Annotated in this window: 109 protein-coding genes (2 of these 109 running past the window's edge); 67 read left to right on the forward strand and 42 right to left on the reverse strand. The window is 67.8% G+C overall.

The genetic code is table 11. From position 1 onward, the window contains the following. The 3 genes in view from AC0IYU_RS13650 to AC0IYU_RS13660 are tightly spaced (at most 40 nt apart) and all read right to left on the reverse strand, a layout consistent with a single transcriptional unit that may run on beyond the window. Positions 1–571: the 5' portion of a PDR/VanB family oxidoreductase gene (locus AC0IYU_RS13650; RefSeq protein ID WP_435435564.1), read on the reverse strand. It extends 416 nt beyond the left edge of the window; only the first 571 of its 987 coding nucleotides appear in the window; it begins with the start codon at positions 569–571; the stop codon falls past the left edge of the window. A gap of 40 nt (positions 572–611) precedes the next feature. Continuing rightward, the gene (locus tag AC0IYU_RS13655) at positions 612–1,388 is read right to left on the reverse strand and encodes a GntR family transcriptional regulator (RefSeq protein ID WP_472117582.1); all 777 of its coding nucleotides are present in this window, start codon (positions 1,386–1,388) and stop codon (positions 612–614) included. Beyond that, complete coding sequence (locus tag AC0IYU_RS13660) at positions 1,385–2,491, reverse strand: aromatic ring-hydroxylating dioxygenase subunit alpha (protein ID WP_472117585.1); 1,107 nt, start codon at positions 2,489–2,491, stop codon at positions 1,385–1,387. The genes AC0IYU_RS13655 and AC0IYU_RS13660 overlap by 4 nt, the downstream gene beginning before the upstream one ends. A 146-nt stretch (positions 2,492–2,637) precedes the next feature. Here AC0IYU_RS13660 and AC0IYU_RS13665 point away from each other — a divergent pair, with 146 nt between their 5' ends. The 4 genes from AC0IYU_RS13665 (at position 2,638) to AC0IYU_RS13680 (ending at position 7,736) form a co-directional block, all read left to right on the forward strand. Then, positions 2,638–3,759 carry a 5-methyltetrahydropteroyltriglutamate--homocysteine S-methyltransferase gene (locus AC0IYU_RS13665; RefSeq protein ID WP_435435561.1) on the forward strand — a complete coding sequence of 374 codons (1,122 nt, stop codon included), beginning with the start codon at positions 2,638–2,640 and terminating at the stop codon, positions 3,757–3,759. A gap of 36 nt (positions 3,760–3,795) precedes the next feature. Continuing rightward, positions 3,796–4,479, forward strand: coding sequence for a glutathione S-transferase family protein (locus AC0IYU_RS13670; protein WP_472117588.1), 684 nt, complete (start codon positions 3,796–3,798; stop codon positions 4,477–4,479). A gap of 46 nt (positions 4,480–4,525) precedes the next feature. Beyond that, entirely contained in the window at positions 4,526–5,914 is a 1,389-nt protein-coding gene (locus tag AC0IYU_RS13675) for a phospholipase D-like domain-containing protein (protein ID WP_472117591.1), read from the forward strand. A gap of 199 nt (positions 5,915–6,113) precedes the next feature. Next, positions 6,114–7,736: an Ig-like domain-containing protein gene (locus tag AC0IYU_RS13680; protein ID WP_472117594.1), complete on the forward strand. Its 1,623-nt coding sequence runs from the start codon at positions 6,114–6,116 to the stop codon at positions 7,734–7,736. A gap of 4 nt (positions 7,737–7,740) precedes the next feature. On the opposite strand, the gene AC0IYU_RS13685 is transcribed toward AC0IYU_RS13680, so the two are convergent. After that, positions 7,741–8,901, reverse strand: a complete 1,161-nt coding sequence (locus tag AC0IYU_RS13685) for an ROK family protein (RefSeq protein WP_472117598.1) — start codon at positions 8,899–8,901, stop codon at positions 7,741–7,743. 111 nt (positions 8,902–9,012) lie between these two features. Between AC0IYU_RS13685 and AC0IYU_RS13690 the strand changes: the two genes are divergently transcribed. Beyond that, on the forward strand, positions 9,013–10,560 hold the full coding sequence (locus tag AC0IYU_RS13690) for an ABC transporter permease/substrate-binding protein (protein WP_472117600.1): 1,548 nt from the start codon (positions 9,013–9,015) through the stop codon (positions 10,558–10,560). Positions 10,561–10,632: 72 nt separating this feature from the next. On the opposite strand, the gene AC0IYU_RS13695 is transcribed toward AC0IYU_RS13690, so the two are convergent. The 6 genes from AC0IYU_RS13695 to AC0IYU_RS13720 all read right to left on the reverse strand — a co-directional run bounded on the left by AC0IYU_RS13695 (position 10,633) and on the right by AC0IYU_RS13720 (position 16,870). After that, positions 10,633–12,069 carry an aldehyde dehydrogenase family protein gene (locus AC0IYU_RS13695; protein WP_472117602.1) on the reverse strand — a complete coding sequence of 479 codons (1,437 nt, stop codon included), beginning with the start codon at positions 12,067–12,069 and terminating at the stop codon, positions 10,633–10,635. Between the two features lie 10 nt (positions 12,070–12,079). Next, the gene (gene gudD / locus AC0IYU_RS13700) at positions 12,080–13,414 is read right to left on the reverse strand and encodes a glucarate dehydratase (RefSeq protein WP_472117605.1); all 1,335 of its coding nucleotides are present in this window, start codon (positions 13,412–13,414) and stop codon (positions 12,080–12,082) included. A gap of 4 nt (positions 13,415–13,418) precedes the next feature. Next, positions 13,419–13,868, reverse strand: coding sequence for a nuclear transport factor 2 family protein (locus AC0IYU_RS13705; protein ID WP_472117607.1), 450 nt, complete (start codon positions 13,866–13,868; stop codon positions 13,419–13,421). A 40-nt stretch (positions 13,869–13,908) separates the two neighbouring features. Next, on the reverse strand, positions 13,909–14,820 hold the full coding sequence (kdgD, locus tag AC0IYU_RS13710) for a 5-dehydro-4-deoxyglucarate dehydratase (protein WP_472117609.1): 912 nt from the start codon (positions 14,818–14,820) through the stop codon (positions 13,909–13,911). A gap of 56 nt (positions 14,821–14,876) precedes the next feature. Next, positions 14,877–15,884 carry a Bug family tripartite tricarboxylate transporter substrate binding protein gene (locus AC0IYU_RS13715; protein WP_472117612.1) on the reverse strand — a complete coding sequence of 336 codons (1,008 nt, stop codon included), beginning with the start codon at positions 15,882–15,884 and terminating at the stop codon, positions 14,877–14,879. Between the two features lie 110 nt (positions 15,885–15,994). Next, on the reverse strand, positions 15,995–16,870 hold the full coding sequence (locus tag AC0IYU_RS13720) for a FadR/GntR family transcriptional regulator (RefSeq protein ID WP_472117988.1): 876 nt from the start codon (positions 16,868–16,870) through the stop codon (positions 15,995–15,997). A gap of 154 nt (positions 16,871–17,024) precedes the next feature. On the opposite strand from AC0IYU_RS13720, the gene AC0IYU_RS13725 reads away from it, so the two are divergent. From AC0IYU_RS13725 to AC0IYU_RS13815, 19 genes are all read left to right on the forward strand, one after another. Then, entirely contained in the window at positions 17,025–17,846 is an 822-nt protein-coding gene (locus AC0IYU_RS13725) for an NAD-dependent epimerase/dehydratase family protein (RefSeq protein WP_472117615.1), read from the forward strand. After that, the gene (locus AC0IYU_RS13730) at positions 17,836–18,726 is read left to right on the forward strand and encodes an SMP-30/gluconolactonase/LRE family protein (protein WP_472117618.1); all 891 of its coding nucleotides are present in this window, start codon (positions 17,836–17,838) and stop codon (positions 18,724–18,726) included. The genes AC0IYU_RS13725 and AC0IYU_RS13730 overlap by 11 nt, the downstream gene beginning before the upstream one ends. Positions 18,727–18,777: 51 nt before the next feature. Further along, complete coding sequence (locus AC0IYU_RS13735; RefSeq protein ID WP_435483325.1) at positions 18,778–19,755, forward strand: TRAP transporter substrate-binding protein; 978 nt, start codon at positions 18,778–18,780, stop codon at positions 19,753–19,755. A gap of 160 nt (positions 19,756–19,915) precedes the next feature. After that, positions 19,916–20,404, forward strand: a complete 489-nt coding sequence (locus tag AC0IYU_RS13740; RefSeq protein ID WP_435435546.1) for a TRAP transporter small permease — start codon at positions 19,916–19,918, stop codon at positions 20,402–20,404. Between the two features lie 145 nt (positions 20,405–20,549). Then, entirely contained in the window at positions 20,550–21,845 is a 1,296-nt protein-coding gene (locus tag AC0IYU_RS13745; protein ID WP_435483324.1) for a TRAP transporter large permease, read from the forward strand. A 33-nt stretch (positions 21,846–21,878) separates the two neighbouring features. Then, positions 21,879–23,453, forward strand: coding sequence for a galactarate dehydratase (gene garD, locus AC0IYU_RS13750; protein ID WP_472117621.1), 1,575 nt, complete (start codon positions 21,879–21,881; stop codon positions 23,451–23,453). Positions 23,454–23,481: 28 nt separating this feature from the next. Next, positions 23,482–24,243, forward strand: coding sequence for an SDR family NAD(P)-dependent oxidoreductase (locus tag AC0IYU_RS13755; protein ID WP_472117624.1), 762 nt, complete (start codon positions 23,482–23,484; stop codon positions 24,241–24,243). Between the two features lie 79 nt (positions 24,244–24,322). Continuing rightward, complete coding sequence (locus tag AC0IYU_RS13760) at positions 24,323–25,300, forward strand: tripartite tricarboxylate transporter substrate binding protein (RefSeq protein ID WP_472117627.1); 978 nt, start codon at positions 24,323–24,325, stop codon at positions 25,298–25,300. Continuing rightward, positions 25,297–26,376, forward strand: a complete 1,080-nt coding sequence (locus AC0IYU_RS13765) for a lactonase family protein (RefSeq protein WP_472117630.1) — start codon at positions 25,297–25,299, stop codon at positions 26,374–26,376. The genes AC0IYU_RS13760 and AC0IYU_RS13765 overlap by 4 nt, the downstream gene beginning before the upstream one ends. Positions 26,377–26,429: 53 nt before the next feature. Further along, the gene (locus AC0IYU_RS13770; RefSeq protein ID WP_472117633.1) at positions 26,430–27,425 is read left to right on the forward strand and encodes a Bug family tripartite tricarboxylate transporter substrate binding protein; all 996 of its coding nucleotides are present in this window, start codon (positions 26,430–26,432) and stop codon (positions 27,423–27,425) included. Between the two features lie 127 nt (positions 27,426–27,552). Then, on the forward strand, positions 27,553–28,404 hold the full coding sequence (asd, locus tag AC0IYU_RS13775) for an archaetidylserine decarboxylase (RefSeq protein ID WP_472117636.1): 852 nt from the start codon (positions 27,553–27,555) through the stop codon (positions 28,402–28,404). A gap of 189 nt (positions 28,405–28,593) precedes the next feature. After that, positions 28,594–29,046 carry a winged helix-turn-helix transcriptional regulator gene (locus tag AC0IYU_RS13780; protein ID WP_472117639.1) on the forward strand — a complete coding sequence of 151 codons (453 nt, stop codon included), beginning with the start codon at positions 28,594–28,596 and terminating at the stop codon, positions 29,044–29,046. Between the two features lie 85 nt (positions 29,047–29,131). Beyond that, entirely contained in the window at positions 29,132–29,482 is a 351-nt protein-coding gene (locus tag AC0IYU_RS13785; protein WP_472117642.1) for an FKBP-type peptidyl-prolyl cis-trans isomerase, read from the forward strand. Between the two features lie 162 nt (positions 29,483–29,644). After that, positions 29,645–30,217 (forward strand): nucleotide exchange factor GrpE, encoded by a 573-nt coding sequence (grpE, locus tag AC0IYU_RS13790; protein ID WP_472117644.1) that lies wholly within the window; start codon positions 29,645–29,647, stop codon positions 30,215–30,217. A gap of 119 nt (positions 30,218–30,336) precedes the next feature. Further along, positions 30,337–32,277, forward strand: coding sequence for a molecular chaperone DnaK (gene dnaK, locus AC0IYU_RS13795; RefSeq protein WP_472117646.1), 1,941 nt, complete (start codon positions 30,337–30,339; stop codon positions 32,275–32,277). A 108-nt stretch (positions 32,278–32,385) separates the two neighbouring features. Then, a complete protein-coding gene (dnaJ, locus tag AC0IYU_RS13800; protein WP_435435534.1) occupies positions 32,386–33,525 on the forward strand; it encodes a molecular chaperone DnaJ in 1,140 nt (379 codons plus the stop codon). A 788-nt stretch (positions 33,526–34,313) separates the two neighbouring features. Continuing rightward, on the forward strand, positions 34,314–36,236 hold the full coding sequence (locus AC0IYU_RS13805) for a PrkA family serine protein kinase (protein WP_472117648.1): 1,923 nt from the start codon (positions 34,314–34,316) through the stop codon (positions 36,234–36,236). A 68-nt stretch (positions 36,237–36,304) separates the two neighbouring features. Continuing rightward, on the forward strand, positions 36,305–37,597 hold the full coding sequence (locus AC0IYU_RS13810) for a YeaH/YhbH family protein (RefSeq protein ID WP_435483316.1): 1,293 nt from the start codon (positions 36,305–36,307) through the stop codon (positions 37,595–37,597). Then, positions 37,594–39,153: a SpoVR family protein gene (locus AC0IYU_RS13815; RefSeq protein ID WP_472117651.1), complete on the forward strand. Its 1,560-nt coding sequence runs from the start codon at positions 37,594–37,596 to the stop codon at positions 39,151–39,153. Before AC0IYU_RS13810 ends, AC0IYU_RS13815 begins: the two co-directional genes overlap by 4 nt. 7 nt (positions 39,154–39,160) lie before the next feature. Here AC0IYU_RS13815 and aroQ read toward each other — a convergent pair whose 3' ends face one another. Both aroQ and AC0IYU_RS13825 read right to left on the reverse strand, forming a co-directional pair. Next, complete coding sequence (gene aroQ, locus AC0IYU_RS13820; protein WP_472117653.1) at positions 39,161–39,601, reverse strand: type II 3-dehydroquinate dehydratase; 441 nt, start codon at positions 39,599–39,601, stop codon at positions 39,161–39,163. 40 nt (positions 39,602–39,641) lie between these two features. Further along, a complete protein-coding gene (locus AC0IYU_RS13825; protein WP_472117655.1) occupies positions 39,642–40,613 on the reverse strand; it encodes a LysR family transcriptional regulator in 972 nt (323 codons plus the stop codon). 109 nt (positions 40,614–40,722) lie between these two features. Between AC0IYU_RS13825 and AC0IYU_RS13830 the strand changes: the two genes are divergently transcribed. The 10 genes from AC0IYU_RS13830 to AC0IYU_RS13875 are packed head-to-tail and all read left to right on the forward strand — an operon-like array spanning position 40,723 to position 47,907. Then, entirely contained in the window at positions 40,723–41,394 is a 672-nt protein-coding gene (locus AC0IYU_RS13830) for a Rieske 2Fe-2S domain-containing protein (RefSeq protein WP_472117658.1), read from the forward strand. A gap of 8 nt (positions 41,395–41,402) precedes the next feature. Further along, positions 41,403–42,257 carry an aromatic ring-hydroxylating dioxygenase subunit alpha gene (locus AC0IYU_RS13835; RefSeq protein WP_472117661.1) on the forward strand — a complete coding sequence of 285 codons (855 nt, stop codon included), beginning with the start codon at positions 41,403–41,405 and terminating at the stop codon, positions 42,255–42,257. Then, the gene (locus tag AC0IYU_RS13840) at positions 42,254–42,895 is read left to right on the forward strand and encodes a glutathione S-transferase family protein (RefSeq protein ID WP_472117665.1); all 642 of its coding nucleotides are present in this window, start codon (positions 42,254–42,256) and stop codon (positions 42,893–42,895) included. Before AC0IYU_RS13835 ends, AC0IYU_RS13840 begins: the two co-directional genes overlap by 4 nt. A 40-nt stretch (positions 42,896–42,935) precedes the next feature. After that, positions 42,936–44,042 (forward strand): S-(hydroxymethyl)glutathione dehydrogenase/class III alcohol dehydrogenase, encoded by a 1,107-nt coding sequence (locus tag AC0IYU_RS13845; RefSeq protein WP_472117668.1) that lies wholly within the window; start codon positions 42,936–42,938, stop codon positions 44,040–44,042. A 40-nt stretch (positions 44,043–44,082) separates the two neighbouring features. Continuing rightward, the gene (locus tag AC0IYU_RS13850; RefSeq protein ID WP_472117990.1) at positions 44,083–45,003 is read left to right on the forward strand and encodes an alpha/beta fold hydrolase; all 921 of its coding nucleotides are present in this window, start codon (positions 44,083–44,085) and stop codon (positions 45,001–45,003) included. Between the two features lie 7 nt (positions 45,004–45,010). Next, positions 45,011–45,889, forward strand: coding sequence for an S-formylglutathione hydrolase (gene fghA / locus AC0IYU_RS13855; protein WP_472117672.1), 879 nt, complete (start codon positions 45,011–45,013; stop codon positions 45,887–45,889). A 38-nt stretch (positions 45,890–45,927) separates the two neighbouring features. Next, positions 45,928–46,422: a GNAT family N-acetyltransferase gene (locus AC0IYU_RS13860; RefSeq protein WP_435483309.1), complete on the forward strand. Its 495-nt coding sequence runs from the start codon at positions 45,928–45,930 to the stop codon at positions 46,420–46,422. Positions 46,423–46,446: 24 nt separating this feature from the next. After that, positions 46,447–46,842: a VOC family protein gene (locus AC0IYU_RS13865; protein WP_472117675.1), complete on the forward strand. Its 396-nt coding sequence runs from the start codon at positions 46,447–46,449 to the stop codon at positions 46,840–46,842. 31 nt (positions 46,843–46,873) lie between these two features. Continuing rightward, complete coding sequence (locus AC0IYU_RS13870) at positions 46,874–47,302, forward strand: TfoX/Sxy family protein (RefSeq protein ID WP_472117677.1); 429 nt, start codon at positions 46,874–46,876, stop codon at positions 47,300–47,302. After that, complete coding sequence (locus AC0IYU_RS13875; protein ID WP_472117680.1) at positions 47,299–47,907, forward strand: 3'-5' exonuclease; 609 nt, start codon at positions 47,299–47,301, stop codon at positions 47,905–47,907. Before AC0IYU_RS13870 ends, AC0IYU_RS13875 begins: the two co-directional genes overlap by 4 nt. A 13-nt stretch (positions 47,908–47,920) precedes the next feature. Here AC0IYU_RS13875 and AC0IYU_RS13880 read toward each other — a convergent pair whose 3' ends face one another. Further along, positions 47,921–48,649, reverse strand: coding sequence for an alpha/beta fold hydrolase (locus AC0IYU_RS13880; RefSeq protein WP_472117683.1), 729 nt, complete (start codon positions 48,647–48,649; stop codon positions 47,921–47,923). A gap of 134 nt (positions 48,650–48,783) precedes the next feature. Here AC0IYU_RS13880 and AC0IYU_RS13885 point away from each other — a divergent pair, with 134 nt between their 5' ends. Genes AC0IYU_RS13885 through arsH form a run of 4 tightly spaced genes read left to right on the forward strand, consistent with a single transcriptional unit; the run spans position 48,784 to position 51,518 of the window. Further along, complete coding sequence (locus tag AC0IYU_RS13885) at positions 48,784–49,101, forward strand: ArsR/SmtB family transcription factor (RefSeq protein WP_472117686.1); 318 nt, start codon at positions 48,784–48,786, stop codon at positions 49,099–49,101. Beyond that, positions 49,095–50,387, forward strand: coding sequence for an arsenic transporter (locus AC0IYU_RS13890; protein ID WP_472117689.1), 1,293 nt, complete (start codon positions 49,095–49,097; stop codon positions 50,385–50,387). The genes AC0IYU_RS13885 and AC0IYU_RS13890 overlap by 7 nt, the downstream gene beginning before the upstream one ends. Further along, entirely contained in the window at positions 50,384–50,815 is a 432-nt protein-coding gene (gene arsC / locus AC0IYU_RS13895; RefSeq protein ID WP_435483303.1) for an arsenate reductase (glutaredoxin), read from the forward strand. The genes AC0IYU_RS13890 and arsC overlap by 4 nt, the downstream gene beginning before the upstream one ends. Further along, positions 50,799–51,518, forward strand: coding sequence for an arsenical resistance protein ArsH (gene arsH / locus AC0IYU_RS13900; protein WP_472117691.1), 720 nt, complete (start codon positions 50,799–50,801; stop codon positions 51,516–51,518). The genes arsC and arsH overlap by 17 nt, the downstream gene beginning before the upstream one ends. An 8-nt stretch (positions 51,519–51,526) precedes the next feature. Here arsH and AC0IYU_RS13905 read toward each other — a convergent pair whose 3' ends face one another. Further along, entirely contained in the window at positions 51,527–52,495 is a 969-nt protein-coding gene (locus tag AC0IYU_RS13905) for a helix-turn-helix domain-containing protein (RefSeq protein ID WP_472117693.1), read from the reverse strand. Positions 52,496–52,649: 154 nt separating this feature from the next. On the opposite strand from AC0IYU_RS13905, the gene gnd reads away from it, so the two are divergent. Then, positions 52,650–54,071 carry a decarboxylating NADP(+)-dependent phosphogluconate dehydrogenase gene (gnd, locus tag AC0IYU_RS13910; RefSeq protein WP_472117695.1) on the forward strand — a complete coding sequence of 474 codons (1,422 nt, stop codon included), beginning with the start codon at positions 52,650–52,652 and terminating at the stop codon, positions 54,069–54,071. Positions 54,072–54,075: 4 nt separating this feature from the next. Continuing rightward, positions 54,076–54,630, forward strand: coding sequence for a GNAT family N-acetyltransferase (locus tag AC0IYU_RS13915; RefSeq protein ID WP_472117698.1), 555 nt, complete (start codon positions 54,076–54,078; stop codon positions 54,628–54,630). 39 nt (positions 54,631–54,669) lie between these two features. Here AC0IYU_RS13915 and AC0IYU_RS13920 read toward each other — a convergent pair whose 3' ends face one another. After that, complete coding sequence (locus tag AC0IYU_RS13920) at positions 54,670–55,176, reverse strand: gluconokinase (protein ID WP_472117701.1); 507 nt, start codon at positions 55,174–55,176, stop codon at positions 54,670–54,672. Between the two features lie 108 nt (positions 55,177–55,284). Here AC0IYU_RS13920 and AC0IYU_RS13925 point away from each other — a divergent pair, with 108 nt between their 5' ends. Genes AC0IYU_RS13925 through AC0IYU_RS13935 form a run of 3 tightly spaced genes read left to right on the forward strand, consistent with a single transcriptional unit; the run spans position 55,285 to position 61,275 of the window. Then, positions 55,285–58,506, forward strand: a complete 3,222-nt coding sequence (locus AC0IYU_RS13925; protein WP_472117703.1) for an efflux RND transporter permease subunit — start codon at positions 55,285–55,287, stop codon at positions 58,504–58,506. A gap of 4 nt (positions 58,507–58,510) precedes the next feature. Further along, a complete protein-coding gene (locus AC0IYU_RS13930) occupies positions 58,511–59,767 on the forward strand; it encodes an efflux RND transporter periplasmic adaptor subunit (protein WP_435483296.1) in 1,257 nt (418 codons plus the stop codon). Beyond that, positions 59,764–61,275: an efflux transporter outer membrane subunit gene (locus AC0IYU_RS13935; RefSeq protein WP_472117705.1), complete on the forward strand. Its 1,512-nt coding sequence runs from the start codon at positions 59,764–59,766 to the stop codon at positions 61,273–61,275. Before AC0IYU_RS13930 ends, AC0IYU_RS13935 begins: the two co-directional genes overlap by 4 nt. On the opposite strand, the gene AC0IYU_RS13940 is transcribed toward AC0IYU_RS13935, so the two are convergent. After that, on the reverse strand, positions 61,226–62,320 hold the full coding sequence (locus tag AC0IYU_RS13940) for a PA0069 family radical SAM protein (RefSeq protein WP_435483295.1): 1,095 nt from the start codon (positions 62,318–62,320) through the stop codon (positions 61,226–61,228). The genes AC0IYU_RS13935 and AC0IYU_RS13940 overlap by 50 nt on opposite strands. A gap of 121 nt (positions 62,321–62,441) precedes the next feature. Between AC0IYU_RS13940 and AC0IYU_RS13945 the strand changes: the two genes are divergently transcribed. The 6 genes from AC0IYU_RS13945 to AC0IYU_RS13970 are packed head-to-tail and all read left to right on the forward strand — an operon-like array spanning position 62,442 to position 66,588. After that, positions 62,442–63,044, forward strand: a complete 603-nt coding sequence (locus tag AC0IYU_RS13945) for a GbsR/MarR family transcriptional regulator (protein ID WP_435483294.1) — start codon at positions 62,442–62,444, stop codon at positions 63,042–63,044. A 58-nt stretch (positions 63,045–63,102) separates the two neighbouring features. Next, a complete protein-coding gene (locus tag AC0IYU_RS13950) occupies positions 63,103–63,525 on the forward strand; it encodes a thiol-disulfide oxidoreductase DCC family protein (protein ID WP_435483293.1) in 423 nt (140 codons plus the stop codon). Positions 63,526–63,557: 32 nt separating this feature from the next. After that, entirely contained in the window at positions 63,558–64,520 is a 963-nt protein-coding gene (locus AC0IYU_RS13955; protein WP_435483292.1) for an SAM-dependent methyltransferase, read from the forward strand. A 37-nt stretch (positions 64,521–64,557) separates the two neighbouring features. Continuing rightward, positions 64,558–65,610 (forward strand): SRPBCC family protein, encoded by a 1,053-nt coding sequence (locus tag AC0IYU_RS13960; RefSeq protein WP_472117708.1) that lies wholly within the window; start codon positions 64,558–64,560, stop codon positions 65,608–65,610. Next, complete coding sequence (locus AC0IYU_RS13965) at positions 65,610–66,233, forward strand: DUF4166 domain-containing protein (RefSeq protein ID WP_472117711.1); 624 nt, start codon at positions 65,610–65,612, stop codon at positions 66,231–66,233. Before AC0IYU_RS13960 ends, AC0IYU_RS13965 begins: the two co-directional genes overlap by 1 nt. 7 nt (positions 66,234–66,240) lie before the next feature. Next, positions 66,241–66,588: a DOPA 4,5-dioxygenase family protein gene (locus AC0IYU_RS13970; RefSeq protein WP_435483289.1), complete on the forward strand. Its 348-nt coding sequence runs from the start codon at positions 66,241–66,243 to the stop codon at positions 66,586–66,588. Here the strand turns inward: AC0IYU_RS13970 and AC0IYU_RS13975 are convergent. Further along, positions 66,585–67,241, reverse strand: coding sequence for a glutathione S-transferase family protein (locus AC0IYU_RS13975; RefSeq protein WP_472117714.1), 657 nt, complete (start codon positions 67,239–67,241; stop codon positions 66,585–66,587). The genes AC0IYU_RS13970 and AC0IYU_RS13975 overlap by 4 nt on opposite strands. A gap of 81 nt (positions 67,242–67,322) precedes the next feature. Here AC0IYU_RS13975 and AC0IYU_RS13980 point away from each other — a divergent pair, with 81 nt between their 5' ends. From AC0IYU_RS13980 to AC0IYU_RS13990, 3 genes are all read left to right on the forward strand, one after another. Then, the gene (locus AC0IYU_RS13980) at positions 67,323–68,543 is read left to right on the forward strand and encodes a polyhydroxyalkanoate depolymerase (protein WP_472117717.1); all 1,221 of its coding nucleotides are present in this window, start codon (positions 67,323–67,325) and stop codon (positions 68,541–68,543) included. Positions 68,544–68,906: 363 nt separating this feature from the next. Beyond that, the gene (locus AC0IYU_RS13985; RefSeq protein WP_472117719.1) at positions 68,907–69,788 is read left to right on the forward strand and encodes a universal stress protein; all 882 of its coding nucleotides are present in this window, start codon (positions 68,907–68,909) and stop codon (positions 69,786–69,788) included. Between the two features lie 8 nt (positions 69,789–69,796). Beyond that, a complete protein-coding gene (locus AC0IYU_RS13990) occupies positions 69,797–70,438 on the forward strand; it encodes an N-acetyltransferase (protein ID WP_472117722.1) in 642 nt (213 codons plus the stop codon). A gap of 4 nt (positions 70,439–70,442) precedes the next feature. Here AC0IYU_RS13990 and AC0IYU_RS13995 read toward each other — a convergent pair whose 3' ends face one another. Beyond that, the gene (locus AC0IYU_RS13995; RefSeq protein ID WP_472117725.1) at positions 70,443–71,408 is read right to left on the reverse strand and encodes a LysR family transcriptional regulator; all 966 of its coding nucleotides are present in this window, start codon (positions 71,406–71,408) and stop codon (positions 70,443–70,445) included. Positions 71,409–71,503: 95 nt separating this feature from the next. Between AC0IYU_RS13995 and AC0IYU_RS14000 the strand changes: the two genes are divergently transcribed. The 3 genes from AC0IYU_RS14000 to AC0IYU_RS14010 are packed head-to-tail and all read left to right on the forward strand — an operon-like array spanning position 71,504 to position 74,684. Continuing rightward, positions 71,504–72,604 (forward strand): adenosine deaminase family protein, encoded by a 1,101-nt coding sequence (locus AC0IYU_RS14000; protein WP_435483283.1) that lies wholly within the window; start codon positions 71,504–71,506, stop codon positions 72,602–72,604. A gap of 8 nt (positions 72,605–72,612) precedes the next feature. Continuing rightward, positions 72,613–73,599: a Bug family tripartite tricarboxylate transporter substrate binding protein gene (locus tag AC0IYU_RS14005; protein ID WP_472117728.1), complete on the forward strand. Its 987-nt coding sequence runs from the start codon at positions 72,613–72,615 to the stop codon at positions 73,597–73,599. Then, on the forward strand, positions 73,596–74,684 hold the full coding sequence (locus tag AC0IYU_RS14010; protein WP_472117731.1) for a nucleoside hydrolase: 1,089 nt from the start codon (positions 73,596–73,598) through the stop codon (positions 74,682–74,684). The genes AC0IYU_RS14005 and AC0IYU_RS14010 overlap by 4 nt, the downstream gene beginning before the upstream one ends. 33 nt (positions 74,685–74,717) lie before the next feature. On the opposite strand, the gene AC0IYU_RS14015 is transcribed toward AC0IYU_RS14010, so the two are convergent. Beyond that, positions 74,718–75,173 carry a CBS domain-containing protein gene (locus AC0IYU_RS14015; RefSeq protein WP_435435493.1) on the reverse strand — a complete coding sequence of 152 codons (456 nt, stop codon included), beginning with the start codon at positions 75,171–75,173 and terminating at the stop codon, positions 74,718–74,720. A gap of 175 nt (positions 75,174–75,348) precedes the next feature. Between AC0IYU_RS14015 and AC0IYU_RS14020 the strand changes: the two genes are divergently transcribed. Together AC0IYU_RS14020 and AC0IYU_RS14025 are read left to right on the forward strand one after the other, a co-directional pair. Further along, positions 75,349–76,659 (forward strand): O-acetylhomoserine aminocarboxypropyltransferase, encoded by a 1,311-nt coding sequence (locus AC0IYU_RS14020; RefSeq protein WP_435435492.1) that lies wholly within the window; start codon positions 75,349–75,351, stop codon positions 76,657–76,659. A gap of 1 nt (position 76,660) precedes the next feature. Further along, on the forward strand, positions 76,661–77,467 hold the full coding sequence (locus AC0IYU_RS14025; RefSeq protein ID WP_472117734.1) for an alpha/beta fold hydrolase: 807 nt from the start codon (positions 76,661–76,663) through the stop codon (positions 77,465–77,467). Between the two features lie 4 nt (positions 77,468–77,471). On the opposite strand, the gene AC0IYU_RS14030 is transcribed toward AC0IYU_RS14025, so the two are convergent. The 3 genes from AC0IYU_RS14030 to AC0IYU_RS14040 form a co-directional block, all read right to left on the reverse strand. Beyond that, positions 77,472–78,491: a Bug family tripartite tricarboxylate transporter substrate binding protein gene (locus AC0IYU_RS14030; RefSeq protein WP_472117737.1), complete on the reverse strand. Its 1,020-nt coding sequence runs from the start codon at positions 78,489–78,491 to the stop codon at positions 77,472–77,474. Positions 78,492–78,614: 123 nt separating this feature from the next. Continuing rightward, positions 78,615–79,604 carry a Bug family tripartite tricarboxylate transporter substrate binding protein gene (locus AC0IYU_RS14035; RefSeq protein ID WP_472117740.1) on the reverse strand — a complete coding sequence of 330 codons (990 nt, stop codon included), beginning with the start codon at positions 79,602–79,604 and terminating at the stop codon, positions 78,615–78,617. A gap of 18 nt (positions 79,605–79,622) precedes the next feature. Beyond that, the gene (locus AC0IYU_RS14040; protein WP_472117742.1) at positions 79,623–81,056 is read right to left on the reverse strand and encodes a M20 family metallopeptidase; all 1,434 of its coding nucleotides are present in this window, start codon (positions 81,054–81,056) and stop codon (positions 79,623–79,625) included. A 126-nt stretch (positions 81,057–81,182) separates the two neighbouring features. Between AC0IYU_RS14040 and AC0IYU_RS14045 the strand changes: the two genes are divergently transcribed. Further along, positions 81,183–82,121, forward strand: a complete 939-nt coding sequence (locus AC0IYU_RS14045) for a LysR family transcriptional regulator (RefSeq protein WP_472117745.1) — start codon at positions 81,183–81,185, stop codon at positions 82,119–82,121. Between the two features lie 18 nt (positions 82,122–82,139). Here the strand turns inward: AC0IYU_RS14045 and AC0IYU_RS14050 are convergent, their stop codons facing one another. Both AC0IYU_RS14050 and AC0IYU_RS14055 read right to left on the reverse strand, forming a co-directional pair. After that, positions 82,140–82,802: an NAD-dependent epimerase/dehydratase family protein gene (locus tag AC0IYU_RS14050; RefSeq protein ID WP_472117748.1), complete on the reverse strand. Its 663-nt coding sequence runs from the start codon at positions 82,800–82,802 to the stop codon at positions 82,140–82,142. Positions 82,803–82,835: 33 nt separating this feature from the next. After that, a complete protein-coding gene (locus AC0IYU_RS14055; RefSeq protein ID WP_472117751.1) occupies positions 82,836–83,246 on the reverse strand; it encodes a thioredoxin family protein in 411 nt (136 codons plus the stop codon). Between the two features lie 113 nt (positions 83,247–83,359). Between AC0IYU_RS14055 and AC0IYU_RS14060 the strand changes: the two genes are divergently transcribed. Further along, entirely contained in the window at positions 83,360–83,698 is a 339-nt protein-coding gene (locus tag AC0IYU_RS14060; protein ID WP_435435484.1) for an Mpo1-like protein, read from the forward strand. Between the two features lie 6 nt (positions 83,699–83,704). Here the strand turns inward: AC0IYU_RS14060 and AC0IYU_RS14065 are convergent, their stop codons facing one another. Beyond that, positions 83,705–84,916, reverse strand: a complete 1,212-nt coding sequence (locus tag AC0IYU_RS14065; RefSeq protein ID WP_435483272.1) for a YihY family inner membrane protein — start codon at positions 84,914–84,916, stop codon at positions 83,705–83,707. 66 nt (positions 84,917–84,982) lie between these two features. On the opposite strand from AC0IYU_RS14065, the gene AC0IYU_RS14070 reads away from it, so the two are divergent. Continuing rightward, entirely contained in the window at positions 84,983–85,399 is a 417-nt protein-coding gene (locus tag AC0IYU_RS14070) for a DUF2069 domain-containing protein (RefSeq protein ID WP_435435482.1), read from the forward strand. Beyond that, a complete protein-coding gene (locus tag AC0IYU_RS14075; protein ID WP_472117754.1) occupies positions 85,396–86,820 on the forward strand; it encodes an FAD-binding oxidoreductase in 1,425 nt (474 codons plus the stop codon). The genes AC0IYU_RS14070 and AC0IYU_RS14075 overlap by 4 nt, the downstream gene beginning before the upstream one ends. Positions 86,821–86,960: 140 nt before the next feature. Here AC0IYU_RS14075 and AC0IYU_RS14080 read toward each other — a convergent pair whose 3' ends face one another. Genes AC0IYU_RS14080 through nthA form a run of 3 tightly spaced genes read right to left on the reverse strand, consistent with a single transcriptional unit; the run spans position 86,961 to position 88,617 of the window. Beyond that, positions 86,961–87,329 carry a nitrile hydratase accessory protein gene (locus AC0IYU_RS14080; RefSeq protein WP_472117757.1) on the reverse strand — a complete coding sequence of 123 codons (369 nt, stop codon included), beginning with the start codon at positions 87,327–87,329 and terminating at the stop codon, positions 86,961–86,963. Further along, the gene (nthB, locus tag AC0IYU_RS14085; RefSeq protein WP_472117760.1) at positions 87,326–87,991 is read right to left on the reverse strand and encodes a nitrile hydratase subunit beta; all 666 of its coding nucleotides are present in this window, start codon (positions 87,989–87,991) and stop codon (positions 87,326–87,328) included. The genes AC0IYU_RS14080 and nthB overlap by 4 nt, the downstream gene beginning before the upstream one ends. After that, positions 87,988–88,617: a nitrile hydratase subunit alpha gene (gene nthA, locus AC0IYU_RS14090; RefSeq protein WP_435483267.1), complete on the reverse strand. Its 630-nt coding sequence runs from the start codon at positions 88,615–88,617 to the stop codon at positions 87,988–87,990. The genes nthB and nthA overlap by 4 nt, the downstream gene beginning before the upstream one ends. Positions 88,618–88,653: 36 nt before the next feature. Between nthA and AC0IYU_RS14095 the strand changes: the two genes are divergently transcribed. From AC0IYU_RS14095 to AC0IYU_RS14110, 4 genes are all read left to right on the forward strand, one after another. After that, on the forward strand, positions 88,654–89,493 hold the full coding sequence (locus AC0IYU_RS14095) for a thymidylate synthase (RefSeq protein WP_472117763.1): 840 nt from the start codon (positions 88,654–88,656) through the stop codon (positions 89,491–89,493). A gap of 13 nt (positions 89,494–89,506) precedes the next feature. After that, positions 89,507–90,028, forward strand: a complete 522-nt coding sequence (locus AC0IYU_RS14100) for a dihydrofolate reductase (RefSeq protein ID WP_472117767.1) — start codon at positions 89,507–89,509, stop codon at positions 90,026–90,028. After that, entirely contained in the window at positions 90,025–91,170 is a 1,146-nt protein-coding gene (locus AC0IYU_RS14105) for a phosphatidate phosphatase App1 family protein (protein WP_472117770.1), read from the forward strand. Before AC0IYU_RS14100 ends, AC0IYU_RS14105 begins: the two co-directional genes overlap by 4 nt. Before the next feature lie 104 nt (positions 91,171–91,274). Then, complete coding sequence (locus AC0IYU_RS14110) at positions 91,275–91,514, forward strand: hypothetical protein (protein WP_472117773.1); 240 nt, start codon at positions 91,275–91,277, stop codon at positions 91,512–91,514. A 150-nt stretch (positions 91,515–91,664) separates the two neighbouring features. On the opposite strand, the gene AC0IYU_RS14115 is transcribed toward AC0IYU_RS14110, so the two are convergent. Then, on the reverse strand, positions 91,665–94,844 hold the full coding sequence (locus tag AC0IYU_RS14115) for an EAL domain-containing protein (protein ID WP_472117775.1): 3,180 nt from the start codon (positions 94,842–94,844) through the stop codon (positions 91,665–91,667). Positions 94,845–95,111: 267 nt separating this feature from the next. Here AC0IYU_RS14115 and xth point away from each other — a divergent pair, with 267 nt between their 5' ends. Both xth and AC0IYU_RS14125 read left to right on the forward strand, forming a co-directional pair. Then, the gene (gene xth, locus AC0IYU_RS14120) at positions 95,112–95,897 is read left to right on the forward strand and encodes an exodeoxyribonuclease III (protein ID WP_472117778.1); all 786 of its coding nucleotides are present in this window, start codon (positions 95,112–95,114) and stop codon (positions 95,895–95,897) included. A gap of 4 nt (positions 95,898–95,901) precedes the next feature. Then, positions 95,902–96,432: a hypothetical protein gene (locus tag AC0IYU_RS14125; protein ID WP_435483261.1), complete on the forward strand. Its 531-nt coding sequence runs from the start codon at positions 95,902–95,904 to the stop codon at positions 96,430–96,432. A gap of 22 nt (positions 96,433–96,454) precedes the next feature. Here the strand turns inward: AC0IYU_RS14125 and ntrC are convergent, their stop codons facing one another. The 13 genes from ntrC to AC0IYU_RS14190 all read right to left on the reverse strand — a co-directional run. Then, positions 96,455–97,990 carry a nitrogen regulation protein NR(I) gene (ntrC, locus tag AC0IYU_RS14130; RefSeq protein WP_472117781.1) on the reverse strand — a complete coding sequence of 512 codons (1,536 nt, stop codon included), beginning with the start codon at positions 97,988–97,990 and terminating at the stop codon, positions 96,455–96,457. A 26-nt stretch (positions 97,991–98,016) separates the two neighbouring features. Further along, entirely contained in the window at positions 98,017–99,096 is a 1,080-nt protein-coding gene (glnL, locus tag AC0IYU_RS14135; protein WP_435435468.1) for a nitrogen regulation protein NR(II), read from the reverse strand. 1 nt (position 99,097) lies between these two features. Next, positions 99,098–99,604, reverse strand: a complete 507-nt coding sequence (locus tag AC0IYU_RS14140; RefSeq protein WP_435483259.1) for a hypothetical protein — start codon at positions 99,602–99,604, stop codon at positions 99,098–99,100. A gap of 159 nt (positions 99,605–99,763) precedes the next feature. After that, entirely contained in the window at positions 99,764–101,179 is a 1,416-nt protein-coding gene (gene glnA / locus AC0IYU_RS14145) for a type I glutamate--ammonia ligase (RefSeq protein ID WP_093434476.1), read from the reverse strand. A gap of 146 nt (positions 101,180–101,325) precedes the next feature. Then, positions 101,326–102,126 (reverse strand): competence/damage-inducible protein A, encoded by an 801-nt coding sequence (locus AC0IYU_RS14150; protein ID WP_472117783.1) that lies wholly within the window; start codon positions 102,124–102,126, stop codon positions 101,326–101,328. Next, positions 102,123–103,019, reverse strand: a complete 897-nt coding sequence (locus tag AC0IYU_RS14155; RefSeq protein ID WP_472117786.1) for an EI24 domain-containing protein — start codon at positions 103,017–103,019, stop codon at positions 102,123–102,125. The genes AC0IYU_RS14150 and AC0IYU_RS14155 overlap by 4 nt, the downstream gene beginning before the upstream one ends. 50 nt (positions 103,020–103,069) lie before the next feature. After that, a complete protein-coding gene (locus AC0IYU_RS14160) occupies positions 103,070–104,044 on the reverse strand; it encodes a sterol desaturase family protein (protein WP_472117789.1) in 975 nt (324 codons plus the stop codon). A gap of 10 nt (positions 104,045–104,054) precedes the next feature. Beyond that, positions 104,055–104,867 (reverse strand): polysaccharide deacetylase family protein, encoded by an 813-nt coding sequence (locus AC0IYU_RS14165; protein WP_472117791.1) that lies wholly within the window; start codon positions 104,865–104,867, stop codon positions 104,055–104,057. After that, positions 104,851–105,858 (reverse strand): YncE family protein, encoded by a 1,008-nt coding sequence (locus AC0IYU_RS14170; RefSeq protein ID WP_472117795.1) that lies wholly within the window; start codon positions 105,856–105,858, stop codon positions 104,851–104,853. Before AC0IYU_RS14170 ends, AC0IYU_RS14165 begins: the two co-directional genes overlap by 17 nt. A gap of 81 nt (positions 105,859–105,939) precedes the next feature. Next, positions 105,940–106,689 carry a pseudouridine synthase gene (locus tag AC0IYU_RS14175; protein WP_472117798.1) on the reverse strand — a complete coding sequence of 250 codons (750 nt, stop codon included), beginning with the start codon at positions 106,687–106,689 and terminating at the stop codon, positions 105,940–105,942. A gap of 61 nt (positions 106,690–106,750) precedes the next feature. Next, a complete protein-coding gene (gene ggt / locus AC0IYU_RS14180; RefSeq protein WP_472117801.1) occupies positions 106,751–108,487 on the reverse strand; it encodes a gamma-glutamyltransferase in 1,737 nt (578 codons plus the stop codon). Positions 108,488–108,524: 37 nt separating this feature from the next. Then, positions 108,525–110,120, reverse strand: coding sequence for a methyltransferase regulatory domain-containing protein (locus AC0IYU_RS14185; RefSeq protein WP_472117804.1), 1,596 nt, complete (start codon positions 110,118–110,120; stop codon positions 108,525–108,527). Positions 110,121–110,331: 211 nt separating this feature from the next. After that, positions 110,332–110,365: the final stretch of a hypothetical protein gene (locus AC0IYU_RS14190; protein ID WP_472117807.1), read on the reverse strand. It continues 227 nt past the right edge of the window; only the last 34 of its 261 coding nucleotides appear in the window; its start codon lies off the right edge, out of view — the gene reads right to left on this strand; it ends in the stop codon at positions 110,332–110,334.

The following is a 110,365-nucleotide window of genomic DNA, read 5'->3' on the forward strand; positions in this document are numbered from 1 at the left end:
CGGGCGGCAGCGCGGCAATGGCGGCCGCGAAATCGATGGGGGCCGAGCCTTCGTGGGCCGACACGCCCTCGCCCAGCGCATCCTGCAGGTGCGAGAGGTAGCCGAACTCGCCGGCGTGGCGCGCGCCGTAGAGCATCTTCACCGGCACGCCGCTGCGCTTTGCATGGGCACCGAGGCGCTGCGCCATCAGCACCAGCGGCGTGATGCCGATGCCGCCCGCCACCAGCAGGTAGCCGGGCGCGGACAGGTCGAGCGCGAAGTGGTTCTGCGGCGCGCTCACCTGCAGGCGGTCGCCCACCGACAGTTGCCACATGGCGAGCGAGCCGCCGCGGCCGTCGTCGAGCCGCTTCACGGCAATGCGCCAGCACTGGCCGTCACCCTCGCCGACCAGCGAATACGAACGGGTCTGCACCTTGCCCTGCGCCGTCATCACCTGCACCTGCAGGTGGGCGCCGGGTTCATAGGTGGCGGCAAAGCCGCCGTCGGGGCGCAGTTCGAACTCGCGCACGGTGGGCGTGACGTCGCGCAGCGCCACGACCTGCGCCTGCATCCATTGAAGATCGCTTTTCATCGGGGGAACACCAAAGGCAAAGAGGGAAAAGGACGGCCGCTCAGCCGCGGCGGCGAATCAGCTGCACGCCCGGCAAGGGGCGTTGCTCGGCGCTCGGTGTGCCGTGCAGCGCCTCGCGCAGGTTGCGCCGCGCGATGCGGCTGTGCTCGCGCATCAGCGACTCGGCGCGCGAGCCTTCGCCGGACTCGATGGCGTCGAGCACCTGCAGGTGCTGGTCTTGCGCAATGACGAGCATGTCGCGCGCGGAGGGCGAATTGGCCTGCACGATGACGAAGCCCGAGGGAGAGGCGAACGGCAGGTTGACCACGCGCTCCAGTTGCTGCGCGATGACGGGGCTGCCCGCCATTTCGCACAGCAGCGCATGGAAGCGCTCGTTGTGCGTCACGTAGCGCGAGAAGGCCGCGTCGTCGAGCGCGGGCTCGCGCAGCAGTTCGTCGATGCGCTGCAGGCAGGCGCGCGCCTCGCGCAGCACCACGGGCGCGGCGCCGCGCTCGGCCGCGAGCCGTGCGACCAGGCCTTCGAGCGTGCCGCGCAGCTCGATGGCGTCGGCCACGTCGCGCTCGGAGAAGGTGCGCACCGCATAGCCGCCGTTCGGCAGGGCTTCCAGCAGGCCTTCCTGCTCGAGCCGCATCAGCGCCGTGCGCACCGGTGTGCGCGACACGCCCAGCTGTTCGGAGATGGCCACCTCGGCAATGCGCGCACCGCCCGGCAGCTCGCCCGCCAGGATCATCTCGCGCAGCCGCAGCTGCGCCTTCACGCCTTGCGAACTGCCGCTGTCGCCAGGCTCGGCGGCGCTGGATACTGCCGCGACTTTCATGCGGCCTGCTTCTCGGCGGGGCGAATGGGAATCGCGGCGCGCGCGGGCTTTTCCTTCTCGACCATGCGGTCGATCAGCCGGCGCGCCCACATCGAACCGGCGTCGATGTTGAGGTTGTAGAAGGTGTGGTCGGGGTGGTCGTCCATGGCCTTCTGCTGGGCCTCGAGCACCAGCTCGTCCTCGCGGAAGATGCCCGCCACGCCCTCGCGCAGCTCGTGCGTGAGGCGCTGCTCGCCGATGCAGTAGTTGCGCGAGAAGGCCCAGAAGTACAGGCAGGTCTTGTCGGTCTCGGGCGTGATGGTGTTGAGCACGTAGCCGTTGACGCCCTTGCTGCGGTCGCCAGCGTCGCCGTTCTTCGGCACGGCGCCGCTGCCCGCCTCGGCCACGCCGACGTCGATGTTCACCGTGCACGGGCCTTCGAAACGGATGATCTGCCAGCGGTCGACCTTGCCCGTGTAGCCGCGCGCATGGCGGATCTGGCCGCCCCAGAACGGCGGCGGGTCGATGTTTTCCATCCAGCGCGTGACGGTCGCCGAGCGGTCGCCGTGCGTGGCCACGAACGGCGCCTCGGCGACCTCGCGGTTGCCGATGGAGGAGCCGTGCACGAAGGTCTCGTGCGTCAGGTCCATGAGGTTGTCGACGACCAGGCGGTAGTCGCAGTTGACGCGGATCATCTTGCCGTCGCCGGCCCAGGCCGGGTCGTCGTTCCAGTGCATGTCGGGAATGAGCGCCGGGTCGGCCTTGGCCGGATCGCCGGGCCAGATCCACACGAAGCGGTGCTTCTCCACCGCCGGAAAGCTGCGCACGCAGGCCGAGGGGTTGAGCGTTTCCTGGCTCGGCATGTGGGTGCAGCGGCCCTGGCTGTTGTAGACCAGGCCGTGGTAGCCGCACACCAGCTCGTCGCCTTCGAGGCGGCCCAGCGACAGGGGCATGAGCCGGTGCCAGCAGGCGTCTTCCAGCACGGCCACCTGGCCGTCGGTGCGGCGGAACAGCACCACTTTCTGGTTGCAGATGGTGCGCGGCAGCAGCGCGTGACGCACTTCGACGTCGTAGGCGGCGGCATACCAGGCGTTCAGTGGAAAGGCAGTCGTGGGCGTTCTCATGAATACTAAATGTATACAGAAACTGCCGAACTTCCAGCGAAATGTGGCGTTTTCAGGGTAAACACCGAGATAGCTGTATACAGTCACCGGCATCTTGAAGGCGCTACGATGCCCTTCGTTTCCCCCCAATCAAGACGGAGTCATCCATGTCACAGCACGTCGCATTGCCCGCCCGCTACGACCACGTGGGCAGTTTCCTGCGCCCCAAATTCCTGCTCGAAGCGCGCGAGCAAAAGGCCAAGGGCGAGATCACGCCCGAGCAGCTTCGCCTGGTCGAAGACAAGGCCATCACCGAGATCGTCAAGTTCCAGGAAGACATCGGCCTGAAGAGCATCACCGACGGCGAGTTCCGCCGCACGTACTTCCACATCGACTTTCTCGACCAGCTCGGCGGCGTGAAGACCGACATTCCGGTCACCATCCGCAAGCCCGACGGCACCGAGGAACTGGCCCCGCCCGCGATGCGCGTGATCGACAAGGTGCGCCACATCAAGGACATCCAGCTGGCCGACTTCCAGTACCTGAAGAGCCAGGTCGCCGCAGGCAACACGCCCAAGGTGACCATTCCCTCGCCGACCATGCTGCACTTCCGAGGCGGGCGCGCCGGCATCAGCAAGGACGCCTACCCCGAGCTCGACCCGGCCTTCTACGACGACGTGGCCAAGGCCTATGGCGACGAGCTGCGCTCGCTGGCCGCGGCCGGCTGCAACTACGTGCAGATGGACGACACCAACCTGGCCTACCTGTGCGACGAGCACATGCGCGAGGCGGCCCGCAAGCGCGGCGACGACCCGAACGAGCTGCCGCACCGCTACGCCGCCTTCATCAACAAGGTCGTGGCGCAGAAGCCGCCCGGCATGCTGCTGGCCATGCACCTGTGCCGCGGCAACTTCAAGAGCACGCACGCCGCGGCCGGCAACTACGAGCCGGTGGCCGAGGCGCTCCTGAAGGAAATGGACCTGGACGCCTACTTCATGGAGTACGACGACGCCCGCTCCGGCGACTTCAAGCCGCTGCGCTTCCTGCCCAAGGGCAAGACCGTGGTGCTGGGCCTGGTCACCACCAAGTTCGGCGAGATGGAAGACAAGGACGAACTCAAGCGCCGCATCGACGACGCCGCCAAGTACGCCTCGCTCGACCAGCTGGCGCTGTCGCCGCAATGCGGCTTCTCCAGCACGGTGCACGGCAACAACATCGCCGTGGAAGCGCAGCGCGCCAAGCTGCGCCTGGTGGTCGAGACGGCGCAGGACGTCTGGGGCTCGACCTGATGCGTTGAGGGCCGGTTTCTGGTGAAGTCGCAGCCCATGACGACAACCCTCTACTCCGGTCCCCTCAGCATGTTCGGCGCCAAGGTCGAGATCGCGGCACGCGAAAAAGGCGTGCCCTTCGATCTCGTCATGGTGCCCTTCACCACCGACGACGCCTACGAGCCCAAGCACCCCGAGGTGGTGCGGGTCAACCCGGTCAAGCAGCAGGTGCCCGTGTGGGTCGACACCGTCGACGGCGGGGTGTCGCTGTTCGACTCGACGCAGATCTTCGAGTACCTCGAAGACCGCTACCCCGGCCCCGCGCACCTCGCGCTGTGGCCCGAGGGCATTGCCGAGCGGGCCCGCGCGCGGCAGCTGGAGCAGAAGTCCGACGAGGTGTTCTTCCCGAACGTCATCAGGCTCTTCGGCCTGCAGCACGACATGAAGAGCACCGCAGCCGTGGCGGCCTGCGCCGGCTGCGCGCGCTTCTACGAAGAGATGGAAGGCCTGCTCGCCGAACGCGAGTACCTGGCCGGCCCCTACTCCTTCGCCGACATCGCCTTCTACATGGCGTACGTGTTCGCCGACCGCAAGGGCGCCGGCATGACCGAGGCCACCCCGCGCCTGCTGGCCTGGCGCACGCGCGTGGGCGAGCGGCCCGCGGTGCGCGCGGTGGTCGACCCGATGATGGCGTTCCTGGCCTCGCACGGGCGTGGCGTGCCGGCCTTCCTGCGGCGGTGAAGGGGTTCGGCCGGGCCGCGGCGCCACGCTGAGGCATCATCGACCCATGCCCATTGCAAGCGCCTCGAGGTTCGACTGGCTGCCCTCGCCCTCGCAGCATTTCCTCGTCGTCACTTTTGCGCTGCTCGTCTACGTGCTGACCACGCGCGCACGCCGCGAACAGCGCGCCCCCACCACGGCCATTGCCTGGGTCATGGGGCTGGTGCTGATGCCGTACTTCATCCTGCCGATGTACCTGCTGTTCGGCCAGCGCAAGCTGCGCCCTGCCGGCTCGCCCCGCCCGCCGCGCTCGGTGCCGCCGGGCCACTGGGCCGCCGACCTGATCGAGAGCTTCGGCCTCGCGCCGCCGGGGCGCTGCGCCGTTCGCATGCATGCCGACGGCGAGGCCGCGCGCGCGGCGCTGTGGCAGGTGATCGACGGCGCGCGCGAGCGCATCGACGTGTGCACCTTCATCATCGGCAACGACGCGCTCGGCCACGCGGTGATCGACCGGCTGACCCAGCGCGCGCGCGAAGGCCTCAAGGTGCGCGTGCTGCTCGACGGCTTCGGCGCACTCTCGCTGCCGCGCCATCACTTCGACCGGCTGCGCGCGGCGGGCGGCGAGGTGGCGGTGTTCCGCCCCTTCTTCAGCCTGCGCCGCATCGGCCCGCGCAACCTGCGCAACCACCGCAAGTTCACCATTGCCGACGACGGCTGGCTCTGGTCGGGCGGGCGCAACCTGGCCGGCGAGTACTTCACGGGCAACGAGAAGCACCCGCAGGCCTGGCTCGACCTGTCGTTCGACCTGCGCGGCAGCGTGGCCGCCGCGGCGGCGCGCCAGTTCGACCACGACTGGGCCTCGGTGCGCAGCCGCAAGGCCCGCGCCATCACCTGCGACGACGTGCCCGAAGGCCCCGGCACGGCCATGGCGCAGTTCCTGCCGAGCGGCCCCGACCAGACCGAGGACACGGCGCACGCATTGCTGATCGACGCGTGCTTTCGCGCCGAGCACCGCATCCTTGCGATCACGCCCTACTTCGTGCCCGGCGACGGCCTGCGCGACGCGCTGCGGCTGGCCGCGCGGCGCGGCGTGCAGGTGACCATCGCGATGCCGGCGGTGTCGAACCACCGCCTGGCCGACTTCGTGCGCGCACGCGCCATGCGCGACCTGGCGCGCGCCGGCGTGAGCTTTCGCATGCTGCCCTTCATGGCGCACGCCAAGGCGGTGGTGGTCGACGATGAACTCGCGATGTGCGGCTCCATCAACCTCGACCTGCGCAGCCTGCTGCTGAACCACGAAGCGGCGGTGGTGTTCTACGGCGCCGAACAGATCGAATGGCTGGCCGAGTGGATGGAAACCACCGCCTCCGCCGGCGAGCCTTACCGCGCACGGCGCCCTGGGCTGATGCGCGACCTGGCCGAAGGCCTGCTGCTCACGGTGGCTTTCCAGCTGTAATGTGAGTGCACAAATGCAACGTTTGTGCAACAAACAGCACACTTTCACTAAAATTCCCACCGGTTCCGGTAGTTGACCCCGGCCCCGGGGTTGACCGATGCGAGTGCTTTTCTCGCTGCGTGCACTGGCAAGCGTGGCGCTTCCAGTGCTGTTCGCACTGTGTGGAATAACGGCCGCTTTCACGCCCGCGCATGCCGCCATGGACGACATCGGCCGCGCGGCGCCCAGCATCCACCGCCTGAAACTCATCGTCGACCCCGAGCTTGCCGCCGACATCGGCCCGGCCGAAGCCGGCCGCCGGCTGGCGCAGTACGTGGCCGACGTCAACACGGTGTTCACCCGCGAAACCGTGCGCAGCTTCGTCTTCGACCCCACCGCCGACCTCCAGCTCGTGCCGCCCGCCACCGCCCCGCAGTGCGCCTACAACGGCCTGGTCAACGGCGAAGTGGTGGTGTGCATCAGCAAGTCCACCCGCGGCTACAGCCACGGCGGGCTGTCCACCAGCTGGACCTTTCCGCAGAAGGGCGTGGCCTGGAACCTGAACTGGGTCGCCATCCATGACCCGCTGCGCCTGTCGCGCGCGCCCAGCGCGGGGGTGCCCGAATCCACCGAGAAGGACTACCTCGGCCGCCAGCTCAAGACCCTGCTGCACGAGCTGGAGCATGTGTTCGGCGCGGGCGCGGGCGAGTACTACAACGGCATCGCCGTGACCGACACCACCGGCGTGGCACCCGTCGTCGACCTGGCCCTGGCGAACGACAGCGACCGCTACTGGTGGACGCGCCAGCATTGGCGCCTCGACCCGTTGCTGGGCACCGTGTTCGAGGAGCGCCGCGACCCGGCGGCCAACCGCATCGCGACGCTGGACATGATCCGCTTCACGCCCGGCACCAAGGCCAACATCGACACCGACTGGACCGACTGGCCCAAGCTCGGCAGCTCGAAGTTCATGGCCGGCACCACCGCCACCCAGGTGCGCGTGACCGACCGCGACACCGGCGCCGCGCTGCCGGGCGCGCAGGTCTCGGTGTGGCGCAACCCGGGTGCGGGCAAGCCGCTGGTGATGCTGGTGACCGGCGTGGCCGACGCGTCGGGGCGCTTCGTGTTCGACTGGGACTGCGGCTTCAGCTGCTTCGCGGTGGGCAAGTCGACGCTGCTGGTGAAGGCGCATGCGCAAAGCCGCGCGCCGGGCGCGAGCTGGTTCACCATCTTCGATGCGTTCGAGCAGAAGGCTGTGCAAGGCCAGCCGATGTTCACCATCGACCTGGCGCTGGGCGGCATCGACGTGACGCCGCCGACCGTGTCGCTGGCCGCGCCGTCCACCGCCACGGTGGGCCAGCCCACCGTGATTGCGCCTGCGGTGGTGGACAACGTGGGCGTGTGGGGCGTCAAGGTGCTGGGCCGGGACAGCATTCCGATCTGCACCTTCACCGCCCCGCCCTACACCTGCAGCTGGACGCCGACGAGCGCGGGCGTGCAGACGATCCGGGTCATCGGCGTGGACGCGGCGGGCAACACGGCGGTGGCGTCGGCCAGCGTCATCGTGAACCCGCCCGGCCTTTCCGCCCCGCCGGCGGTGGCGATGACCGCACCGTCCAACGCCGCGGCGCGCGCGCCCGCGCAGCTCGCGGCCAATGCCTCGGCGAACGTGGCGGAACTGAGCTTCATCGTCGACGGAAAGACCGTGTGCAGCCTGCAGGCCGCGCCCTTCGCCTGCCGCTGGACACCATCGGCCGCGGGCTACGCGAACATCGAGGCGCGCGCCGTCGATGCGGCGGGCAACGTCGCCAGCGTGTCCGCGCTGACGCGCGTGAACCCGTAGCGCCTCAGCGCTGCATTTCCTTCTTTTCCTTCTTCGGTTTCTTCGCCTTCGCTTTCGCCTTCTCTTCCTCGGGCATCGGCACGTTCGTGAAGCTCACATTGCCCAGCCCGGTGCCGATGGTCAGCACGCCCCAGCGCTTCACGTCGCGCATGAAAGGCAGCTCGCTCAGGCCTTGCACCACGGCGTCGTTGTGCATGAGCACCAGCATCGGGTCGGCACCCAGCGTCAGCATGCGGCGCCACACGGCCGTCGGCAGGTGGAAGGCGTGGCTCTCCCAGTCGCCCGGCAGGTTCTGCGCACCGCGTGCGATGGAGCCATCGGGGCGAATGAGCCCCGGGCAGCCGATGCCGATGAAGGGCGCGAGCCGGATCTTCTTGCGCTCGCTGTAGCGCACCATGTCCATCAGCAGGTCGGCGATGTGCTCGACCATGAGGCTGCGGTTGGGCCCCTCGTCGGCGTGGCGCCACTTCACGCGCCGCACCACCTCCGCACGCGAGAAGTCCGGCGCCTTGCGGTAGCGCGTCTTCACGACCCCGCAGCGCACGTTGGTGCCGCCGATGTCGACCGCCAGGATGGCGTCGTACTTGCGCAGCAGGGCCGGCGGCGTCAGGTGCGCCCAGCCGATCAGGCCGCCGTCGTCCACGTTGTGCGAGAGCCGGCCCAGCTGCACGTGAAGGCCCAGTTCTTCCAGGATGGCGCCGGTCTGCAGCACCGCGCGCTCGCCCACGTCGCTCTCCGGGAAGCCGCCGCCGATGACGATGCGCTCGACCTTGTTCCATGAAGGCTGGCGCAGGAAGCGCTGGATCACAGAGGCGAGCTCCTCGGTGAACTCCTCGATCACGCCGTGCATCACGTCGGCGGCTTCGGAGCTTTTCTTCGCAGCCAGCACGCGGTCGAGCTGCTTCTTGCTCAGGTCGCGCGAATGCATGTCGCCCCAGGGGTCGGTGCCGCTCTTGCGCCTGCGCTTGCGCCAGCGCTCGAGCAGTTCCCTGAAGGCAGTCTGGCTGGCCTGGTCGCCGACGAAGCCGTCCTTGTCGCGCAGCTGCAGGCTGTACCCCTCGACATGGACGCCGGGGAGTTCGCGCAGGCCGTGCACGTCGGCGGCGGGCAAGGGATCGGGGCGCGCTTGCGCAACGGCTTCGGGCTTTGCGGGTGTGGACTTCATGAAACGGAATGATGCGCGCCCCACGCGTTCGGGCGCATCGGTTGCGCGCACGACGGCGTGTAGGAGATTGGCGGGTACGCCGAACGGGGTGTTGTCTATAAACTGCCCGCGATGCACCTGCTCCGCCGCCCCTGGCAACTCGTACTGCTGCTGTCGCTCGCGCTGTGCGGCATGGCCCTTGTCGCGCAGGCTGCGCACGCGGCAAACGACACGCTGCGCGTGGGCTCCAAGCGCTTCACCGAGTCGTACATCCTGGCCGAGCTGCTCGCGCAGACGGCCGCGCCGCACACGGCGTCGCCGCCCGTCGTGCGGCAAGGGCTGGGCAACACCGCCATCGTGTACGAGGCGCTGCGCTCGGGCGCCATCGACCTCTATGCCGAGTACACCGGCACCATCGCGCAGGAAATCCTCAAGGGCCAGCCCGCCGAGACGCGCGAGGCCATGAACGCCCGTTTGGCGCCGCTGGGCCTGGGCGTGGCCATTCCGCTGGGCTTCAACGACGGGTATGCGCTTGCCGTGCGCGCCGCCGATGCCGACAAGCTGGGCCTGCGCACACTGAGCGACCTGGCGAAGCACCCCGAGCTCAAGCTCGGCCTGTCGAACGAATTCATCGGCCGCGCCGACGGCTGGAAGGGCCTGGCCGAGCGCTACGGCTTCACGCAGGTGCCCAGCGGCCTCGACCATGGCCTGGCCTACGACGCGGTGGCGGCCAGGCAGATCGACGTGATCGACATCTACACCACCGACGCGAAGATCGACCACCTCGGCCTGCGTGTGCTGGAAGACGACAGGAAGTACTTTCCGCGCTATGACGCCGTGGTGCTCTACAAGCTGGACCTGCCCACGCGCCTGCCGCAGGCCTGGGCGGCATTGAAGACGCTCGAAGGCAAGGTCGACGAGCACGCGATGATCGCGATGAATGCACGCGCGGAGCTGCAGAGCGTGCCCTTCGATGCGATTGCACGCGACTTCCTGGCGAGCACCGGCAAGGACGCGAAGGCCCAGCCGCAGGAGGCGCGTCGCGGCTTCATGGCCAAGCTGTTCGGACCCGACCTGTGGAAGCTCGCGCGCCAGCACCTGCTGCTGGTCGCGCTGTCGGTCGGCATCGCGATATTGATCGGCGTGCCCATCGCGATCCTGGTGTTCCCGCACGTGCGGGTGCGCGCCGTGGTTCTGGGCCTGGCGAGCCTGATGCAGACCGTGCCGTCGCTGGCGCTGCTGGCGGTGCTGATCTCGATGCTCGGCGCCATCGGCGCCCTGCCCGCGTTGATTGCGCTCACGCTGTATTCGCTGTTGCCGATCATGCGCAACACGGTCACCGGCCTGGCCGAAGTGCCCAACGGGCTGCGTCTGGCCGGCACCGCGCTGGGCATGACGCCGCCGCAGAGCCTTCAGCTGGTGTTGCTGCCGCTCGCGCTGCCCACGCTGCTGGCGGGCGTGCGAACGGCCACCGCCATCGCCATCGGCACCGCGACCATCGCGGCCTTCATCGGCGCGGGTGGCTTCGGCGAACGCATCGTGACGGGACTGGCATTGAACGACCGCGAACTGCTGATGGCGGGCGCGCTGCCCGCTGCGGCGCTGGCGCTGCTCAGCGAAGGGCTCTTCGAGCTGATCGAGTTCCTGATGCGGCGCAGTCGCAGGGCCCCGGCGGCCTAGGCCTTCGCTGAGGCGCGCGAACGCAAAAAAGCCCCCGGGCGGGGGCTTGCGAAACCTGGCGGCTCGACGAGATCAGGCCAGCGTATAGGCCGTCTTCACCGTCGTGAAGAACTCCTGCGCGTACTTGCCCTGCTCGCGCGGGCCGTAGCTCGACCCCTTGCGGCCGCCGAACGGCACGTGGTAGTCCACACCCGCGGTCGGCAGGTTGACCATCACCATGCCGGCCTGGCTGTGGCGCTTGAAGTGGGTGGCGTACTTCAGCGAGGTGGTGGCAATGCCGGCCGACAGGCCGAACTCGGTGTCGTTGGCCGTGGCCAGCGCCTCTTCGTAGTTCTTCACGCGGATCACGCTCGCCACCGGGCCGAAGATCTCTTCCTTGTTAATGCGCATCGCGGCGGCCGATTCGCTGAACAGCGCGGGCGACATGTAGTAGCCGTCGGTCTCCAGCTTCAGCAGTTCGCCGCCGGCCGCCAGCGTGGCGCCTTCGCCCTTGCCGATGGCGATGTATTCCATGTCCTGGTCGAGCTGCGACTTCGACGAGACGGGCCCCACGTCGGTGCCCTGCGCGAGCGCGTCGCCCACCTTGATCTTGGCCATGCGTTCCTTCATCGCCGCGATGAACTTCGGGTAGATGCCCTCGGTCACGATGAGGCGGCTCGACGCGGTGCAGCGCTGGCCGGTCGAGTAGAACGCGCTCTGCACGCTGAGCTCCACGGCCTGCGCAAGGTCGGCGTCGTCCAGGATCACCTGCGGGTTCTTGCCGCCCATTTCGAGCTGCACCTTCTTGTGATGGGTGACGCACTGGATCGCGATGTTGCGTCCCACGCCCACCGACCCGGTGAAGCTGATCGCATGGATGCCCGGGTGCTTGACCAGCGCCTCGCCGATCACGCTGCCGCGGCCCATCACCAGGTTGAACACGCCGGCCGGAATGCCCGAGCGGCTGATGATTTCACTCAGCGCCCAGGCGCTGCCCGGCACGAGGTCGGCGGGCTTCAACACCACGCAGTTGCCGAAGGCCAGCGCGGGCGCGATCTTCCAGGCCGGAATGGCGATGGGAAAGTTCCAAGGCGTGATGAGGCCCACCACGCCGACCGGCTCGCGCGTGATTTCCACGCCGATGTTCGGGCGCACCGACGGCAGCACTTCGCCCGACAAGCGCAGGCACTCACCCGCGAAGAACTTGAAGATCTGGCCCGCGCGCGCGGCCTCGCCCATGCCTTCGGCCTTGGTCTTGCCTTCTTCGCGCGCCAGCAGCGTGCCCAGTTCTTCCTTGCGCGCAAGGATCTCGGTGCCGATCTTGTCGAGCGCGTCGGAGCGCGCCTGGATGCTGCCCGTGGCCCAGGCCGGGAATGCGGCGGTGGCGGCTGCCACGGCGGCGTCTACATGCGCCGCGTCGCCCTGGGTGTACTGGCCCAGCACATCGGACAGGTTGCTCGGATTGAGGTTGGGGCTGTAGCTTGCGCCAGCACGCCATTCGCCAGCGATCAGGTTGTCGAAGTTCTGCATGAGGGTTCCTTCAGCGCACCAGGCACGGGCGCTTGTTGTCGAATGTCCAGTTGGGAATCAGATATTGCATGGCTTGCGCATCGTTGCGCGCGCCCAGGCCGTGCTTCAGGTAGAGCTGGTGCGCCTTCTCGACCTCGGCCATGTCGAGCTCCACGCCCAGACCGCCGCGCGTGGGCACCTTCACGACGCCGCCCTCGATCTGCAGCGGCGCCTTCGTCAGGCGCTGGCCGTCCTGCCAGATCCAGTGCGTGTCGATGGCCGTCACCTTGCCCGGTGCCGCGGCCGCCACGTGCGTGAACATCGCGAGCGACACGTCGAAATGGTTGTTGGAATGCGAGCCCCAGGTCAGGCCCCAGGCCTGGCACAGTTGCGCCACGCGCACCGAGCCCTGCAGGGTCCAGAAGTGCGGGTCGGCCAGCGGAATGTCGACCGACTGCAGCGACAGGCTGTGCACCATCTCGCGCCAGTCGGTGGCCACCATGTTGGTGGCGGTCGGCAGGCCCGTGGCGCGGCGGAACTCGGCCATCACCTCGCGGCCCGAGAACACGCCCTCGGCGCCGCACGGATCTTCGGCATAGGCCATCACGCCGTGCAGGTCGCGGCACAGGCGAATGGCGTCCTGCAGCAGCCAGCCGCCGTTCGGGTCGAGCGTGACGCGCGCCTGCGGAAAGCGTTCGTGCAGCGCGCGGATGGCGTCGACCTCTTCCTCGCCGCGCAGCACGCCGCCCTTGAGCTTGAAGTCGGTGAAGCCGTAGCGCGCATGCGTGGCCTCGGCCAGGCGCACGATGGCCTCGGGCGTCATGGCCTCTTCGTGGCGCAGGCGGAACCAGTCGTCGTCTGCACCGGGGTCGCTCTCGTACGGCAGGTCGGTCTTCCGGCGGTCGCCCACGTAGAACAGGTAGCCCAGCATCTGCACCGCGTCGCGCTGCTGGCCTTCGCCGAGCAGCGCGGCCACGGGCACTTCGAGGAACTGGCCCAGCAGGTCGAGCAGCGCGGCTTCCACTGCGGTGACCGCATGGATGGTCACGCGCAGGTCGAAGGTCTGCTGGCCGCGCCCGCCGCTGTCGCGGTTGGCGAACTCGCGCCGCATGCTGTTGAGCACGGCGTTGTGGTCGCCGATGGGCTGGCCGACGACGAGGCTGCGCGCGTCTTCCAGCGTCTGGCGGATCTTCTCGCCGCCGGGCACTTCGCCCACACCGGTGCGCCCGGCGCTGTCGGTCAGGATCAGCAGGTTGCGCGTGAAGAACGGACCGTGCGCGCCGCTCAGGTTCATGAGCATGCTGTCGTGGCCCGCGACGGGGACCACGCGCATGGCGGTGACGGTGGGGGTCTGGCTCGTGCTCATGGGGTCACACGCGCACGGCCTGGCGGGCCAGCAGCTTCCAGCTGCCGCCCTGCTTCTGCCACACGCCCAGGATCTTCAGCGCGACCTTGCCGGGCTTACCCGAGTCGTTGGTGTCGGCCGCGAGCGAGTGGCGCACGATGGCGGTGTTGGCGTCGACCACCTTGATGGTCTGCTCGGTGATCGTGATGGTCACGAAGTCGGACTTGCCGTCCATCAGGTCGGCGATGAAGCTGGCCTTGGTGTCGACCTTGCCGCCCGAGTGGCCGTAGCTCAGGTCGTCGGCCACCAGGGCGCCGAGCGCTGCGGCGGTCGGGTCGATCATGGCGATGCGCAGGCGCTCCGCGGCGGCAGCCACTTCGGGTTGCGCCGACGCACCGCTGCCCGCGGGCATCATCGCGCAGCCAGAGAACATCAGGGCCGCGGCGGCCACGAGGAAGAACTTCTTGATGGACATGTCGTCTTGTCTCCGTTGTCGTTGTGCTTGCTGCGGCGGCTTACTGCGGGCCGAGCGCGTCGATCAGCGCCTTGAGCTGTTCCACTTCGGCGGGCTTGAGGTCGGTGAGCGGTGCGCGCACGGGGCCGGCGTCGTGGCCGACGATCTTGGCGCCCGCCTTCACGATGCTCACGGCGTAGCCCGGCACGCGGTTGCGCAGTTCGAGGTAGGGCATGAAGAAGTTCTTCAGCAGGCGGTGCTGCGTGGGCAGGTCGTCGGCGGCAACGGCCTTGTAGAAGTCCATGGCGGTCTTCGGAATGAAGTTGAAGACGGCCGACGAATACACCGGCGTGCCCATGGCCTTGTACGCCGCGGCATAGACCTCGGCCGTGGGCAGGCCGCCCAGGTAGGCGAAGCGGTCGCCCATGCGCTGGTAGATGGCGACCATGGCCTCGATGTCGCCGATGCCGTCCTTGAAGCCGACCAGGTTGGGGTTGCGCTCGGCCAGGCCGGCCAGGGTTTCGGGCTTCAGGCGGCTGGAGGCGCGGTTGTAGACGATCACGCCGAACTTCACGCTCTTGCACACGGCTTCCACGTGCGCGGCCAGGCCTTCCTGGCCGGCTTCGGTGAGGTAGTGCGGCAGCAGCAGGATGCCGTGCGCGCCGGCTTTTTCCGCCGCTTGCGCGCACTGGATGGCGAAGCGCGTCGGGCCGCCGGCACCGGCAATGATCGGCACCACGCCGCGGCAGGTGTCCACCGCGGTCTTGATGATGCCGGGGTATTCGTCGCCGGTCAGCGAGAAGAACTCGCCCGTGCCGCCGGCCGCGAACAGCGCGCTCGCGCCGTAGGGGGCGAGCCATTCGAGGCGCTTGACGTAGCCCTGCGCGTTGAAGTCGCCGTTGCTGTCGAAGTCGGTCAACGGAAACGAGAGCAGGCCGGAGCCCATGATGGTCTTGAGTTCTTGCGGGTTCATGGGGAAGAGTCCTGTGAAGATTTGAAGAATGAAATGAAAGGGATGGAGGCAGCCGGCTAGTCGAGCTTGACGTTGGCTTCCTTGATGACTTGCGCCCAGCGCGCGCGCTCCTTGGCGAAGAACTGGTCCTGCTCGGGCGCGGTCATGGTCACCACTTCGGCGCCCTGCCCCGCGAGGCGGGCACGGATGTCGGGCGTGCGGATGATGCGCACCAGCTCGCGGTTGAGCCGCGCGACCACCGCGTCGGGCACGCCGCGCGCCGCGACCACGCCTTGCCAGGTGCCCGACTCGTAGCCGGGCGCGCCCTGCTCCGCGATGGTCGGCACGCTGCCGATCAGCGGCATGCGCGTCGCCTTGGACACGGCGATCAGCTTGAGCTTGCCGGCCTGCACCTGCGGGTAGGTGGCGAGCATGCCGTTCATCAGCACCTGCGTCTGGCCCGCGACGGTGTCGAGCACGGCCTGCACGCCGCCCTTGTAGGGCACGTATTCCCACTTGGCGCCCACCTTGCGCTGCAGCTCGATGCCGGCCAGGTGCGCGGTGCTGCCGCTGGCGGTGACGGCGAAGTTGAAGTCGCTCTTCTTCGACAGCTCGACCAGTTCCTTCAACGTGTTCGCCTGCACCGAGGGGTGCACCACCAGCAGGTGCGGCGAGTAGGCCAGCATGGCCACGCTGCGCAGGTCCTTCGACGGATCGAACGGCAGCTTGGGGTACAGCGACGGGCTGATGGCCAGCGCGCCCAGGTCGCACAGCATGAGGGTGTAGCCGTCGGCCGGCGCCTTGGCCAGCAGGTCGGCGCCGAGGTTGCCGTTGGCACCCGCGCGGTTGTCGATGATGACCGACTGCCCCAGCGCCTCCGACAGCGGCTGGCTGATGGAGCGCGCAATGATGTCGGACGAGCCGCCCGGCGGGTAAGGAACGATGAGCTTGATCGGCTTCAGCGGCCAGTTGGTGCCCGCGCCCTGCGTGCCCTGGCCGGCTTGGGCGAGGGCGCGCAGCGGCAGGCTGGCGGCCAGTGTGGTGGCAAGTGCCGCGCCCAATGCGCCGCGTCGGTGGATGCTCATGTTGTCTCCTGCTTGTTCGATGAAGTCACGGTCTCACCCGTCCCACCGGGTGAGTTATCAGTCATCGTACAACTACAAAGACAACTTGTCCAGAAAGACGGCAAAGAAAATCAGCGTACTGGCGAATTCGGGTAGGCGGGCGAAGGCGTCGGCGCGCCCTGCCCCGCGGCGGCGTCGGCCTTCGCCTTCTGCTGCGCGGCCTCCTGCGCCATGCGCAGCCGCTCGCGGCTGTTGGTCAGGTGGATGCGCATGGCCGCGCGCGCAGACTCGGGGTCGCGCCGTGCGATGGCCGCGTAGATTTCTTCGTGCTCGCGGTTCACACGGCTCAGGTAAGGCGCCCCTCCGCCCTCATGCGTGCGAATGGCGCTGATGCGCGTGCGCGGGATGAGGGTGGTGCCCAGGTGCCGCATGATGTCTGCGAAATACGGGTTGCCGGTCGACTGCGCAATCTGCAGGTGGAAGCGAAAGTCGGGCCCCACGGTGTCGCCGGCCACGGCCACGTTCTTCTCGAAGTCGTCGAGCGCCTGGCGCATGGCCACGAGCTGTTCGTCGGTGCGGCGGCTGGCGGCGAGCCCGGCCGATTCGGTCTCCAGGCTGATGCGCAGTTCCAGCACGGCCAGCACGTCGACCGAGGCCGCGATCTCGCCCGGGTCCAAGCGGAACACCCCGCCGGAGCGCGGCTGCAGCACGAAGGTGCCCACGCCGTGCCGCGTCTCGACCAGCCCGCCGGCCTGCAGCTTCGACAGCGCCTCGCGCACCACGGTGCGGCTCACGCCGTAGGCCTGCATGATGGCCGACTCGGTGGGCAGCTTGTCGCCCGGGCGCAGCGACTGGCTGCGGATCTTCTCGCCCAGGTCGTCCACCAGACCATGCGCCAGGCCGCGTGCGCGCCGACGCGGCTGGCCCACGAAAGCGACACCCGCGCCGGCGGCGGCGTCTGCCGGCGCTTCTGATACCGAGGGATTACCCGCAATCGACTGAACCATGGCCACGATGATAATCCCCCACTAGTTGTACGACAACAGATAACTCATCACTGAACCTCCCGAATCCGTCGTTCCACGCCCGCGGCTGCACAGGCGGCGCGTGCGACGGCAAGCCGCCTGAACACATCACGAGACCCTCAACGGACAAGCAACGATGGACGCTTCGAAACAAAAACTCAACCGGCTGCTGCTGACCGGCGCGGCCGGCGGCCTGGGCAAGGTGCTGCGCGAGCGGCTCAAGCCTTATACAGAGGTGCTGCGGCTGTCGGACATCGCGTCGCTGGCGCCGGCCGCCGATGCGCACGAGGAAGTCGTGCCCTGCGACCTGTCGGACAAGGCGGCCGTGCATGCGCTGCTGGAAGGCTGCGACGCCATCGTCCACCTGGGCGGCGTGTCGGTGGAGCGGCCTTTCGAGGAAATTCTCGAGGCCAACATCAAGGGCATCTTCAACGTGTACGAGGCCGCGCGCCGCCACGGCGTGAAGCGCGTGGTGTTCGCCAGTTCCAACCACGTGATCGGCTTCTACAAGCAGACCGAGCACATCGACGCGCACGCCGCGCGCCGCCCCGACGGCTACTACGGCCTGTCGAAGTCCTTCGGCGAGGACATGGCGCAGTTCTACTTCGACCGCTGGGGCATCGAAACGGTGAGCATCCGCATCGGCTCCTCGTTCCCCGAGCCGCTCAACCGCCGCATGATGAGCACCTGGCTGAGCTACCGCGACCTGACGACGCTGATCGAGAAGTCGCTGTTCACGCCCGACGTGAAGCACACCATCGTCTACGGCATGTCGGACAACCGCGACGTGTGGTGGGACAACAGCGCCGCCGCGCACCTGGGCTTCGTGCCGCAGGACGGCTCGGAGGTGTTCCGCGACAAGGTCGAGCAGCAGCCCCCCGTGGCGCCGACCGACCCGAACGCCATCTACCAGGGCGGCGCCTTCACCGCGCAAGGGCCGTTCGGCGATGCCAGCTGAACTCGTTCTCGACGCGCGCAACGGCACCGGTGAAAGCCCGGTGTGGCATGCCGGGGAGCAGGCGCTGTACTGGGTCGACATTCCGGCGCGCACGCTGAACCGCTGGCACGCGGGCGAAGGCCATGCGAAATGGACGGCGAACGAAATGATCGCCTGCATCGCCCCGCGTGCCGATGTGCCCGGCGAATGGATCGCCGGCATGGAAAGCGGCCTCTTCTCGCTGAAGCCGCAGGCCGACGGCACGCTGGCCGCCGCGCCGCTGGCCCCGGTCGAACACGCCGCGCCGGCCATGCGCTTCAACGACGGCCGCTGCGACCGCCAGGGCCGCTTCTGGGCCGGCACCATGCTGCTCGACATGGCCGCCGGCGCGCGCGTCGGCTGCCTCTACAGCTACGGCAAGGGCGACAAGGGCGCAGCCCTTCGCCTCGACGATTTCATCGTGCCCAACGGCCTGGCCTTCAGCCCCGACGGCCGAACCATGTACCTGTCGGACTCGCACCCCACCGTGCAGGCCGTGTGGGCCTTCGACTACGACACCGACAGCGGCACGCCCGGCAACCGCCGCCTGTTCGTCGACATGAAGCCCCTGCCCGGGCGCCCCGACGGCGCCGCCATGGACACCGACGGCTGCTACTGGATCTGCGGCAACGACGCGGGCCTGGTGCACCGCTTCACGCCCGACGGCCGGCTCGACCGCTCGCTCGAGGTGCCGGTGAAGAAGCCCGCCATGTGCGCTTTCGGCGGTGCGGGCCTGGACACGCTGTTCGTCACCTCCATCCGACCCGGCGGCATCGACCTGTCGGACCAGCCACTGGCCGGCGGCGTGTTCGCGCTGCGGCCCGGCGCGCAGGGCGTTCCCGAGCCGATGTTCGGCACCTGACGGCTGCGCCCCCCCTTTTTTCGACAACCACCCAAGCAGAGGAAGAGACAAATGAAATTCACGAAGACCCTCATCGCAATTTCCGCGTGCGCCGCAGCCGCGCTGACCACACTGGCTGCACACGCCACCGAGTTCCGTTCGGCCGACATCCACCCCGACGACTACCCCACCGTGACCGCGGTGAAGTTCATGAGCGAGCGCCTGAAGGCGCTGTCGGGCGGCAAGCACAGCATCAAGGTGTTCAACAACAGTTCGCTGGGCAGCGAGAAAGACACGATCGAGCAGACCAAGATCGGCGCGCTGCAGATGGTGCGCGTGAACATCGCGCCCATGAACAACATCTGCGCCGAGACGCAGGTGCCGACCATGCCCTTCCTGTTCCGCTCGGTGGACCACCTGCACAAGGTGCTGGACGGCCCGATCGGCGAAGAAATCCTGAAGTCGTGCGAGAAGCAGGGCTTCATCGGCCTGGCCTACTACGACAGCGGCGCGCGCTCGATGTTCACCGCCAAGAAGCCGGTGCGCACCTTCGCCGACATGAAGGGCCTGAAGGTCCGCGTGCAGCAGTCCGACCTGTGGGTGTCGATGCTCGAGGCCATGGGCGCCAATGCCACGCCGATGCCCATGGGCGAGGTCTACACGGGCCTGAAGACCGGCCTGATCGACGCCGCCGAGAACAACTACCCCACCTATGAAAGCGCCCGCGCCTTCGAAGTGGCCAAGTACTACAGCAAGACCGAGCACTCGATGGCGCCCGAAATGCTGCTGTTCTCCAAGCGCGCATGGGACAAGCTCTCCGCCGAAGAGCAGGGCTGGATCCGCCAGGCCGCCAAGGAGTCGGTGCCCTACATGCGCAAGCAGTGGGAAGAGCGCGAAGTGAAGTCGCTGGCCACGGTGAAGGCCGGCGGCGCCGAGATCATCGAAGTCGACAAGGCCCCGTTCCAGGCCGCGATGAAGCCGGTGTACGACAAGTTCATCACCGACGCGAAGCTGAAGGACCTGGTCAAGCGCGTCCAGGACACGAAGTAACCAGCAAGCCGGATTGTTGAATTGGCTCCTTCCCCTTCCGGGGGAAGGTTGGGATGGGGGCAAGCGGCGCTTGTTCAGGCGCAATGCTTCATCGAACGCCGCTTGCCCCCACCCCTGCCCTCCCCCGGAAGGGGAGGGAGAAAGACAAAGAAGAACTCACATGTACACCAAACTTTGCCGCACCCTCGCACGTGCCTGCATGTGGTTGGGCATCCTCGGTCTCGTCGCGGTGATCTGCGCGGTGAGCTGGCAGGTGTTCGGCCGCTACGTGCTCAACAACACCCCCACCTGGGCCGAAAGCCTCGCACTGCTGCTGGTGCTCTACGTCACGATGTTCGGCGTGGCCGTGGGCGTGCGCGACGCGGGCCACATCGGCCTGGAATCGTTCCTCGTGCTCGCGCCCGACTGGCTGCGCCTGAAGATGGAATACCTGATCCACGCGCTCATCCTCGTCTTCGGCCTGGCCATGGCCTGGAACTGCGCCTCGCTCGCCGAATCGGTGTGGGACTACCGCCTGCCCACGCTGTGGATCTCCGAAGGCTGGAAATACGTGCCCGCCTCGGTGGCCGGCGTCCTCATCGTGATGTTCTCCATCGAACACATCATCGCGCTCGCCCAAGGCCGAGAAGTCGAACCCGCCTGGGGATAGAGATGCACACCCCCAGGCTCCGCGCACTTCGTGTCGCTTCTCCCACCCCCTTGCAGGGGGCAATGCCTGCGGCCCGGCAAAGCCGGTTCCGCGGCATTCCCCGCACAGTCCGTAGCGCCCCAATTCGTGCCGAGGCGGCTTCAACATGACCATTCCTCTTCTCATTCTTTGCATCTCTTTCACGCTCTTTCTGCTGCTGGGCGTGCCGGTTGCCTTCTCGATCGGCCTGTCGGCCCTGGCCACGCTGCTCTATGAAGGCCTGCCGCTGGCGGTCGGCTTCCAGCAGATGACCTCGGGCATGGGGATCTTCTCGTTCCTGGCCATTCCGTTCTTCATCTTCGCCGGCGAGCTGATGCTGTACGGCGGCATCGCGGACCGCATCGTCAACCTGGCGCGCGACCTCGTGGGCCATGTGCGCGGCGGCCTGGGCATGTCGAACGTGGTGGCCTGCACGCTGTTCGGCGGCGTCTCGGGCTCGCCCGTGGCGGACGTCTCGGCCATGGGCGCCGTGATGATCCCGATGATGAAGAAGGAGGGCTACCACGCCGACTACGCAGTCAACGTGACGACCCATGCGGCCCTGGTGGGCGCGCTGATGCCGACCAGCCACAACCTGATCATCTATTCGCTGGCAGCGGGCGGCAAGGTGTCGATCGCGGCGCTGATCCTGGCGGCGCTGCTGCCGGCAGCGGTGCTCACACTGAGCAACCTCGCAGCCGCCTACCTGGTGGCCGTCAAGCGCGGCTACCCGGCGGGCACCTTCCCGGGCTGGGCCATCGTGGCGCGCTCGTTCGCGGCGGCGCTGCCCGGCCTGTTCATCGTGGTGCTGATCCTCGGGGGCATCCTGTCGGGCATCTTCACGGCCACCGAATCGGCCGCCGTGGCGGTGCTGTACGCGCTGGTGCTGACGATCTTCCTGTACCGCACGCTGAAGTGGGAGCACTTCATCAAGGCGGCCTCCAAGGCGGTGCGCACCACCGGCGTCATCCTGCTGCTGATCGGCATCTCCAGCACCTTCGGCTACCTCATCAGCCTGTACGGCGTGGCCGAACTCACGGGCCAGATGCTGTCGCAGGTGACCAGCACGCCGTGGGTCATCTTCCTGCTGATCAACGTCATCCTGTTCGTCCTGGGCACCTTCCTGGACATGGCGGCCACCATCCTGCTGTGCACGCCCATCTTCCTGCCCATTGCCCAGCACTACGGCATGAGCTCGGTGCAGTTCGGCATCGTGATGCTGATCAACTGCGCGCTGGGCCTGAACACGCCGCCCGTGGGCACCACCCAGTTCGTGGGCTGCGCCATCGGCGGGGTGTCGGTGGGCACGGTGATGAAGACCATCTGGCCGTTCTACGGGGCATTGATCTTTGCGCTGGGCGTGGTCACATTCGTACCTGCCTTCTCGACCTGGCTGCCGAGCCTGTTCATGGTCGTGAAGTAAGTGCCCAAGGACCGGCCAGCCAAGGAACCCACGATGTCAGAACCCATTCGTCCACCGCTCTACATCCGCATCCACGCCGCGGACAACGTGGCCATCGTCGCGAACGACGGCGGCCTGAAGGCCGGCGCGGTGTTCGCCGACGGCCTGGTGCTGGTGGACAACGTGCCCCAGGGCCACAAGGTGGCGCTCACCGACCTGGCCGAGGGCGACGCCGTCCGCCGCTACGACGTGGTGATCGGCTACGCGCTGAAGGCGCTGCCGCGCGGCAGCTGGGTGCACGAGCGCGTGATGCGCATGCCGACCGCGCCCGGGCTCGACGGCCTGCCGATCGCCACCGTCAAGCCCCCTGCCCTGCCCCCGCTGGAGGGCTACACCTTCGAGGGCTACCGCAATGCCGACGGCTCGGTGGGCTCGCGCAACATCCTGGCCATCACCGAGACCGTGCAGTGCGTGGCCGGCGTGATCGACTTCGCTGTGCAGCGCATCAAGGCCGAGCTGCTGCCCAGGTACCCGAACGTGGACGACGTGGTCGGGCTGGCGCACGGCTACGGCTGCGGCGTGGCCATCGACGCGCCCGACGCCATCGTGCCCATTCGCACGCTGCGCAACATCAGCCTCAACCCGAACTTCGGCGGCGAGGTGATGGTGGTGAGCCTGGGCTGCGAGAAGCTGCAGCCCGAGCGGCTGCTGCCACCGGGCAGCATTCCGATCGTCGACAAGCGCGGCGAAGCGCAGGGCGACGCCGCGCTCGACGTGGTCTGCCTGCAGGACGACGAGCACATCGGCTTCATGTCGATGATCGACGCGGTCATGCGCCAGGCCGAGGTTCACCTCGCGCGCCTGAACGACCGCCGCCGCGAGACCGTGCCCGCCAGCGAACTGGTGGTGGGCGTGCAGTGCGGCGGCAGCGACGCCTTCTCGGGCGTCACCGCCAACCCCGCCGTGGGCTTTTGCACCGACCTGCTGGTGCGCGCCGGCGCCACCGTGATGTTCTCGGAAGTGACCGAGGTGCGCGACGGCATCGACCAGCTCACCTCGCGCGCATCCACGCCGGAGGTGGCGGCGGCCATGATCCGCGAGATGGCCTGGTACGACGCCTACCTGGAAAAGGGCCGCGTCGACCGCAGCGCCAACACCACGCCGGGCAACAAGAAGGGCGGCCTGTCGAACATCGTCGAGAAGGCGATGGGCTCCATCGTGAAGTCGGGCTCGGCGCCCATCACCGGCGTGCTCGCGCCCGGCGAAAAGGCGGCGCAGAAGGGCCTGATCTACGCCGCCACGCCGGCCAGCGACTTCATCTGCGGCACGCTGCAGCTGGCAGCCGGCATCAACCTGCATGTGTTCACCACCGGCCGCGGCACGCCCTACGGGCTGGCCGAAGTGCCGGTCATCAAGGTCGCCACGCGCAGCGACCTGGCGCGCCGCTGGCACGACCTGATGGACGTGAACGCGGGCCGCATCGCCGACGGCGAGGCCAGCATCGAGGACGTGGGCTGGGAGCTGTTCCGCCTGATGCTCGACGTGGCCAGCGGCCGCAAGAAAACGTGGGCGGAGCACTGGAAGCTGCACAACGCGCTGGTGCTGTTCAACCCGGCGCCGGTCACCTGACACACACCCTCACTCACGGAGCAACGACATGGAAGACCTCAAGGACAAGACCGCCCTCGTCACCGGCGCCAGCACCGGCATCGGCGCGGCAGTGGCCATCGCCTTCGCCGCGCGCGGCATGCGCGTGGCGGTGCACTACAACAGTTCGGTCGCCGAGGCCAACGAGGTGGTCGAGACCATCCGTGCGGCGGGCGGCGCCGCGGTGGCCGTGAAGGCCGACGTGCGCGACACGGGCGCGATCCGCGCCTGCGTGAAGCAGACGGTGGACGAATTCGGCCGCATCGACGTGCTGGTGAACAACGCCGGCAGCCTGGTCAAGCGCGTGCCCATCGCCGAGTTCGACGACGCGCTGTTCGACGAGGTGATGCACATCAACGCGCGCTCGGTGCTCGCGTACTGCCGCGAGGTGGTGCCGCTGATGCGCGCACAGGGCGGCGGCAACATCATCAACGTGACCTCGGTGGCGGCACGCACCGGCGGCGGGCCGGCCGCCTACCTGTACGCGGGCTCGAAGGGCTTCGTGAGCACGGCCACGCACGGCCTGGCGAAGGAGCTGGTGGGCGACCGCATCCGCGTGAACGCGGTGGCGCCGGGCGTCATCCAGACGCCGTTCCAGGACCGCTTCTCGACGCCCGCGATGCTGGAGAACTTTCGCGCCAGCATTCCGATGGGCCGCATCGGCGAGCCCGAGGAGTGCGTGGGCGCCTTCCTGTACCTGGCCTCCGAGCAGCTCTCGGGCTATGTCACGGGCCAGGTGATCGAGGTGAACGGCGGGCAGTACATGCCCTGACGCGCAAGGACAGCGAGGAAGCCCCAAGAGGAAAAAACCCGGGGCTGAAGGATCAGATCAACCACGGAGACAAGACATCATGAAAAGAAGCCAATTCGTTCGCGGCGTGGCCGCCCTCTCGGCCACCGCGGCCCTGTCGCTCGGCCTGGCCGCGCCGGCCGCCGCGCAAGCAGAGTTTCCGAGCCGCACCATCGAGCTGCTGGTGCCCTACCAGCCCGGCGGCGGCACCGACGGCCTGGCGCGCGCCTTCTCGGAGGCCAGCCGCAAGCACACCTCGCAGAGCATCGTGATCGTCAACCGCCCCGGCGCGGGCGGCGCCATCGGCTGGACCGAGGTCATCAACGCCAAGCCCGACGGCTACAAGCTCGCGGTGCTCACCGTCGAACTGCTGACGCTGCCGCACCTGGGCCTGGCCAAGTTCAACTACGACGACTTCCAGCCCATCGCGCAGCTCAACGCCGACCCCGCCGCCATCACGGTGAAGGCCGACGCGCCGTGGAACACCATCGAGGAGCTCCTGGCCGCCGCGAAGAAGTCGCCCGAGAGTGTGCGCGTGGGCAACTCGGGCAACGGCTCGATCTGGCACCTGGCGGCCGCGGCCCTCGAGGACAAGACCGGCGCCAAGTTCGGCCACATTCCGTTCCAGGGCGCCGCACCCGCGGTGCTGGCGCTGCTGGGCGGCCACATCGAGGCCGTGGCGGTGAGCCCGGCCGAGGTCACCACGCACGTGCAGGGCGGCAAGCTCAAGGTGCTGATGGTGATGGCCGACAAGCGCGTGAAGGGCTTCGAGAAGGTGCCCACCGCCAAGGAGCGCGGCATCGACCTGTCGATCGGCACCTGGCGCGGCCTCGGCGCGCCGAAGAACACGCCGCCCGAAGTGATGGCCAAGCTGCGCGAGATCACCGCGAAGACCGCCGCCGAGCCGCTGATGCACGAGGTGATGGACAAGCAGAACCTGGGCTACGTCTACACCGACGGCGCGGTGTTCAAGGAAACGCTGGCCAAGGACAACGTGTACTTCAAGCAGCTGATCACCAAGCTCAACATCAAGCCATGAGCCTTACCGCCGTGAAAGCGACGGTGGCGTCGCTGCTGTGCCTGGCCGCCATCGGCCGGGTCTCGGCGGCCACCTGGGTCTACGTGGCCAACGCCGACAGCCAGGAAATCTCGGTGCTGGAGCTCGACCGTACGCAGGGCGCGCTCAAGCCGGTGCAGACGCTGAACGTCGGCGGCACGGTGATGCCGATGGTGGTGAGCCGCGACAAGCGCGTGCTGTACGCCGCGCTGCGCTCGCAGCCGTTTCGCGTGACCGCGCTGTCGATCGACGGCGCCACCGGCCAGCTGCGCAAGCTCGGCGAGGCGCCGCTGGCCGACAGCATGGCCAACATCGACCTGGACGCCACCGGCAAATGGCTGTTCGCGGCCTCCTACCAGGGCGGCAAGATCTCGGTGAACGCGATCGGCAAGGACGGCGCGGTGGGCGCGATCCAGCAGCTGATACAGACCGGGCCGAACGCGCACGCCATTCACGCGGACGCGAGCAACCGCTTCGTGCTGGCCACCAGCCTGGGCGGCGACAACGTGTCGAGCTGGCGCTTCGACGCAGACAAGGGGCTGCTGTCGGCCAACGATCCGCCTTTGACGAACACGGCCGCGAAGTCGGGCCCGCGCCACTTCGTGTGGGACAAGGCGCAGCGCCACGTCTACCTGCTCGATGAGCTCGATGCGGCACTGCACGTGTACGCATGGGACGCCGCGCGCGGGACGCTCAAGCTCGAACAAAGCACCACCGCGCTGCCGGCCGGCTTTGCCGGCAAGCCCTGGGCGGCCGACCTGCACCTGACGCCGGACGGGCGCTACCTGTATGCCTCGGAGCGCACGTCGAGCACGCTGTCGGCCTTCAAGGTCGACGCCGCCACGGGGCAGTTGCAGCCGCTCGGCCAGACACCGACCGAGAAGGGCCCGCGCGGCTTCGCGATCGACGCCACCGGGCGCTACCTGATCGCCGCGGGGCAGGAGTCGAACGGCGTCTCGATGTACGCCATCGACGCCGACACCGGCGCGCTGGGCAAGCCGCAGAACCTGGACGTGGGCAAGAACCCGAACTGGATCGAGATCGTCGACCTGCCCTGACCGGGCACGCGGACCCGCGACGCCACCACACCCAACCATCAGGAGACATTCACATGCAACGCCGCACCCTCATTCGCACCGCCCTCGCCTCTTCACTGGCCGCCGGCCTGCCGGCCGCCTTCGCGCAGAGCAGCAACAACTGGCCCACGGGCAAGGCCATCACCTACCTCGTGCCCTTTCCGGCCGGCGGCACCACCGACGTGCTGGGCCGGCTGATTGCGCAAAAGCTCGGCCCGGTGCTGGGCACGAGCGTGATCATCGACAACAAGGGCGGCGCCGGCGGCAGCGTGGGCTCCGAAGTGGGCTCGCGCGCGGCGCCGGACGGCTTCACGCTGGTGGGCGGCACCGTCAGTTCGCATGCGATCAACGTGAGCCTGTATCCGAAGATCGGCTACGACCCGATCAAGTCGTTCGCCCCGGTGACGCTCATCGGCACCAACCCGGTGGTGCTGGTGGTGAGCCAGTCGAGCCCCTACAAGACGCTGAAGGAGGTGATTGCCGCGAGCAAGGCCAAGTCGGGCGGGCTCTCGTCGGCCTCGGCCGGCACCGGCACCTCGCAGCACCTGGCGCTGGAACTGCTGGCCTTCAAGTCGGGCGTGAAGTTCACGCACATTCCGTACAAGGGCAGCGGCCCGGCCATCCAGGACGCGATCGGCGGCCAGGTCGACATGATGTTCGACACCACGGTGGTGGCGGGCCCGCACATCCAGAGCGGCAAGCTGCGCGCCATCGCGGTCACCTCCTCCAAGCGCCTGGCCTCGATGCCCGACGTGCCGACGGTGGCCGAGTCCGGCGTGCCGGGCCTGGAGAACTTCGAGGTGGCGTCCTGGCAGGCGATCTTCGTGCCCGCGGGCACGCCGGCACCGGTGGTCGACAAGCTGCACACCGAGATCCGCAAGATCCTTGCAACGCCCGAGATGCAGGACAAGCTCAAGGGCTTCGGCATGGAGCCGGCCGACCTGAGCACCACGCAGATCGCGGCGTTCCAGAAGGCCGAAGTGGAAAAGTGGGCGCAGGTCATCAAGGCGGCGGGGATCAAGGCCGACTGATTTTTGGCTGGGGGGCGCCGCATCCGAAGGCTCGGGGCCGCCCGAACCAAGGGAAGCTTCCTACGCGCGCGCCAGGGAGCGCTTTATAGAATGCCCCTCCAAATCCAGAATTCCAGGCCCTCCCCACGTGTCCGACCGCTCCGCTGTACTGCCCCAATACCTGTTCCCGAAACAGGCACTGACCAATTTCGCCGGCTGGGTCGCGGGCAAGGAGCGGGGCGCTGTCACGACGTGGATCATCCGGCGCTTCGTGGCCAAGTACGACGTGAACATGGGTGAGGCGCTCGAGTCGGACATCCATTTCTACAAGAGCTTCAACCAGTTCTTCACGCGGGCACTGAAGCCCGGCGCGCGGCCGCTGGCGCAGGCCGACCTGGTGTGCCCCGTCGACGGGGCCATCAGCCAGTTCGGCCCCATCGAGGGCGACCAGATCTTCCAGGCCAAGGGCCACAACTACACGACCACCGCGCTGGTCGGCGGCGACGCCACGCTGGCCGCCAAGTTCGCGCACGGCAGCTTCGCCACGCTGTATCTGAGCCCCAAGGACTACCACCGCATCCACATGCCCTGCGACGGGCGGCTGGTGCGCATGATCCACGTGCCGGGCGACCTGTTCTCGGTGAACCCCACCACGGCGCGCGGCGTGCCCGGACTCTTTGCGCGCAACGAGCGCGTGGTGTGCGTCTTCGAATCGGCGCACGGCCCCTTCGTGCTGGTGCTGGTCGGCGCCACCATCGTCGGCAGCATGGCCACCGTGTGGCATGGCGTGGTCAACCCGCCGCGCGTGGGCGAGCTGCGCGAGTGGCACTACAACGACCAGCAGATCGACATCCGCAAGGGCGACGAGATGGGCCGGTTCTTGCTGGGCTCCACCGTCGTCATGCTGTTCCCTGCGCCGCCGATGGCGTTCAATTCCGACTGGTCGCCAGGCCGCGCGATCCGTCTGGGCGAAGCCATGGCCGATTACACCGGCGTGTGACGCCAATTTGTGAAGCTTTGTCTCACAACCCGCATGCAGCATGCCCTGACAGCTATAAAACTAGTAGCATCTTCTTCCTTTGCGCTATAGTCGCCGGCCAACGAGACGGTCCGTAAACCACCACAAGAAAACGAGACACCGGCCGGCCCTCAGGCGGGTGGCTCGTCCAGCTTCGAGGAGATGATGTCGATGAGTACCAAGGAAAACGCAGCCGTCAGCCAGTTGCTCGCCCTGCTCGAAGCCCGCTACGCGCTGCGCGTGCTCTGGGCCCTGCGCGACGGCCATGCCCAGACCTTCCGCCTGCTGCAGGACAGCGTGGGCGGCATCACTCCCAATACGCTGAACACCCGCATCAAGGAACTGCGCGAGGCCGGCATCGTCGGCCACGGCAGCGACGGCTACAGCCTCACGCTGAGCGGGCAGGACCTGCTCAAGCGCCTGTCCGACCTGCAGGCCTTTGCCGGCAAATGGCAGTTGGGGCAGATCAAGAAGGCGGCGGCACCGGCGCCTGCCGCACCGGTCGCAGCCCCCGCAGCCCCCGCTTCCCAGCCCGCCGCCCACGTGCCGGCACCCTCCGCCGCACCCTCGACAGCCCCGGCGCCGGTGGCCGCCCCGCCCGCCGACGACAGCGGCAACAGCTGACGCACGCCAAGGCGCCTCGCGCGGCCTCGGTAAACTCCCCGCCTTCGATCTCATTCACATCCATTCGACGCAAGGAGCGTTTCTCATGCCTACCACCCCCTCCGGCCTGCAATACGAAGACACCGAAGTCGGCACCGGCGCTGAAGCCAAGGCCGGCCAGCACGTGCACGTGCACTACACCGGCTGGCTCTTCAACGACGGCGTGCAAGGCGCCAAGTTCGACTCCAGCCGCGACCGCAACGACCCGTTCGCGTTCTCGCTGGGCGCCGGCCAGGTCATCAAGGGCTGGGACGAAGGCGTGGCCGGCATGAAGATCGGCGGCAAGCGCACGCTGGTCATTCCCGCGGCACTGGGCTATGGCGCCCGCGGCGCCGGCGGCGTGATTCCCCCGAACGCCACGCTGAAGTTCGACGTCGAGCTGCTCGACGCGCACTAAGCCTTCCCCGACATGGCTCCAAGGCCCGGTTCCGGGCCTTTTTCATGTCCGGGAGGCACTGAAACGGCCCTTTTCGATGCATTTTTTCGCTTGAAATGCATTCGGCCAGCCCCAAGTGGCTGGCTACCGTTTGTTTTCCGGTTCGCGCCGGTTCTTTGAAAAATGTCTGACCCGCAACAATCCGCACAGAATTCGCAAATGCTGCAAGGCGAGCCCAGTCCCGAAGAACTGGAGGCTGCGCACGCCGCCAACGAAGCCGACGCCCTCGCCGCCCTGGCGCAGGCCCAAGCTGAACTGGCTGCCCTCCAGGCCAAGAACACCGAGCTGGCCGACCAGTACCTGCGCGCGCAGGCCGACGTGCAGAACGCCCGCCGCCGCGCCGACGACGAGATCACCAAGGCCCGCAAGTTCGCTGTCGAAGCGTTCGCCGAGAGCCTGCTGCCGGTGACCGACAGCCTGGAAGCCGGCCTTGCCATCAAGGACGCCACGCCCGAGCAGATCCGCGAAGGCGCCGAAGCCACGCTGCGCCAGCTGAAGAGCGCGCTCGAACGCAACAAGGTGATCGAAGTGGCGCCGGCCGCCGGCACCAGGTTCGACCCGCACCAGCACCAGGCCATCTCGGTGGTGCCCGCCGAGCAGGAACCCAACACTGTGGTGAGCGTGCTGCAGAAGGGCTACACCATCAACGAGCGCGTGCTGCGCCCGGCGCTGGTGACGGTCAGCGCGCCGAAGTAAGCGGATTGCACCCGCACACAAGATTCCCACAGGAAATCCCCGCTTCATCCCCTTGAATCGCGCCGGGTTATCCACAAGTTCATAACAACATATTTTTCAGGCTTTCAGGAGTAAAGAACATGGCAAAGATCATCGGCATCGACCTCGGCACCACCAACTCGTGCGTGTCGATCATGGAAGGCAACACCACGCGTGTGATCGAGAACTCGGAAGGTGCCCGCACCACGCCGTCGATCGTCGCGTACCAGGAAGACGGTGAAGTCCTGGTCGGTGCCTCGGCCAAGCGCCAGGCCGTCACCAACCCCAAGAACACGCTGTACGCGATCAAGCGTTTGATCGGGCGCAAGTTCGAGGAAAAGGAAGTGCAGAAGGACATCGACCTGATGCCCTACACCATCGCCAAGGCCGACAACGGCGACGCATGGGTCGAGGTGCGCGGCAAGAAGATGGCCCCGCAGCAGGTCAGCGCCGACATCCTGCGCAAGATGAAGAAGACCGCCGAAGACTACCTCGGCGAGACCATCACCGAGGCCGTGATCACGGTGCCAGCGTACTTCAACGACGCCCAGCGCCAGGCCACGAAAGACGCCGGCCGCATCGCGGGCCTGGACGTCAAGCGCATCATCAACGAGCCCACCGCTGCTGCCCTGGCCTTCGGCCTGGACAAGCAGGACAAGGCCGACCGCAAGATCGCCGTGTATGACCTGGGCGGCGGCACCTTCGACGTGTCGATCATCGAAATCGCCGACGTGGACGGCGAGAAGCAGTTCGAAGTGCTGTCGACCAACGGCGACACCTTCCTGGGCGGCGAAGACTTCGACCAGCGCATCATCGACTACATCATTGCCGAGTTCAAGAAGGAACAGGGCGTCGACCTGAGCAAGGACGTGCTCGCCCTGCAGCGCCTGAAGGAAGCCGCTGAGAAGGCCAAGATCGAACTGTCGAACAGCGCGCAGACCGACATCAACCTGCCCTACATCACGGCCGATGCCTCGGGTCCGAAGCACCTGAACATCAAGCTCACCCGCGCCAAGCTGGAAAGCCTGGTCGACGAGCTGGTCGAGCGCACCATCGCCCCCTGCCGCCTGGCCATCAAGGACGCCGGCATCAGCGTGAGCGACATCAACGACGTGATCCTGGTCGGGGGGATGACCCGCATGCCCAAGGTGCAGGAAAAGGTGAAGGCCTTCTTCGGCAAGGAACCGCGCAAGGACGTGAACCCCGACGAAGCCGTGGCCGTCGGCGCCGCCATCCAGGGCCAGGTGCTCTCGGGCGACCGCAAGGACGTGCTGCTGCTCGACGTGACCCCGCTGTCGCTGGGCATCGAGACCATGGGCGGCGTGATGACCAAGATGATCACGAAGAACACCACGATCCCGACGAAGTTCGCACAGACCTTCTCGACGGCCGAAGACAACCAGCCGGCCGTGACCATCAAGGTGTTCCAGGGCGAACGCGAGATCGCCTCGGGCAACAAGGCGCTGGGCGAATTCAACCTCGAAGGCATTCCGCCGGCATCGCGCGGCACGCCGCAGATCGAGGTGAGCTTCGACATCGACGCCAACGGCATCCTGCATGTGGGCGCCAAGGACAAGGGCACCGGCAAGGAAAACAAGATCACCATCAAGGCGAACTCGGGCCTCTCCGAAGACGAGATCCAGAAGATGGTGAAGGACGCCGAGCTCAACGCCGAAGACGACAAGAAGAAGCTCGAGATCGTGCAGGCCCGCAACCAGGGCGAGGCCATGGTGCACAGCGTGAAGAAGTCGCTGGGCGAACATGGTGCAAGCCTGGAAGCCGCCGAGAAGGAAGCGATCGAAGCCGCGATCAAGGACGTGGAAGAAGCCCTCAAGGGTGAAGACAAGGCCGCGATCGAGGAAAAGACCAACACGCTGATGACCGCCAGCCAGAAGCTCGGCGAGAAGATGTACGCGGAATCGCAGGCCGCTGCCGCCGGTGCTTCGGCCGCTTCGGGCCCGGGTGGCGCGGAAGCTGCTGCGCATGCGCAGGCCGACGACAACGTGGTCGACGCCGAAGTCAAGGAAGTCAAGAAGGGCTGATTCCCAGCCGCTTGACCAAGGCTGGATCACCCTGCGGGGTGCTCCAGCCTTTCTCGCTTCAAGTCACCCGAGTTCCAGCTGTCTCCCGAGCCCCCTGATCGACCTGCCATGGCCACCAAACGCGACTATTACGAAACCCTCGGCGTCCCCAAGAACGCGAGCGAGGAAGAAATCAAGAAGGCTTATCGCAAGCTTGCGATGAAGCACCACCCGGACCGAAACCATGGCGACACCAGCAAGGACGCCGAGGCCAAGTTCAAGGAGGTGAAGGAAGCGTACGAAATGCTGTCCGACGGACAGAAGCGCGCGGCCTACGACCAGTACGGCCATGCGGGGGTGGACCCCAACATGCGCGGCGGCCCAGGCGCGGAAGGCTTCGGCGGCTTCGCGGAGGCCTTCGGCGACATCTTCGGCGACGTGTTCGGCGGCGCCCGCGGCGGGCGTACCAGCAGCGGGCGCCAGGTGTTCCGCGGCAGCGACCTGAGCTATGCGATGGAAATCACGCTCGAGGAAGCCGCGGAAGGCAAGACCACCGAGATCCGCATTCCCACCTGGGACGAGTGCGACACCTGCCATGGCTCCGGCGCCAAGCCGGGCACCAAGCCCATCACCTGCACGACGTGCCACGGCGCGGGCGCGGTGCAGATGCGCCAGGGCTTCTTCAGCGTGCAGCAGACCTGCCCCACCTGCCACGGCAGCGGCAAGATCATTCCCGAGCCCTGCACCGTGTGCCACGGCCAGGGCAAGATCAAGCGCAACAAGACGCTCGAAGTGAAGATCCGCGCGGGCATCGACGACGGCCAGCGCATGCGCGTCACGGGCAGCGGCGAGCCCGGTGTGAACGGCGGCCCACCGGGCGACCTGTACATCGAGATCCGGCTCAAGAAGCACGAGATCTTCGAGCGAGACGGCGACAACCTGCACTGCGTGGTACCCGTGAGCATGACCACGGCGGCGCTGGGCGGCGAGATCAACGTGCCCACCCTCAAGGGCGCCGCGGCCATCGACATTCCCGAAGGCACGCAAAGCGGCAAGCAGTTCCGTCTGCGCGGCAAGGGCATCAAGGGTGTGAACTCGAGCTACCCGGGCGACCTGTACTGCCATGTGCGCGTCGAGACGCCGGTGAAGCTCACCGAGCACCAGCGCAAGGTGCTGAAAGAGCTCGACGAGTCGCTCAAGAAGGGCGGCGAGAAGCACAGCCCGACCGACAAGGGCTGGTTCGACAAGGCGAAGGAATTCTTCAGCTGAGCCAGTGGAGTCAGTGCCGGGGCGGGCTTGTCCACCCCCGAGCACCAAAGGCGTGCAGAAACAGGACCGACTCCTTGTTCATGACGCGTCGGGCGATGGTGCAGCGCGCCATGCCCCCTTTCTCTTCTGACATGTAACACCAGCGGCCCCATTCCTGAGGGTTGCATCGTCCTCCCGGAAGGGCCGCTCCGCGGCCCTTTTGCACGTCTGGCGCTTCAGCGCGGTGCATTCGCGTGCCTGCACAGTCCTCGCAGCACCAAAAACGCACCTTTCGCACGTCTCTGACCACGTCGGGCTGCATCCGCGCCGCGTTCCCCCGCGTACAAGCCCTGAGACGCTCCTGCAGAAGTGGCGCGAGGATTGCTTTTATATTTTTTTCGGATGTGCAATAAACCAAACGGCAGGTCGCGCGTTATTGAAGAAGACACCTTTTTTATTGAGCGCGCAGGCTCAATAGGCAGTGCTTTCCCGGAGAAACATAAAAATGGACGATAGCCATTCGTCATAGGCGTTTCACCCGGGGAGAATTACGAAAGCGAGCTTTTGAATTTAACTGAAATTTGAAAAATCGTTCTGCGTTTTTCGAGGAACTTTACTCAGCGACGTGGTTCTGATTTAACAAATGATTTGCCAGGTTCAATCTTTGCTTTATGCTGATTGTTAGCAGAATGTTGTAAGGGGAGTTTTCCGCGGCATGCAGTCAAGGGCAGGCACACCTCCAAAGTTGCGCATCGCCTCAGCTGCAGGCTTTCGGGCCAAAAGCCCACTGTCTTGATGGAGGCGTGACCATGGATGTGATCAGCAACTTTGCCGCCCGCTACGAGCGAACCCGCGAGGAAGTCATCTCGCTGCAGGAGTACCTCGACACCTGCAAGCGAGATCGCACGGCATACGCCACGGCCTCGGAGCGCATGCTCAAGGCCATCGGCGAGCCCGAACTGTTGGATACCCGAAACGACCCGCGTCTTTCGCGCATCTTCGCCAACAAGGTCATCAAGATCTATCCGGCGTTCAAGGAGTTCTATGGCATGGAAGAAGCCATAGAACAGGTGGTGTCCTATTTCCGCCACGCCGCGCAGGGGCTGGAAGAAAAGAAGCAAATCCTTTACCTGCTCGGACCGGTCGGCGGCGGCAAGAGTTCGATCGCGGAGCGCCTGAAGCAGCTCATGGAACACGTGCCCTTCTACGCCATCCAGGGCTCGCCGGTCAATGAATCCCCGCTCGGGCTGTTCGACACGATCGAAGACGGCGAGATTCTTGAAAAGGAATACGGCATTCCCCGCCGCTACCTGAACCGAATTCTCTCGCCCTGGGCCGTCAAGCGGCTCGAGGAGTACGGCGGGGACATCCGCCAGTTCAAGGTCGTCAAGCGCTACCCGTCGGTGCTGCGGCAGATCGCGGTGGCCAAGACCGAGCCAGGGGACGAGAACAACCAGGACATTTCCTCGCTGGTCGGCAAGGTGGACATCCGCAAGCTGGAGACCTATGCCCAGGACGACCCGGACGCCTACGCCTACTCCGGCGGCCTGTGCCTGGCCAACCAGGGGCTGCTGGAGTTTGTGGAAATGTTCAAGGCGCCCATCAAGGTGCTGCACCCCCTGCTGACCGCCACCCAGGAAAGCAACTTCAAGGGAACCGAAGGCTTCGGCGCGATTCCGTTCGACGGCATCGTGCTGGCCCACAGCAACGAGAGCGAGTGGAAGGCCTTCCGCAACAACAAGAACAACGAGGCTTTCCTCGACCGGATCTATATCGTCAAGGTGCCCTACTGCCTGCGCGCCTCCGAAGAAATCAAGATTTACGAGAAGCTGGTGCGCAACTCGTCGCTGGCGCAGGCGCCCTGCGCCCCGGGAACGCTGCGCATGATGGCCCAGCTCTCGGTGCTCACCCGCCTGAAGGAGCCGGAGAACTCCAGCACCTTCAGCAAGATGCAGGTCTACGACGGCGAAAGCCTGAAGGACACCGACCCCAAGGCCAAGTCGATCCAGGAGTACCGCGACTACGCGGGCGTGGACGAAGGCATGAGCGGTGTATCGACCCGCTTCGCCTTCAAGATCATCTCCAAGGTCTTCAACTTCGACAGCTCCGAAGTGGCCGCGAACCCGGTGCACCTGATGTACGTGCTCGAGCAGCAGATCGAGCGCGAGCAGTTCGCCCCCGAGGTCGAGCAGAAGTACATCAGCTACATCAAGGAACTGCTGGCGCCGCGCTATGCCGAGTTCATCGGCAAGGAAATCCAGACCGCGTATCTGGAGAGCTACAGCGAGTACGGCCAGAACATCTTCGACCGCTACGTGACCTACGCCGACTACTGGATCCAGGACCAGGAGTTCCGCGACGTGGACACCGGCGAGGTGTTCGACCGGGCCTCGCTCAACGGCGAGCTCGAGAAGATCGAACGCCCGGCGGGCATCGGCAACCCCAAGGACTTCCGCAACGAGATCGTCAACTTCGTGCTGCGCGCGCGGGCCGGCAACAGCGGACGCAACCCGGCATGGACCAGCTACGAGAAGCTGCGCTCGGTGATCGAGAAGAAGATGTTCTCCAACACCGAAGAGTTGCTGCCGGTCATCAGCTTCAACACCAAGAGCAGCGCCGACGAGCAGAAGAAGCACGAGGACTTCGTGACGCGCATGGTCGAGAAGGGCTACACCGCCAAGCAGGTGCGCCTGCTCTGCGAGTGGTACCTGCGGGTGCGCAAGAGTTCATAGCGCATAGATAGCCACGGCGCCGCCCAGGCCGTTCTCCCCTCTTCCTTGCAAGGAGCTTTGACACCATCGTGGCCATCCTGCAGCAGATCATCGACCGCCGGCTATCGGGCAAGAACAAGTCCATTGGCAACCGCGAGCGCTTTCTCCGGCGCTACAAGGGGCAGATCCAGGAGGCGGTGCGGCGCGCGGTGAGCGGGCGCAACATCCGCGAGCTGGAGCAAGGCGAAGACGTGACCTTGCCGCGCCACGATGTGTCCGAACCCGTGTTCGGTCACGCCCGGGGCGGCGACCGCGAGTATGTGCACCCGGGCAACCAGGAGTACCTGAAGGGCGACCGCATCAAGCGCCCTGAAGGCGGGAGCGGTGGCGGCTCCGGCAGCGGCGAGGCCGGCGACAGCGGCGAAGGCGACGACGACTTCGTCTTCCGGCTGACGCGCGAGGAGTTCATGCGCGTGTTCTTCGACGACCTGGCGCTGCCGCACCTCATTCGCACGCAGATCGCCGACGTGCCCGAGTGGAAGAGCCACCGCGCCGGCTTCACCAGCGACGGTTCGCCCAACAACCTGCACGTGGTGCGTTCGATGCGCGGGGCGCTGGCACGGCGCATTGCGCTGGGCGGCGAGCCGCGCAAGGAGCTCAAGCGCCTCGAAGCGCACCTGCTCCATCTGCAGCACCATCCGCAAGCGGCAACGGCCTTGATCCAGAAGGAGATCCGCGAGACCGAGGAGCGCATCGAGGAAATGCGCCGCACCATGCGGCGCGTGCCCTACATCGACCCGATCGACCTGCGCTACCGCAACCGCGTGAAGACGCCGGTGCCCAGCGCCAAGGCCGTGATGTTCTGCCTGATGGACGTGTCGGGCTCCATGGACGAGGCGCGCAAGGACATGGCCAAGCGCTTCTTCATGCTGCTGTACATGTTCCTCACGCGGCACTACGAGACCATCGACCTCGTGTTCCTGCGCCACCACACGCAGGCGCAGGAAGTGACGGAAGAAGAGTTCTTCCACGCCACCGAGACCGGCGGCACCGTGGTGTCGAGCGCGCTGGTGCTGATGGACGAGATCATCAAGGCGCGCTACCCCAGCGGCGAATGGAACGTGTATGGCGCGCAGGCCAGCGACGGCGACAACTGGCACCAGGACAGCGGGCGCTGCCGCGAGCTGCTGGTCAACGACATCCTGCCGGTGGTGCGCTACTACGCCTACGTGCAGGTGGCCGAGACCGAGCAGAACCTGTGGCAGGAGTACGCGCAGCTCGAAGGCGTACAGCCCAACTTCGCGATGCGCAAGGTGTCCGACGCGCAGGACATCTACCCGGTTTTCCGCGACCTGTTCAAGAAGGAAGGGGTCACGTCATGAGCACCATCCTCACCCCCGACGCCCTCGACGCACCCGCCGGCCTGCCCCGGCTGGAACGCCTGCCCAGCCCCTCGGACTGGACCTTCGAGCTCATCGAGACCTACCACGCCGAGATCGCCAAGACCGCCCGGGGCTTCGGGCTCGACGTGTACCCCAACCAGCTCGAGGTGATCACCGCCGAGCAGATGATGGACGCCTACGCCAGCGTGGGCATGCCCATGATCTACAGGCACTGGTCGTACGGCAAGCAGTTCATCGCCACCGAGAAGAACTACAAGCGCGGCCACATGGGGCTGGCCTACGAGATCGTCATCAACTCCGATCCGTGCATCGCCTACCTGATGGAGGAGAACACCATGGCCATGCAGGCCCTGGTGATCGCGCATGCGGCCTACGGCCACAACAGCTTCTTCAAGGGCAACTACCTGTTCCGGATGTGGACCGACGCGTCGTCCATCATCGACTACCTGGTCTACGCGCGGCACTACATCGCCGAGTGCGAGGAGCGCCACGGCGTCGATGCGGTGGAAGAACTGCTCGACTCCTGCCATGCGCTGATGAACTACGGCGTCGACCGCTACCGCCGGCCGCAGAAGCGCTCGCTGGCGCAGGAAAGCGCCCAGCGCGCGGAGCGCGAGCGCCACATGCAGCAGCAGGTGAACGACCTGTGGCGCACGCTGCCGCGGCGCAGCGAGCAGGCGGCCGAGTCCGATTCGGCGCGCCGCTTTCCGTCGGAGCCGCAGGAGAACCTGCTGTACTTCATCGAGAAGAACGCCGCGCTGCTCGAACCCTGGCAGCGCGAGGTGGTGCGCATCGTGCGCAAGATCGCGCAGTACTTCTATCCGCAGCGCCAGACCCAGGTGATGAACGAAGGCTGGGCCACGTTCTGGCACTACACGCTGCTCAACACCATGTACGACCGCGGGCAACTGGCCGACGGCTTCATGATGGAATGGCTCAGCTCGCACACCGGCGTGATCTACCAGCCGCCCGTGGGGCACCGCGCCTACAGCGGCATCAACCCCTATGCGCTGGGCTTTGCGATGTTCACCGAGCTGCGCCGCATCTGCGAGAAGCCCACCGAGGAAGACCGCCGCTGGTTCCCCGACTTCGCGGGCACCGACTGGGTCAGGACGCTCGACTACGCGATGCGCAACTTCAAGGACGAGAGCTTCATCGGCCAGTTCTTGAGCCCCAAGACCATGCGCGACTTCCGGCTGTTCTCCATTCGCGACTACCAGAGCGAATCGGAGCTGCAGGTGTCCGCCATCCACGACGACAGCGGCTACCAGGCGCTGCGCGAATCGCTCTCCCGGCAGTACGACATCAGCAGCCGCGAGCCCGACATCCAGGTGTGGAACGTGGCCACGCGCGGCGACCGGTCACTCACGCTGCGCCACACGCAGCGCAACAACCTGCCGCTGCACGACGGCGCGGAAGAGGTGCTCAAGCACGTCGCGCGGCTCTGGGGCTTCGACGTGCACCTGGAGAGCATCGACAACGCCGGGCGCATCAGCCGCAGCTGGAAGGCGGCGGCACCCAAGCAGCAGTACTAGCCGGGAATCAGGGCACCAGCGCTGCGATGGCCAGCGTATAGCCCTTCACGCCCAGGCCCACGATGATCCCGCGCGCCGCAGGCGAGATGTACGAGTGGTGGCGGAACTGTTCGCGCGCATGCACGTTCGAGATGTGCAGCTCGATCAGCGGCACGCTCGCGCCCTTGATGGCGTCGTGCAGCGCGATCGACGTGTGCGTGTAGGCGCCGGGGTTCATCACCACGCCCAGCATGGTGCCCGCGGCCACTTCGCGGCCGGCTTCCTGCACCCAGTCGATCAGCACGCCTTCGTGGTTCGACTGGCGGCATTCGATCTCCACACCGAGTTTGGCGCCGGCGTCCTTGCACAGGCGCTCGACGTCGGCCAGCGTGTCGCGTCCGTACTGCTCGGGCTCGCGCGTGCCGAGCAGGTTGAGGTTGGGGCCGTTGAGGACGAGGATTTTCTTCATGATGAACAGCAGGTTCGAAGGCCGGAGCCGGGGGCGCCAATTATGGTCTTGCGGCCGGCTTTCGGCGCCGCCCGGCCGACGAGCCGACGTAGTGGTTGAAAGAGTCGATGTCCACCACGCTGTGCGCCATCAGGTCGACGAAGGCGCGCAGCTTCTGCCCCATGTAGCGCTGGCGCTGGTAGGCGCAGTAGATGCGGCGCGGCTCGGGCTGCCACTGCGGCAGCACCGGCACCAGCACGCCCTGCGCGACCTCGGGTCCGGCGAAAAAGACCGGCAGCAGGGCAATGCCCAGCCCGTCGATGCAGAAGGTCTTCATGACCCAGTGGTCGTTGGTTTCGAACGCGGGCTCCGCGCCGAAGGCGAAGCTGCCTGCGCCCGACAGCAGCAGCACCTGCGAGCGCCCCGACGACGGCTCCTTCATCGCGATCGACTGGTGCCGCGCCAGCTCCTCGGGCGACGACGGCGTGCCGTGGCGCGCCAGGTACTGCGGGCTCGCATAGAGCCCGTAGTTAAGCCGCCCCAGCAGCTTGGCCACGAGGTTCGGCGCATCGGGCGGCTCGGCACACACGTAGCAGTCGACGTCGCCGACCTGCGGCGCATGGGAGCCGCTGGCCACGTCGAGCTGGCAGCGCACGTCCGGGTGCGACGCCAGGAACAGCTTGACCACATGGCAGACGAAGGAGGTGCTGAACTGCGTGTCGGACAGCAGCGAGAGGCGGCCCGACACGCCGGTCGTCAGCGCGTGGATCTCGGTGCTGGCGGCTTCCAGCCGGCCGGTCACTTCGTCGAGCAGTCCTTCCGAACGCACCAGGAAGGCACGGCCGGCCTCGGTGAGCGCCATGCGGCGCGGGCTGCGCATCAGCAGTTGCGCGCCCAGCAGCTCCTCCAGCCGCGTGAGCTGCCGGCTCAGCGTGGCCTTGGACGTGCCCGAGAGGGTTTCCGCCTTGGTGAGGCTGCCGCTCTTTGCGACCAGCACGAAGGCCTCGACCAGCGCGAGATCGATGCGGCTCATGCGAGCCAGCGTTTCAGGAATGAAAAGATGCGTCTCTTCATGTGGCTTTCATCGGTGGGGCGGAAGCGGTACGGTATCACCGGCGCTCCGCCCTGCGACCTCACGACGAATGAACACACCCCCTGCATCCACCTGGCACCCCGTTGCGCCCTCGGCCGACCTGCGCCCCGGCGCCAACATCGTGGCCGGCTTCGCCGAAGGCCAGGAACTCGCGCTCTGGCGCGCCGCCGACGGCAGCCCCCAGGCCTGGGAGAACCGATGCCCGCACCGCAGCGTGCGCTTCACGCTGGGCCAGGTGATCGAGAACCGCCTGGCCTGTGCGTACCACGGCTGGGAATACGCGGCGGGCAGCGGGCAGTGCACGCGCATTCCGGCGCACCCGGCCATGCAGGCGCCGCGCAATGTCTGCGCGAAGACCTTCGCCACCGCAGAGTCTGGGGGCATGCTGTGGGTCCAGCTGTCGCCTGAGGCCTCGCTCGCACCGCCGTCATTGGCCGATGCCGTGCCAGCCGGCTGGCAGTTCTGCCGCACGCTCACATTGCGTTCGCCCGCCAGCACCGTGCGCGAAGCGCTGGCGCAACAAGGTTTTGCAAGCGATGCGACAACGGGCGCCCGGCGCGGCCAACTGGGCGGGGTGGACACCGTCGCGCTCGTCCTCGACGCCCAGCCCCGCCTCGCCTTCGTCCACCTCTGGAGCGACGCTGCCCGTGGCTCAGCCGCCCTGAAGACCCTGCACACCGCCGCCCGCAGCTTGCGCAGCGACATCGAAGCCCTCGGCTGAAAGACACTATGCCCTTCGTCACCGACGACCCCAACATGCTCGACGACTGGCTCGTCATCGGACCCGCCGCGCCGGCGCCTCGCACCACCCGCCTGCTCGGCGACACCGTGCACCTGTGGATCGACGCAGACGGCACGCCCCACTGCCGCCTGGGAGACCAGCCGCTGACCGTGCAGTCGCGCTACGGCCATCTCTGGGTCTGCCCCAGCGGCCGTCCGGCACGCGCCCTGTTCGACTTCCCGGAATACAGCGAAGCTGGCCGCCGCACCATCGACTGCGGCGGCATCGGCGTGGCGGTGTCCGGCCTGCGCGTGATCGAGAACTTCCTGGACATGGCGCATTTCCCCTTCGTGCACGCCGACTACCTCGGCAAGGTGCCGCACACCGAGGTGGCGAAGTACAACGTCGAGGTCGAACCCGCCACCGGCGAGATCTGGGCCACCGATTGCCGCTTCTGGCAGCCGCGCGCTTCGGCCGCGCACGACACGGGCAGCCAGGTGCGCTACAAGTACCGCGTGATGCAGCCCTTCTCGGCCATGCTCTACAAGTCGAGCTTTCGCGCGGGCGCGCTCGACGCCATCGGCCTGTTCCTGCAGCCCGTGGACCACGAGCACGTGATCGCCCACACGGTGCTGGCCTGCTACGACGACGACTCCAGCGACGCCGCGCTCATCGCCTTCCAGCACACCATCTTCGGGCAGGACAAGCCGATCCTGGAGAACCACGCCTTCAAGCGCATGCCGCTCGAAGGCCGCGCCGAGACGCCCACGCGCGGCGACATCTCGTCCGTCACCTACAGGCGCTGGCTGCGCGAGCGCGGCATGCGCTTCGGCGTGCTGCAAGCGGCCGGGGCCGCGCCATGATCAAGCTCCACGACTACCCGCTGTCGGGCAACTGCTTCAAGGTGCGGCAGATGCTGGCGTGGCTGGGCCTTGCGCACGAGCTGGTGCCGGTCGATTTCTTCCCGGGCCGCGAACACACCCGCGCGGCGTTCCTGGCGAACGTCAATCCGCTGGGCCAGCTCCCGGTGCTGGATGACGACGGCTTCGTGTTGCGCGATGCGCAGGCCATCGTGGTCTATCTCGCGAGCCGCTACGACACGCAGGGCCGCTGGTACCCGGACGACGCGAAGCTGCGGGGCCAGATCGCCATGTGGCTCGCCACCGCCGACGAGATCACCCGCACCGCATCGGCCGCGCGGCTGCACGATGCGTTGGGCTACCACCACCTGGACATCGACGCCTGCCGCAGCGGCGCACGCGCGGTGTTCCGCGTGCTCGACGACCACCTCGCCGAGCAGGCCGGCGCGGGCCTTCGGTGGCTGGCCGCGGCCCCGGAGCCGACCATTGCCGACCTTGCCTGCTTCCCCTACGTTGCCCTGGCCGGCGAAGGCGGCATTTCGCTCGACGAATTTCCCGCACTGCGAAACTGGGTCTGGAATTTCCGCCACCTGAGCGGGTTCATCGGCATGTCGGGTATCTTCCCTGCTGGCCCCGTCTGAGAATCCTCATTCCTCCCGCTTTCTGAAGAACCCCCACACCATGAAAACCAAAGCTGCCGTCGCCTGGAAATCCGGAGAACCGCTCACCATCGAAACCGTGGACCTCGAAGGCCCCAAGTTCGGCGAAGTGCTGGTCGAGATCAAGGCCACCGGCATCTGCCACACCGACTACTACACGCTCTCGGGCGCCGACCCCGAAGGCATCTTCCCCGCGATCCTCGGCCACGAAGGCGCGGGCATCGTGGTCGATGTGGGCCCCGGCGTCACCACGCTGAAGAAGGGCGACCACGTCATTCCGCTGTACACGCCGGAATGCCGCCAGTGCAAGTTCTGCCTGAGCCGCAAGACCAACCTGTGCCAGCTGATCCGCGGCACGCAGGGCAAGGGCCTGATGCCCGACGCCACCAGCCGCTTCAGCCTCGACGGCAAGCCCATCTTCCATTACATGGGCACGAGCACCTTCAGCAACTACACGGTGGCGCCCGAGATCTCGCTCGCCAAGATCCGCGAAGACGCCCCCTTCGACAAGGTCTGCTACATCGGCTGCGGCGTGACCACCGGCATCGGCGCGGTGATCTTCACGGCCAAGGTGGAAGCGGGTGCCAACGTGGTGGTGTTCGGCCTCGGCGGCATCGGCCTGAACGTGATTCAAGGCGCCAAGATGGTGGGCGCGGACAAGATCATCGGCGTCGACCTGAACCCCGAGCGCGAGGCCATGGCCCGCAAGTTCGGCATGACGCACTTCATCAACCCGAAGACGACGGAAAACGTGGTCGACGCCATCGTGCAGCTGACCGACGGCGGCGCGGACTACAGCTTCGAGTGCATCGGCAACACCCAGGTGATGCGCCAGGCGCTCGAATGCACGCACAAGGGCTGGGGCCGCAGCATCATCATCGGCGTGGCCGAGGCGGGCGCGGAGATCAGCACGCGCCCGTTCCAGCTGGTCACCGGCCGCAAGTGGGAAGGCTCGGCCTTCGGCGGCGCGCGCGGGCGCACCGACGTGCCGAAGATCGTCGACTGGTACATGGAAGGCAAGATCAACATCGACGACCTGATCACGCACACCATGCCGCTGGAAGACATCAACAAGGGCTTCGACCTCATGAAGCGCGGCGAGTCGATCCGCGGCGTGGTGCTTTACTGACCCCCAGCCTAGCGGCGCTCTTCGTGGAGGTGACCTCGTGATCGAAAGAATGACGCCCCTGCGCAAGATCGAGGCCGGTGTGCTCGAAGTCGCGTACTTCGAAGCCGGCCCCGCCGACGGGCCGCCCGTGCTGCTGATGCACGGGTTTCCGTACGACATCCACACCTACGCCGAAGTCGCGCCCCTGCTGGCCGGGCAATGCTGCCGCGTCATCGTGCCGTACCTGCGCGGCTATGGCGCCACGCGCTTCCTGAGCGATGCCACGCCGCGCTCGGGCGAACAGGCCGCGCTCGGCGCCGACCTGCTCGCGCTGCTCGACGCGCTGAAGATCGAACGCGCGGTGCTGGCCGGCTACGACTGGGGCGGCCGGGCCGCCTGCGTGGTTGCGGCGCTGTGGCCCGAACGCGTGGCGGGGCTGGTGTCCTTCAACAGCTACAACATCCAGAACATCGCGAAGGCGATGGAGCCGGACACGCCCGCCAACGAGCACAGCCTCTGGTACCAGTACTACTTTCACAGCGAACGCGGCCGCGCCGGCCTTGCGAAAGACCGCAAGGGGCTGACGAAGCTGCTGTGGAAGCTGTGGTCGCCCACGTGGAAGTTCGACGACGCCACCTTCGAGCGCAGCGCCGCCGCCTTCGACCACCCCGACTTCGTGGACGTGGTGATCCAGTCGTACCGCCACCGCTTCGCACTCGTGCCCGGTGACCCGGCTTACGCCGACATCGAACGCCGGCTCGCGGCCCAGCCGGCCATCACCGTGCCCACCATCACCTTCGACGGCATCGACGACGGCGTGCGCCCGCCGGCCGAGGCGTCGGCCCATGCCCATCGCTTCAGCGGACCGCGCTCGCACAGGCTCGTGCCCGGCGTGGGCCACAACATGCCGCAGGAAGCGCCGCGCACCTTTGCGGATGCCGTGCTCGAACTGGTGCCGGCCCTGCGCGACCAGACCCCATGACCACTCCATGACCGACCACACCCCCAAGACCCTTTCCGCGCACCACGCCTTCGGCGGCGTGCAGAGCTTTCACGAACACGCGTCGCAGGAGATCGGCCTGCCGATGCGCTTTTCGGTCTACCTGCCGCCCCAGGCCGCGCACGCTCGCGTGCCCGCCCTGCTCTACCTCGCGGGCCTGACCTGCAACGAAGAAACCTTCGCGGTGAAGGCCGGCGCACAGCGCCTGGCCGCGAGCATGGGGATTGCGCTGATCGCACCCGACACCAGCCCGCGCGGCGCCGCAGCGGAAAGCCTGCCGGGCGCCAGGGACAGCTGGGACTTCGGCATCGGCGCGGGCTTCTACCTCGACGCGCTGGCCGAGCCCTGGGCCACGCACTGGCGCATGGAAAGCTGGATCGTCCAGGAGTTGCTGCCGCTGGCGGCGCAGCAGTTCGCCATCGACGGCGACCGCATCGGCATCTTCGGCCACTCGATGGGCGGCCACGGCGCGCTCACGCTGGCGCTGCGGCATCCGGGGCGCTTCAAGTCGTTGTCGGCCTTCGCACCCATCTGCGCGCCCACGCAGTGCCCATGGGGCGAGAAGGCCTTCGCCGGCTACCTGGGCGAGCCGGGCGCCGACCGCGCGCAGTGGCTGGCGCACGATGCCAGCGCGCTCATGAAGTCGCAGGTGACCGCGCCCTACCCGCAGGGCATCCTGATCGACCAGGGCCTGGCCGACAAATTCCTGGGCGAGCAACTGCACCCCGAGGTGTTCGAAGCCGCCTGCTCCGCAGCGGGCCAGCCGCTGACGCTGCGCCGCCATGCGGGCTACGACCACGGCTACTTCTTCATCCAGAGCTTCATGGCCGACCACATTGCGCACCATGCGCAGACGCTGCACACCTGATCGACCGCACGGGCGGCCCTGCCCGTATCATGAGTCGCATGTCCGCTGCCCAGATTCCTGCCTTCCAGTTGCGATCGCGCGAAGGCGGTCCCGAAGAGAACATGGTGCTGGCCGGCATCTGGCGCCGCGCCTGGATCGCGGCCAACCGTGGCGCCGCCACCATCGAACCCATCGTCCATTGGCTGCGTCGCGTGCAGGCCGAGTTCGGCCCGCCGGCCGACGTGGTGCTGGCGGAACGCGACGGGCAGGTGCTCGCCTTCATGGTGCTGCTGGGCCGGCGCGAGTACGTGGCCCAGCTGTTCGTCGAGCCGCACCTGCGCAGCCAGGGCCTGGGCAAGGCGCTGCTCGACGAGGCCTGTGTGCGCATCCCCACCGGCTGGCGGCTGCACGTGGCGGTCACCAACACCTCGGCGCAGCGTTTCTACGAACGCTATGGCCTGGAACGCGGCACGGTCGACCGCCACCCCACCAGCGGGCGCGAACGCATCGCCTACCATTGGTCCCCCTCGCGTCCGCCGTGGCGCGTGGGCTGACCCTCTCCCTTCTTTTTTCGCCCCATGCGCATCGACCACATCGCACTCTGGACCACCGATCTCGAACGCTGCAAGCGCTTCTATGTCGACTACTTCGGCGCCACCGCCGGCGCGGGCTACACCAACCCGGCCAAGGGCTTCGAATCGTGCTTCCTGAGCCTGGGAGGCGCTGAAGGCGCGCGCATCGAGGCCATGACGACGACCGCGCTCTCGCCCGTGACGGCCGAAGCCGGCGCGCAGCGCATGGGCTGGACGCACCTGGCCATCAGCGTGGGCTCCGACGCCGCGGTCGACGCACTCACGCAGCGCCTGAAGGCCGACGGCTACCCGCTGCTCGACGGCCCGCGCCGCACCGGCGACGGCTACTACGAGAGCGTGGTGCTCGACCCGGACGGCAACCGCATCGAGATCACGGCATGAGCGCCGCAGTGCGAAGCACGGAGCTTGCCGAATGAGCGCCTTCGTCGACAGCCTGCACGAGATCTTCGAGCGCTTCGGGCGCATCGCGCCGCGCCGCATGTTCGGCGGCCATGGCATCTTCCACGAGGGCCGCATGATCGCGATCGTCATCGGCGACACGCTCTACCTGAAGTCCGACGCCGAAAGCGCACCGCACTTCGACCGCCAGAACCTGCCGCCCTTCACGTACATGCGCCAGGGAAAGTCGATGCCCATGTCGTACCGGCAAGCCCCGGCCGACCTGTTCGAAGACTGCGAGGAAGCCGCGCGCTGGGGCCGCCGGGCCTACGAGGCGGCGCTGCGCTCAGGCCAGCCACCCAAGCCCAAAAAAGCACCCGCCGCCAAGAAGGCAGCGGCCAGGAAAACGCCCGCAAAGAAAGCCGCAGTGAAGAAAAAGACAACGAAAGCAGCCCCCCGGTGAGCGACAACCCCCATCTCCCGCCCCTGCCCGAGCGCGAACAGATCGCGCTGCTCGAGCCCTTCGAGGGCCTCGGCCTGAAAGACATCGTCGTCGTCGCCACGCAGCAGGACGCCGAGCGCGCCGCCGCCGCGCTGCTGGCCGCAGGCATCGCGGGCTTCGACACCGAATCGAAACCCACCTTCGCGAAGAACGAAGTCTCGGGCGGCCCGCACGTGGTGCAGTTCGCCACGCGCGACACGGCCTGGCTGTTCCAGCTGCACCGCACGGAATGCAACCCGGTGGTGGCCGCGCTGATCGCCTCGACCGAACTGCGCAAGGTCGGCTTCGGCCTGTCGGGCGACCTCACGCTGATTCGCAACCGGCTCAACATCGAACCGGGCGCGGTGTTCGACATCGACACCGAATTCCGCCACCGCGGCTACCGCAAGTCGGTCGGCGTGAAGGCGGCGGTGGCGCTGGTGTTCAACCGCCGCTTCATCAAGTCGCGCAAGGCGACCACCTCGAACTGGGCCAACAGGCAGCTCACCGAGGCACAGATCCGCTACGCCGCGAACGACGCCTATGCGTCGATCCGCGTGTACGACGCGCTCTTCAACAGCCACTGAACGCCCTGCTCGCTCAGTCGCGCCCCGCCTCGATGATGGCCTGCGCCAGCCGCTGCGGGTTCGAGAAGAACATCTCGTGGCTGCCGGGGCACTCCACCAGCCTGAACAGGCCCAGCCGCTCCGACAGCCGCGGATGCCAGGGCAGGCTGTGCGGCAGCGCCGTGTCCTGCTGGCAATTGACGTAGGACTTGCCCAGCGCCAGCGCCGCCAGCGGCTGGCTCAGCCGAATCTTGTCGGTGAAGGTGCGGTACGGATGCGGGTTGAGCTTGTCGTAGGCGGCCTGCGCGGTCGGCAGGTCGGCGTCGTTGATGAAGGCCTCGCGCCAGATCTCGAAGGGCAACGTCACCGCGTTGGCGTTCGCGCCGGCGATGGCATCGAACATCGTCACGTAGTGCGGCGGCACCATGTCGTTGAGCGACTCTCCGTCCAGCGGCACGAAGGCGTTGATGTACACCAGCCGCTTCAGGCGCGGCGCAATGCGCTCAGCCACGCCCGAAATCACCATGCCGCCGTAGCTGTGGCCCACGAGGCGCACCTGCGTGAGGTTGTTCTGCTCGATGTAGCGCACGGCGGATGCAATCGCGTCTTCCAGCGTGGTCGCGGTGCGGTCGTCGCCGGGGTTGTTGCCCGCGAGCGTGGGGCAGTGCACGGTGTGGCCTGCTGCGCGAACGCCGTCGGCCACGGCTTCGATTTCAGCGCCGGTGTGCCACGCGCCGTGGACAAGAACATAGGTGTCGGACATGGGGTCTCCTTCGTTGTGACGAAGCCAGACTGTAGGAACGGCGGCGCGCCGCAAATGGCCGATGCCTGCCAGCCCGATGGCCGGTTCGTGCCGTGCGGTTTGCTCCAGTTCAATTATTCAACTATACTTGAACTATGGAAGAAAACGACGTTGTCCGCTCGCTGGCCGCCCTGGCGCAACCCATCCGCCTTCGGGTGTTCCGCGCGCTGGTGGTCGCCGGGCCCGCCGGCCTCACGCCCGGCACGCTGACCGAATCGCTGGAGGTGTCGGCCACGAGCCTGTCGTTCCACCTCAAGGAACTGATGAACTCGGGGCTGGTGTCACAGGAGCGGCAGGGGCGCAACCTCGTGTACCGGGCCGCGTTCGCGCAAATGAACGGGCTGCTGGCCTATCTCACTGAAAACTGCTGCCAGGGCGAAACCTGCGCCGCCGGGTGCCCGCCGACATGCTGACCGCCGTCGCGATCTTCGTCTTCACGCTGGTGCTGGTCATCTGGCAGCCGCGCGGCCTGGGCATCGGCTGGAGTGCTTCGCTGGGTGCCGTCATCGCGCTGCTCTTCGGCGTCGTTCACCTGGCAGACATTCCGGTCGTCTGGGGCATCGTGTGGAACGCGACCGCCACCTTCATCGCGGTGATCGTCATCAGCCTGCTGCTCGACGAGGCCGGCTTCTTCGAGTGGGCCGCGCTGCACGTGGCGCGCTGGGGAAACGGGCGCGGGCGGCTGCTGTTCGCCTTCATCGTGCTGCTGGGCGCGGCCGTGTCGGCGCTGTTCGCCAACGACGGCGCAGCGCTCATCCTCACGCCCATCGTCATGGCGATGCTGGTCGCGCTCGGGTTCACGCCGGCCGCCACGCTGGCGTTCGTGATGGCGGCGGGCTTCATCGCCGACACCGCGAGCCTGCCGCTGATCGTGTCGAACCTGGTGAACATCGTGTCGGCCGATTTCTTCAGGATCGGCTTCAACGCGTATGCCGCAGTCATGGTGCCGGTGAACATTGCGGCGGTGCTCGCGAGCCTGCTCGTCCTGCTGCTCTACTTCCGCCGCAGCATTCCAGCGCGCTACGACGCGAGGCAGCTGAAGTCGCCCTCAGAGGCAATCCGCGACGTTCACACCTTCCGCGCCGGCTGGGTGGTGCTGGCGCTGCTGCTGGTCGGCTTCTTCGGCCTGGAACCCTTGGGCATTCCGGTGAGCGCGGTGGCCGCCTTGGGTGCGGTCGTCCTGCTCGCGGTTGCCGGGCGCGGCCCGGTCATCAGCACGAAGAAGGTGCTGCGCGGCGCGCCGTGGCAGATCGTCGTCTTCTCGCTGGGCATGTACCTCGTGGTGTACGGGCTGCGCAACGCCGGGCTGACCGGCCCGATGGCCGGATTGCTGAACGTGTTTGCGCAAGGCGGCGTGTGGGGCGCGGCCATGGGCACGGGCTTCCTGACCGCAGTGCTTTCTTCCGTGATGAACAACATGCCGACCGTGCTGGTCGGTGCGCTCTCCATCGACGCCTCGGGCGCCACCGGCGTGGTCAAGGAAGCCATGGTCTACGCCAACGTCATCGGCTGCGACCTGGGCCCGAAGATCACGCCGATCGGCAGCCTGGCCACGTTGCTGTGGCTGCATGTGCTTCAGAAAAAAGGCAGCGCCATCGCTTGGGGCTATTACTTCAAGGTCGGCATCGTGCTGACCGTGCCGGTGCTGTTCGTGACCCTCGCGGCACTGGCTGTTCGACTCACCCTCTCCCTGCCATGAACGACATCACCATCTATCACAACCCCGCCTGCGGCACGTCCCGCAACGTGCTCGCGCTGATCCGCAACACGGGTGACGAGCCCACCGTCATCGAGTACCTGAAGACACCGCCCGACCGCGCCACGCTGACGCGGCTGATCGCGGCAATGGGCGTGTCCGTGCGCGACGTGCTGCGCCGCAAGGGAACGCCGTACGACGAGCTGGGCCTGGACGACCCGAAGTGGACCGACGAACAACTGATCGGCTTCATGCTGCAGCACCCGGTTCTCATCAACCGGCCGATCGTGGTGACGCCGCTGGCCACGCGCCTGTGCCGCCCGTCCGAAGCGGTGCTCGACATCCTGCCGCGCCCGCAGCAAGGCGCCTTTTCCAAGGAAGACGGCGAAGCCGTCATCGACGCGAAAGGCCAGCGTGTCTCAAGGCCCTGAACTCGCGAACATCGATGCGGACAACTTCCGCCAACCCGACCTTCGTCATCTGCTGCCCACGGCGCGCGCCACGCACGCACCGCGCATCCTGCTGCTCTACGGCTCGTTGCGCGAACGCTCGTACAGCCGGCTGCTGACCGAGGAAGCCGCGCGCCTGCTGCAGGCCCTGGGCGCCGAGCCGCGCATCTACGATCCGCGCGGGCTTCCGCTGCCGGACGACGCGCCCGACGACCACCCGAAGGTGCAGGAACTGCGCGAGAGCGCGCAATGGGCCGAGGGCATGGTGTGGACATCGCCCGAACGACACGGCGCAATGACCGGGATCATGAAGGCGCAGATCGACTGGATCCCGCTGGCCCTCGGCTCGGTGCGGCCCACGCAGGGCAAGACGCTCGCGGTGATGCAGGTGTCGGGCGGTTCGCAGTCGTTCAACGCCGTGAACCAGCTGCGCGTGCTGGGCCGCTGGATGCGCATGGTCACCATCCCCAACCAGTCGTCGGTGGCCAAGGCGTTCATGGAGTTCGAGGACAACGGGCGCATGAAGCCGTCGCCCTACTACGAGCGCGTGGTCGACGTGATGGAAGAGCTGGTGAAGTTCACGCTGCTCACGCGCGACTGCGCGGACTACCTGGTCGACCGCTACAGCGAGCGGCGCGAGAGCGCGCTGGCGCTGTCGAAGCGGGTCAACCTGCGCAGCATCTGAGCGCGGGCTCAGTGCCGCAGCAGGCGCCGCAGCGCACCGGGCGTCGTGCCCAGGTGCCTGCGGCACTGCCGCACGAAGTGCGAGGCGTCCGCCAGGCCCACGCGAAAGCCGATCTCCGCGATGCTCAGCCGGTCGAAGCGCGCATCGGCCAGCATGCGCCGCGCCACCTGCATGCGGAAGTCCACCAGCGCGTTGGCGAAGGTGGTGGCGCTCTCGCCTTCCGCCAGGCAGCGGTGCAGGCTGCGCTCCGAAATGCCCAACCCGCGCGCCACGCCCGCCGCCGTAAGGCCGGGTTCGGCATGCCGCTCCCGCGTGGCGTCGAGCACCCGGCGGCGCAGCGCCGCGCGGCCCTCGCTGGCCGGCTCCGACGGGCCCTTTCCGAGCGCCAGTGCCAGCAGGCCGCCCAGCTGGTCGCACAGCAGCGCAGCCGGCAACGGCGGCTTTGCGGCCACATCGGGCGTCAGCTGCCGCACGAAGGCGCTCAGCACAGCGCCCCACCCCGCCTGGGCGTCGATGCGGCGCGCCACCTGGTCGCCGGCATCGGGCAACCACGCGTCGACCCAGGCGGTCGGCAACTCGAGCGACAGGGTGTCGGCCGATTGCAGCAAGTGAAATTCATACAGCCGGCGTGAATCGACCAGCACCGCGTCGCCCGGCAGCAGCCGCGCGCAGCGCTCCTCCTGCACCGTGACCCAGGGCGAATCGGTCTTGCACAGCAGGTAGTAGTAGTTGTGGCGGCTGTGGGCAATGGCGCGCCGCGTGCGGTACACGTCCTGCGCGCTACCGCGCACCTGGTTGGCCACCAGGGGACCGAGCGGCGCCGATTCCAGCGTGGCGCCGAAGCTGCCGCCGGCCTGGCTGGTCACGTCCATCTCCAGGAAGCCCTCGCAGACCGCGCCCACCCAGTAGTCCAGCCGCTGTGCAGGCGGCACGGCGTCGGTGGACCAGCGCTGGAGGGCGTCGATGGCTTGGCTCATGCGCGCCGAACATACCCAAGCCGTGCCCGCTTGCCAAGCGGGTATAGACCATCTCCCACGGCAGGGCGCCCGCCGCACCGGCAAAATGACCGGCGAACCAACCCGTGCGCGGGGCATTCCGGCGCACGCACATGAAAGAAGGGCAAGACGGGTCATGAGCAACAAAAGCGATTTCGGACTGATCGGACTGGCGGTGATGGGCCAGAACCTCGTGCTGAATGTGGAAAGCCGCGGCTTCCAGGTCAGCGTCTACAACCGCACCGAGGCCACCACCGAAGCCTTCGTGGCCGCCAACCCCGGCAAGAAGCTGGTGGGCACCAAGACGCTCGAGGAGTTCGTGCAGAGCCTGGCCAAGCCCCGCAAGATCCAGATCATGGTGAAGGCCGGCGCGCCGGTCGACCAGGTCATCGAGCAACTCATTCCGCTGCTGGACAAGGACGACATCGTCATCGACGGCGGCAACAGCCTCTACACCGACACCGAGCGCCGCGATGCCTACCTGTCGAGCAAGGGCCTGCGCTTCATCGGCGCGGGCGTGTCGGGCGGGGAAGAAGGCGCGCGCAAGGGCCCGTCGATCATGCCGGGCGGGCCGCTCTCCACCTGGGAGGTGATGAAGCCGATCTTCGAGAGCATCGCGGCCAAGGTGGACGGCGAACCCTGCGTCATTCACATCGGCCCGGGCGGCGCCGGCCACTACGTGAAGATGGTGCACAACGGCATCGAATACGGCGACATGCAGCTCATCTGCGAGGCCTACAGCCTGTTCAAGGCGGCAGGATTCAGCACCGACGAGATGGCCGCCATCTTCAACGAGTGGAACGACGGCGAGCTGCAGAGCTACCTGATCCAGATCACCGCCAAGGCGCTGGAGCAGAAAGACCCCGAAACGGGCAACCCGATCGTCGACATGATCCTGGACAAGGCCGGCCAGAAGGGCACGGGCCAGTGGACGCTGATCAACGCGGCCGAGAACGCGGTGGTCATCAGCACCATCAACGCCGCCGTCGAGGCGCGCGTGCTGTCGTCGCAGAAGAAGGCGCGCGTGGCGGCCAGCAAGGTGCTGCAGGGTCCGAAGATCGAACTCTCGCTCGAGAAGAAGGCGCTGGTGGCCAAGGTGCACGACGCGCTGTATGCGTCCAAGGTCATCAGCTACACGCAGGGCTTCGACCTCATCAAGACGATGGGCGACAAGAAGGAATGGAAGCTCGACCTGGCGAGCATCGCATCCATCTGGCGCGGCGGCTGCATCATCCGCGCGCGCTTCCTGAACCGCATCACCGACGCCTTCCGCACCGACCCGGCGCTGAACAACCTGATGCTCGACCCCTTCTTCAAGGACCTGCTGAACCGCACGCAGCAGAACTGGCGCGAAACGGTGGCGCTGGCAGTGAGCAACGGCATTCCGGTGCCGGCCTTCAGCGCCTCGCTGGCCTACTACGACAGCTACCGCACCGAGCGCCTGCCGGCCAACCTGCTGCAGGCGCAGCGCGACTTCTTCGGCGCGCACACGTACGAGCGCACGGACAAGCCCGAAGGAAAATTTTTCCACACCGACTGGCCCGAAGTCATAGGCTGATGCCATGCCGGCCCTCGACTACCCCAGCCACCTGGTCGAGGACTGGCAACTGAGCGACGGCACGCCGGTGCGGATCCGCCCGATCCGCGCCGACGACCTGGCCCTGCACACAGCCTTCGTGTCGGGGCTGTCGAGCGAAACGGGCTACCACCGCCTGCTGTCGCCGCGCAAGCCGCAGCCTGACGAACTGTGGCGCATGACCCATATCGACTACCAGCACGAACTGGCCCTCATCGCGACCACCGAGGTCGACGGCCATGAACAGCAGATGGGCGTGGTGCGCTATGTGCGCGGCGAAACACCAGATACCGCGCACGTCGCCGAATTCGCCGTGGTCATCGCCGATGCGTGGCAACGCCACGGCGTTGCACTGAAGCTCCTGCGCAAGCTGATCGATGCGGCCAGGGCGGCCGGTGTGAAGCAGTTGGCGGACATCACCCTGTACGACAACGTCGGCATGCTGGCGCTGGCGCGCAAGCTGGGGTTCAAGCTGCAGCGCGACACGGGCAACCGGAACGTCACGCGGCTGCGGCTTGAGTTGGATTTGCCTGCACGCTGAGGCCTCCGGTTCAGGGACCCCGCAAGAACGAAGAAAGACTCAGCCGGCAGCAAGCCAGGCCTGGACCCGGGCCACAGCCTGCCCCAGCGGCGCAGTCGCATCCACCTCCAGCACACCCGCCTCGCCGACAGGCGATTCGAGCGTCGCGAACTGGTTGGCCACCAGGCTCGCCGGAAACATGTGTTCCCCGGCGCCAGCCCGCGCGGCCACCCGGCGCTCGGACTCCGCCCGCTCGATCGCCATGAACACGAACCGCAGCCCCGGTGCCGCCGAGCGCAACTGCTCGCGGTAACTGCGCTTGAGCGCCGAACAGGTCAGCACCGCCCCCTGCGGCGCGCCGGCCAGCGCGCGGCCCAGCGTGGCCAGCCAGCCGACGCGGTCGGCATCGGTCAGCGCGATGCCCTGGCTCATCTTCTCGACATTGGCCGGCGGATGGTGGTCGTCGCCTTCTATGAGCGGCAGCCCGAGGGCTGTGGCCAGCGCCGCGCCCAGGCTCGACTTGCCGCATCCCGACACGCCCATCACTACCAGCCAGACCCTGTCCATATGCACCCTTTTGGTAAAGCGCCACACCAAAAAAACGGCGCCAGCAAACTTAAATCTACTTCCTTATGATGCGACACCTTTTTCCGTCGGAAGCAGAGAGCCCGCGCCATGGTCCAGCTTGCGTTGCGTCGTCCGTACACCTTCATCGTCATGGCGATGCTGATCGTGCTGGCCACGCCTTTTGTCCTGGCGCGCATGGCCACCGACATCTTCCCGGAAATCAACATTCCGGTGGTCAGCGTCATCTGGAACTACACCGGCCTGCCGGCCCAGGAAATGGGGCAGCGCATCTCCGGCCAGGTGGAGCGCGGGCTCACCACCACGGTGAGCGACATCGAGCACATCGAGTCGCAGTCGCTTGCCGGCGTGTCGATCATCAAGGTGTTCTTCCAGCCCACCGCCAACATCGAGATGGCCATCTCGCAGGTGGTGGCCTCCATGCAGGCGCAGGTGCGCCAGCTGCCGCCGGGCATCACGCCGCCGCTGGTCATCAAGTATTCGGCCTCCAGCGTGCCGGTGATCCAGCTGGCGCTGTCCAGCCCCACGCGCTCTGAAAACTCGCTGTTCGACGCCACCGTCAACCAGCTGCGCCCGCAGCTCATCACGGTGCCGGGCGCGGCCATTCCGTTTCCGTACGGCGGCAAGAACCGGCTGATTTCGGTCGACCTCGACACCCAGGCGCTGCAGGCGCGCGGCCTGTCGCCGGCCGACGTGGTGAACGCGGTCAACACGCAGAACCTGATTCTTCCCTCGGGAACGGCCAAGTTCGGTTCCACCGAATACAACGTGAAGATGAACGGCTCGCCCGACGCCATCGCGGGCCTGAACGACCTGCCGGTGCGCACCGTGAACGGCGCCACCACCTACCTGCGCGACGTGGCCTACGTGCGCGACGGCTTCTCGCCGCAGACCAACGTGGTGCGCCAGGACGGCGTGCGCGGCGTGCTGCTGTCGGTGCTGAAGAACGGCGGCGCCTCCACGCTGGACATCGTCTCGAACATCCGCGCCATGCTGCCCATCGCCGCGCAGACGATGCCGGAAGACATCAAGATCACGCCGCTGTTCGACCAGTCGGTGTTCGTGAAGGCGGCGGTGAAGGGCGTGGTGTTCGAGGCCATTCTGGCCGCCGCGCTCACCGCCGCGATGGTGCTGCTGTTCCTGGGCAACTGGCGCAGCACGCTGATCATCGGGCTGACCATTCCGCTGTCGATCCTGGCGTCCATCCTGGTGCTGTACGCGCTGGGCGAAACGCTCAACCTCATGACGCTGGGCGGGCTGGCACTTTCGGTGGGCATCCTGGTGGACCAGGCGATCGTGACCATCGAGAACATCGAGCGGCACCTGCACATGGGCACGCCGCTGAAAGAGTCCATCGAGGTGGGCGCGGGCGAAATCGGCTCGGCCGCCTTCGTCTCCACGCTGTGCATCTGCATCGTGTTCGTGCCGATGTTCTTCCTCTCGGGCGTGGCGCGCTTCCTGTTCGTGCCGCTGGCAGAGGCGGTGGTGTTCGCCATGCTGGCCTCCTACCTGCTCTCGCGCACGCTGGTGCCCACGCTGGTGATGCTGCTCATGAGCGGCTCGCATGGCGGCGGCCACGAACCGGCGGAAGGGACGAAGCAAAGCCCGCTGCAGCGCCTCTACCGCGCCTTCGACCGCCGCTTCGAGCGCGTGCGCCGCGCCTACACGCTGGTGCTGTCGGCGGTGCTCTCGAAGCGGGCCGGGTTCATCGGCCTGTTCCTGGGCTTCTGCCTGCTGTCGTGCCTGCTGTACCCGGCGCTGGGCCGCGACTTCTTCCCGACGGTGGACGCCGGCCAGATCCGACTGCACCTGCGCGCCCCCACCGGCACCCGCATCGAGGAAACCGCGCGCCTCACCGACCAGGTGGAGGCCGCCATCCGCGAGCTGGTGCCGCCGGACCAGCTCGAGACCATCCTGGACAACCTGGGCGTGCCCAACAGCGGCATCAACCTGTCGTACAGCAACGCCGGCACCATCGGCACCTTCGACGGCGAGCTGCTGCTGTCGCTGAAGGAGGGCCACCGGCCGACCGAGCACTTCGTGTCGATCCTTCGGGCCGAGCTGCCCAGGCGCTTTCCGGGCATCGAGTTCTTCTTCCAACCGGCGGACATCGTCACGCAGATCCTGAACTTCGGCCTGCCCGCGGCCATCGACGTGCAGTTCAGCGGCAACGACATGGCCGGCAACGCCGCCCGCGCCGCCGAACTGACCAAGGCGATCCGCCAGATTCCGGGCGCGGTCGACGCCCATGTGCACCAGCGCCTGGACGGCCCCGCGCTCAGCCTGCAGATGGACCGCACGCGGCTTCAGCAGTACGGCCTGACGGCGGCCAACGTGGGGCAGAACGTGCTCATCGCGCTGTCGGGCAGCTCGCAGACGGCGCCGGCCTTCTGGCTGAACCCGGTGAACGGCGTGGTCTACAGCATCGCGGTGCAGACGCCGCAGTACACGGTCGATTCGCTCGACTCGCTGCTGAACATTCCGGTGGGCACGGGGGCAGGCACGGCTGGCGGCAACGGCGCGCAGCAGTTGCTCGGCAACCTCGTGACCAGCCAGGCCGACCGCCAGCCGGCCGTGATGTCGCGCTACAACATCGCGCCGGTCATCGACGTGTACGTGAGCGTGCAGGGCACCGACCTCGCCAGCGTGGCCTCGAAGGTGCAGAAGCTGGTCGACGAGATGCGCCCCAAGCTCTCGCGCGGCAGCCGCGTCGAGGTGCGCGGGCAGGTGCAGACCATGCAGTCGTCGTTCATCGGCCTGGGCGTGGGGCTGGCCATGGCCATCGTGCTGGTGTACCTGCTGATCGTGGTCACGTTCCAGTCGTGGCTGGACGCGGCCATCATCATCACCGCGCTGCCGGCCGCGCTGGCGGGCATTGCGTGGATGCTGTTCATCACCGGCACCACGCTGAGCGTGCCGGCGCTCACGGGCGCCATCATGACCATGGGCGTGGCCACGGCCAACTCCATCCTGCTGGTGTCGTTCGCGCGCGAGCGGCTGCACGCGGGCATTCCGCCGCTGTCGGCTGCGCTGGAAGCCGGCGCCACCCGCGTCCGCCCGGTGCTGATGACGGCGCTGGCGATGATCATCGGCATGATCCCGATGGCGCTGGGCCTGGGCGAAGGCGCCGAGCAGAACGCGCCGTTGGGCCGCGCGGTGATCGGTGGCCTGATCTTTGCCACGGTGTCGACATTGTTTTTCGTTCCCGCGGTGTTCGCGGGGGTGCACAGTCGGCTTGCGCACCGCCGTGCGGCACGCGAAGCCTCGCAACAGCCACAACCGCCAGCGGGCGCAGCGCCCCAGGAGAACTGATTCCATGACGGAGCAACGCCATTCGGCATTGGCCATCCACCCCATCGCCGCGGAAGAGGGCGAAGGCGAACTGCTGCGCCGCCGGCAGATCGTGCGGCGCACGCGCTGGCTGGTGCTGATCGTCCTGGTGCTGCTGGCGCTGGGCGCCGCGCGCACCGTGTTCGTGCGCATGGCCAATGCCCGCGCTCTCGAGGCGGGCACCACCGAGCGCGCAAAGCAGTACGTGCAGACCGCCCTGCCCCGCACGCCCACCGCCGGCCAGACGCTGGCGCTGCCCGGGACGCTGCAGGGCTTCGTGCAGTCGCCCATTTCGGCGCGCGCCAGCGGCTACCTCAAGCGCTGGACCAAGGACATCGGCAGCCGCGTCGAAAAGGGCGAGCTGCTCGCAGAGATCGAGACGCCCGAAATCGACCAGCAGCTGTCGCAGGCCGTGGCCGCGCGCGCGCAGGCCGCCTCGGGCCTGGCGCTCGCGCAGAGCACCGCCGAGCGCTGGGAAGCGCTGCGCAAGAAGGACGTGGTTTCGCAGCAAGACCTGGACGAACGCCGCGGCGCCGTGGCACAGGCCACTTCGAACGTGGCCGCGGCCGATGCCAACGTGCAGCGCCTGAAGCAGACCGAGGGCTTCAAGCGCGTGGTGGCGCCGTTCGCGGGCGTGATCACGCGGCGCAACGTCGACACGGGCGACCTGATCGATGCCGGCGCGGGCGGCGGCGCCGGGCGCGCGCTGTTCCTGCTGGCGCAGACCGACCCGCTGCGCGTGTACATCAACGTGCCGCAGGCCTACGCCCAGCTCGTGAAGACGGGCCAGCCGGTGGTGGTGACACAGGCCGAGCTGCGCGGCCAGAGCTTCAAGGGCGAGGTGGCGCGCACGGCCGGCTCCATCGACGCGACCACGCGGATGATGCAGGTCGAGGTCTCCCTGCCCAACAAGGACGGCGCACTGCTGCCGGGCGCCTATGTGCAGGTGTCGCTGCCGCTGGCGGCCAGCCGTACGCTCACCGTGCCGTCGAACGCGCTGCTGTTCCGCGCCGAGGGCACGCGCATCGCGGTGGTCGATGCGCAAGGCCGCATCGGCCTGCGCCCCGTGACGCTGGGGCGCAACTACGGCGAGAACGTCGAAGTGCTCGACGGGCTCGAAGGCACCGACCGCATGGTGCTGAACCCCTCCGATTCGCTGGCGGACGGCGACATGGTGGCCGTGGCGCCCGACGCGCCGCCGCCCGCGGCCAAGGGCGCCGCGCCGAAGAAGGAGCCGGCGTGAGACTGCGACTGCCGGCTGCAGCGAGGGCAAGGGCTTGCGTCGCGCTTCCCGCGCTCATTGCACTTCTTGCAGGCTGCGCCGTCGGCCCCGACTACAAGACCCCCGACACGCCCCTGCCCGTCAGCTGGAAGCTGGAGGAGCCCTGGCGCGTGAGCACACCCAGCGACAGCGCCGACAAGGGCCCGTGGTGGCAGCGCTTCGGCGACGCGCAACTCGACGCGCTGCAGGCGCAGGCACTGGCCGGCAGCCCCACGCTCACGATCGCCAATGCGCGGCTGGCCCAGGCGCGTGCTGCGCTGGCCTCGAACGCAGCCAGCCAGTACCCGCAGTTGGGCCTGGGCACCCGCGCATCGCGCCTGAAGATTTCCGCCAACCGGCCGCTCACCAACTACGCCAGCGCCAACGCATCGACCGTGCAGAACGACTTTGCGCTGTCGCTCAACGCCAGCTACGAGGTCGACCTGGCCGGCCGCGTGCAGCGCACCGTCGAGGGCGCCACGGCGTCCGCCGAGCAGTCCGCGGCCGACCTGGCGAACACGCGGCTGCTGCTGAGCGCCGACGTGGCCAGCAACTACTTCAACCTGCGCTCCAGCGACGTCGAGCTCGACGTGATCTCGCGCTCGGTCGGCCTGCAGCGCCGCGCGCTCGAACTGGTGACGGCGCGCCATGACCTGGGCGCCGTGTCGGGCCTCGACGTGGCGCAGCAGCAGGCGCTGCTGGAGACCACGCTCACGCAGATCGACGTGCTGAAGAAGCAGCGCGCGCAGTACGAGCACGCACTGGCCACCCTCACCGGCACGCCCGCGCCCAGCTTTTCGCTGCCGGTGGACCTGCGCGAGATCCGTCCGCCTGCGGTGCCGCTGGGCGTGCCGTCTGAAATTCTGCAGCGCCGGCCCGACGTGGCTTCGGCCGAACGCGCCATGGCCGCGGCCAACGCACAGATCGGCGTGGCCACCGCGGCCTTCTACCCGAGCGTGTTCATCTCGCCGACGCTGGGCGTGGACAGCCGCATGATCGAGTCGCTGTTCAACGGCCCCAGCCTGCTGTGGTCGGTGGGCGTGTCGGCCACGCAGGTGCTGTTCGACGGCGGCCGGGTGCGCGCGAACGTCGACTTCGCCAAGGCCGGCTACGACGCCACCGTGGGCAGTTACCGCCGCACCGTGCTCACCGCCATGCAGGAGGTGGAAGACGGGATCACCGGGCTTTCGGCGCTCGACAGCGCCACCAGACAGGCGCAGGCCGCCGTGACGGCCGCGCGCCGCGTGCTGGACATGGCGACCAGCCGCTACGAGGGCGGTGCGTCGACCTACCTCGACGTGATCACCGCGCAGCAGTCGCTGCTGACGGTGGAGCGCCAGGCCGCGCAGTTGCAGGGGCAGCGGCTGCTGACGGCGGTGTTCCTGGTGAAGGCGCTGGGGGGCGACTGGTGCGGCATGGACGGCCTCGCTGCCGTCGGACCTAGAACAGGCTGCCCTGCCCCGCAGCCCCAGGTGGTCGGAACGCGCTGATGTCGAGCGGGATGCGCTCGCGGTTGAAGCCGATGCGGTGGGTGGCTTTCATGAAGCGCTGGTTGATCAGGTCGGCCCACAGGCCCGAGCCCTTCATGCGCGTGGCGAAGTCGGCGTCGTAGTCCTTGCCGCCGCGCATGTCGTGGATGCGCGCCATGATGCGGTCCGCCCGCTGCGGGTAGTGCAGCGACAGCCATTCCTTGAAGAGCGGCGCCACCTCCCAGGGCAAGCGCACCACCGTGTAGAAGGCGCTGCGCGCACCGGCCTCCCAGGCGGCTTCGAGCACCTGCTCCATGTCTTCGGTGACGAACGGGATCTGCGGCGCCACGCTCACCCCCACCGGCACGCCCGCCTCGGCCAGCGTGCGAATGGTGCGCAGCCGCCGGTGCGGCGCCGCGGCGCGCGGCTCCAGCTTGCGCGCGAGTTCGCCGTCGAGCGTGGTCACGGTGATGTAAACGGCGGCCAGGCGGTCGGCGGCCATGGGCGCGATCAGGTCGAGGTCGCGTTCGATGGCGCTCGACTTGGTGACCAGCGCGAACGGATGCCGCGTTTCCCGCAGCAACTCGATGATCGAACGCGTGAGCCGCAGCTCGCGTTCGATGGGCTGGTAGCAGTCGGTCGCGGTGCCGATGGCGATGTAGCTCGGCCGGTAGCTCTTGCGCGCTAGCTCGCCGCGCAGCACCTCGACGATGTTGCGCTTGGCGATGAGCTTGGTCTCGAAGTCGAGGCCGGGCGACAGGTTGAGGTAGCTGTGCGTGGGGCGCGCAAAACAATAGATGCAACCGTGCTCGCAGCCCCGGTAAGGATTGAGCGAGCGGTCGAAGGAGATGTCGGGCGAGTCGTTGTCGTTGAGCACCGACCTCACGTCCTCGAAGCGCACCTCCGTGGCCAGGGGCTGCAGTTCGTCGGCCTCGGCCACGCCGTCCTCGAGCGTGCCCCAGCCGTCGTCGAAGGCGTTGCGCTCGTCGCTGGAGAAGCGATGCGCCAGCCGCGTGGCCGCACCGCGGCCCTTGATCGCGTGGATGGGAATCTGGGCAGCGGGCATGGCAACTCCTGGATGGCTGGAATTTACTGTTTATTCATACAGTATTCCACCGATTCACCGTTGTCGCCGATTTTTCTATTTCTCTATTGACAGAAATTTCGTAAATCCTAAACTCGATGCCATGGAACTCACCGACATTCAACGCAAGTTCGTCCTGCACTGGGGCGAAATGGGCTCCATGTGGGGGGTGAACCGCACCGTCTCGCAAATCCACGCCCTGCTCTTCGCCCACGGCAAGCCGATGAACGCCGAAGAGCTCTCCGACACGCTCGGCGTGGCGCGCTCCAACATCAGCAACAGCCTGAAAGAGCTGCAGGCCTGGAACCTCGTGCGCATCACCCACACGCTGGGCGACCGCCGCGACTACTTCGAGACCAGCGTCGACGTGTGGGAGCTGTTTCGCACCGTGGTGCGCGAGCGCAAGGAACGCGAGTTCGACCCCACCGTGCGCGTGCTGCGCGAGCTGGTGGCGAACCCCGACTTCCAGAAAGAGCCAGCCGACGCGCAGGACCGCATCCGCTCGACGATGGAGCTCATGGACAAGCTGGCCACCTGGGCCGACGAAATGCTGCGGCTGTCGCCCGGCACCCTCGACAAGGTGCTGACGCTGGGCGCGAGCGTGCAGAAGTTCGTGCGCGGCGATGCGCCCGCGGCAAGCAAGGGCGGCAACGGTGACAAGGGCGAAGACCCGGACGCGCACCATGCCAGCCTCCCCATGATCTGATCCCTTTTTTTGCCTGATTATTTCTGTTTCAACAGAAATATCGAGAACCAAGAACATCATGAAGCACGCCACCGCTCCCGCCTACCCGCTGACCATCTACTTCGACGCAAGCTGCGCCATCTGCAGCGCCGAGATGAATCACATGAAGGCGCGCGATGCGGCGGGCCGGCTGCAACTGGTCGATTGCTCACCCGCAGCATTCACCGCCGGACCGGCCCCGCGCAATGCGCTGATGGCCGCCATCCATGTGTCGGACGCGCAGGGCCGGGTGTTCGTCGGCGTGCCGGCGATCCGCATCTGCCGCACGGCGGTGGGGCTGTCCAGCGGCGGCTTTCTGCTCGACCTCCCGCTCCTCGCGCCGCTTGCCGACCGCGCCTATGGGCTGCTGGCACGCAACCGCTACCGCATTCCGCGCTGGCTGGCCGCCAGGCTGGCAGGGCGCGTGGCGCCTTCCTGCGACGACGGCAACTGCCGCCTCTGAGAGCCGACGAGCCACCCAGCGAGGGAATCGCCATGCCCACTGTTTTCCAGCCCGACTTCCGCATGTCCCACGAAACGTCCGCGCCCTCTCCCGTGCCCGTACCCGACGCCGGCGCCCCCATCACCGCCGAGGACACGCAGCACTACTTCACCGAAGTGGCGGTCGACTACAGCGCCTGGAGCCCGAGCTACAACATGCATTTCGGCTACTGGCGCGCCGGCCTGAACCCGCTGCGGCGCGAAGGCATGCTGGTCGAGATGAACCGCGTGATCGGCCGCGCGCTGCGGTTGCCCGAGGCAGCGCAAGGCACCGCAGCGCGCCGCTGCGTGCTCGACCTGGGCTGCGGCGCCGGCGCCACCGCGCGCACGCTGGTCGGCGACGACCCCTCGCTCTATGCCATCACCGTGACCAACGTGCCGGTGCAAAACCGCATTGCCGCCCGGCTCGACGCGGCCGCGGGCGTGGCCGACCGCATGGCGCACCTCGAGGCCGACTACACCCGCACCGGCCTGCCCGCGGCGCAAGCCGACGGCGCCTGGGCCGTTGAAAGCGCCTGCTATGCCGACGGCACCGCCAAGGCCGGCTTCGTGCGCGAAGCCGCGCGCCTGCTCAAGCCCGGCGCGCGCCTGGCGGTGGTCGACGGCTTCTTGCTGCGGCGCGAACCGGGCCGGGCCGCCGGCTGGCTGCACCGCCTGTGGGCCGACAGCTGGGCGGTGCCCACGCTGGCCGTGCGCGACGACTTCGTCGCGGCGTTGCGCGCGCACGGCTTCGAGGACATCGAGGTCAAGTCGCTGCGCTGGCGGGTGGCGCCGAGCGCGCTGCACATTCCGGTGCTGGCCACGCGCTTCACGCTGGCCGAACTGTGGAAGGCGCGCGGCAGGCTCAGCCCCTGGCGTCGCAAGCACATCGTGGCGAGCTATTGCGCGCTCGCGCTGGGCATGTTCTGGCGCGACTTCGACTACTGCATGGTCACGGCCAGGCGCCGCGCCGACTGAGCGAACCACAAGACACAACGAGGAGAAGAGGTTTCCCATGCGCAACGACACACCGGAAGAAAGCAGGTTCTCGGGGCTGGCGCCCGTCGAGCAAACGGCGAACGACATGCAAAACGCGCCCCGGCGCCGCATGCCCTTCGCATGGTTCTGGCCGATGCTGGCGGGCGCGCTCGTCGCGCTGGTGCTGCGCATCGTCTTCAGCGGCGGGCCGGGCCATCGCTTCTCGCCGATGCTCGGCGCCTTCGTGTACTTCGTGCCCGCGGTGTGCGGCGCGGTCACGGTGTACATGGCCGAGCGCATCGAGCGGCGCAGCTGGGGCTACTACCTCTGGGCGCCGTGGGTGGCCACGGCGCTGTTCGTCACCGGCACGCTGGCCGTGTTCATCGAAGGAATCATCTGCGCCATCGTCATCGTGCCGCTGTTCGCGGTGATGGGCAGCGTGGGCGGGCTGGCGATGGGCATCGTGTGCCGCATCACCAACTGGCCCAAGCCCGCGCTGTACGGCTTTGCGCTGCTGCCTTTGCTGCTCGGCGGCATCGAGCCCCAGCTGCCCAACCCCGACCAGTTTTCCCATACCTCGCGCACGCTCTTCATCGCGGCGCCGGCCGAGCGCGTGTGGCACGCGCTCAACGAGGCGCGCGACATCCGTCCCGGCGAGGTCGGCGACGCGTGGGCCTTCCGCATCGGCGTGCCGATGCCGATGTCCGGCGTGACCGTCGAGACGCCCGAGGGCCGCGTTCGCCAGGTGCAGTGGCAGAAGAACGTGCACTTCGAAGAAGTCATCACCGAGTGGCAGCCCGGGCGCCTGCTGAAGTGGCGCTACCGCTTCACGCCCGAGTCCTTCCCCGCCGGCGCATTGGACGACCACGTGATGATCGGCGGCCAGTACTTCGACCTGCGCGACACCAGCTACACGCTGACCCCGCGCGACGGCGGCACCGAGCTGCGCATCGACGTGTCGTGGCGGCTGAGCACGCGCTTCAACTGGTATGCGGATCGCGTGCTGCAGGCCCTGCTGGGCAACGGCTCGGAGAACATCCTGCGCTTCTACAAGGCACGCAGCGAAGCCGCTGCCATGGCGGCCGGATGATGCAGCCCGTGTTCCAGCAGGTGCTGGGCCCCGCGTGGGAGCGGCTGGGCGACGTCGTCAGGCGGCACTACACGATGGCGCCGTTCTCCGACGACCATGTGTGCGTGCGCGGCGTCATGAGCGAGGTCTGGCACGCGCCGTGGGCCGCGCTGCTGATGCCCTTCGGCCGGCTCTTCGGCGCGCTGGTGCCGCACGAGGGCACCGATGTGCCGATCGAGGTGCACTACCGCTGCCGCCCCGACAACGCCAACCTGTACTGGAACCGCGTCTTCCACTTTCCCGGCAAGCGGCCCTTTCACTTCCGCTCGCACATGGAACACGACGCGGGCGGAGGCAGCGAGGTGATCGAGTACGTGCGCTTCGGCATCGGCATGCGCCTGGCGGTGAGCGCGGAAGAAGGCGCGGTGGTGTTCCGCGACCTGGGCTACGTCTGGCGCATCGGGGGCCTGCGCATCCCGCTGCCGCTGGGCCTGTGCCTCGGCACTGCCTACGTCGAGGAGCGCCCCGACCCGCACAGCGCCGAGCACTTCACCATGAAGATGCGGCTGCGCCACCGCTGGTTCGGCGACGTGTTCCGCTACAGCGGGTGTTTTCACCTGGCCCCGCGCTTGGGGCCACAATGAGCGCACCATGCCGCGCCGCCCCGAAAACCTCTACGCCCAGTACCACGCCCACGTTTACTTCGCGCCCGCCACGCTGGCGCAGGCCCGCGCCCTGGTCGAGCGCGCGGGCCATGAACTGATGGTGGTGGTCGGCCGCGTGCACGAGCGGTTGGTGGGGCCGCATCCGCACTGGAGCTGCCAGCTCGCCTTCGACGCGGCCGAGTTCGACCAGGTCATCGGCTGGCTCGACGCCCACCGCGACGGGCTCGACGTGTTCGTGCACGGCGTGACGGGCGACGACTTTGCCGACCACACGGCGCACGCCATGTGGCTGGGCGAGGAAAGCGCGCTCGACCTGCGGATGTTCAGGCACTAGAACTCGGCGTCGAGCTCGTCGATCTCGTCGGGCTCCTTCCTGGCCTCGGCCACCCATTCCTTCATGGCCGGCAGCTCCATCACGCGCTTGCAGTAGGCCGCGCAGGTGCTGTCGAGCGCCACGTCATAGCTCAAAAAACGCGTGACCACCGGCGCGTACATCGCGTCGGCCATGCCCGGCTGCTTGCCGAACAGGAAGGGCCCGCCATGGGCCTTCAGGCATTCGCGCCAGATGGCGACGATGCGGTCGATGTCGGCCTGCGCGCGCGACCACACCTTGAAGCTCTTGAAATGGGCCTTGATGTTCATCGGCAGCGCGCCGCGCATCGAGCCGAAGCCGGAGTGCATTTCCCCGCAAACGGCGCGGCAGTGGGCGCGTGCGGCCACGTCGTCCGGCAGCAGGCCGGCCTTGGGCTTGATCTCGTTGAGGTACTCGCCGATGGCCAGCGTGTCCCACACCTTCACGCCGCCGTGCTGCAGGGAAGGCACCAGCATGGAAGAAGACAGCAGCAGCATCTCGGCCTTCATGGCCGGATCGTCGGGCGGAATGACCTTCTCGCTGAAGTCCAGGCCCGCCAGCCTGCACATCAGCCAGCCGCGCAGCGACCATGCGCCGTAGTTCTTGCTGCTGATGGTGAGAACGGGTTTGGCCATCGGGAAGCTCCTTGGTCGTTGCTGCACTGCGTGCAAGCGCCATGCCATGCGGCTGGCCCGCAACTTGCCTGCACCGGGTTCATGCTGTACCGGGCCTACCAGAACCAAGCCGACCTGCTCTCACCGGCACGCCTGGCGGCGCAGTTCCTGGGCAAGGCCCTCTGGCAGGACGGCACGGAGCACACCCCGGTGCGGCGCATGGCCGCCCAGTTCGAGGTGTTCTCGCGCATGCGGCTCACGCACACGCGGCCGCCCTACGGCATCGACAGCGTGCCGGTCGACGGCGTCGACGTGGCCGTGCACGAGGAGACGGCGCTCGTTTCGCCCTTCGGCACGCTGCTGCATTTCAGGAAGGACATCCAGGCGGTGCACCCGCCCGTGCTGCTGGTTGCACCACTGTCGGGCCATTTCGCCACGCTGCTGCGCGAAACCGTGCGCACCTTGCTGCGCGACCACGATGTGTACCTGACCGACTGGCACAACGCACGCGACGTGCCGCTGTGGCATGGCGGCTTCAGCCTGGACGACTACACGCTGCAGCTCATCAAGTTTCTGGAGGCCATCGGCCCGGGCGGGCACATGGTGGCGGTCTGCCAGCCCTGCGTGGCCGCGCTGGCCGCCACCGCGCTCATGGCCGAAGACGACAACCCGGCCACGCCGCGCAGCCTGACGCTGATGGCCGGCCCGGTCGATTGCCGCATCAACCCGACCGGCGTGAACGTGCTGGCCACCAGCAAGCCCATCGAATGGTTCCGCCGCAACCTCATCAGCCATGTGCCATGGCCGCACAAGGGTGTGATGCGGCGCGTGTATCCGGGCTTCCTGCAGCTGTCGGCGTTCATGAGCATGAACCCCGAGCGGCACAAGAAGCAGTTCCAGGACATGGTCACGCACCTGATCGAGGGCGACCTGGAAAAGGCCCGCACCATCGGCAGCTTCTACGACGAGTACCTGGCGGTGAACGACCTGCCGGCCGAGTTCTACCTGGAGACGGTGGAGCGCGTGTTCCAGACCTACGACCTGCCGCGCGGCGTGCTCACCGTGGGCGAGCGCACTGTCAACCCGGCCGCCATCCGCCGCACCGCGCTGCTGACGGTGGAAGGCGAGCGCGACGACATCTGCGCCGTGGGCCAGACGGTGGCGGCGCAAGACCTGTGCACCGGCATCCGGCCGTACCTGAAGACGCACCACCTGCAGGCCGGCGTGGGCCACTACGGCGTGTTCAGCGGCAGCAAGTGGAACTTGCAGATCTACCCGCGGGTGCGCGAAACCATCCACGCCGCCGCCGAGCTGAACGGCTGACGCGCCGAGCCCCTCGGCCTTCAATCCGGCAAAGGGCGTGAGGCCTTTGTTTGCCCTTGCGCGTGGGGCTTCCTACACTCGGGACCCCATGCAACGCCAGGCTCTCTTTCGCAACACATCGCGCGCAGTCTTCACTGCGCGGATGACTGCCGGGTCGCACCAGACCCTCGCAGATCTCTGAGCCCGGCGGTCAGCCTCCCCCTTTCTTCAGCACCCACCATCGACCGCCGGGCCCAGCCCGCGCGGTAGCGCGCCCGCCCCGGGCACGCCGCGCTTTCCCAGCTGATTCCCCCGCCTGTCGCCGCCCGCCCGCCTCACCGTGGGCGTGGCCGCGGCCGGCCTCGTCATGCGGAAAGAACACTGATGAACATCCAATCCATCCTGGCAGTGACGGACCTGTCGGCCCACGGCCTGCGCACGGTCGTGCGCGCGGCCTCCATCGCGGCGGCGCATGGCGCGCTGCTGAAGATCATGTACGCGCCCGCGGCGTTCTGCGGACCGGCCCAGGCCGACGCGGCGCAAGACCTGGGCGCGGTCTGCCTGGAAGTCGCCGAGCGCTTCGCCGTCCTGGTGAAGAAAGTCGACGACGCGAGCGGCCGCCTGGACAGCGCTGCACGCGAAGCGCGGTGGTGCGACCTCGTGGTGATCGGCGACGAGCCCGACCGCTCGGTCGCGGCCTTCTTCCACGGCCAGCCCGCGGAGCAGTTGCTGCGCGCCGCGCAACGCCCCGTGCTGGTGACGCGGCTCGACCCGCGCGCAGGCGGCTACGGCCGCATCCTCGTCGCCGTCGACCTCATGGACGAATCGCGGCCGCTGGTCGACCTGGCCTGCGCCTTCGACAGCGCCGCCGAGATCGAGCTGTTCCACGCCTTCACCGCCATGCACGAGGGCAAGCTGCGCTACGCGGACGTGTCGGCGCACGTCATCGACGCCTACCGCCATGCCTGCGCGCGCCATGCGCGCGAGCGGATGCTGTGGCTGTCCGACGCGTCGAGCGCGCGCCGCAACCGCGTGGTGTCGTCGATCGGGCGGGGCGACCCCGCGCGGCAGGCGGCGGTGCAGCAGCAGTACACGAACGCCGACCTGCTGGTGGTCGGCAAGCGCAGGCGCAGCGCGGCGATGGACTTCCTGTTCGGCAGCGTGGCGCTGCGCGTGCTGAGGTGGTCCACGGGCGACGTGCTCGTGGTGCCGCACGGTGCGCTGGCCCAATGGCAGGGGCGCCACGCGACGGCGCCGGCACAGTGAGGCACGGCATGGCACCCGCACCCGCACCGGCCCTGCCCTTCCTTTTTCCGATGCTGCCGGCCTGGCTGCGCAGGCCGGCCGAACTGCGCGTCGACGTCGATGCCCGCCAGGCAAGGCCCGCCGACGCGCTCGGCCCGCTCCACGAGCGCATGCGCGCGCTGGGCGACCGGCTGCAGGACATGCCGCACCTCGCGCTCGACGACCCCGCCCTGCGCGCCCGCTTTCGCGAGGCCGACGGCGAGTTGTACGTCTACATCGAAGACGTGCGCCACGAACGCCTGGTCGGCTACACGGTGTTCAACCGGCTGATCGAGCTGGACCGCAGGGCCGACCGCCACATCCGCGCGCCGCATTCGCAGTACGACCCCGCGTACCAGCGGCGCGGGCTGGCGTCGTCCGTCTACCGCTGGGCGCTGGACCAGGGCATTTGCCTGATGAGCGGCGCGCGGCAGTCGCCAGGCGCCCATGCGCTGTGGCAAAGCCTGTCGCGCCACTACGAAGCGGGCTTTGCCGATCTGCGCCGAAAGCAGCTGAGCTATCTTGGCCGCGAGATCCCGGCCTCCACGCTGGCCGAACTGCACACGCGCATGTTCCTGCTCGGCGACGGCTGGACGCTGGCGCGCTTCAGGCGCGACGCGCAGATGACCTGACGGCCTAGCGCCGCGCCCGCGTGCCCTTGGTCATGCGGCGCAAGCTCAGCTCTCCGGCCTGCGGCAGCCGCTCGCGCAGGAACGCGATCAGCTCCTGCGCCACCACGTTGCGCATCGGCCCCGGCAGGTAGGCCAGCACCACGCGGCGCTCGACGCGCGGCTTCAGCAGCGGCACCACCGCCAGCTCGGGGTCGCGCAGCGAAGAGGTGTACAGGCGCGGCATCAGGCCCAGCGCCTGGCCGCTGCGCACCAGCGCGTAGAGCGTTTCGGAATAGCTCACGCGGTACGGCTCCGCGCCCTGTGCGAACTGCGCGCGCGCCGGATTGCCCAGCGCCGGCATGCTGCCGCTTTCGAACAGCACCAGCCGCTCCTTGCCAATGGCCTCCCAGTTCGCGTCGCCGGCCGCCGCCAGTGCGTGGTCGCGCCGCACCACCAGCACCAGCGGGTCGCGGAACAGGTCGATGCAGGTCAGTCCACCCGGCGGCTCGGTGATGGCGGCCACCGCCATGTCGATCTGGCCGCTGCGCAGTTCGGCCAGCAGCGTGTTCGACGGGGCGTCGCGCCAGGCCAGCTCCACCTCGCGTTGGCCGCTCTTGAGAAACTCGCCGGCCGCGGCCGTCACGCGCGCGCTGGCAGAGGGAATCACGCCGATGCGCACGAACGCCCGGCCCCGCTGCACCGTGCTCTCGATGTCGCGCAGCGCCACCTCGAAGGTGTTGACCAGGAAGTCGGTGCGCGCCAGCACCTCGGCGCCCACGGGCGTGAGTTCCAGGCGGTGGGTGGAGCGCGTGAGCAGCTCGGCGCCGAGCAGCTTTTCCATCTGCTTGATGGCGTTGCTCAGCGCGGGTTGCGTGATGGCCAGCCGCCTGGCCGCGCGGCCGAACTGGCCTTCTTCCACCAGGACCGAGAAGAACTGCAGCTGGCGCAGGGTGAGTGCACGCAGGGGCAACGGCAAGGGCAAGGCGGCCATGGGCACTCCCGGTTGCTTCGGTTATTGATTCAGTGAATCAAATTATAGAAATTCAAAATTTTCTTTATGAGGCCGCCGTTACTAGACTGGCCCGCATGACCAGCCCCACGCCTGCACTTTTCACGCTGGAACCGTTCCTGCGCGCGATCCCGAAGGTCGAGCTTCACTGCCACCTGTTCGGCACGGTGCGCCACGAGACCTTCAAGCAGCTCAACCTGCGCGCCGGCGCGCCGCTCGCGGCCGACGAGATCGAGGGCTTCTACACGCGCGGCGAGAAGCCGGTCGGCGTGCTGCGCGTGCTGCGCGCGCTCGACGCCCAGCTGGTGCGCAGCGCCGGCGACCTGTACCAGCTCACGCTCGAGTACCTGCAGGACGCGGCCTCGCACAACGTGCGCTACGCCGAGTTCTTCTGGAACCCGACCGGCACGGTGCACGGCTCGGGCATTCCCTACGCCATGGCGCAGGGCGCGATCGTGCGCGCGATCCAGGACGCGCAGCAGGAGTTCGGCATTGCCGGGCGCCTTATCGCCGCCATCGACCGCGAAGCCAGCCCCGAGGCGGCCGTGGAGATGGTGGAGTGGGTCAAGGCGCACCGCTGCGACGAGGTGATCGGCATCGGCATCGACTACCGCGAGGTCGACCGGCCGCCCGAGCTGTTCACGCAGGCCTACGCCGCGGCCCGCAAGGCCGGCCTGAAGACCACCGCGCATGCGGGCGAGTTCGGCATGCCCTGGACCAACGTGCGCACCGCGCTCGACGTGCTGCAGGTCGACCGCATCGACCACGGCTACACGGTGGTCGACCAACCCGACTTCGCGCGCCAGTGCGCCGAGCGCGGCGTGCTCTTCACCGTGGTGCCCACCAACTCTTATTACCTGCGCACGCTGCCGCCCGAGCGCTGGGCGCTGGACCATCCGATCCGCCGCATGCCCGGCCTGGGCCTGCGCATCCACCCCAACACCGACGACCCGACGCTGCACAAGGTGACGCCCACGCAGGCCTGGCTGATGATGGTGCGCGACTTCGGCTTCGGCCTGGACGACCTGCGCGGCTTCATGCACAACGGCCTGGACGGCGCATGGATCGACGACACGCAACGCCGCGAATGGCGCACGCAGTGGGGCGAGGCCTTCGATTCGCTGCGCGCGCGCCTGGACACCGAACCCGTTCCTTCTGCCCCTCCCACCCTCGGATGACTCCCGCCATGAACACCCCTCGACGCCTGCTCCTTGCCGCCGCGCTCTGCGCTTCGCTTCCCGCCGCGGCCTTCGCGCAGGCGTGGCCCGCCGCCAAGCCCATCACGCTGATCGTTCCCTACACGGCAGGCGGCAGCGTGGACGTCAACGCCCGCCTGGTGGCGCAGCGGCTCGGCGAGCGGCTCAAGCAGTCGGTGGTGATCGAGAACGTGAGCGGCGCGGGCGGCGCCATCGGCGTGGCCAAGGCGGTGAACGCATCGCCCGACGGCTACACGCTGGTGGTCGGGCCCGACAGCGCCATCGCCATCGGCAAGCTGGTCAACCCGACGGCCTTCCGCTTCGACCCGCTCAAAGACCTGGCGCCGGTCGGCCTGCTCAACACCGCGCCGATGGTGCTGGTGGCGCGCCCCGGCCTGGAGGCGCAGACCTTCACCGACTTCGTGAAGCTCGCGAAGGCCAAGCCCGGCAAGTACAACTACGCCACCTCCGGCGTGGGCACGGTGCTGCAACTGGCCATGGAACTGCTCAAGGAGCGCAGCGGCATCTTCGTGACGCACGTGCCCTACCGCGGCGGCGCGCAGATCGCCACCGACGTGATCGGCGACCAGGTCGACCTGGCGATGCTGGTGAGCACCAGCGCCATTCCGCACGTGAACGGCAAGCGCCTGAAGGCGCTGGGCATCACCAGCAGCAAGCGGCTGGCCGCGTTGCCCAACGTGTCCACCTTCGACGAGATGCCCGGCCTGAAGGGCTTCGACATGGTGAGCTGGACGGGCATCTTCGCGCCCGCGAAGACGCCGCCGTCCGTGGTGGCGCAGATCAACCAGGAGCTGAACGCGGTGCTGCAGGAGGAAGCCGTGCGCTCCAAGCTGATGGAACAAGGCGCGCTGCCGGGCAGCGGCACGCCGGAATCGTTCGGCAAGTTCGTGCAGGCCGAGTACGCCCGCAACCAGAAGATCGTTCAGACCGCCAACATCAAGGATGTGAGCGCTTGACGAAGACGATGTTGTCCCGCCGCGCCCTGCTGGCGGCGTCCAGCGCCAGCCTGGGCGGCCTGGCCTTCGCACAGAGCCCCGGCACGGCCGCGCTGGCGCAGGCCCTCGCCGGCACGCCGGCCACGCAGCTGCCGCCGGTGCAAGGCAAGCGCCAGGTCATCATCGACACCGACCCGGGGCAGGACGACGCCATTGCGCTGCTGATGGCCATGGCGGCGACCGACCGGCTCGGCATCCTGGCGCTGACCGTGGGCGTGGGCAACCTGCCGCTCACGGTGACCGAGAAGAACGCGCGCATCGTGCGCGACTGGGCCGGCCGGCCCGACATTCCGGTGTACGCCGGCTACCCGCGCCCGCTGGTGCGCGAACCCATCTTCGCGGACGACGTGCACGGCAAGACCGGCATGGAAGGCCCCGCGCTGCACGAGCCGCGCGCGTCGCTGATGCCCACGCACGCGGTTCAATACCTGATCGAGACGCTGCGCGGCGCGGCGCCCAGGAGCATCACGCTCGTGGGCCTGGGCCCGCTCACCAACTTCGCGGCCGCGCTCAACGCGGCGCCGGACATCAAGCCGGCCATCGCGGAGATCGTGGTGATGGACGGCGCATGGGGCGTGGGCGGCAACATCACGCCGGCCGCCACCTTCAACGTGTATGCCGACCCCGAGGCTGCGGCTGTCGTGTTCCGCAGCGGCGTGCCGGTGACGGCCATGTCGCACGACGCGGCGCGCCGCGTGCTGCTGACGCCGGAGCGCATCGTGCCTTTTCGCACCATGGGCAACAACGCCGGCAAGGTGGTGGCCGACATCTTCGACTCGATGATGGCGTACGGCCTGCGCCGCCGGGGCGTGGCGGTCGGGCCGATCTACGACCCCTGCGTGATCGCCTATCTGCTCGCGCCCGAGCTGTTCAAGGGCGCGAAGGTGAGCGTGGATGTGGAGACCAAGGGGGAGTTCACCACCGGTGCGACGGTGGTCGACTTTCGCGGCTACAACCGCCGCACGCCCAACACGCTGTGGATCAGCGAGGCCGACACCGAGGGCTTCCATTCGCTGCTGCGCGCGCAGATCGCGCGGCTGCCCTGAGCCGGCTGACCGGCCTGGACAGGCTGGAAGGCCTCAGCCGGTCTTGCTCTCGTCTTCCGCCGGCCAGTCGCGGATGTAGGCCTTGAGCATCTTGTTCTCGAAGTTCTGGCTGTCCACCACGGCCTTGGCCACGTCGTAGAAGCTGATCACGCCCATCAGCATGCGCTTGTCCATCACGGGCATGTAGCGCGCGTGGCGCTCCAGCATGATGCGGCGGATTTCGTCGAGGTCGGTTTCCAGCGTGCAGGTGACCGGGGCGTCGTCCATGGCCTTGCGCACGAGCGTGGTGCCGACCTGGCCGCCGTTGTTGACGATGGCGACGATCACCTCCCGGAAGGTGAGCATGCCGACCAGGTCGCCATGCTCCATGACCACCAGCGAACCGATGTCCTTTTCCGCCATGGTGGTGGCGGCTTCTGCCAGCTTGTCGTCTGGTGTGATGGTGAAGAGCGTATTGCCCTTCACGCGAAGGATGTCGCTGACTTTCATCGTGTGCTCCTCTCGGGACTCAATCTCGGCTATCTCTGGGGCTGGGTCGGCGGCGTGCCGTTTTTGAATATAGCCCACAATCGGCGCCGACCTGCACGCCCCTGTCGCGCACGCATGAATTGCAGACGTAACGGGGCTTTGCCAAGCGACCCCAGAGACAACAGAAAGGCCCTGCATGCCCGGATATTCCGACCCCGGTTTCGACACCCTCGCGCTGCACGCCGGCGCCTCGCCCGACCCCGCCACCGGCGCGCGGGCGGTGCCGATCCACCTGACCACCTCCTTCGTCTTCGAGTCCAGCGACCACGCCGCCGCGCTGTTCAACCTGGAACGCGCGGGCCACGTGTACTCGCGCATCAGCAACCCGACCAACGCGGTGCTGGAACAGCGCGTGGCGGCGCTCGAAGGCGGCATCGGCGCCATCGCCACGGCCAGCGGCCAGGCCGCGCTGCACCTGTCGGTGGCCACGCTGATGGGCGCGGGCTCGCACATCGTCGCCAGCACGGCGCTGTACGGCGGCTCGCAGAACCTGTTGCACTACACGATGCGCCGCTTCGGTATCGAGACGACCTTCGTGAAGCCGGGCGACCTGGACGGCTGGCGCGCGGCGGTACGCCCCGAGACCAAGCTGTTCTTCGGCGAGACCGTGGGCAACCCCGGCCTCGATGTGCTCGACATTCCCGCGGTGAGCGACATCGCGCACGAAGCCGGCGTGCCGCTGCTGGTCGACTCCACCCTGACCTCGCCCTACCTGATCAAGCCCTTCGACTGGGGCGCCGACCTGGTCTACCACTCGGCGACCAAGTTCCTGTCGGGCCACGGCACAGTGATCGGCGGCGTGGTGGTCGACGGCGGCAGCTTCGACTGGGAAAAGTCGGGCAAATTCGCCGAACTCACGCAGGCCTACGACGGCTTCCACAACATGGTGTTCAGCGAGGAAAGCACAGTCGGCGCCTTCCTGCTGCGCGCGCGCCGCGAGGGCCTGCGCGACTTCGGCGCCTCGATGAGCCCGCACACGGCCTGGCTGATCCTGCAGGGCATCGAGACGCTGCCGCTGCGCATGGAGCGCCACATCGACAACACGCAGAAGGTGGTCGAGTTCCTGTCCACCCACCCGTTCGTGTCGCGCGTGGGCCACCCGCTGATCGAATCGCATCCGAGCCATGCGCTCGCGCAGAAGCTGCTGCGCCACGGCGCGCGCGGTGCGGGCGCGGTGTTCAGCTTCGACATCAAGGGCAGCCGCGCGCAGGGCAAGGCCTTCATCGAGGCGCTCAAGCTGTTCAGCCACCTGGCCAACGTGGGCGACTGCCGCAGCCTGGTGATCCACCCGGCCAGCACCACGCACTTCCGCATGACCGACGAAGCGCTCGCAGGCGCGGGCATCTCGCAGGGCACCATTCGCCTGTCGATCGGGCTGGAAGACCCGGCCGACCTGATCGACGACCTGAAGCGTGCGCTCAAGGCGGCGGAAAAGGCGGGGGCCTGACATGAACTACACCGTCAACGGCCACACCACCTACTGCTACACCGGCGGCAAGCCCCTCGATGCGGCCAAGCCCACGGCAGTGTTCATCCACGGCGTGCTCAACGACCACAGCGTGTGGATCCTGCAGAGCCGCTGGTTCGCCAACCATGGCTGGAACGTGCTCGCGGTCGACCTGCCCGGCCACTGCAAGAGCGAAGGCCCGCCGCCCGCCAGCGTGGAAGACGCGGCGCAGTTCGTCATTGCGCTGCTCGGCGCCGCCGGTGTCGACAAGGCCGCGCTCATCGGCCACAGCTTCGGTTCGCTCATTGCGCTGGAAACCGCCGCGCGCGCGCCCGGGCGCATCACGCACCTGGCAATGGTCGGCACCGCCTACCCCATGGCCGTGTCGCCCGCGCTGCTCGAGGGTGCGCTCAACGATCCGCAGCGCGCCATTGCCATGGTCAACACCTTCTCGCACTCGATGATGGCGCCGCCGCCCTCCTCGCTCGGCCCTGGCACCTGGCTGCACGGCAGCTCGCGCGCGCTGATGCGCCGCGTGCTCGCGAGCAACCGCGACGCCAACGTGTTCCACATCGGCTTCAAGGCCTGCAACGACTACGCCAACGGCGAAGCCGCCATCGAAAAAGTGCAGTGCCCGGTGCTGTTCCTGCTCGGCGACGCCGACCAGATGACACCGCCGCGCGCCACCCGGCTGCTGGTCGGCAAGGCCCGCAACGCCAAGGTGGTGACGGTGGCTGCCGGCCACGCGCTGATGAGCGAGGCCCCCGACGCGGTGCTGTTCGCGCTGCGCGACTTCGTCGCCGCGTGAGCGTTCAGTCCACCGAGATGCCCGCGCGCGCCGCCTGGATGCGGTAGCGCGCTATCTCGGTTTCCGCCTCGTTGCGGAAGGCCGCCGCGTCGAGCGCCACCGGCTCCATGCCTTGGGCGCGCAGCGCCGCCTGCACGGCGGGGTCTGCCATCGCGGCCATTACCGCGCGCGACAGTGTCTCCAGCACCGGCGCGGGCGTTCGGCCCGGGGCGGCCAGGCCGAACCAGGCCTCGAAGGTCGCGTCGCGCAGGCCCTGCTCCGCCAGCGTGGGCACCTCGGGCAACGCCGCGGATCGGCCGGCGCCCAGGACCGCGATGGCGCGCAGCCTGCCCGCGCTCGCCTGCGGCGCCAGCGCGCCGGGCACCTCGATGCCCAGCGCCACATCGCCGCTGTTCAGCGCCACCAGCAGCTGGCCGGAGCTGCGGTACGGAATGGGCTGCAGCTGGACGCCCGCGGCCAGCGCGAACATCTCGCCCGCCAGGTGCGGGCTCGAGCCCGGGCCGAAGGTGCCGTAGCGGATGCGCCCGGGGCTGGCCTTCGCGGCCGCGATCACCTCGCGCAGCGAACGCCACGTCGTGCCCTGGCCCACCACCATGACCAGCGATGTGCGCGCCACGATGGCAATGGGCGCCAGGTCGCGCGCCGGGTCGTAGGGCAGCGTCTTGCGCAACGCCGGATTCACGGTGAAGCTGGTGGAGGCCGACAGCAGCAGCGTGTAGCCGTCCGGCGCGGCACGCACCACCTGCTGGGTGCCAAGGACCGTCGCGGCGCCCGGCCTGTTGTCCACGACGACAGGCTGGCCGAGCCGTTGCGACAGGCTCTGCCCCAGCACCCGGGCCACCATGTCGCTGCCCCCGCCCGGCGCAAAGGGCACGACCACGCGAATGGGGCGTTGCGGCCAGGCCGCAGGCGGGGCCGGTGCGGGTGTCTGTGCGTGAACGGCCGATGCCGCCGACAGGCACAGCAGCAGGGCGGGCAGGAGGACGCGGCGGATGCGAGGCACGCAGGAAGCAATGTGTGTCATCAGGTCGGCATCGGGCCGCGGCATTCAGCCGCGGGCATTGCCGATGCGGCAACGAACGACGTTCGAGTTTGCCCGATGCGTCCCGCCTTCACCGCCGCAGGGCCTGCGGTTCGCGCGCCCGCCCTACTCGGCGGCAATGCCCGCGCGGTGCGCCAGCGCGCGGTAACGGGAGATCTCGCCCTCCATCTGCGTGCGGAAGGCGGCCGCGCCGATGGCCACCGGCTCCATGCCCTGCGCGCGCAGCTGCGCCTGCAGCGCGGGGTTGCCCATGGTCGCGGTGACTGCGCGGGTGAGTTTGTCGATCACCGGGGCGGGGGTGCGCGCCGGCGCGGCAAAGCCGTACCAGGCGTCGAAGGTGGCGTCGGGCAGGCCCTGCTCGGCCAGCGTGCGCACCTCGGGCAGCATGCTGGAGCGCGTGGCGCCCACGATGCCCAGCGCGCGCAGCTTGCCCGAACGCACATGCGGCGCCACGGAAGCCACGGTGTCGATGCCCACCTCGATCTCGCCGCCGATCACGGCCATCGAGCTCTGGCTGCTGCCCTTGTACGGAATGTCCTGCAGCTGGATGCCGGCGGCCAGCGCCAGCAGCTCGCCCGCCAGGTGCGGGCCCGAGCCCGAACCGAAGGTGGCGTAGCGGATGCTCCGGGGCTTGGCCTTGGCCGCGGCGACGAGCTCGGCCACCGAATGCCACGGCGTGCCCTTGCCCACCACCAGCACCAGCGGCGTGCGCGCCACGATGGCAATGGGCGCCAGGTCGCGCACCGGGTCGTAGGGCAGCCTGGCGCGCAAGGCCGGGTTCACGCTGTAGCTGGTCGAGCCGGAGAGCAGCAGCGTGTAGCCGTCAGGCGCGGCCTTGGCGACCGCGTCGGTGCCGATGATGGTGGCGGCGCCGGGCTTGTTGTCGACCACGATGGGTTGGCCCAGGCGCTCCGACAGGGTCTGCCCCATGGCCCGCGCCACGATGTCGGTGCCGCCGCCGGGCGGAAACGGCACGACGAGCTTGATGGCGCGCTCGGGCCAGGCATCTTGCGCGAACGCGGGGGCGTGCGCGCCCAGGACGGTGCAGGCGCCGAGCAGCAGGCCGAAGGTGCGGCGGGAGACAAAAGAGTTCATGGCGTGTGCGTGTGCGAGTCAGGAGGTTGAAGAAGCGGCAGCGGCGGTCGGGATTCGCCCGGCGGCCCATGGCGCCAGGCCGGGCTCGCCCAGGTCCCAGTACAGGCCCGCCATGATCCGCAGGCCCTCGCGCGCCAGCGGCGCGAGCAGGTGCTCGTTGGGCGCGTGCTGCGCGCAGGCGGGGTACGAATGCGGCACCCACAGCGTGGGCAGGCCCAGCAGGTCGGCGAACACGTTGTTGGGCAGCGAGCCCGCAAGGTTGGGCAGCAGGTCCAGGCGCTGGCCGCTGCTCTGCTCGATGGACTGGCGCGCCCAGCCGACCCACGGGTTCTGCACATCGAGCCGCGTGGCCGCGCCGGTCAGCGTGACAGCCACCTCGACCTGCCCGAAGCCGTGCGCATCGAGGTGCGCGCGCACGATCTGCTGCAGGTCTTGCCAGGGCGTGCCGACCACGAAGCGCAGCTGGCAATGCGCCACGGCCTCCGACGGAATGGCGTTGACCGGCCGCGCGGCCGAGCCGGCGCCGAGTGCCAGCACCTCGATGGTGTTCCACGCCACCAGCCGTTCGGCCGGGCTCAGGCCGGGTTCGCCCCAGCCCGCGTCGACCGCGGGGTCGTCCGCGCCGCCGCCGATGGCGATGTCGGCCAGCGCGTCGCGCACGGCCTGCGTGACCGGCGGCGGGCGCAGGGCCTCGACCAGGATGCGGCCGCGCGCATCCACCAGCGAGGCCACCGCATGGCTGATCACCGTGCCCGGGTTGACCAGCACGCCGCCCCAGTTGCCCGAGTGGTAGGCGCGCGGCCGGGCGCGCAGCCGCAGGCTGAAGTTGACCGCGCCGCGCGAGCCCAGAAACAGCGTGGGCCGTTCGGCGCTCACGCGCGGGCCGTCGCTGGCGATGAACAGGTCGGCGCGCAGCTTGTCGCGCTCCTGCGCGCACACCGCGTGCAGGCCGGGCGAGGCGGCCTCCTCGCCCATCTCGACGAGCCAGGTCATGTTGTAGCCCAGGCGTCCGCCGCGCGCCTCGATGGCAGCGGCCAGCCCGCCCAGGTTGATGCTGTGCTGGCCCTTGTTGTCGGCCGTGCCGCGCCCGTACCAGCGCTCGCCGCGCACCGTGAGCGCCCAGGGGGCGAGGCCTTCTTCCCACTGCGCGTCCTGCCCGCTCACGACGTCGCCGTGGCCGTAGGTCATCACCGTGGGCAGGGCCGGGTCTTCGATGCGGCGCGCGATCAGGAAGGGGCCGCCGCCGGGCACCGGGTTGGCCACCACCTCGCAGGCGAAGCCGAGCGCCGCGAGCGGCGGCATCAGCTCCTCGCGCAGGTAGGCCTCCAGCGCGGGCGTGGCGGCGCCGGTGTCGCTTTCGGTGCGAAAGGCGACGCGGCGCTGGAGGTCGGCGAAGAAGCCGCCGCCGTCGAAATAGGCGGTGGCAGCGGCCAGGCTGTGGGTGCGTTGCATGAAGGGTGTCCTTGTCTGTCCATCGGGTGGAGCAAGTACAAGGCCTGAAGGCCGATGCTTCCAGCATCGTTTTGGCAAGCTACCATTGCCTTCAAGGCAACACCTGGCCGCGCGCATGACCTTCCCATGACTCTCCCGCTTCTGAGCATCCCGATGCGCCACTTCCTCGAAGTGGCGCGCAGCGGTTCGGTCAACCAGGCCGCGGCGCGGCTGTTCGTGGCCTCGTCCGCGGTGAGCCGGCAGATCGCCAAGCTCGAAGACAGCCTGGGCACGCCGCTGTTCGAGCGGCATGCGCGCGGCATGGCGCTCACGGCCGCGGGCGAGCGGCTGGCGGCGCACTTGCGCAACGCGCAGCTCGACATCGAGCAGGTCGTCGAGCAGGTGCGCGACCTCGGCGGGCAAGGCGCGCGGCGCATCCGCATGGCCTGCACGGAAGGCTTCGCGGGGCACTTCATGCCGCTGGTGATGCGCAGCTTCGAAGAGGCGCACCCGGGCTGCCAGCTCGAGCTGCACGTGGGCTCGCCCGACGGCGTGAGCGCCTTGCTGGCGCGCGGCGAGACCGACATCGCGCTGAAGTACGTGGTGGCGCCGGAGCCCGGCCTGGCTGTTGCGCACACGGCCACCGCGCCGGTGTATGCCGTGCTGCGGCCCGACCATCCGCTGGCGCGCCAGCGCGTGGTGTCGGTGGCCGATGCGGTGCGCTACCCGCTGGCCGTGGGCGACAAGGGCGTCACCGCGCGCCAGCTGTTCGACCAGGCCTGCAGCCTGCAGGGGCTGCGGTACCACGCGATCTTCGTGAGCAACTTCTCGTCGGTGCTGTTGCCGCTGCTGCGCACGCCCGACGTGATGCTGTCGGGCCACCTCACGGTGATGCACCTGATCGACGCGGGCACGGTGGTGGCGCGGCCCTTCGCCGAGGCGCCGCTGCAGCAGCGCCAGTTGCAGGTGCTGGCGCTCGAAGGCCGCACGCTGCCGCCGCTGGCGCAAGCGTTCGTGAAGCACCTGGTGGGCGCCATCGCCAGCGCGGGACGGCGCAAGCTGGGGCGGGCGCGCGCCGGCGCCTGAAAGCAGGCGCGAAGAAGCTCAGCCCAGCGCGTTGATGTCCGCCGGGTCGAGCACCTTCCTGGGCGCCCCGTTGCGCGCCACGGCCAGCATGGCGCGCCCGACCTTCTCGGTGGTCGTCACCTGGTTCGGCCAGAGCCGGTAGGCCAGGCTCAGCAGCGGCGAGACCACCACGTAGATGCCGTCGTACAGCGGCGTCTTGGAGCGCACGCCGTGCAGCGGCTGGATGACGCCGGGGCGGAACATGTACGCCGCCTTGAACGGCAGGCGCAGCAAGGCGTTTTCGGTCGCGCCTTTCACGCGTGCCCACATGCTGCTGCCGCGCTCGCTGCTGTCGGTGCCGGCGCCCGTCACGTACGTGAAGGTCATGCCCGGGTTGAGCCGCGCGAGCACGGTGGCGGCGGCCAGCGTCAGGTCGTAGCTGATGCGCTTGTACTCGGGCTCCTTCATGCCGACCGAGGACACGCCCAGGCAGAAGAAGCAGGCGTCGAAGCCCTGCAGCTGCGACTGGACGGCGCTGTAGTCGTACATGTCCTTGTGCACCAGGTCGCGCAGCTTGGGGTGCTGCTGCCCCGTGCCGTTGCGCCCGATGGCCACCACGCCTTGCACGTCGGGCGCCAGCAGGCACTCGCGCAGCACGCCCTGCCCCACCATGCCGGTGGCGCCAAAAATCAGGATCTTCATGAGGGGTCCGCCGGGAGAGGTGAAGGGAACGGGTCAGACCGTGAAGACGGCCGGCTTCTTGTTCAGCACCGCCAGCAGCAGGTCGACGTCGAGGCTCGAAGGCTTGGGCGGCTGCAGCGCCGACAGCATGCGCGAGAGCGTTTCCGCGTGCGGCAGCAGCGGGCCGAGAAAGCGCGTGCCGTCCGCACCGGCGACCAGCAGGGTCGGGAAGGTCTCGACGTCGAAGGCGTCGGCAATGTCGGCGTGGTCCTCGATGTCGACCCAGGCGAAGCGCAACTGCGGATGCGCGCGCGCCACCTGTTCGAGCAGCGGCCGGTAGTCTCGGCAGGTGCCGCACCATTCGGCGCACAGGCAAACGACCCACAGCGCATCGCTGGCCGGCTCGGGGGATGCCAGCGCGTTCGGGGTGCTCGGGGTGCTCGGCGTGTTTGGAAGAGCGCTCAAGGTCGATGCGTCCAGGGAGTGATGGAAGGGCCGGATGGTGCCGGCGCAAGGTCGTGGCTATTATGGACAAGGCACCCTCTGCCGGGGGTTCCAGGTCACAGGAGACTCGCCCGATGAACACCACGACCGCCCCCGAATCTGCAGTCGATCCGCGCCGTTTCAAGCGCTTTGCGGAGTTCTATCCGTTCTACCTGACCGAGCACGCCAACCGCACCTGCAGGCGGCTGCACTTCGCGGGCTCGACGATTTCGCTGCTGTGCCTGCTGGCGCTGGTGGTCACGCGCAACCCGTGGTGGCTGCTGGCCGGGTTGGTGGCGGGCTACGGCTTTGCCTGGGTCGGGCACTTCGGGTTCGAGAAGAACCGGCCGGCGTCCTTCAAGCGGCCGCTGTACAGCTTCATGGGCGACTGGGCGATGTACCGCGACATCTGGCTGGGCCGCGTGAAGATCTGATTGCTACTAAATTAATAGCACATCACCCAGTCGCAGCGTGCGTAACGGGCCTTTTTGCCACAGGTCTTCGAGCGGTTCGGCGCGCGGCATCATCAGTTCCCTGAGCAGCGGCTCGATGGGGGTGGACGGGTCGGCCAGCAGCACGTAGCGCGGGTCCCGGCCCTCGGACTCCTCGGCCAGCGGCGCGATCCAGTCGAGCGCCACCAGCGTCTCGAGCACCGGCGCCAGCTGCAGCGCGTCGACCCGCATGTGCGCCACCAGCTCCGCCGCGCCCATGCCCTTGGACGGCGTGGCCCGCGCGCGCGCCAGGTGCTGCAGCGACTCCATCGCCAGTTGCAGCGGCCAGCCCGCCGTGCCGCCGCGGCGCGCCACGCCCGTCAGCAGGCTCGGCAGGTAGGCGGCGATGACCGCGCCCAGCAGCACGATCACCCAGGCCACGTAGATCCACACCAGAAGAATCGGAAAGGTGGCGAAGGCGCCGTACACCACCGAATAGGTCGGCACCAGGCTCAGGTAGTACCCCAGCACGCGCTTGGCGATCTCGATGGCCGCGGCCACGAAGATGCCGCCCGCCCAGGCGTGCGACCAGCGCACGTGGGTGTTGGGCACGTAGTGGTACAGCGCGGCCATGCCCGCGCCCAGCAGCAGGAACTCGAGGCTGTCGAAGGCCAGCTTGACCATGGCGCCGCCCACCACGTCGCGCGAGGCCGCGAACACGTACGAGGTGGTCGACAGGCTCACCGCCAGGATCAGCGGGCCCAGCGTGATGGTGGCCCAGTAGATGAGCACCCGCTGCGCCAACGGCCGCGACGTGCGCACGCGCCAGATGTTGTTGAGCGTCTTGTCGATCGTGAGGATCAGCGCAATGGCCGTGATCAGCAGCACGATCAGGCCCGCGATGCCCAGCCCGCTGGCCTTGCTCGCGAACTGGTTCAGGTAGCCGAGCACCTGGCGCGAGATGTTCTCGGGAATCAGGCTCTCGACCAGCCAGCGCTGCAGCCGGCCCTGCATCTTGGCGAACATCGGGAACACGGTGAACAGCGCCAGCGCCACCGTGAAGAACGGCACCATCGCGATGGTGGTGGTGAAGGTCAGGCTGCTGGCCGTGAGGCCGAGCTTGTCTTCGCGAAAACGCTCGCCCAGCACCGCCGCGGTGTTGCGCCAGGGAAAGCGAGAAAGATCCCTCCAGAGTTGCCGACGATTCATGGCGGCTATCATGCCATCCGCTCTTTTCCATCGCGTCCGCCACCGACCGCGCGCCCTCTTCTTTCCTGCCGCTCCGACGTGTCCGCACCAACGCTTCCACCCTCCTCCGTTCGCGCGACCCGCTGGGCCGCCGTGGGCAGCCTCGTCGGCCTCATCGTGCTGGGCCTGGCCTGGGAGCTGTGGCTGGCGCCGTTGCGCCCGGGCGGCTCGCTGCTGGCGCTGAAGGTGCTGCCGCTCGTCATTCCGCTGGCGGGGCTGTGGAAGAACCGCATGTACACCTACCGCTGGGTCAGCCTGATGGTCTGGCTCTATTTCACCGAGGGCGTGGTGCGCGCCTGGAGCGACACCAGCGGCGTGAGCCAGGTGCTCGCGCTGGTCGAGGTGCTGCTGTGCCTCGTGCTGTTCGCGGCCTGCGCCTGGCACGTGCGGCTGCGACTGCGCCACGCCAAGACTGCTGCTGCCGCTGACCGCCCCCTGGAGGCCTCCGCCCAATGACCACTGCATCCCTGATCGATCAACTGCGCGCCATCGTCGGCGCCGCGAACGTGCTCCACGAGGGCGACCTCACCGCCTACGAGCAGGACTGGCGCAAGCGCGCGCGCGGCAAGTCGCTGGCCGTGGTCCGGCCCGGCACCGCGCAACAGGTGGCCGACGTGGTGAAGGCCTGCGCCGCAGCCGGCACCGCCGTCATTCCGCAGGGCGGCAACACCGGCCTGGCGGTCGGCTCCATTCCCGACGAGAGCGGCACGCAGGTGGTGCTGAGCCTGCAGCGAATGAACGCGGTCCGCACCATCGACGGCGCCAACCTCACCATGACGGTGGAGGCCGGCTGCATCCTGCAGACGCTGCAGGAAACGGCCGAGAAAGCCGGCTTCCTGTTCCCGCTGAGCCTGGCGGCCGAAGGCAGCTGCACCATCGGCGGCAACCTTGCGACCAACGCGGGCGGCACGCAGGTGGTGCGCTACGGCAACACGCGCGACCTGTGCCTGGGCCTGGAAGTGGTCACGCCGCAGGGCGAGATATGGGAAGGCACCAGCGGCCTGCGCAAGGACAACACCGGCTACGACCTGCGCGACCTCATCGTGGGCAGCGAAGGCACGCTGGGCATCATCACCGCCGCGACCATGAAGCTCTACCCGCTGCCGGCCGCGCAGCTCACCGCCTGGGCCGCCGTGCCCTCGCTCGACCACGCGGTCACGCTGCTGGGCCTGGCGCACAAGCACCTGGGCTCGGGCCTCACGGGTTTCGAGGTGATGGGCAAGTTCGCGCTGAGCCTGGTCGACAAGCACATGCCGCAGCTGCGCGTGCCCTTCATCAAGGACGAGGCCGTGCCCTACTGCGTGCTGCTGGAAAACTCCGACAGCGAGTCCGAGGACCACGCCCGCGCGCGCTTCGAGGCGCTGCTGGAAACCGCCTTCGAAGACGGCTGCGTGACCGACGCGGTGGTGGCCGAGAACCTCACGCAGGCGCACCAGCTGTGGCACATCCGCGAGAGCATTCCGCTGGCGCAGGCAGAGGAAGGCCTGAACATCAAGCACGACATCTCCATTCCGGTGTCGCGCATCCCGGCATTCGTGGCGGAGACCGACGCGCTGCTGCAGCGCGAGATCGCCGGTGTGCGGCTGGTGAACTTCGGCCACCTGGGCGACGGCAACCTGCACTACAACGTGCAGGCGCCGGAGAACATCGACACCAAGGCCTTCCTGAAGAACGAGGAAGAGCGCATCAACACGCTGGTGTACGACGCGGTCGAGAAGTTCGGCGGCTCGTTCTCGGCCGAGCACGGCGTGGGTTCGCTCAAGGTCGACAAGCTGGAAAAGCACAAGTCGCCGGTGGCGCTGGAAATGATGCGGGCCATCAAGCGCGGACTGGACCCGAAGAACACGCTGAACCCGGGCCGCGTGATCCGCGTCTAGGTTCTGCTGCATTGCTCCCTCCCCTTCCGGGGGAGGGCTGGGGTGGGGGCACGCGGCGTATCCATTGCCCCTGGCCCATCCACCGCCGCTTGCCCCCATCCCAACCTTCCCCCGGAAGGGGAAGGAGCAAGACAAGACCCTCAGCCGGGAAAGTCTTCGCCCCGCAACTCGATCGGCTGCCCATGCGGGGTGCGATCCGCGGCATGGTCCCAGGCATGACGGTAGCGGGCCAGTTCGTCGCCGGAGCTCGCGCCCTTGCGCGCCACCAGCGTCTCGAGCGCCGCCAGCCAATGCCGGTAGTAGGTGTCGCCCGTGTCCGGATCGCCCGCGGCCTGCGCGGCGGCAATCTGCGCGGCCAGCGTCTCGGCCCACTCGGACCAGGTGAACAGCCCGCGTTCATGCAGCGCCAGCGTCATCGCGAAGGCCTGCGCTTCCCACGGCGCGCCGAAGACAGGCCCGTCGGCATCGCGCGGCATGCCGGGCGACAGGGGCAGGCGGTCGCCGTTCATGCGACGGCCTCCAGGTAGCTTTCCCACGCATCGACCGACACCGAGAGGTTCTGGCGCGGCGCCGCGTCGCCCCAGAGCTCGGCCTCGGCGAACTCCACCGTGTAGAGCCACTGCGGCTGCTCGCCGAGCCCCTGTGCATTCGCGTCGGCGAACACGTGGGCGCCGTGCACATGCGCGATGGTGCCGCGCTTGCCCTGCACATAGGCGGGCAGCCGCGTGTGATGGTCGACCTTGCCGAGGTGCGTGCGCACCGCCTGCCCGACGGCGAAGCGTGCAGGACCCGGCTCGGGGCGCTGCGTCGGTGAGCCCTTCGCCAGCACGAGCGGCACGTTGGCCGCCTGCAGCACGCGTGCGACAGGTGCGGGCGCATGGCGCATCTCGCCGCTGGCGATCTCGTCCGCGAAGACCTGCCCGCGCTGCAGCATCAGTTGCTCGAGCGCGTAGAGCCAGATCTGGTAGTAGCTCAGGTCGCGGTAGCCAGGCAGTGTCTCGCGCACCGCGCGGCTCGCATCGATGTTCCATGAACCGGTCGCACCCATGGCCAGCACGAGCGCCAGTGCGCGCGGCTCCCAGTCCGCATGGAACAGGTCGCCTTCGGCCTCCGGCACCACCTTGCCGAAACCGGGCTGGCCGCCCAGATCGGCCTTGGTGTCGTAGCTCATGCAGGGCTCCCCTCTTTCGCGGGCGCCTGCGCCAGCCGCGTGCCGATCATCGAATCGCGCGAGACCAGCGCCGCAAGCGCTTCTTCGTCCAGGCCCTCGCTGCCGGCGGGCCGCTGTGGAATCACGAGGTAGCGCACCTCCGCGGTCGAGTCCCACACGCGGATGCGCGTGGCCTCGGGCAGCGTCACGCCGAAGTCGGCGAGCACGCCACGCGGGTCCTTCACCACGCGCGAGCGGTACGGCGCGCTCTTGTACCAGGTGGGCGGCAGGCCCAGCACCGGCCAGGGGTAGCAGCTGCACAGGGTGCATACGACCATGTGGTGCAACGCGTCGGTGTTCTCCACCGCCACCATGTGTTCGCCCTGCCGGCCCGTGTAGCCGAGCGAGGCGATGGCCGCGGTGGCATCGGCCAGCAGCCATGTGCGAAACGCCGGGTCGACCCAGGCCCGCGCCACCACGCGCGCGCCGTTGCGCGGGCCGATGCGGGTCTGGTAGGTGTCGATCAGCGCGTCCAGCGCGGCGGGGTCGATGTAGCCCTTCTGCGTGAGCACGCTCTCGAGCGCGCGCACGCGCAGGTCCATGTCGCCGAGTTCGCTGTGTTCGTGGGAGTGGTCATGACCGGTCATCGGCCAATGCTAGCGCCGCCCCGTAAAATTCCCAACATGACCTCGCCCACCCGCCCCGTTCGCTCCCAGTACGAAGATTTCATGCGCCACGTCGACACCCACGGCGTGTTCAAGAGCGACCGCACCGGCACCGGCACCAAGAGCGTGTTCGGCCACCAGATGCGCTTCGACCTGAACGAAGGCTTCCCGCTGGTCACCACGAAGAAGGTGCACCTGAAGTCCATCATCCAGGAACTGCTGTGGTTCCTGACCGGCTCGAGCAACAACAACTGGCTGAAGGAACGTGGCGTCAGCATCTGGGACGAGTGGGCGCGCGAAGACGGCGACCTGGGCCCCGTGTACGGTGTGCAGTGGCGCAGCTGGCCCACGCCCGACGGCGGTCACATCGACCAGATCTCCGACGTCATCAAGACGCTGAAGAGCAACCCCGATTCGCGCCGCATCATCGTGAGCGCATGGAACGTGGCCGAGCTGTCGAAGATGGCGCTCATGCCCTGCCACGCCTTCTTCCAGTTCTACGTGGCGCCGCCGCAGGCCGAGGGCGAGCGCGGCAAGCTCAGCTGCCAGCTCTACCAGCGCAGCGCCGACATCTTCCTGGGCGTGCCCTTCAACATCGCGAGCTACGCGCTGCTCACGCACATGGTGGCCCAGCAGTGCGACCTGGACGTGGGCGACTTCATCTGGACCGGCGGCGACTGCCACATCTACAGCAACCACGCCGAGCAAGTGGCGCTGCAACTGAGCCGCACGCCCTACCCGTACCCCACGCTGAACATCAAGCGCAAGCCGGACTCGATCTTCGACTACCAGTACGAAGACTTCGAGGTGCTCGACTACCAGCACGGCGACCCGATCAAGGCGCCCGTGGCGGTATGAGCGGGGTGACTGCATGAGCACGCCCCGCATCAACCTCATCTTCGCCCGCGCCGCCAACGGCGTGATCGGCGCGAACAACACCATTCCCTGGCACCTGCCCGAGGACATGGCGCACTTCAAGCAGCAGACAGCCGGCGCGCCGGTGGTCATGGGCCGCAAGACCTGGGACTCGCTGCCGCCGCGCTTTCGCCCTCTGCCGGGCCGGCAGAACATCGTGGTCACGCGCCAGGCCGACTGGCAGGCCGACGGCGCGCAGCGCGTGGGCAGCCTGCAGGAGGCCTTCGCGCTGTGCGAGCAGCAACAGCCCGCGGACGTGTGGGTGATCGGCGGCGCGCAGATCTACGCCGAGGCCGAGCCCCTCGCGCAACGCGCGGTCGTGACCGAACTTGCGCGCGACTACGAAGGCGATGCCCACGCGCCCACGCTCGACGCCACCGTGTGGCGCGAAACGCAGCGCGCCTCGCATATCTCGGCGAAGGAAGGCCTCGGCTTCAGTTTCGTCACGTACGAGCGGGCCGCCTCCCCCGGCCGATGAGCGACGACGGCCCTGTCCACACGCCCGCCCCGACCCTGCGTCGCAGGTCGGTGGTGATGGGCGCGGCGCTGCTTGCGGGCCTTGCGCCGCTGCGGTCCGCGCAGGCAGCGCCCGAGCCTCTGGAGCCCGACGAAGAGGCGCTCTTCATGACCGGCACGGCGCGCCCCACCGCCGACGGCCGGCTCGAGGTCGACATCCACGGCTGGATCTTCGAGCGCGAGCACCGCTGGGGCCTGAACACCGCGCTCGCGCGCTATCTGGATCTGAACCTCAAGAAGCTCTCGCCCGCCGCGCGGCTGCGCTTCAACCAGCGCACCGCGCTGTTCCATGCGGAGTCGGAAGAAGACAAGGTCATCGACATCGAATTCGACGGCAGCCCGACGCGCGTGACGATGCCGCCTTCGGGCAAGGACGGGCGCTGCAACCTGCGCGTGGTGATCGACATGCCGCGTGCGTCGCTCCTGTCGCCATCGGCGTCCTCGCAGGAGTGGGTGCAGTTCCACGGCGTCACCGGCCCGGGCGAATTGCTGCACCGATTCCGGGGGCAGGCACTGATCGTGCCGGCGCAGGGCGTGTCGATCATCTCGGACATCGACGACACCATCAAGCGCACGCAGGTGCGCGACCGGCGCGAGATGCTGCTCAACACTTTCTCGCGCCGCTTCGAGCCTGCGCCGCGCATGGCGCAGTGGTACCGCGAGATCGCGAAGACGCCCGACACGCGCTTTCACTACCTGTCCGCCAGCCCGATCCAGCTGTACCCCGCGCTCGCCGACTTCATTCGCGGTGCCGACTTTCCCGCGGGCAGCATGCACCTGCGCGAGAGCACCACGTGGCGCACGCTGGTGCCCGGCGCCGAGGATTCGCGCGCGCACAAGCTCGGCGTGATCGAGCGGCTGCTGGCCGAGTTTCCGCAGCGCCGCTTCGTGCTGGTGGGCGACTCGGGCGAGGCCGATCCGGAGATCTACGCGCAAACGTTTCGCACGCACCCCGGACGCATCGACGCCGTCGTGATCCGCGACGTGACGGGCGAAGACCGCCTGTCGCAGCGCTACCTCGCGACCTTCGACGGCATCGACCCGGTGCACTGGCACATCGTGATGCCCGACACCACCGCGTGGCCTGCGCAGGGCCGAAACTAGGTCTTCGGTACACGCGCAAAGGCCTGCGCGCCGCAGGGGTTAGACAGGGCTAATTGTTTGTGCGCACAATGGCCGTCACGCCCTCAACCCCAAGGAGACGGCCCATGTCCATGGAATTTCTTCGGGTGCTCTCCGAGCAGAAATTGCCATACGTGATTCACACGCCCGCAGACATCGACAGGCTGCGCGTGCTGCGTGCGGCAGAGTTGGTGACAGCCTTCATTCCACCGTCGAACCGCGCACCCGGTGCACGCGCGATCCGTCAGCTGGCCCAGGTCGAATCGATCACGGTGAAGGGCCAGCTGGCCCTGAACAAGGCCACCTCGGCGTTCATCGAACTCTGAGCGAGGCTCTAACGGCCGGGCGCGTCCTCGGACGACGCCTTGCGCCAGCATCGCATCGGCCACGCGCCCGAAGCCGGCGATGTTCGCGCCGTCCACATCGCTCGACCGCGCCCCAAAAGAAAGCAGCCGGGCAGTCTTCCGGACAAGGCGTCAGATCGACGCCGCATCCATCCGGCTGTCGTGCTCGATCCAGGCCGCCAGCCTGGACGCGGGCATCGGCCTGGCGATGAGGTAACCCTGCAGTTCGTCGCATTGCGCCGCGCGCAAGGTGTCGGCCTCTTCGCGCCGCTCGACGCCTTCGGCCACCACGCGCAGCCCGAGCGTGTGCCCCAGCCCGATGATGGCCCGCGCAATGGCCATGTCGGTCGGATCGCCCAGCATCTTGTGGACGAAGGAACGGTCGATCTTCAGCTTGTCGATGGGAAAGCGGTTCAGGTAGTTCAGGCTCGAAAAGCCCGTGCCGAAATCGTCGATCGACAGCATCACGCCGAGCGCCTTCAGCGCGTGCAACTGCACCAGCGTCTGCTCGGCCGCGTCCATCAGCGTCGATTCGGTGAGCTCGAGCTCGATGTCGCCCGGCGGCACGGCGTTGAACGCGATCGCGTCGCGCAGCACATCGACCAGGCTGCCGTCGCGCAACTGCAGCGCCGACATGTTGATCGCCACCCGGATCGCGCCCAGCCCTTCGCGGCGCCAGGCGGCGTGCTGCGCGCAGGCCTGGGCGATGACCCACGCGCCGATGGCCACGATCTGGCCCGACTCCTCGGCGATCGGGATGAACTGCGCGGGGGGCACCTGCCCCAGCTCCGCGCTGTGCCAGCGCAGCAGCGCCTCCACGCAGATCAACTCGCCGTTGTGGGCGTCGATGCGCGGCTGGTAGTGCAGGCTGAGCTCGTGGCGCTCGATCGCGTGGCGCAGGCTGGACTCGAGCTGCAGGCGTTGCTGCGCGCGCTCGTTCATTTCGGGCGTGAAGAAACGCGCGGTGTCGCGCCCGCTCGCCTTGCTCTGGTACATGGCGACGTCGGCATGGCGCATGAGCGCGTCGATGTCCTGCGCATCGTCGGGGTAGACCGCAATGCCCACGCTGCACGAGACATGGATCTCGGCGCCGTCGATGTCGTGCGGCTGCCTGATCAGCGTGATCAGCCGTCGCTCGACCAGCGAAAGAATTTCCCCGGCGTCGGTCACGTTGTTGAGCACCACCACGAACTCGTCGCCGCCGAGCCGGCTCACCGTGTCGCCCGGCCGCACGGCCTGCGTCATGCGCCCTGCCACGGAGCGCAGCAGCGCGTCGCCGACGTGGTGGCCCAGCGAGTCGTTGATGTTCTTGAAGCGGTCGAGGTCGATGAACAGAACCCCCACGCGCTGCCCCTTGCGCTGCGCCTGCTGCAGCGCGAGCCCCAGCCGTTCGATGCACAGCGACCGGTTGGGCAGCTCGGTCAGCACGTCGTGATGCGCCAGGAAGCGGATGCGCGCCTCGCTGCGCTTGCGGTCGCTCACGTCGATGGACGTGAAGATGTAGTGCGAAATGCGCTCCGGCCCGTCGCGCACCACGCTCGCCACCAGCCACGCCGGGTAGCTGTCGCCGTTGCGCCGGCGAACGCTGACCTCGCCCTGCCAGGTGCCACGCTGGTCGAGCACCGGCCACAGTCCGGCGAAGTGCAGCGTGTCGTCGCTCATGAGCCGCTCGGGCGGCTCGCCCACGAGGTCGCCCAGGTCGTGGCCCGTGAGGCGGCACAGCGCGCGGTTCGCGGTGAGGATGCGGTGCTGTTCGTCGATGATCAGGATGCCTTCGGACGAGGCCTCGAACACCTTGGCCCAGAGCATGAGCCGCTGCTCCATCAGCTTCAGGTGGTTGATGGGCGTGAAGGCGGTCAGCAGCGCGTCCTGGCCCTGGTAGACCAGGCGCCGCGCCGACAGCACCGCCCACGACGGCTCGGCGCCGCCGAGCCAGCGCACCTCGAACTCGTCGACGGCGCCGCGGTCGGCCAGCTGCTGGAAGAAGCGCGAGCGCACGCCCGGCGCCACGCCCAGCGCCCACGGATCGCGCGTGCCGCCGCCGAGCCAGGCCTGCGCGCTGGGGTTGGCGTTGAGCACCTCGTGGTTCGGAATGGCCGTGACCATCAGCGGGATCGGAATGGCCGCGACCAGGTCGCGCTGCGCTTCGGCCGCGCGCGCGCTGGCTGCGAGTTCCTGCTGCGTCCGGCGCTCGCGGTCGAGCTGCGCCAGCATGTCGTTGAAGCCGAGCACCAGCACGCCGATTTCGTCGCCGCTGTCCCAGTGCGCGCGCAGGCTGTGGTCGCCGGTGCGGCGCACGGTGTCGACCACGCCAGACAACCGCCGCAGCGGCCGCGAGATCTGGCGCGCCACGTAGAACACCGCCGTGAGGATCATCAGCAGCAGGAAGAGCGCCGTGCCCAGGTGCAGCCACATGCGCGCGAAGAAACCCTGCTCGCGCGAGGTGAGCATCGCGTCGAGTTCGCCGATGGCACCGGACCACGCGCTGTCGAGTTCGCCGAACAACGCCTGCTGGGCCGCGTCGAAGGCCACGAGACCGCGGCGGCTGCCGCTGTTGTCGGTGCTGTCGCTGGACGCGAGCACGCTGCGCGAGGCGCCGCGGAAAGCTTCGATGCCTGCCAGCAGGCGGGCGCGCGAGGGGTCCAGCCGCGCCTGCAGCGGGCCCTTGGCGGCGGCGAAGGCCTCCGCGTAGTCGCTCTTGATGCTGGCCGCGATCGCGTCGATGCGCCCCTCCAGGATGAAGTACTGCGTGCGCGCCTCGGTCGTCGCGAGGCCGCTCGCACCGGGGGCGTGCAGCCGCGCGGCCATGTCGGAGCCCAGCTCGAGCAGCTCGGGGAAGCGCAGCAGCACCAGCGACATCGTGTAGTAGCTGTCGAGGTCGGGGTCGAGGATCAGGTTCGACTGGTTGCCGATGCGCGTGACCAGTGCGCGCCCGTGTTCGAGCGCGGTGCGCCTGGCCGCCTCGCGCCCGGGCGAAGCCGCCTGCACGGCCGCCGCCAGCGCGTCGCGGAACTGGCGGCTGACCTCCGCGCTCTGCATGCCGTCGCCGTACTGCTGCTCGAGCCGCTCCAGCACCTGCGGCGGCGCAGCGTCGGCGCCGTGCCATCCGGCGGTGGCCAGCAGCGTGGCGCGCATGCGGTCGATGTAGGCCGCGCCCGCCATCTCCTTGCGGCCGAAGTCGATCGCGATGAATTTCTCGCTGATGAGGATGCCGCTGATGAAGATGACCGCGCTCAGGTCCAGCAGGTAGATGACCAGCAACTTGCGGCCAACACTGAGGCGGCTCAGCCGACGGGTGACGAATTGCAACATATCCCTCCAGGATGGGTACATGCATGCAATCTTTAGGCCTCTTTCCGTACGGTCGTTCGGAATGCGCCGCAACCGGGACAACCCGGACCCGAGGCACGTTACCAAGCGTAGCAGCCGGCGGGTTTTCAACCCCGGGCTGCCGCCTTTGCTAAGCTGTCCGCCGACACTCCCACGCGCCCCGCGTCGTGCCTCTCTTGCGGGCATCCGCGAGACACCCCACACAACGAATCCTGTGTTCTTCGAAACGATGGACACGCTGCCAGCCCCATGAAAATTGCCACCTGGAACGTCAACTCCCTCACCGCGCGCCTGCAGCACGTGCTCGACTGGCTTGCGGCCAACCCCGTCGACGTGCTCTGCCTGCAGGAGCTGAAGATGACCGACGACAAGTTCCCGCTCGACGCGCTGAAGGCCGCGGGCTACGAGGCCGCGGTGTTCGGCCAGAAGACCTACAACGGCGTGGCCATCCTCAGCAAGGCGCCGGTGCGCGATGTGGTGAAGAACATCGGCGGCTTCACCGACGAGCAGTCGCGCGTGATCACGGCCACCGTCGAGACGCCTGCGGGCCCGCTGCGCGTCGTCAACTGCTATTTCGTGAACGGCCAGGCGCCAGGCTCGGAAAAGTTCGCCTACAAGCTCAAGTGGCTCGACGCGCTGCACGACGCGCTGCGCCAGGAGCTGGCCGCCCACGCGAAGCTGGTGCTGCTGGGCGACTTCAACGTCACGCCCGAGGACCGCGACAGCTTCGACCCGGTGGGCCTGAAGGAAACGATCCACCACACGAGCGAGGAGCGCAACCATTTCAAGGCGCTGCTCGCGCTGGGCCTGACCGACAGCTTTCGCATGTTCGAGCAGCCCGAGAAAAGCTACTCGTGGTGGGACTACCGCATGCTGGGCTACCAGAAGAACCGTGGCCTGCGCATCGACCACATCCTGGTGAGCGAGCCGCTGGTGCCGAAAGTGAAGGGCTGCGTCATCGACCGCGTGCCGCGCAAGTGGGAAAAGCCCAGCGACCACGCGCCGGTGGTGCTCGACGTCGACCTCGGAGCCTGAGGCCATGGCGGCGCTCATTCGCATCGGCGGCCGTCTTGCCGTGGTGGCCGCGGCCCTTGCGCTGTCGGCCTGCTCGCTGCTGAAACCTTCGGACAAGGCGGAGGAAGGCGGCGCCGCACCCGCCACGACCTCGCCCACCGGCGAAGCTGCGCAGGGCGACCGCAACGTGCCCACGGTGCGCCTCATCACCGCGCAGACGCCGGCCGTGCGCACCTACCGCAAGATCGGCGCGCGCCACATCTACAACAAGTACGCCAGCCGCATCTACAAGGGCAAGATCCCGCCGCTGGTGTATGCGGTGGTGGTGGTGGAGACCGACATCGATGCCAATGGCAAGGTGATGAACGTGACCTTCAGCCGCACGCCCAGCCACGCGCCGGAGGTGGCACCGATGATCGCCGAGCTCATCAAGGCCGCCTCGCCCCTGCCCAGCCCGGGCAAGCTGGGCGGCCACACGTACGTGGACACGTGGCTCTGGGACAAGAGCGGAAACTTCCAGCTCGATTCGCTGACCCTGGGCCAGCGCAGCAGATAAAAAAAGCCCCGAAGGGCCTTTTTCATTCGATCCCGAGTTCCTGGATCTTGCGGGTGATGGTGTTGCGACCGATGCCCAGCTTCTGGGCGGCTTCGATGCGGCGCCCTCGCGTGTTGGTCAACGCGGTGAGGATCAGCCGAGATTCGAAGCGGCGCGACAGCACGTCCCACACATCGGTGCGGCCGGCCGCCAGCAGGGCCTGGGCTTCGACCTCGAGGCCGCTTTCCCAGCTGCTGACGCTGGTGGGCGCCGCCTCGGCGTGTTCGGGCGATGCCACCGGCACATGCGCCGCTTCGCGTTCGGCGCCCGCCGGGGGCAATGCCGGCGCCTGGGCCGCAACGGCATGGCTCGCGGCTTCGTGCGCATGGACATGGACCTCGGGCACCGATGCCGACATCACCTCGGGCGGCAGGTCTTTGGATTCGATCAGCTGTGCCGGCGCCATCACGGTCAGCCAATGGCAGATGTTCTCCAGCTGGCGCACGTTGCCCGGAAAGCCGAAGGCCGCGAGCTTGGCCAGCGCGGCATCGGAAATGCGCTTGGGCTCCACGCCGAGCTGGCGCGCGCTCACCTGCAGGAAGTGGCGCGTGAGCGCAGGCACGTCTTCGCCACGTTCGCGCAGCGCCGGCAGGCGCAGGCGGATCACGTTGAGGCGGTGGAACAAGTCTTCGCGGAAGCCGCCGAGCTTGACGCGTTGCTCCAGGTCCTGGTGGGTGGCCGCGATCACGCGCACATTGGCCTTGACCGAGTTGTGGCCGCCCACGCGATAGAAATGGCCGTCGCTCAGCACGCGCAGCAGGCGCGTCTGCAGGTCGAAGGGCATGTCGCCGATTTCGTCGAGGAACAGCGTGCCGCCCTCGGCCTGCTCGAATCGGCCACGGCGCATGGTCTGCGCGCCGGTGAAGGCGCCGCGCTCATGGCCGAAGAGTTCGCTCTCGAGCAGGTCTTTCGGAATGGCGGCGGTGTTGATGGCCACGAAGGGGCCGTTGGTGCGCGGCGAATGCTTGTGCAGCGCGCGCGCCACCAGCTCCTTGCCCGAACCCGATTCGCCGGTGATGAGCACCGTGACGTTGCTTTGCGACAGCCGGCCGATCGCGCGGAACACGTCCTGCATGGCGGGCGCCTGGCCGAGCATTTCGGGCGCGGCGACCATGCGCTCCTCGGCCACTTCCTCGCGCTGGCTTTCATCGACGGCGCGGCGGATGAGTTCGACCGCACGCGGCAGGTCGAAAGGCTTGGGCAGGTATTCGAAGGCCCCGCCCTGGAAGGCAGAGACGGCGCTGTCGAGGTCGGAGAACGCCGTCATGATGATGACGGGCAGGCCGGGGTGCTTGGCCTTGATCTTGTCGAGCAGGTCGAGCCCGGAACCGCCGGGCATGCGGATGTCGCTCACCAGGACCTGGGGGCCTTGCTGTTCGTCGTCGGCGGCCTGCTCGAGTGCGGCAAGCACCTCGCGCGTGTTCGTGAAACTGCGCGTGGGCAGGTCTTCGCGCAGCAGAGCCTTCTCGAGCACGAAGCGAATCGATTGGTCGTCATCAACTATCCAGATCGGCTTCATGCATCTCCTCTGTTGCCGGGGCTGCGCTAAGGCAGCGGTATCAATATCTTGAAATCGGTTCGGCCCGGGACGCTGTCGCACTCGATCACACCGTGATGCTGCTGCACAAAAGTTTGCGCGAGCGTCAGTCCCAGCCCCGTTCCGCCTTCCCTGCCCGAGACGAGCGGATAGAAGATGCGGTCCTTGATCGTGTCCGGCACACCCGGTCCATTGTCAATGACATGCAATTCCAGTGCCAGTCGATACCACTGCTTGTTGAAGATCACCTGACGGGCCACGCGCGTCTTGAAAGTGATCTGCGCATCGCCCGCCGCGCGGCGCTCGGACAGCGCCTGCGCCGCGTTGTGCGCGATGTTGAGCGTGGCCTGGATGAGCTGCTCGCGGTCGCCGCGAAACTCGGGAATCGACACGTCGAAGTCGCGCTCGATGTGCAGGTCGCGCGGAAACTCCGCGAGGATCACGGAACGCACGCGCTCGCACACCTCGTGGATGTTCACGTCGCCCACCACATGCGGGCGGCGGTGCGGCGCGAGCAGGCGGTCGACCAGCGTCTGCAGCCGGTCGGCCTCGTGAATGATGACCTGGGTGTACTCGATGAGGTCGCGCGACTCGACCTCCATCTGCAGCAGCTGCGCCGCGCCGCGAATGCCACCGAGCGGGTTCTTGATCTCGTGCGCGAGGTTGCGGATGAGTTCCTTGTTGGCCTGCGCCTGGTCGATGAGGCGCTCTTCGCGGTCCTGCCGCACCTGGTTCTCGAGCGGCGACATCTCGATGATGAGCTCGCCCTTCTTGTCGCCGTGCGCCAGCGTGACCTGAACGGGCATCAGCTCGTGATTGACGCGGCGCAGGAAGGCCTCGTAGCGCAGCGTCGCAAAGTCGTTGCTGGCGGCGCCGTCGATGGCGGTGCGCAGCACCTGGGGCTCATGGAAACATGCGCCGAACTGCGAGCCCTCGAGGGTGCGTCGCGAGGTGCCCAGAGCGTCTTCGAGGCCTGCGTTGGCAAACAGCACGGAGCCGTTGCTGTTGACCACCGCGATCAGCGTGGACAGCAGGTCGAAGGACTGGAAGCGCGGATTGGCGCCGTTCGCCTTCTTCCCGAACACCATGTTATTGCGGCTGCTTTGCGGGCAGCCGGCCGATTTCGCGGCGGATGCCGGCAATGTCGCTCTCGTTGCGCGCCAGCTCGGCCTTCATTTCGGCGACGCGGTCCAGGTACTTCTGGTAGTTGCGGCCTTCGCTGCCCTGCTTTTCGGGCTCGCCGTTGTTGTAGTCCTTCTGCAGCTCGGCCTGGCGGGCCTCGGCCTTCCTGAGCTCGGCCTCGAGCACCGAGCGGGCCTCGCCGTCACGGGCGCGCTGGTCGACGCCTTCGACGCGCGGGCTGCCGGCCGGCGCGCGCGCCGCAGACGAACCACCCGACGATGCAGAGCCGCCACCCGAGGGCTTCGTGCCCTGCACCACCGTGACGTTGCCGCCTTCCAGCGGCTTGCAGCCCTTTTGCTGGGCCACGCTCGCGTTGTTGGTGTATTCGTTGCCGCAGCGCCAGACGCGTTCCTGCGCAAGCGCCGGCAACGCGATCAATGAACCGGCCAGGAAAATGAGGGAAGCAGTCTTCATGTGTATCGGTAGAGGGGCGCGACAAAGGCGCATTTTCATGCAATTCGACGCCACCGGTGACCAGATGTTCCGCAGCAAGACAAAAGGACGGCCAGGGCCGTCCTTTTGTCTTACTTCCCCTCGGAAGACCGAGGGGAATGGCTGCCTTCGCGCGAGCGATTACAGCGAGTAGTACATGTCGAATTCGACGGGGTGCGTCGCCATGCGGAAGCGCGTGACTTCCTGCATCTTGAGCTCGATGTACGCATCGATGTACGAGTCGGTGAACACGCCACCCTTGGTGAGGAACGCACGGTCCTTGTCGAGGTATTCCAGGGCCTGGTCGAGGCTGTGGCACACGGTCGGGATCAGCGCGTCTTCTTCCGGCGGCAGGTGGTACAGGTCCTTGCTGGCGGCTTCGCCCGGATGGATCTTGTTTTCCACGCCGTCCAGACCGGCCATCAGCAGCGCCGCGAAGCCGAGGTACGGGTTCATCAGCGGATCGGGGAAGCGCGCTTCGACGCGGCGGCCCTTGGGGTTCGCCACGAACGGGATGCGGATCGAGGCCGAGCGGTTCTTGGCCGAGTAGGCCAGCTTCACCGGGGCTTCGAAGCCGGGCACCAGGCGCTTGTAGCTGTTGGTGCCGGGGTTCGTGATGGCGTTCAGGGCACGCGCGTGCTTGATGATGCCGCCGATGTAGTGCAGCGCGAAGTCCGACAGGCCCGCATAGCCGTCGCCGGCGAACAGGTTCTTGCCGTCCTTCCAGACGGACTGGTGCACGTGCATGCCGGAGCCGTTGTCGCCGACGATGGGCTTGGGCATGAAGGTGGCGGTCTTGCCGTAGGCGTGGGCCACGTTGTGGATCACGTACTTCTGCAGCTGGACCCAGTCGGCGCGCTGGACCAGCGTGCTGAACTTGGTGCCGAGTTCCATCTGGCCGGCGTTGGCCACTTCATGGTGATGCACTTCGACCGGGATGCCGAGGGCTTCGAGCACCAGGCACATTTCCGAGCGCATGTCCTGGAAGCTGTCGACCGGGGGCACCGGGAAGTAGCCGCCCTTGACTGCCGGACGGTGGCCGGTGTTGCCGTGTTCGTATTCCTTGTCGGTGTTCCACGAGGCTTCTTCGGAATCGATCTTCACGAAGCAGCCGGACATGTCGTTCTTCCAGCGGACGCCGTCGAACACGAAGAATTCGGGTTCCGGACCGAAGAAGGCGGTGTCGCCCAGGCCCGAAGCCTTCATGTAGGCCTCGGCGCGCTTGGCGAGCGAACGCGGATCGCGCTCGTAGGCCTTGCCGTCTGCCGGGTCGATCACGTCGCAGGTCAGGATCAGCGTCGTTTCTTCGAAGAAGGGGTCGATGTTGGCGGTGTTCGGGTCGGGCATGAGTTGCATGTCCGAGGCTTCGATGCCCTTCCAACCGGCGATGGAGGAACCGTCGAACGCGTGGCCCGAGGTGAATTTGTCTTCATCGAAAGCCGAGACCGGCACGGTGACGTGCTGCTCTTTGCCACGGGTGTCGGTGAAGCGGAAGTCGATGAACTTGACCTCGTTTTCCTTGACGAGCTTGAGTACATCGGCGACGGTCTTTGCCATCAGTTTCTCCTGAGTTGGATGGTGGTTAGGAATACAGGGACGAGGGATGCAGTTTCTGTGCCATTGTCACCTCACGGGATGAGGCCTTGATGAACGCTGCAAACCCCAAATAAAAGCGAAATTTCACCAAATTGGTGCCATCGACATTACCGCACCAATTCGGGTCCGAGCTTGGCATCAAAACCGTGCAAGCCTTCGATGAGCTGGGCATAGGCCGCCTCGAGGCGAACGGGGTCGCCCTTCACGCCAAGCTCGATATGACGGCCATATTCGGGGTGATCGACGCTCGGCAGGCTGAACACCTTGACGCCGGCATGCTGGTCTTCGATGGCCTGCATGAGCGGCGTGAGGGTGGCCTCCATGGCACCGAAAACGATCACTGACTTCTCGGCGACGGCATTTCGGGTGAACAGATCGGCGTAACGGCCGTCGAGCACGGACTCGACCATGGGCCAAGCCATGACCGGGAAGCCCGGCACGAAATGGACGTCCGCCACGCTGAAGCCGGGAATCTTGTTGTACGGGTTGTGGATGAGCGTGGCGCCCTGCGGGAACACGCCCATGTTGAGCCGATGCACGTTGTCGGACCGGTCGGGCTCGTAGGGCACGCCCTGCTCGCGCGCGGTGTCCTGCATGCGCTCGCGGATCAGCAGCTCGGCCTCGGGGTGCAGCGCCAGCGGCACGCCCAGCGCCTTGGCAGCGCACTGGCGGGTGTGGTCGTCGGGCGTGGCACCGATACCGCCGGTCGAGAACACGATGTCGCCCGAGGCAAAGGCACGGGCGAGCGCTGCGGTGATTCGCGCCGGCTCGTCGCCGACGTATTCGGCCCAGCTGAGCTGCAGGCCGCGGGCGGCGAGCAGTTCGATGACCTTCGCCATGTGCTTGTCGGCCCGTTTGCCGGAAAGGATCTCGTCGCCGACGACGATGAGACCGAATGCGCGTGTCATGGTGAACCCCATTGAGAAAGAGCGGCCTTGTTGGCTTGCGCGGCCTCCAGCGCCGGTGTGCCGCCGGCGGCCGACGCCGCAGCCACCTCGCCCACTGCGCGCTGGGCCCGCAACTGCCCGAGCGCGTCGAGGCAGTAGTGGGCGAACCAGAGCGCCGAAAAGGCAAAGACCAGTGTGTAGATCCAGATGGCGATCGGCACCAGAACGAAGAAGGCGGCTGCGAACAGCAGGCCCGACGCCCAGACGAGGCTGGGCGCCGCGCCCAGGTAGCCGCACAGCACGCCGATGCACAGCAGCGGCAGCCGGTGCGCGCGCAGCAGCGCAGCGCGTTCCTCGGGGCTGGCATGGTCGGCCAGCGCGTCGAAGCTCATCACGCGGTAGGTGAGCCAGCCCCAGATGAGCGGCGGAAGAATCAGCACGAGCGGCGGAATGAGCCACAGCGGCATCGACACCACCAGGGCAACCAGCGCAAGGAGGGTGACGCCGAGCGAACGCAGGACGCTGCCGAAAAAAGAGGCGCCCTTCTTTTGCTCGAGCGAGGGAAAGCGGCGCTCGGCCACGAGCCTGGTGAGTGCTGGCGCCATGAACCCGGCCACGATCAGCAGGCAGAGCACCACGATCAGCGGGGTGGCGGCGAACACCACGACCAGCGGCGCCAGCATGCCGGCGACGTCGCCCGAGAACAGCCGCCCGATCCAGGCCCAGAAGCTGGACAGCAGCGGCCAGGCGTCCAGCGCACCGCGCGTCCAGGCCACCGACGCTTCCCAGTAGAAATAGCCGAGACCGGCCGCCAACGCCACCATCAACGCCAATGGAAGCAACGACAGCACGATCACGCGCGGCAGCATGCAGTAGGCGACCGCGCGCCAGAAGGAATCGAGGAGCAGGCGCATGAGGCAGCGAGGATAACGCCTGGGGCGAGCCATCCGGGGGCCGGAGCCCCTTAGCCGCGCCCGACCATTCGCTTCAGGCCGAGCCACTGCTGCGACCAGAAGCCGCGGCCGTACTCGCGCACGCGGCCGTCGGCACCGGGTTCGACCTGGTCGCGGATGCCCGTAGGGTCGTAGCGGTTCTCGAAGTTGGCGGTGCGAAACATCATGTCCCACCAGGGGAGCAGCACGCCGAAGTTGTGGCCGCCCAGCGTGCTCTTGCCGTTGGATTCGTGGCCCAGGCCGATGCTGTGGTGCAACCGATGGAAGCGCGGGCTGATCCACAGCCGCTCGCCGAGAGTACCGAAGCTCAGCCGCAGGTTGGCGTGCTGCAGGCTCTCGCTGAGCTGCGTGAACGCGACGAAGGCGATGAATTGGCCCGGCGCCACGCCGATGAGCTGCGCCACGACGACGATCAGCGTGTCATGGACGATGTCGTCTAGCAGGTGGTTGCGGTCGTCGCTCCACATGGTCATCTGGCGCTGCGAGTGGTGCAGCGAGTGCAGGCCCCACCACCAGTTGAACTGGTGCTGGCCGCGATGGATCCAGTAGCCGACGAAGTCGAGCACCACCAGGTAGATCGCAAACGCGAGCACCGGCACGTCGGTCACGCCGGGCCACACCTCGTCGAGGTGGAAGGTACCCCACCCTGCCGTGCGCAGGCTGCCCATGGCGTCGTCGAAGAAGGGTTGCAGCGTGAAGAAGATGGCCAGGCGGAACAATCCGAGCCGGTGGATCAGCGTGTAGAGCACGTCGATGCGGATGGCCTGACGGTCGACCACAGGCTCCACCGAACGCCAGCGCTGCAGTGGCCCGATCACCGCGATCAGCACCACGATCTGGATGGCGCCGACCAGCAGCCAGCCGGTGGCGTCGAAGGCGTCCTCGGTCCAGCCGCCCAGGCCCACCGCGAAGACCAGCGGTTGCACCACGGCTTCGAAGAACCAGCCCTGCAAGGTGGAAAAAATGTCCGTCAACCACTCGATCACGACAGAAACCTCAAGGATGGGATGCGATCCAGGCGCGGAAGTCGGGGTGCTGGCGCAGGGTCTCGAAGCAGAAGCCCTTGGCCTTCAGGCCGACGATCAGCGGTTCGAGATTGGCCGGCGCCCACGGATCCTTGCGCGACCAGATGCCCAGGTGCGCGAGCAGGATGTCGCCGGGGCGGATGGTGTCGAGCGCCTGGGTGAGGAGCCTGGCATTGCTGAATTTTTCGCTCGGAAGTTCGTCGCCCAGGAAGCCCGCGGGCGCCCAGCCGACGTACTTGTAGCCACAGCCCTCGGCGGCCGCCAGCAGCGCGGGCGAGGTCTTGCCGCCGGGTGCGCGGTACAGGGGCAGCGGCTTCTTGCCGGTGATGGCGGCCAGCCGGTCGGACGATTTGCGGATGTTGGCGCAGTACTCGGCGGCGGTCCAGGTCGATTCCTTGCCGTCCTGCGGACCGGCCGACGGTTTGATGCGAAAGCTCGGCGGCGTGCCCTTGACGTCGGCGCGCCAGTAGGCGTGGTCGTAGGTGTGCGAGCCGAACTCGTTGCCCTCGGCCGCCCTCGCCTTCCACCATGGCGCCCAGTGGTCGTCGAGGCTGTCCCCGTCGGTCTGGGTGCGTTCCGCGGCGGCAAAGAAGGTGACGCGCACGTTCTGCCGCTTGAGCACGTCGGCCACCAGCGGGGCGATGCCCATGTGACCGGTGTCGAAGGTCAGGTAGACCGGCTTCTCGCAAGTGGCCGCGCCCTGCGCCGCCCACGCGCCAGGAATGACGCTTGCGGCCATCAGCAGCGCAAAAGCCGCGCCGATGCGCCTACGTCCGCTTGCCATGGTCCAGTGTCCACACGCCGTGCGGCGAACGGCCGACGTTGACCTGGCGCACCACCTTCTGGGCCACGAGGTCGACCACGGTGAGCTTCTTGGCCCAGCGCGAGGTCACGTACAGCGTCTTGCCGTCGGCCGACACGTCCATGCAATCAGGGCCGCCGGGCACGGCGTAGTTGGCAACGACCTTGAGCGTCGCCAGGTCGATGCGGCTGATGGTGTTGGCCACGCGGTTGCTCACGAACACGGTCTTGCCGTCGCCAGCCGAGCGGAAGGCATGGGCGCCTTTGCCGGTGGGGATCTTGCCGACCAGCTTGGGCTCCGCGCCGGCCACGTCGAACACCTGCACGCCGTCGCCGCCGGTCAGGCCGACCAGCAGTGTCTTGTCGTTGTGCACGCCGAAGATGTCGGCCGGCATCGGGCCGGTGGCGGTGCGCCACTTGACGGTTTGCGTGGGCAGGTCGACCGCGATCATCTCGTCGCTGTCCTGCATCGTCACGTAGGCGATGGTGCTGGTGTTGTCGATCCAGATGTGGCTGGGCGTCTTGCCGCTGGCGATGCGCTTGGCCAGCTTCAGGTCCTTGCCGTCCCAGCGGTACACGTCGACGTGGTTCAGGCGGTTGCCCGCCGTGACGAACCACTTCATGTCACGCGAGAACTGCAGCTGGTACGGATCGATGATGCCGTACACCACGCGCTGCACCGCGGCCGTCTTCGGGTCGAGGAAGGTCAGCGAATCACCGGCCGAATTGGCCACGATGACCGACTTTTCGTCGGGCGTCATGTAGAGGTGATGCGGCTCCTTGCCGGTGGCGATGCGCTGCTTTTCGGTCCAGTCGACCGGATTGATCACGCTCACGCTGGCGTCCAGCGAGTTGAGCACGAAGATCGGCGGTGGTTCGGCCGGTGCTGCGGTTGCGGTGTGCGCCGCCAGAACCGTCAGACAGGAAAAAATCAGAGCCGCGAGGCGGCCGTTCGGTCGAGCAGGAAGTCGCAAGGGAAGGTTCCGAGAGAGAGCTGACGATCTTAACGATCCGGACTTAAGGCTGGCTGACCGGGCGGGCGCTCTTTCTCTCCCCTATTTCGGTGGTTTGGCGGGTTTCGAGGGCGCGCGCAGCGCCGCGACCTCTTCGGCCGTGAGCCAGCGCCACTGCCCCGGCGCCAATGCCTCGGGCAGCGCCAGGTCGCCGATGCGCGAACGGTGCAGCCCTTCGACCCGGTTGCCGACCGCGGCCAGCATGCGCTTGACCTGGTGGTACTTGCCTTCGGTCAGCGTGAGCCGCAGGTGCAGCGGGCTGTCCGATTCGCAGGCGGCGGCGCGCACGGGCTTGGGGTCGTCGTCGAGCACCACGCCGGCCAGCAACTTCGCGATCTGCGCCTCGTCGACCGGGTGCTTGGCCGTCACCTCGTAGACCTTGGGCACGTGGTGCTTCGGCGAGCCCATCTTGTGGATGAACTGGCCGTCGTCGGTCATCAGCAGCAGCCCGGTGGTGTCCTGGTCGAGCCGGCCAATGGCCTGCACGCCCTGTACCGCGCCCTTGTTGGGGCGAAGGCGCAAGGGGGACGGCAGCAGCGTGTAGATGCTCGGGTAGGTCGAGGGCTTCTGCGAACACTCGGTGCCGGACGGCTTGTGCAGCATCAGGTAGGCCTTCTCGTGGTACGCCCACGCGGTGCCCTGGACGGTGAAAAGCAGGCCTTCGGGGTCGAGGTCGGCGAAAGGATCGGTCACGGCCCGGCCGTCGATGGCCACGTGGCCTTGCTGCGCAAGGCCCGCGCAGACGCGCCGTGTGCCGAAGCCCTGGGTGTAGAGAATGTCTTGCAGGTGCATAGGAAATGAAAAAAGCGGCCGCGCCCACAAGGGCACGACCGCCTTCAAGTGTGCCGCAGGTTCAGTAGCCCGCCGCCAGGCCCGTGTTGCGGCGCGGGTCGTTGGCACCGTAGAAGCGGTTGTTGCCGACCGGCTTGCCGCCCAGCGAAGGTGCGCCCACGATGATCGCCGCGAGGTGGTTGGCCGGCTGCGGCACGCCCAGGTTGTGGCCCATGTCGGTCAGGATCTTGCGCGTGTCGGGGCTGATGGCGAAGGTCTCGACGTTGGTGACGTCAGGCAGCCATTGCTGGTGGAAGCGCGGCGCATCGACGGCTTCCTGCACGTTCATGCCGTAGTCGACCACGTTCAGGATGGTGTGCAGCACGGCCGTGATGATGCGGCTGCCGCCCGGCGTGCCGACCACGAACACGGGCTTGCCGTCCTTCGACACGATGGTCGGGCTCATGGAGCTCAGCGGGCGCTTGCCCGGGGCGATCGCGTTGGCTTCGCCCTGCACCAGGCCGTACATGTTGGGCACGCCGATCTTCGAGGTGAAGTCGTCCATCTCGTTGTTCAGCAGCACGCCGGTCTTGGCGGCCGTGACTTTGGCGCCGAACCAGTCGTTCAGCGTGTAGGTGACGGAGACGGCATTGCCCCACTGGTCGGTGATCGAGTAGTGCGTGGTGTTGCTGCCTTCGTGCGGCGCGACGCCGGGCTTGATGTCCTTCGACACACCGGCCTTCTTCGGGTCGATGGCGGCGCGGATCTTCTCGGCGTAGCCCTTGTCGAGCAGGCGGTCGAGCGGGTTCTTCACGAAGTCGGGGTCGCCCAGGTAGCTGTTGCGGTCCACGTAGGCGTGGCGCATGGCCTCGATCTGGTAGTGCACCGACTGCGCCGATCGGAAGCCCAGGTCCTTGAGCGGGTAGCCTTCGAGGATGTTGAGCATCTCGCAGATGATCACGCCGCCCGAGCTGGGCGGCGGCGCCGACACCACGCGGTAGCCGCGGTAGTCGCACTCCACGGGGGCGAGTTCGCGCGTCTTGTACTGGTCGAGGTCGGCCTGGGTGATGATGCCCTTGCCGGCCTGGCTGGAAGCCACGATGGCATTGCCGACCCAGCCCTTGTAGAAGCCGTCGGGGCCCTTGGCGCTGACCTCCTTCAACGTCTTGGCCAGGTCCTTCTGCACCAGCTTCTGGCCGACCTGGAAGGGCTGGCCCTTGTTCAGGAAGATGGCGCCGGAGACCGGGTCTTTCTGGAAGTCGGCGGTGGCGGTCCAGAGCATGTCGATGTCGCCCTGCTCCAGCGCGAAGCCCTTGTCGGCCAGCTGGATCGAGGGGGCGATCAGGTCGGCGCGCTTCATGGTGCCGTACTTCTCGCGCGCGTATTCCATGCCCGACACGGACCCCGGCACGCCCACGGCCAGGTGGCCGTTGGTGCTCAGGCCTTTGACGACGTTGCCGTCCTTGTCCAGGTACATGTTGGCCGTGGCGGCCAGCGGCGCCTTCTCGCGGAAGTCGAGGAACGTCTTGCGGCCGTCGGCCAGCTGCACGGTCATGAAGCCGCCGCCGCCGAGGTTGCCCGCGGCGGGGTACACCACCGCCAGCGCGTAGCCCACGGCGACCGCCGCGTCGACGGCGTTGCCGCCGCGCTTGAGCACATCGACGCCGACCTTGCTGGCCAGGTGCTGCGCGCTCACGACCATGCCGTGCTCGGCCGCGACGGGCGCCTGCGACGCCGCGTGGGACGCGCTGGCGGCCGCCAGCGCAAGCACCGCCGCAACGGCGGCGCGCAGGTTGGGGGTCCAGTGAATGGGGTGCATGCGAGAGTCTCCTCTGTGGTCGATGAAGAATGAAATGTCAGGCGGTGAGCAAGGCCTTGCGTCGCAAGGAAGCCAGCGCCAGCGCAACTTGCTGACGGGCGAATTCTTTCACCTCCGAAGGGTCGGTCAGTGGTTGATCGTCCTTGACGAAGCGAAGGCGATCGTCGCGCACTTCGGCTTCGAGATGTTCGGCCAGCGCATCGTGCGAGCGCGTGCCGTCGAGCAACGCCAGCAGGCTGCGCTCCAGCGGCGACAGTGCCACGGACTCGTGCCACTGGTTGCATGCGCTGGCCGTGGTGCCCGCCCCCAAGGGCAACGTCGGCGCGCTTCGTACCGCGGGCAGCGCCTGGGGCAGGCTGGACACCGCGCAGGCCACCGGCACCGGCGAGCGGCGGATGCGCAGGGCGCCGAGGATCAGCAGCTCCTCCAGCATGGCCATCACGACGGGCTCGACGGTGGCTGACGATTCGTCGGCAAGCCTGGCTGCCGCTTCGATCAAGGCGTGCGGCGACATCGACGAGGGGTAGCAGGCATCCAGCAACTGCGCAACCGCTTTCTGGACCGGCAGCCTCGGCGTGACCTTCAGGCCGCGAATGGCATTGCAAGGCTGCGCTCGCGCGTCGCGCGTGAACGCGCCGCCGTCTTCGGGGGTGAACACACCTGCGAACTCGAGCACACGAAGGCGCGCGGGGTCCAGCCGGTAGCGAACGCGCTCGGCGTTCGCCTGCTTGACCAGCAGCGTCTGGCGGAAGGTGCGGTTGACCAGGAAGTCGAGGTACTGCTCCATCAGGACCTGGCTGCCGCCGCATTCGCGCAGCAGCGGATCGCGAACCTTCTCGCCGTAGTTCTGCACGAACATGGTGGAAGGCTCGGCGTCGCAGAGGTAGGCCAGGCCGTGGCCGGCGGCCCGGGCGACAAATTCCTTGAAGTAGCACGGCGCGTTGCAAGGCTCGAGGAACTCGTGCATCAGGTACGAACTGCTGGCGCTGCGCACGATGGGCATCGTCTCTTCGAGCGTCTTCTTGAGCACGCTGTCGGGGCGCGCCGACTGCTCCAGGAAATCGAGCATGCCGCGTGCGTACGAAAGCTGTTCTTCCGGCGTGTCCCGCGGCCCGCCGCGCAGCATCATGGCGTCGCGCACGATCTCGCGCGCCTTCCAGCCGGGGTACACGTTGTAGCTCACGTAGGCCACGCCGTTCGGCGCCAGGTTCTGCGAGCAGATGCGCAGGATCGCGTCCTGCACGGGGCCTGGTACCCAGCTGTACACACCATGGCAGACGATGTAGTCGAACTGGCCGAACGAGGCGTCGATGTCCGCGATGTCGAAGGCCTTGAGGTCGATGTTCCGCAGTCCCGCATGCCCGATGGCCGCCACGCCATGCGCGACCTGCACCTGGGACAGGTCGACGCCGACGGCGCGGGCCTGCGGGTGGCGCACCGCGAAGGGAATCAAATTGCCGCCGGCGGCGCAGCCGAGTTCGAGCACGCGAGAGGTGGAGGGGTCGGGCGCATCGAGGCCGAAGAGGAAGGCCAGCGCTTCCAGGTGCTCCATCGCCGACTGAGGGAACGGGTGCGAGTCATAGGGCACTTCGTCGTAGTAGCGGGTCAACGTGGAGGTCAGGGTATCCAGCACGGGTGTCCTTTTTCGGGATCTGGGCGGGCGCACAGGCCTTGCGCATTGCGTGGTCCAGCGAAAGTTGCAGTGACTGCAACGTGACAACGCTGGGCGACTATAGCCTTGCGCTGAACCGAAAAAACGTTGGCCTGCGCACTGCTTCGCGAACCGGCGCATAAAAAAAGCCCAGCCATTCGGCTGGGCTTGAAAGCCTATCTGCTGGCATGCATCAAGGCCCCCGCACAGGTTGACCAGCGGGGGAC

Source organism: Variovorax sp. AC103, assembly GCF_979254005.1.

What these genes read in the sequence shown, in the direction of transcription:
- AC0IYU_RS13655 (WP_472117582.1), bottom strand. Translation starts at nt 1,388, where the DNA reads ATGAAAGTCGCGGCAGTATCCAGCGCCGCCGAGCCTGGCGACAGCGGC.
- AC0IYU_RS13660 (WP_472117585.1), bottom strand. Translation starts at nt 2,491, where the DNA reads ATGAGAACGCCCACGACTGCCTTTCCACTGAACGCCTGGTATGCCGCC.
- AC0IYU_RS13665 (WP_435435561.1), top strand. Translation starts at nt 2,638, where the DNA reads ATGTCACAGCACGTCGCATTGCCCGCCCGCTACGACCACGTGGGCAGT.
- AC0IYU_RS13670 (WP_472117588.1), top strand. Translation starts at nt 3,796, where the DNA reads ATGACGACAACCCTCTACTCCGGTCCCCTCAGCATGTTCGGCGCCAAG.
- AC0IYU_RS13675 (WP_472117591.1), top strand. Translation starts at nt 4,526, where the DNA reads ATGCCCATTGCAAGCGCCTCGAGGTTCGACTGGCTGCCCTCGCCCTCG.
- AC0IYU_RS13680 (WP_472117594.1), top strand. Translation starts at nt 6,114, where the DNA reads ATGGACGACATCGGCCGCGCGGCGCCCAGCATCCACCGCCTGAAACTC.
- AC0IYU_RS13685 (WP_472117598.1), bottom strand. Translation starts at nt 8,901, where the DNA reads ATGAAGTCCACACCCGCAAAGCCCGAAGCCGTTGCGCAAGCGCGCCCC.
- AC0IYU_RS13690 (WP_472117600.1), top strand. Translation starts at nt 9,013, where the DNA reads ATGCACCTGCTCCGCCGCCCCTGGCAACTCGTACTGCTGCTGTCGCTC.
- AC0IYU_RS13695 (WP_472117602.1), bottom strand. Translation starts at nt 12,069, where the DNA reads ATGCAGAACTTCGACAACCTGATCGCTGGCGAATGGCGTGCTGGCGCA.
- gudD (WP_472117605.1), bottom strand. Translation starts at nt 13,414, where the DNA reads ATGAGCACGAGCCAGACCCCCACCGTCACCGCCATGCGCGTGGTCCCC.
- AC0IYU_RS13705 (WP_472117607.1), bottom strand. Translation starts at nt 13,868, where the DNA reads ATGTCCATCAAGAAGTTCTTCCTCGTGGCCGCCGCGGCCCTGATGTTC.
- kdgD (WP_472117609.1), bottom strand. Translation starts at nt 14,820, where the DNA reads ATGAACCCGCAAGAACTCAAGACCATCATGGGCTCCGGCCTGCTCTCG.
- AC0IYU_RS13715 (WP_472117612.1), bottom strand. Translation starts at nt 15,884, where the DNA reads ATGAGCATCCACCGACGCGGCGCATTGGGCGCGGCACTTGCCACCACA.
- AC0IYU_RS13720 (WP_472117988.1), bottom strand. Translation starts at nt 16,870, where the DNA reads ATGGTTCAGTCGATTGCGGGTAATCCCTCGGTATCAGAAGCGCCGGCA.
- AC0IYU_RS13725 (WP_472117615.1), top strand. Translation starts at nt 17,025, where the DNA reads ATGGACGCTTCGAAACAAAAACTCAACCGGCTGCTGCTGACCGGCGCG.
- AC0IYU_RS13730 (WP_472117618.1), top strand. Translation starts at nt 17,836, where the DNA reads ATGCCAGCTGAACTCGTTCTCGACGCGCGCAACGGCACCGGTGAAAGC.
- AC0IYU_RS13735 (WP_435483325.1), top strand. Translation starts at nt 18,778, where the DNA reads ATGAAATTCACGAAGACCCTCATCGCAATTTCCGCGTGCGCCGCAGCC.
- AC0IYU_RS13740 (WP_435435546.1), top strand. Translation starts at nt 19,916, where the DNA reads ATGTACACCAAACTTTGCCGCACCCTCGCACGTGCCTGCATGTGGTTG.
- AC0IYU_RS13745 (WP_435483324.1), top strand. Translation starts at nt 20,550, where the DNA reads ATGACCATTCCTCTTCTCATTCTTTGCATCTCTTTCACGCTCTTTCTG.
- garD (WP_472117621.1), top strand. Translation starts at nt 21,879, where the DNA reads ATGTCAGAACCCATTCGTCCACCGCTCTACATCCGCATCCACGCCGCG.
- AC0IYU_RS13755 (WP_472117624.1), top strand. Translation starts at nt 23,482, where the DNA reads ATGGAAGACCTCAAGGACAAGACCGCCCTCGTCACCGGCGCCAGCACC.
- AC0IYU_RS13760 (WP_472117627.1), top strand. Translation starts at nt 24,323, where the DNA reads ATGAAAAGAAGCCAATTCGTTCGCGGCGTGGCCGCCCTCTCGGCCACC.
- AC0IYU_RS13765 (WP_472117630.1), top strand. Translation starts at nt 25,297, where the DNA reads ATGAGCCTTACCGCCGTGAAAGCGACGGTGGCGTCGCTGCTGTGCCTG.
- AC0IYU_RS13770 (WP_472117633.1), top strand. Translation starts at nt 26,430, where the DNA reads ATGCAACGCCGCACCCTCATTCGCACCGCCCTCGCCTCTTCACTGGCC.
- AC0IYU_RS13780 (WP_472117639.1), top strand. Translation starts at nt 28,594, where the DNA reads ATGAGTACCAAGGAAAACGCAGCCGTCAGCCAGTTGCTCGCCCTGCTC.
- AC0IYU_RS13785 (WP_472117642.1), top strand. Translation starts at nt 29,132, where the DNA reads ATGCCTACCACCCCCTCCGGCCTGCAATACGAAGACACCGAAGTCGGC.
- grpE (WP_472117644.1), top strand. Translation starts at nt 29,645, where the DNA reads ATGTCTGACCCGCAACAATCCGCACAGAATTCGCAAATGCTGCAAGGC.
- dnaK (WP_472117646.1), top strand. Translation starts at nt 30,337, where the DNA reads ATGGCAAAGATCATCGGCATCGACCTCGGCACCACCAACTCGTGCGTG.
- dnaJ (WP_435435534.1), top strand. Translation starts at nt 32,386, where the DNA reads ATGGCCACCAAACGCGACTATTACGAAACCCTCGGCGTCCCCAAGAAC.
- AC0IYU_RS13805 (WP_472117648.1), top strand. Translation starts at nt 34,314, where the DNA reads ATGGATGTGATCAGCAACTTTGCCGCCCGCTACGAGCGAACCCGCGAG.
- AC0IYU_RS13815 (WP_472117651.1), top strand. Translation starts at nt 37,594, where the DNA reads ATGAGCACCATCCTCACCCCCGACGCCCTCGACGCACCCGCCGGCCTG.
- aroQ (WP_472117653.1), bottom strand. Translation starts at nt 39,601, where the DNA reads ATGAAGAAAATCCTCGTCCTCAACGGCCCCAACCTCAACCTGCTCGGC.
- AC0IYU_RS13825 (WP_472117655.1), bottom strand. Translation starts at nt 40,613, where the DNA reads ATGAGCCGCATCGATCTCGCGCTGGTCGAGGCCTTCGTGCTGGTCGCA.
- AC0IYU_RS13830 (WP_472117658.1), top strand. Translation starts at nt 40,723, where the DNA reads ATGAACACACCCCCTGCATCCACCTGGCACCCCGTTGCGCCCTCGGCC.
- AC0IYU_RS13835 (WP_472117661.1), top strand. Translation starts at nt 41,403, where the DNA reads ATGCCCTTCGTCACCGACGACCCCAACATGCTCGACGACTGGCTCGTC.
- AC0IYU_RS13840 (WP_472117665.1), top strand. Translation starts at nt 42,254, where the DNA reads ATGATCAAGCTCCACGACTACCCGCTGTCGGGCAACTGCTTCAAGGTG.
- AC0IYU_RS13845 (WP_472117668.1), top strand. Translation starts at nt 42,936, where the DNA reads ATGAAAACCAAAGCTGCCGTCGCCTGGAAATCCGGAGAACCGCTCACC.
- fghA (WP_472117672.1), top strand. Translation starts at nt 45,011, where the DNA reads ATGACCGACCACACCCCCAAGACCCTTTCCGCGCACCACGCCTTCGGC.
- AC0IYU_RS13860 (WP_435483309.1), top strand. Translation starts at nt 45,928, where the DNA reads ATGTCCGCTGCCCAGATTCCTGCCTTCCAGTTGCGATCGCGCGAAGGC.
- AC0IYU_RS13865 (WP_472117675.1), top strand. Translation starts at nt 46,447, where the DNA reads ATGCGCATCGACCACATCGCACTCTGGACCACCGATCTCGAACGCTGC.
- AC0IYU_RS13870 (WP_472117677.1), top strand. Translation starts at nt 46,874, where the DNA reads ATGAGCGCCTTCGTCGACAGCCTGCACGAGATCTTCGAGCGCTTCGGG.
- AC0IYU_RS13880 (WP_472117683.1), bottom strand. Translation starts at nt 48,649, where the DNA reads ATGTCCGACACCTATGTTCTTGTCCACGGCGCGTGGCACACCGGCGCT.
- AC0IYU_RS13885 (WP_472117686.1), top strand. Translation starts at nt 48,784, where the DNA reads ATGGAAGAAAACGACGTTGTCCGCTCGCTGGCCGCCCTGGCGCAACCC.
- AC0IYU_RS13890 (WP_472117689.1), top strand. Translation starts at nt 49,095, where the DNA reads ATGCTGACCGCCGTCGCGATCTTCGTCTTCACGCTGGTGCTGGTCATC.
- arsC (WP_435483303.1), top strand. Translation starts at nt 50,384, where the DNA reads ATGAACGACATCACCATCTATCACAACCCCGCCTGCGGCACGTCCCGC.
- AC0IYU_RS13905 (WP_472117693.1), bottom strand. Translation starts at nt 52,495, where the DNA reads ATGAGCCAAGCCATCGACGCCCTCCAGCGCTGGTCCACCGACGCCGTG.
- gnd (WP_472117695.1), top strand. Translation starts at nt 52,650, where the DNA reads ATGAGCAACAAAAGCGATTTCGGACTGATCGGACTGGCGGTGATGGGC.
- AC0IYU_RS13915 (WP_472117698.1), top strand. Translation starts at nt 54,076, where the DNA reads ATGCCGGCCCTCGACTACCCCAGCCACCTGGTCGAGGACTGGCAACTG.
- AC0IYU_RS13920 (WP_472117701.1), bottom strand. Translation starts at nt 55,176, where the DNA reads ATGGACAGGGTCTGGCTGGTAGTGATGGGCGTGTCGGGATGCGGCAAG.
- AC0IYU_RS13925 (WP_472117703.1), top strand. Translation starts at nt 55,285, where the DNA reads ATGGTCCAGCTTGCGTTGCGTCGTCCGTACACCTTCATCGTCATGGCG.
- AC0IYU_RS13930 (WP_435483296.1), top strand. Translation starts at nt 58,511, where the DNA reads ATGACGGAGCAACGCCATTCGGCATTGGCCATCCACCCCATCGCCGCG.
- AC0IYU_RS13940 (WP_435483295.1), bottom strand. Translation starts at nt 62,320, where the DNA reads ATGCCCGCTGCCCAGATTCCCATCCACGCGATCAAGGGCCGCGGTGCG.
- AC0IYU_RS13945 (WP_435483294.1), top strand. Translation starts at nt 62,442, where the DNA reads ATGGAACTCACCGACATTCAACGCAAGTTCGTCCTGCACTGGGGCGAA.
- AC0IYU_RS13950 (WP_435483293.1), top strand. Translation starts at nt 63,103, where the DNA reads ATGAAGCACGCCACCGCTCCCGCCTACCCGCTGACCATCTACTTCGAC.
- AC0IYU_RS13955 (WP_435483292.1), top strand. Translation starts at nt 63,558, where the DNA reads ATGCCCACTGTTTTCCAGCCCGACTTCCGCATGTCCCACGAAACGTCC.
- AC0IYU_RS13960 (WP_472117708.1), top strand. Translation starts at nt 64,558, where the DNA reads ATGCGCAACGACACACCGGAAGAAAGCAGGTTCTCGGGGCTGGCGCCC.
- AC0IYU_RS13965 (WP_472117711.1), top strand. Translation starts at nt 65,610, where the DNA reads ATGCAGCCCGTGTTCCAGCAGGTGCTGGGCCCCGCGTGGGAGCGGCTG.
- AC0IYU_RS13970 (WP_435483289.1), top strand. Translation starts at nt 66,241, where the DNA reads ATGCCGCGCCGCCCCGAAAACCTCTACGCCCAGTACCACGCCCACGTT.
- AC0IYU_RS13975 (WP_472117714.1), bottom strand. Translation starts at nt 67,241, where the DNA reads ATGGCCAAACCCGTTCTCACCATCAGCAGCAAGAACTACGGCGCATGG.
- AC0IYU_RS13980 (WP_472117717.1), top strand. Translation starts at nt 67,323, where the DNA reads ATGCTGTACCGGGCCTACCAGAACCAAGCCGACCTGCTCTCACCGGCA.
- AC0IYU_RS13985 (WP_472117719.1), top strand. Translation starts at nt 68,907, where the DNA reads ATGAACATCCAATCCATCCTGGCAGTGACGGACCTGTCGGCCCACGGC.
- AC0IYU_RS13990 (WP_472117722.1), top strand. Translation starts at nt 69,797, where the DNA reads ATGGCACCCGCACCCGCACCGGCCCTGCCCTTCCTTTTTCCGATGCTG.
- AC0IYU_RS13995 (WP_472117725.1), bottom strand. Translation starts at nt 71,408, where the DNA reads ATGGCCGCCTTGCCCTTGCCGTTGCCCCTGCGTGCACTCACCCTGCGC.
- AC0IYU_RS14000 (WP_435483283.1), top strand. Translation starts at nt 71,504, where the DNA reads ATGACCAGCCCCACGCCTGCACTTTTCACGCTGGAACCGTTCCTGCGC.
- AC0IYU_RS14005 (WP_472117728.1), top strand. Translation starts at nt 72,613, where the DNA reads ATGAACACCCCTCGACGCCTGCTCCTTGCCGCCGCGCTCTGCGCTTCG.
- AC0IYU_RS14015 (WP_435435493.1), bottom strand. Translation starts at nt 75,173, where the DNA reads ATGAAAGTCAGCGACATCCTTCGCGTGAAGGGCAATACGCTCTTCACC.
- AC0IYU_RS14020 (WP_435435492.1), top strand. Translation starts at nt 75,349, where the DNA reads ATGCCCGGATATTCCGACCCCGGTTTCGACACCCTCGCGCTGCACGCC.
- AC0IYU_RS14025 (WP_472117734.1), top strand. Translation starts at nt 76,661, where the DNA reads ATGAACTACACCGTCAACGGCCACACCACCTACTGCTACACCGGCGGC.
- AC0IYU_RS14030 (WP_472117737.1), bottom strand. Translation starts at nt 78,491, where the DNA reads ATGACACACATTGCTTCCTGCGTGCCTCGCATCCGCCGCGTCCTCCTG.
- AC0IYU_RS14035 (WP_472117740.1), bottom strand. Translation starts at nt 79,604, where the DNA reads ATGAACTCTTTTGTCTCCCGCCGCACCTTCGGCCTGCTGCTCGGCGCC.
- AC0IYU_RS14040 (WP_472117742.1), bottom strand. Translation starts at nt 81,056, where the DNA reads ATGCAACGCACCCACAGCCTGGCCGCTGCCACCGCCTATTTCGACGGC.
- AC0IYU_RS14045 (WP_472117745.1), top strand. Translation starts at nt 81,183, where the DNA reads ATGACTCTCCCGCTTCTGAGCATCCCGATGCGCCACTTCCTCGAAGTG.
- AC0IYU_RS14050 (WP_472117748.1), bottom strand. Translation starts at nt 82,802, where the DNA reads ATGAAGATCCTGATTTTTGGCGCCACCGGCATGGTGGGGCAGGGCGTG.
- AC0IYU_RS14060 (WP_435435484.1), top strand. Translation starts at nt 83,360, where the DNA reads ATGAACACCACGACCGCCCCCGAATCTGCAGTCGATCCGCGCCGTTTC.
- AC0IYU_RS14065 (WP_435483272.1), bottom strand. Translation starts at nt 84,916, where the DNA reads ATGATAGCCGCCATGAATCGTCGGCAACTCTGGAGGGATCTTTCTCGC.
- AC0IYU_RS14075 (WP_472117754.1), top strand. Translation starts at nt 85,396, where the DNA reads ATGACCACTGCATCCCTGATCGATCAACTGCGCGCCATCGTCGGCGCC.
- AC0IYU_RS14080 (WP_472117757.1), bottom strand. Translation starts at nt 87,329, where the DNA reads ATGAACGGCGACCGCCTGCCCCTGTCGCCCGGCATGCCGCGCGATGCC.
- nthB (WP_472117760.1), bottom strand. Translation starts at nt 87,991, where the DNA reads ATGAGCTACGACACCAAGGCCGATCTGGGCGGCCAGCCCGGTTTCGGC.
- nthA (WP_435483267.1), bottom strand. Translation starts at nt 88,617, where the DNA reads ATGACCGGTCATGACCACTCCCACGAACACAGCGAACTCGGCGACATG.
- AC0IYU_RS14095 (WP_472117763.1), top strand. Translation starts at nt 88,654, where the DNA reads ATGACCTCGCCCACCCGCCCCGTTCGCTCCCAGTACGAAGATTTCATG.
- AC0IYU_RS14100 (WP_472117767.1), top strand. Translation starts at nt 89,507, where the DNA reads ATGAGCACGCCCCGCATCAACCTCATCTTCGCCCGCGCCGCCAACGGC.
- AC0IYU_RS14105 (WP_472117770.1), top strand. Translation starts at nt 90,025, where the DNA reads ATGAGCGACGACGGCCCTGTCCACACGCCCGCCCCGACCCTGCGTCGC.
- AC0IYU_RS14110 (WP_472117773.1), top strand. Translation starts at nt 91,275, where the DNA reads ATGTCCATGGAATTTCTTCGGGTGCTCTCCGAGCAGAAATTGCCATAC.
- AC0IYU_RS14115 (WP_472117775.1), bottom strand. Translation starts at nt 94,844, where the DNA reads ATGTTGCAATTCGTCACCCGTCGGCTGAGCCGCCTCAGTGTTGGCCGC.
- xth (WP_472117778.1), top strand. Translation starts at nt 95,112, where the DNA reads ATGAAAATTGCCACCTGGAACGTCAACTCCCTCACCGCGCGCCTGCAG.
- AC0IYU_RS14125 (WP_435483261.1), top strand. Translation starts at nt 95,902, where the DNA reads ATGGCGGCGCTCATTCGCATCGGCGGCCGTCTTGCCGTGGTGGCCGCG.
- ntrC (WP_472117781.1), bottom strand. Translation starts at nt 97,990, where the DNA reads ATGAAGCCGATCTGGATAGTTGATGACGACCAATCGATTCGCTTCGTG.
- glnL (WP_435435468.1), bottom strand. Translation starts at nt 99,096, where the DNA reads ATGGTGTTCGGGAAGAAGGCGAACGGCGCCAATCCGCGCTTCCAGTCC.
- AC0IYU_RS14140 (WP_435483259.1), bottom strand. Translation starts at nt 99,604, where the DNA reads ATGAAGACTGCTTCCCTCATTTTCCTGGCCGGTTCATTGATCGCGTTG.
- glnA (WP_093434476.1), bottom strand. Translation starts at nt 101,179, where the DNA reads ATGGCAAAGACCGTCGCCGATGTACTCAAGCTCGTCAAGGAAAACGAG.
- AC0IYU_RS14150 (WP_472117783.1), bottom strand. Translation starts at nt 102,126, where the DNA reads ATGACACGCGCATTCGGTCTCATCGTCGTCGGCGACGAGATCCTTTCC.
- AC0IYU_RS14155 (WP_472117786.1), bottom strand. Translation starts at nt 103,019, where the DNA reads ATGCGCCTGCTCCTCGATTCCTTCTGGCGCGCGGTCGCCTACTGCATG.
- AC0IYU_RS14165 (WP_472117791.1), bottom strand. Translation starts at nt 104,867, where the DNA reads ATGGCAAGCGGACGTAGGCGCATCGGCGCGGCTTTTGCGCTGCTGATG.
- AC0IYU_RS14175 (WP_472117798.1), bottom strand. Translation starts at nt 106,689, where the DNA reads ATGCACCTGCAAGACATTCTCTACACCCAGGGCTTCGGCACACGGCGC.
- ggt (WP_472117801.1), bottom strand. Translation starts at nt 108,487, where the DNA reads ATGCACCCCATTCACTGGACCCCCAACCTGCGCGCCGCCGTTGCGGCG.